The sequence below is a fragment of the Nonomuraea monospora genome (genome assembly GCF_039531895.1).
GTDB classification, from domain to species: domain Bacteria; phylum Actinomycetota; class Actinomycetes; order Streptosporangiales; family Streptosporangiaceae; genus Nonomuraea; species Nonomuraea monospora.
The window spans coordinates 1-110,581 of the sequence record NZ_BAAAQX010000012.1 but is presented as its reverse complement, the minus strand read 5'-3'; the positions used below and the strand labels follow the sequence as shown (position 1 = coordinate 110,581).

Here is a 110,581-nt window from a genome sequence, read left to right as displayed (position 1 = left end):
GACAGGGGCTCCGACACCACGCACAGACGACGGTACGTCTTCCCTTCGGCGACCCCGGCCCTGACCCGGTCGCACCACGGCTTGAGGACGCGAGGGACCTCCTCCCGGTCACCCGTTTGCCAGTTGGCAAACAACTGGGCGTCGATGCCGTAGTTGTCCCGCATCTCGACGTGGAGTGCTTCCCGGCCGATGCTGTTGACCAGATCAGCCCGTTCCTTGGGGGAGATCAACTCCATAGTGCTCCCTCACATACTTCCGGACGAATGCGTTCACGGTGCGCTCGGAGAGTTCCCCGAACGTCTCATCTTCCCCGAGCCCGACGAGCTGTGCTCCTACTTGAGGCCCGCGCCTTTTGACCTGGACCACCCACGAGTCCCGGTCCGTCCGGTAGAACGTCTCGCACTCGTTGTCCTGGTTGGAGTCGGGATCCTTGCAGTAGAAGCAAACGGAGAGATCGTCCCCACCACCGTAGGATTGCACGAGCTTTCGCCCTCCTGGTCTACGCCGTGAGCCTCCCAAGAGTCACGCGAGGGATGCGCAGAGTCAAGACGCCGGTACAACGATCTGACCTGGGGATCTAGCGACTGTGGGAGGGTCGGCGCGAAGTCAGCACCTGTGCTGACATGTACGGCGATCAACCACAAACAACAAGAAGCCCCAGACTCCGGCATATGCCGTGAGCTGGGGCTATAACTCCTGTTTCACCAGGTCAGACCGGGCTTGCCATGGAGTCTGGTGGACGATACTGGGATTGAACCAGTGACCTCTTCCGTGTCAGGGAAGCGCTCTCCCGCTGAGCTAATCGTCCGTGGAGGTGGCGACGGGATTTGAACCCGTGTGGACGGCTTTGCAGGCCGCTGCCTCGCCTCTCGGCCACGCCACCGAGTCAAACCCTCTCCGAGCGGAAGACGGGATTCGAACCCGCGACCCTCACCTTGGCAAGGTGATGCTCTACCACTGAGCCACTTCCGCGCTGTTGCCTGGTTAACAATAGCGCGTTTCTCGACCGGATGCTTACTCGTGCGCCTGCCGGCCCTCCTTGCGGAGCTGGCGGGCCACGCTGCGTTCGGTGGCGGGGAGGCTGAGGAAGATCTCCAGGATCCGCGTCAGGCGGTGGACCTCGATGCGGTGGAAGGCCGGGCCCTCCGAGCGGGCCAGCAGGAGGGACAGGGCCAGCGGGGGGAGCGGGGCGTGGATGAGGTGCAGGCCGCCGTCCCGCGTCAGGGCGGTGGGGCGGGCGGGGACCTCGTCCGGGATGGCCAGGTCGTGCGGGGCGCGCCAGCTCGCGTAGACGAGGCGGCGGTCGGCGGTGGTGGCCGCCCAGTCGGCGCTGAACAGGACAGGGAGCGAGTCGACGAGCGTGGTCAGCGCGCGGTCGCCCGCCGTGGTGATGTACTTCAGTATCTCCAGCTCCGGATACGTGCCCGGCGCCTCGCGGGTGGTCCAGATGCCCTCGACCGTCACGCCCTCGACGCTCTCCAGGCTCTTGAGCAGGGCCTGGCGGGGCGTGCTGTCGGGGCAGAAGACGGTGATGTCGTCGACGGCCTGGCCGGCGCCCCGGTCGAGCACCGTCACCTGCGTGATGTCGGCGCCCGCCACGCCCAGGACCTTGGTGACCTGCGCCAGGGAGCCCGGCCTGTCGGGCAGCGCCACACGCACTCGAAGAAGCATCCATCCCCCTCAACCGAAGATGCCGATCACAGACTATCCGCGAATACCGGTTGCGGCTTGACCTGCGCTACAACTGTTGGAGTGAAGATTGGGCCGATTGAGGTGTGGCCGCCCGTGGTGCTCGCGCCGATGGCGGGCATCACGAACGCGCCGTTCCGGGTGCTCTGCCGCGAGCAGGGCGCCGGGCTGTTCGTGTGCGAGATGATCACGACCAGGGCCCTTGTCGAGCGCAACCCCAAGACGATGCGCATGATCAGGTTCGACGAGTCGGAGAAGCCCAGGAGCATCCAGCTCTACGGGGTGGACCCCGCGGTCGTGGGCCGCGCCGTCCGGATGATCGCCGAGGAGGACCTCGCCGATCACGTCGATCTCAACTTCGGCTGCCCCGTCCCCAAGGTGACCAGGCGCGGTGGCGGGTCGGCGCTGCCGTACAAGCGGAACCTGCTGCGCCGCATCCTGCGCGAGGCGGTCGCGAACGCGGGCCCGCTGCCCGTGACGATGAAGATGCGCAAGGGCATCGACGACGACCACCTGACCTACCTCGACGCCGGCCGGATCGCCGTCGAGGAGGGCGTCGCCGCGATCGCGCTGCACGCCCGCACCGCCAAGCAGCACTACGGCGGCGTCGCCGACTGGGAGGCCATCGCCCGGCTGAAGGAGGCCGTGCCGGAGATCCCCGTGCTGGGCAACGGCGACATCTGGTGCGCCGACGACGCCCTGCGGATGGTGGCGCGCACCGGCTGCGACGGCGTGGTGGTCGGGCGCGGCTGCCTGGGGCGGCCGTGGCTGTTCAAGGACCTGCAGAACGCCTTCGACGGCAGCCCCGAGCGGGCCCGGCCGACCCTCGGCGAGGTCGCCGGGGTGATGGCCAGGCACGCCGAGGGGCTGACCGGGTGCTTCGACATCGAGCGGTACGCGCTGGCCGACTTCCGCAAGCACGTCGGCTGGTATCTGAAGGGGTTCACGGTCGGCAGCGAGCTGCGGCGGGAGCTGGCCACGGCCGAGTCGCTCGACGGGCTGCGGGCCGGGCTCGCCAGGCTGGAGCACGACCAGCCGTGGCCGCCGAACACGGACACGCCACGGGGCAAGTCGGGGGAGCGGGCCAAGGTGCTGCTGCCTGACGGCTGGCTGGACGATCCCTGGGACTGCCCCGTGCCGGACGGGGACGCCGAGTCGGACATCTCCGGCGGTTGATCAGTGGGGGCCGGCCGCGACCTCCGTGCCGCAGGGGCCGCCGCCCACTGACGCCTCGAGCCGCACGGGCTCGCCCGACATGGTGAGCGTCGGGTAGTACTCCGCGATCCGCTCCGCCGAGCGGCCCACGTAGTGGCAGATGAAGCTGCGGCGGAAGCGGTCGCCCGTGCTGTTCGGCTCCGAGCCGTGCACGAGGCTGCCGTTGAAGAAGAGCACGTCCCCCGGGTTCATGTCCACGGGGACCTTCTCCAGGCCGGGCGGCGGCGGCACGTACTCGCGGGTGAACGAGACGCCCTCGTCGGCCTCCTCCGGGCAGAACAGGTCCATGAGGTGGGTGCCGGGCACCACCTCCAGGCCGCCGTTGGCGCGGTCCACCCGGTCGAGCGCCACCCAGGCGGCCACGCAGGTGCCCGGCTCGACGCGGAGGTAGAAGTTGTCCTGGTGCAGCGCCTGGCCCCTGGCGCCGGGCGGCTTGAAGTAGAACATGCTCTGGGCTGCTATCGGCTCCTCGCCCAGGAGGTCGCGCAGTATCGCGCCGATGCGCCGGTCGAGCAGGAAGCGCAGGGCCACGTCGTTGACCTGGTGGGGGTGCATGATCCGGGGGTAGTCGCGCAGGATGTCGTACGGCTGCCCCGGCGCCTGCGGCTGCGGCGCGAAGTGACCCGGGATCGGGCCCCGGGCGTGCAGGGCCATGAACTCGTCGCGCAGCTCGGCCACCTCTTCGTCCGCGAGGAGACCGGGCACCAGCACGTACCCCTGATCGTGGAAGTCGTTGAGCCTCATGCCTCTCACGCTAAGCAGCGCGGTCGTGCGACGGTATGCCTGTGACCGCTGAGGACCTGTCTGTTCCTGCTGCCGAGCTGATGATCGTGGGCCACTACGACAAGGCGGCCGGGTACGCCACGCGGCGTTCCGGGGGTTCGCCGAGCTGGTTGTTGTTGTGGACCGAGGCGGGCGAGGGGCTCGTCGAGCAGGGCGGGGCGGCGTTCCGGGTGGGGGCGGGGGACCTGGCGGTGCTGGGGTCGGGGGTGGCGCAGCACTACCGGGTGTCGCCGGGGGCGCGGCGGTGGCGGTTCTGGTGGGTGCACTTCCAGCCGCGCGCCGCCTGGACGGCGTGGCTGGGGCCGCACGCCGTGGGCGGTGGGTGCCATCTGGTGGCGGCGGTGCGGGAGGCGGTGCGTGAGCGCATCGGGCTGGCGTTCGTACGGGCGTTGCAGGACGCCCGCTGGACGCCCGACATGCCCGTCCCCGGTGGCCCCGTCCCCGGTGGGCCCGGCGGCGTACGGGCTCCGGCGGTCGTGTCAGGCGGGGCGGCGCGGGAGCTGGTGCTCGGCGCCGTGGAGGAGGCGCTGGTGCTGGCCACGGCGAGCGCCCGGCCCGAGGGCAGGGGCGAGGAGGGCGACGAGCGGGTGCGCAGGGCCCTGGCGATCATCGCGGCGGAGCCGGGTGCGCCGCACTCGGTGGCCTCGCTGGCCCGCGCGGTCGCGCTCTCGCCGTCCCGCTTCGCCCACCTGTTCGCCCAGGTGACAGGGCGGACGCCGATGCAGGTCGTGCGCGGGGCGCGGGTGCGGCACGCGGCGAGCCTGCTGGAGGTGACGGATCTGGACGTCGGGCAGGTGGCGGCGGCGTCCGGCTTCGTCAGCCCGTTCCACTTCAGCCGGGCCTTCAGGAAGGAGTACGGCCTGCCGCCCCGCGACTACCGCGCCCGTCTGAGAGGGGAACAGGTCATCGAGTGAGGCCCGGCGTGCCGGGACGGCCGGAGACGCCGGAGCGGTGGCAGGCCAAGCTCGACGTCTGGACGAGCAAGCCGCCTCACAGCCGCGCCGGAGCCGCCTCAGGGCCGCGCTACAGCTCGACGGGCCCGCCGCTGCGCCAGTAGACGTTGCCCTCGCGCGACAGCAGGTCCTCGTCCACCAGGTAGCGGCGCAGCGCCGCGTAGTCGTCGTGGAAGGCCCGCAGCGCCACGTTCACGTCCTTCTCCGGATAACGCACGCCGGGCTCGAAGACCCGCGAGATGTGGCGCAGCACGACGAGGCGCTTGTCGCGCCGCATCGCCGTCGTCGTCAGCCGCCCGTCCACCAGGAACGTGCGCAGCACCCGCTCCTCCGGGCTGAGCGGCTGCGCCGGCTCGGCGTGCGCCCGCAGCAGGTCGCGGAAGCGCTCCGGCGTGGCGTGCCAGGCGCCGCTCTCGTCACGGGCGGCCAGACCACCGTTCTCCAGCTTCCGCAGCGCCTTGGGCGACAGGCCGCCGGTGGCGCCGAGCACGAGGGAGGCGAAGGTCTTCAACGTGTCGTCCTGGTAGAGCAGACCCAGGACGCGTCTGATCTCTTCGTCGTTCACTCATACCATTTTGACCCATGATCGCAGCACTGATGCTGGCGGCCACGGTCGCCATCCCGAACAACTTCCTGCTGTACGAGAAGGAAGCCGCCAAGAAGGACGACAACCCCGAGACGAGCTGGACGGCCACCGGCAGGCGAACCGCCCCGCTGGTCGTCAACCCGTGCCAGAAGGCCGCACTCGGCCGGACCGGGCGCACGCAGGCCAGGACGCTCACGTACACGGCCGTGCCGGACTACTCCAAGTCGGAGCAGGTCGTGCTCTACGCGACGCCGGCGGCGGCGGCGAAGGCGCTGCGCGACCTGGAGGCCGCCGTGCGCGCCTGCGGCAGCGCCGCCTACCGCTACTCGGCCGCCGCCGTCGCCCTCGGGGACAAGGGGCTGATGGTGACCGGGCAGGCGTACCAGGGCAGGAAACCGGCCGTCGGCGGCGAGCGGGCGATCGTGACCCGCCGCGCGAACGCGCTGATCCTCTACACCGTCGCGGGGGAGTGGGGGAAGCCTGCCAAGGCCGACTTCAAGCGGCAGACCAGCGACACCAAGCGCATGCTCGCCAAGATTTGCACCCTCGCCGACTGCTGATCGCAAGGAATGTCTCGATCTTGGGACATTGTCATGACACGACTCCGACGTTTCCCGCAGGAAACTGAATCGACAGGCCTGTGCCGGGGCGCCCTTGCCAGTCCGTTCCGGCACAAGGCTTGTCGCTTTTCTACAGCCGATTGAGACCCTGCACGTGCAGGACGGCGCGGCCCTCCTCGTCGGAGGCGGCCAGATCGACCTGGGCGTCGATGCCCCAGTCACCGTCGCCGGCCGGATCCTTGATCGTCTGCCGCACCCGCCACAGACCGCTCTCCTCCTCGATGCGCAGCAGCGCGGGGCCGCGCGCGTCGGCGTCGGTGAAGATCTCCTCGTGGTCGGCGTAGTACGCGTCGAGCGCCGCGCCCCAGTCGACGTCGGGGGCGAGCTCCTCCAGCTCGTCCTCCTTCTCGATCGCGCACAGCTCGACCAGCCGGAACATCGCGTTGCGCACCAGCACGCGGAAGGCCCGCACGTTGGCCGTGACAGGGCGCACCTTGACGTCGAGCTGCTCCTGCTGCTCCAGCGCCGCCTCCGGGTTGGTGAGCTTCTCCCACTCGTCGATCAGCGAGGAGTCGACCTGCCGCACCAGCTCGCCGAGCCACTCGATGAGGTCGACCAGGTCGTCGGTCTTGAGATGCTCGGGCACCGTGCGCGACAGCGTGCGGTAGGCGTCGGCCAGGTAACGCAGCACTGTGCCCTCGGAGCGGGCCAGCTCGTAGAACTGGATGTAGTCGCTGAACGTCATCGCCCGCTCGTACAGGTCGCGCACCACGGCCTTCGGGCTGACCGTGTAGTCGCCCACCCACGGGTGGCCGCGCCGGTACGTCTCGTACGCGCCCAGCAGCAGGTCCTCCAGCGGCATCGGGTACATGACCTCGGCGAGCTGCTCCATGCGCTCCTCGTACTCGACGCCGTCGGCCTTCATCTGTGCGACGGCCTCGCCCCTGGCCTTCTTGAGCTGCGCCGACAGGATCTGGCGGGGGTCGTCGAGGATGGACTCCACGATCGAGACCATGTCGAGCGCGTACGACGGCGACTCGCGGTCGAGCAGGTCGAAGGCGGCCAGCGCGAACGTGGACAGCGCCTGGTTCAGCGCGAAGTCCTCCTGCAGCTCGATCGTCAGCCGGGCGCGGCGGCCCTGCTCGTCGGGCTCGCGGAACTGCTCGACGATGCCGCCCGCCAGCAGCGACCGGTAGATGGCGATGGCCTGGCTGATGTGCCGGCGCTGCCACTTGCGGTCCTCGTGGTTGTCGGTCAGCAGGTGCTTCATCGCCTGGAAGCAGTCGCCAGGACGGTTGATCACCGCGAGCAGCATGGCGTTGCTGACCTTGAAGCGCGAGTTGAGCGGCTCGGGCTCGGCCTCCTGGAGCTTGACGAAGGTGTCCTCGCTCCAGCCGACGAAGCCCTCCGGCGGCTTCTTGCGGGCGTAGCCGCGCCGCCGCTTGGGGTCGTCGCCGATCTTCGCGAGGGCCTTGGCGTTCTCGATGTCGTGCTCGGGGGCCTGGCAGGCGACGTAGCCGATGGTGTCGAAGCCCGCGCGGCCCGCCCGGCCGGCGATCTGGTGGAACTCGCGGGCCCGCAGCCGCCGCACCTTGTTGCCGTCGTACTTCGACAGCGCCGTGAACAGCACCGTGCGGATCGGCACGTTGACGCCGACGCCCAGTGTGTCGGTGCCGCAGATGACCTTCAGCAGGCCCGCCTGGGCCAGCCGCTCCACCAGGCGGCGGTACTTCGGCAGCATGCCGGCGTGGTGCACGCCGATGCCGTGGCGCACCAGCCGCGACAGCGCCCGCCCGAACCGCGTGGTGAACCGGAACCCGCCGATCATGGTGGCGATGGCCTCCTTCTCGGCCTTGGTCGCCATGTTGATCGACATCAGCGCCTGCGCCCGCTCCATCGCCGCCGCCTGCGTGAAGTGCACGACGTAGACCGGCGCCTGGCCGGTGGAGAGCATCTCCTCCAGCGTCTCGTGCAGCGGCGTCATCCGGTACGAGTACACCAGCGGCACCGGCCGCTCGGCGTGCTTGACCACCGCCGTCTCCCGGCCGGTGCGCCTGGTCAGGTCGTTCTTGAACATCGACACGTCGCCGAGCGTCGCCGACATGAGGATGAACTGCACCTTCGGCAGCTCCAGCAGCGGCACCTGCCACGCCCAGCCGCGGTCGGGCTCGGCGTAGAAGTGGAACTCGTCCATCACGACCTGGCCGATGTCGGCCGCCGCGCCGTCGCGCAGCGCCACGTTCGCCAGGATCTCGGCCGTGCAGCAGATGATCGGCGCGCCGGGGTTGACGCTGGCGTCGCCCGTCATCATGCCGACGTTCTCCGTGCCGAACACGGCGCACAGGTCGAAGAACTTCTCCGACACCAGCGCCTTGATCGGAGCCGTGTAGAAGGTGCGCACGTCGCGGGTCAGCGCCGCGAAGTGCGCGCCCGCCGCCACCAGCGACTTGCCCGACCCGGTCGGCGTGGCCAGGATCAGGTTGTTGCCGGAGACCACCTCGATGAGGGCCTCCTCCTGGGCGGGATAGAGGGTGAGCCCCCGCTCGGCGTTCCAGGCGACGAACGCGTCGAAGATGGCGTCGGGATCGGCGTCGATCTCTTCGGGCAGGCGGTCAACGAGTAGGCTCACACTCCTATCCTGCCGAAGTTTGCCGGATGGTCGAACCCGGGGCGGCCAACTCGGTCAAGGTGACCTTGTTCAGCGCAGGTCGAGCTGCATCAGCGCGGTGTCGATCCAGCGTCCGTGCTTGAAGCCGACCGACCTCAGCCGTCCCGCGTGCGCGAAGCCGAACCTCTCGTGCAGCCGGGCCGAGGACGGGTCACCGGAGTCGGCGATCACCGCGACGAGCTGCCGCGCCTCCGTCTCCCGGGCCCTGTCGATCAGCGAGCCGAGCAGCAGCCGCCCCAGCCCCTTGCCCGTCCGGCCCGGCGCCAGGTAGATCGTGTCCTCCAGCGTGTGCCGGTAGGCGGGCTTGGGCCGGTACTGGGCGACGTAGGCGTACCCGGCGACCTCGCCGTCCACCTCCGCCACCAGGAACGGCAGCCCCGCCTCCGTGATGCCGCCCGCCTTGACGCGCCAGTCGTCCGGCGTGAGCGGCGTCTCGTCGAACGTGGCCACCGTGGTGGTCACGTAGTGGGCGTAGATGCCGGCGATGACAGGGAGGTCGGTTTCGGCCAGGGCGCGCACTTTCGTCATGCGGCCATTCTGCTCACGAGAGGATGACGGCGGTGTTTCCAGGTGTTCACGCGGTCAGACGCGGGCGCGCGGCGCCGTCATCAGCAGGCCGCCCAGCAGCGCCAGCACCGCCAGGAACGGCCCGCCCCCGGGCGCGAACCCGCCGGCCGTCAGCGTCAGCACCCCGCCGCCGACCAGGCCGGTCGCCAGGAGCATGCCGCCCCAGCCCGCCACCCCGTACGGCAGCGACGGCGGCGTCTCGAACCGGGCGAACCCCTTCAGCAGCGGCCACATGACCAGGCACAGCAGCCCGAACCAGACCGGCCAGCCCGCGAACCACAGGACGCTGCCCGGCCGCGGCGTGTCCACGCCCAGCAGCACCACGACCACCCCGGTCACCGCGAACAGGGCCGGCATGTGCCACAGGTACATGGTCATGATCCGCGGCCCCGCCCAGCCCAGCAGCCGGCGCAGGGGCAGCCGCACCAGCACCGGGCGCAGCGCCACGGCCAGGCCGATCTGCCCCAGGCCGACCGCCAGCATGGCCAGCGTGGGCGGGGCCATGTTGGACACCTCGGCGCCCGGCAGGCCGATCATGCTGCCCGGGTACGGGCCGTACGCCACCAGCAGCGCCGCCGCGCCGAACCCGCCGAGCGCCAGCGCCCAGGCCGCACGCAGCCTGCCCTCGGCGTAGAAGAAGCCGAGCTGGTGCACGGCCATCCAGACGAAGACCACGTTCAGGTAGCCCAAGGCGTCCAGGCCGGTCGAGAACCTGGCCACGTCCGTCAGCACCGCCCCGGCCGTCAGCGCCGCCGGGACGCGCCAGCCGTACCGCTCGTGCAGGCGCAGCGCGTACGGAGTGGCCGTCACGGCGATCAGGTACACGGCCAGGAACCACAGCAACTGGCCCGTCAGCTTGGCCCCCACCTCAAGCGGCTGCGCGGGCACCCCCAGCGACAGCAGCACGTGCGGCAGCGGGATCCACACCGCGGCCAGCGGCAGCAGCGGCCAGGCCAGCCGCCGCAGCCGCACCGCCAGCCACGACGGCGCGGGCGCCGCCGAACGGGCGAAGCTGATCGCGTTGGCCGCGCCGCCCGCGAAGAACACCAGCGGCATCACCTGGCTGAGCCACGTCACCACCCACACGCCCGGCGTGGACAGCGCGTTGCCCGTCGTCAGCAGGCCGTCCTCGTAGTCCAGCACCGGGATCGTCCAGTGCTGGAACACGATGAGCGCCATGCCCACCACGCGCAGCAGGTCGATGAACGGGTCACGCGCGGCCGCCGGTCGGGCGGCCGGCGCGGCGGCGGCAGGGCGGTCCAGCAGGACGGTCATGGGGAGCCTCGATCTCAGGGGGAGCGAACACCCCCAAGGCTTGCGCCGCAGGCCGGATCGCACATTGCCGCGAGCCACCCATTCGGGGTCGAGGTCCCGTCACCCCCAGGGGTAGGGCCAGCCCTACCCCCGCACACCGGCGCACCTGCTCGTGCCGGCCGCCACCGCGTTCTACCGTGGGGGCCATGCGCTCCCTGATGAGGCGTGTCCTCCTTGACACCCGATACACGCTGGTCGGCTTCCCCACGACGCTGATCGGCTTCGCCCTCATGATCGCGGGCTTCGCCGCCGGGCTGGGCACCGCGGTCGTGTGGATCGGCGTGCCGCTGCTGGCGGGCACGCTCATGATCGCGCGGGGATTCGCCGACGCGGAGCGCGGCTGGCTGGCCGACGTGCTGGGGCGCCCGCCCGTACGGCCGCGTTACAAGCCCGTGCCGCAGGGCGCGGGGCGCTTCCGCCGGCTGGTGAACCCGCTGACGAGCGGGCAGTCCTGGCTCGACCTGCTGCACGGCATCATCAACCTGCCGTTCGCGATCCTCGCGTTCGTGCTCACCGTCGTGTTCTGGGCGATCCCGCTCGCGGGCCTGACCTACCCGCTGTACGGGATCATCACCTCCAACATCCCCGGCAACACGGAGCTGCCCGAGCTGCTCGGCCTGGGCGACGGCTACCTGGTCAACTCGGCCTTCTACGTCATGCTCGGCCTGGTCTTCGCGCTGATCATGCCGTTCGTCGTCCGTGGCGCCGCGCTGGTGCGCGCCGGGCTCGGCAGGGCGCTGCTGACCGGTGTGGCCGAGCTGCAGGAGCGCATCGACGACCTCGCCGAGGGCCGCGCCGCCGCCGTCTCCGCCGAGGCCAACGCGCTGCGCAAGCTGGAGCGCGACATCCACGACGGGCCGCAGCAGCGGCTGGTCTCGCTGGCCATGGAGCTGTCCAGGGCGCAGCGGCAGATGGCCAGGGACCCGGAGGCGGCGCAGGCCACCATCAAGTCCGCGATCACCGCCACCCGCGAGACGCTCGACGAGCTGCGCGCACTCTCGCGCGGCATCGCCCCGCCCATCCTGTCCGACCGCGGCCTCGCGCCCGCCCTGGCCGCCCTGGCGGGCCGCTGCACCGTTCCCGTGGACCTGGACGTGCAGACCGTCGAGCGCTACCAGGCCGCCGTCGAGAACGCCATCTACTTCGTCTGCGCCGAGACCCTCACCAACGTGGCCAAACACAGCCGCGCCACCATCTGCACGATTCAGCTCATCCGCGTCGGGAACATCCTGATGCTCACGATCGGGGATGATGGTGTCGGCGGCGCACACGTCGCCAAGGGACACGGGCTCGCCGGGCTGGCCGACCGGCTCCGCGCGGTTGACGGGGAGCTGAGCGTGCAGTCGCCCGACGGCGGGCCCACACTCATCGTGGCGGAGGTGCCGTGCGGGTAGTCGTGGCCGATGACGCGGTTCTGATCAGGGAAGGCCTGGTCAGGTTGCTCGAGGAGTTCGGCTGCGAGGTGGTGGCGACCGTCGGCGACGGCGACGCCCTCGTGGAGGCGATCGCCGAGCACAAGCCCGACGTGTCGGTGGTGGACGTGCGCATGCCGCCGTCCTTCACCGACGAGGGGCTCAAGGCGGCCGTGCAGGCCAGGAACCGGGTGCCGGGGGCGCCCGTGCTCATCCTCTCCCAGTACGTCGAGGTCTCCTACGCCGACGACCTGCTCGCCGACGCCAGGGGCGCGGTGGGGTACCTGCTGAAGGACCGGGTCGTCGACGTGGACGAGTTCATGGAGGGGCTGCGGCGGGTGGCCGCCGGCGGCACCGTGTTCGACCCGCAGGTGGTGTCCCAGTTGATGGTGCGCAGACGCAAGGACGATCCGCTCGCACAGCTCACGCCGCGCGAGCGCGAGGTGCTGGGGTTGATGGCCGAAGGGAAGTCCAATCCGGCCATCGGGCGGCAACTCGTGATCAGTGACGGAGCCGTCGAGAAGCACATCAGGAGCATCTTCAACAAGCTCGGCCTCTACGCGGAGGACAGCGACCAGCATCGCCGGGTGCTCGCCGTGCTGACCTACCTGCGTTCCTGACCTACCTGCGTTTCCTGACCGCCTGGGGGTTCGAGGACCCCTCGGCCTGGCCCGCCGTCGAGCGGGGCGGCTCCGCTCGGCGGTCCCTCCTGGCCAGTGAGGGGTCGCTGGCCGGTCCGCGCGGCGTTCCGCGCGGACCTGGCCGCCCGGGGGTTAGCCGAGCGCGTCGACCAGCTTCTTGCGCTGCTGGGCGCCCAGGCCGCCGAGACGGCGCTTCTCGTCTACGCCGGCCTCCTCCATCAGCGCGGTGGCCTTGGCCGGACCGACGCCCTTGACGGCGCGGAGGGCCTGGGACACCTTGATCTTCTTGGCGATGTCGTCATCGCGCTCCAGCAGCTGAGCGAACGTCAGCTCGCCCGCCTTGACCTTGGCCAGCAGGGCCGTGCGGGCGGCACGGGCCTCGGCGGCCTTGGCCAGAGCGGCTTGACGCTGCTCGGGGGTGAGAGTGGGAAGTGCCATCTCTGTTCTCTCCTCGGGGAGTTAACGTTCGGGTCCTGTTACCCGTGGTGCAGTGGCTAATCATGGCGGATACCAGCGGTTCGTGTTGCGGAAAGCGCCCGCTCAGCGTGCACTCCACACCGAAGCGGCCGCTTCCGCGCACGCCACGTCCTGCGCGATCGTGCCTCCGCTGACCCCGACGCCGCCGACCACGCGTTCTCCCTCACCGTAGCCGGACCACAGCGGAACGCCACCTCCGATGCAGACGAAACCCGCCCCGGCCAGGCCCGCCAGCTCCCCTCCATGAACGGCCGGCGCGGCCAGCTCGGAGGTGGGTCTGCGCAGGGCGACCGACGTGTACGCCTTGCCCTGCGCGAGGGACGGCCCCGAGATCTCCGCACCCTCCATACGCTGGAAAGACACCAGATTCCCGCCCTCGTCCACGATCGCGATGGAGACCGCCGCGCCCTCCCGGAACGCCTGCTTCAGAGCCGCTTCCGTCATGCGGAGCGCGAGTTCGAGATTCACGCGATCTTCCCCCGGATCGTGATGCCGCGGCGCCTTGGACCCTTCCATCCGTACCGCCCGCCGGCGGGGGCCCGCAAGATCACCTATGTGACCTCGCCTGATCTCGGACCGGGGGGCGTTATGGCGCGTTTTCCCCATTCAGGGTGGAATGCGTCACACTTTGCCGGTCGGGCGTGTCGCAAGCCTGGTCAGGGTGGCTTTTACGCCAGAGTTCTAGGCCCTCCATCGTGAGGAAGGCGTCGAAGACCGACTCCATCGCGCCCAGCAGCGAGCCTCGCCAGCCCAGCGCCGACCCCTCGATCCTGGGCGGGGCGTCACGGCGGATCGCCATCAGCCCCGGCTCGCAGGCCGCCAGAAGCGCCTCACCGGCCCGCTGGAGCAACTCAGGGCCGTGCCCGGACAGCACGACCACCTCCGGGTCGTGCGCGTTCACCAGGGCCGCTATGCCGCTTCCCAGGGCCCTCGCGTTCGCCGCGACCGCCTCCTGGCTCGTCGCCAGCACCCGCTCCGCCTGCTCCCTGCCCCTGCCGCCGCCGTACGCCAGGCCGACGTGGCGCAGCAGCGCGTTCGCGCCGACGTCGGTGCCCCAGCAGCCGATCGCGCCGCACGGGCACAGGCGCTCGCTCCCGCCGATGCGCATGTGGCCGAACTCGGCGCCGCTGCCGCTCGCGCCGGGGACCGCGTGGCCGTCCACCACCAGCACGCCGCCGAGGTCGAAGTCCACATGCAGGTGTACGCCCACGCGCACGCCCCGCAGCCTGCCCCTGCGCGCCTCGGCCAGCGCCGCCAGCGCCGTGTCGTTGCCGACGAACAGCGGGGCTCCGAGGTCGGTTGTGCGCAGGAGGGCGGGGACGTTCACCGAGCGCCAGCCCAGGTGGGCGATGTCCACCAGGCCGCCGTGGCGGATCGGCCCCGCCAGCGCCACCCCGGCGCCGATCACCCGGCTCCCCAGCCGGTGCGCGTGCTCGGCGAGGGCCTCGCCCAGCGGCCCCAGCGTGCCCTCCGGCGTCCCGTCGTGCGGCACCACGGCCAGCACCGTGACGCGCCCGCCCAGCTCGCACGCCGCCAGCTCCCAGGCGTCCTCCCGCACGTCCACCGCCAGCGCGACAGGCCCCTCCGGATGCGATCCAGGCACCTGCGTCGGCCGCCCGCGCGCGTGCCCCGGGGCAGGCTCCTCGTGCAGCAGCGCGTCCTCGGCCAGCCCGGCGACGAGCACGGACGCGGTGCCCCTGGCCAGGCCGAGGTCGCGGGTGAGCTGCGACCTGGTGCGGGTCGCCCCGCAGTCGTGCACGGCGCGCAGCAGCCTGACCCGGTTGTGCGCGCGAAGCTGCCCACTGGTTGTGGCTCCATTCACGTTCTTCAGTTTATGCTCTAGCCGTGAACAAAACCCCCATTGCCGCAAAGAAGGCTCGTGTCGGTGTTTTCGGATTCTTCTTCCTGGCCGGTTTCGTCATGGGGCTGTGGGCCGCCGGCCTGCCGTCACTGAACGACCGCCTCGACCTCGGCCCCGCCAGGCTGGGCAGCGTCCTGCTGCTCATCTCCGGCGGCGCGCTGGTGTCGATGCTGGTGGCCGGGCCGCTGGTGGACCGGTGGTCCAGCCGCCGGGTCTGCTGGTTCGCCGGGCCCTTCTCCGGCGCGGTGCTGCTCGGGCCCGCGCTGGCGCCGTCGTACTGGTCGCTGGCGGCGCTGGCGGTGCTGTTCGGGATCGGGCTGGGGGTCACCGAGGTCGCCATGAACGCCCACTCCGTCGAGGTGGAGCGCGTCTACGAGCGGCCGATCATCTCGGCCTTCCACGGCGTGTGGAGCCTCGGCGGGGCGGCCGGCGGCGGCCTCACCTCGCTGGCCCTGCAAGGCGGCCTCGACGCGCAGTGGCTGCTGATCGCGGCGGCCGTCGTGGTGCCGTTCCTGTACCTGCCGGCGGCGTACCTGCTGCTGCCCCGCCCGCCCGCCCACGAGACCACCTCCTCCGCTGACGGGAACGCGCCCTCCGACGGCTCCTCGCTGCGCTGGGGGCTCATCGCGCTGCTCGGGCTGGCGGCGTTCGCCGGACACCTCAGCGAGGGCGCCGCCATCGACTGGGCCGCCCTGCACGCGCGGTGGGTGCTGGACACCGACCCGGCCATGGCGCCGCTGGCCTACACGATCTTCTCCGTCGCGATGACCACCATCCGGCTGCTCGGCGACCCCATCAGGGGGCGGCTCGGCTCCGTCCTCACCATCCGGCTCGCCGGCGTGCTCGCCACCCTCGGCTACGTCCTGGTGCTGCTGTCGCCCGTCGTGGGGGAGTCGCTGCGCGTCGTGTGCGCCTGGACCGGCTGGGCGCTGGCCGGGGTGGGCCTGGCCACCGTCGTGCCCGTGCTCTTCAGCGCCGTGGGGGCCGCCGGTGGGCGGGTCGGGCGGGCGCTGGCCATGGTGACCGCGTTCGGGTACAGCGGGCTGCTGCTCGGGCCCGCCGTGCTGGGGTTCGTGGCCGAGCACGCCTCCCTGCCCATCGCGCTCTTCATCCCGGCCGTGCTGGCCGCCGTGGTGACCCTCGCGGGCTCGCCCGCCATCCGCTCCTTGCTGCGGCTCTCGCCCGCCCCGGCCCCGGCCGCCGTCCCGGAAGGCGAGCCCCAGCCCGCCCGCGACTGAACGCGGGCCGGGCGCGCCCACCCCGCGCGCCCGGCCCCCCGCCTCACCGCGCCCCCCGCGGTGCGCCAGAAGCGCCGCCCTGCGTCCTGCGCCCACGTGCGCCCCTGCGTCCTGCGCCCACGTGCGCCCCTGCGTCCTGCGCCCACGTGCGCCCCTGCGTCCTGCGCCCACGTACGCCCTGCGTCTGGCGTCCACGTGCGCCCCTGCGCCCTGCGCCCACGTGCGCCCCTGCACCATGCGTGCACAGTGCGCCGAGTGGCGCGTCAGGCGTGCGCGGTGCGCCGTCGCCTTGGCCGTGCGTGCGTGGTGCGTCCTGCGCCTCACGCCCGGCGCCGTGGCGGGCCGTGCGCGGGGCGGGCTCCGTAACGTTTGGGGGGTGGGTCCGAAATTTGCGTATAAGGGGGTTGACCTGGTGTTATGCGATCGTGACTTGACCCGCAAGTTACGTGCATGTTTCATGTCCCCAATCCCGTAAACGTTTACAGCCGAGCGCCCGTAAACGTTTACTCCAGATTCGGAAGGACAGCCTTGGCCGACGGACCCACGATCAACACGATCGCCGAGCGCGCGGGCGTCTCGATTGCCTCCGTCTCGCGGGTGCTGAACGGCCTGCCGACCAGGCAGGAGACCGTGCGCAAGGTGATGGCCGCCGCCGACGAGCTGGGTTACGTGCGCAACGCCGTGGCCAGGTCGCTCAAGTCGCGCCGCACCCACCAGGTCGCCTTCGCCATGGCGGACGTCGGCAACCCCGCCTACCTGGCCATGCTGCGCCAGATCCAGCCCGTGCTGAAGGCCGCCGGCTACCGGCTGGTGCTGCACTCGACCGACGCCGTCGTGGCCGACGAGATCGACGTGCTGCACAGCCTGGGTGAGCGGTACGTGGACGGGCTGATCATGAGCCCGCTGCGCGTGACCGAGGCGCATCTGCAGATGCTGGCCACCGCCAGGGCGCCCGTCGTGATCATCGGCTCGGTGCCCGAGGGCACGCGGGTGGACAACGTACGCGCCGATTCGCGCACCGGTGTGCGGCTGGCGGTCGACCACCTCTACGCGCTCGGCCGCCGCCGCATCGCGATGATCAACGGCCCGCTCGACACCGTGCCCGGCGCCGCCCGGGGCGCCGCCTACCGGGAGGCGCTGCGGGACCTCGGCCTGCCGTACGACGAGAGCCTGGTGCAGATCGGCGACTTCTACCGCCAGGAGGGCGCGGCGGCTGTGGCCGCGCTGCTCGCCCGGGTCCCCGACGTGGACGCGCTGATGTGCGCCAACGACCTGATCGCGCTCGGCGCCCTGGACGTGCTGCGGGCGGCGGGCAAGCGGGTGCCGGAGGACGTCGCGGTGGTCGGCATGGACGACACCGACCTCGCCGCCGCCTCGTGGCCGTCGCTGACCAGCGTGTCACTCGGGTCGGCCGAGCGTGGCAAGGCCGCCGCCGAGCTGCTGCTGGAGCGGCTGCAAGGAGACGACGGCGAGCCGAGGGTGGTCACCGTGCCGCCCCGCCTGGCTGTACGGGCCTCCACCGCGGGCGCCGACCAGGGCAGCGCCGACCAGGGCAGCGCCGGCCAGGGCAAGACCGGCCAGGGCAAGACCGGCCAGGGCAAGACCGACCAGGACAGCGCCGACCAGGGCAGCGCTGACCAAGGCAGGGCCGGCCACGGCAGGAAGGAGGGCGGGCAGTGACGGCGACCGTGACGAGACCGGCGCCGCCGAGCGGCCCGCGGGCCAGGCGCCGCGGGATCTCGCGCCAGACCCGCGAGATGTGGCTGCTGATGCTCCCGGCCCTGGTGCCGGTGCTGCTGTTCAGCGTCGGCCCCCTCCTGTACGGCATCGGCCTGGCCTTCACCGACGCCCGCAACACCCGCGTCCACCAGACCGAGTTCGTGGGCCTGGAGAACTTCTCCCGCCTGCTGACCGACGACGAGTTCTGGTCGTCGTTCCAGATCGGCGCGATCTGGGCGATATCGGTGACGGTGCTGCAGTTCCTGGCCGGGCTCGGCCTGGCGCTGCTGCTGAACGAGAAGCTGCGCTTCAGCGGCGTGGCCAGGGTGTTGTCGGTGGTGCCGTGGGCGATGCCGCCGGTGGTGATCGGCCTGATGTGGAAGCTCGTCTACCACCCCGACGCGGGCATGCTGAACGACCTGCTCGGCACGCACGTCAACTGGCTGGCCGACTTCTCGCTGGCGCTGCCCGCGATCATCGTGGTGGGCATCTGGGCGGGCATGCCGCAGACGACGGTCGTGCTGCTGGCGGGCCTGCAGAGCATCCCCAAGGAGCTGTACGAGGCGGGCGAGATGGACGGCGCCGGCACCTGGCGGCGCTTCTGGAACATCACGCTGCCGCAGCTCCGGCCGGTGATCGTGGCGATCACCTCGCTCGACTTCGTGTGGAACATCAACCAGTTCGGCCTGGTGTACGTGCTCACCCAGGGCGGCCCCGGCGGGCGTACGCGGCTGCCGATGCTGTTCGCCTACGAGGAGGCGTTCCGGTACCGCATGGCGGGTTACGCCTCGATGCTCGGCCTCGCGATGGCGATCGTCGTGCTGGCGGTGCTCGGGCTGTACCTGTGGCGGCAGATGAGGGAGGCCAAGTGAGACGCGTTTCGCAGTACGTCGCGCTGGCGGCGTACGTCGTCTTCCTGGCGTTCCCGCTGCTGTGGCTGCTGTCCACGGCGCTGAAGACGCCGCAGGAGATGGCGCTGACCGAGCCGACGTGGATTCCGCGCGAGCCGACGCTGACCAACTTCGGCGACGCGTTCGGCGAGCAGGACCTGATCGGCGCGGGGCTGCGCAGCCTGGTGGTGGCGCTGTTCGCGAGCGTGATCACGGTGCTGATCTCGCTGCCCGCCGCCTACGCGATGGCCCGCCACCGGGGCCTGGTCAACCGGATCGCGATCGGGTGGGTGCTGGTCAGCCAGGTGTTCCCGTTCATCCTGATCATCATCCCGCTCTTCATGATCCTGCGCGACCTCGACCTGATCAACACGCTGCCGGGGCTGGTCGTCGTGCATGTGACGTTCACGCTGCCGTTCGCGCTGTGGATGTTGCAGGGGTACGTGCGCGCGGTGCCGCGCGAGCTGGAGGAGGCGGCGGCCGTGGACGGCGCGAGCCGGCTGCGCTCGATCGTGAGCGTGGTGGCCCCGCTGCTCGCGCCGGGCGTGGTGGCCACGCTGCTGTTCTCGTTCATCTCGTCGTGGAACGAGTTCATGTTCGCGCTGGTGATCCTGCAGAACCCCGACGTCATGACGCTCCCGCTGACGCTGGTGAGGTTCACCGGCCCGGAGGGGGTGGCCAGGCTCGGCCCGCTGGCCGCGGCGTCGCTCATGGCGACGATCCCGAGCCTGATCTTCTTCGCAATCATTCAGCGGCGACTGAAGTCCGGCCTGATGGCCGGCGCCGTAAAGGGCTAGGAGGCTCATATGCGCATCACGTCCGCTCTGGCGGCTGCGGCGGTTCTCACGCTCGCAGCCGCGTGCGGCGGGGGAGGCGGCGGCGGCGAGTCGTCGTCCCCCAACGAGCCGGTCAAGATCAATTTCCTCAGCCTGGCGTGGCAGAAGGAGTCGGTCGCCGCCAACAAGCAACTCGTGGACGAGTGGAACAAGGCCAACCCGAACATCCAGGTCACCTACGTCCAGGGGAGCTGGGACAACGTCAACGACCAGCTCGTCACCCAGTTCGCCGGCGGCACCGCGCCTGACGTCATCCACAACGACTCGCCCGCGCTGTCCGGTTTCGCCTCCGACGGCTACCTGCTGGACCTGAAGGACAAGCTGCCCGCCGAGCTGAAGGGCGACATCCCGCAGGCCGCCTGGGACACCGTCACCTTCAGTGACGGCAAGGGCGGGCAGGGCGTGTACGGCGTGCCGTTCCTCCAGGAGTCGCAGGTCATCATCGCCAACAAGAAGCTGCTGGACGCGTCCGGCGTGCGCGTCCCCACCGCGGACGACCCGTGGACGTGGGACGAGTTCTCCGCCGCGGCCAAGAAGATGACCACCCAGCGCGTCGTCCCGTCCGGCGACTCCGAGGCCACCGGCCAGGGGTACGGCGTGGCCTGGGCGATGAAGTCGCCCGTCAACAAGACCCTCAACCTGGCGCTCAACTTCGGCGGCACCTTCTTCCAGACCGGCGCCGACGGCAAGACCACCGTCAAGGTCGGCCCGGAGGAGCGCGAGGTTCTGCAGCGCATCCACGACCAGCTCTACAAGGACAAGTCCGCCGACCCTGACGCGCTCGGCCAGGGCACCGCCGACCCGCTGCCGGCGTTCTTCAAGAACAAGTTCGCGATGCTGCCCGCCGGCGTCTACCTGCGCCAGCAGGTGATCGAGCAGGCCCCTGACGGGTTCGAGTGGGTCACGCTGCCCGCGCCCAAGGGCACCAGCGCCCAGCAGGGCGCCGTCTCGCAGACGCTGTCGATCGCGCAGGAGAGCGAGCACCCGGACGAGGCGCTGAAGTTCATCTCGTTCTTCCTGAACGGCGCCAACCAGGCCAAGCTCGCCAAGGGCGACTGGCTGCTGCCCACCTCCACGACGGCCGCCGCCGACCCGGCGATAACCACCGAGGAGAACGGCTGGGACGTGGCCACCGCGTCCGCGAAGAACCTGGTGGTGGCGCCGTTCCTGAAGGTGAACGGGTTCGACGAGTGGAAGAGCAAGGTCGCCACTCCCGCACTGCAGGAGTACTTCGCCAATAAGATCACCATCGACCAGGTGGCCACGAAGCTGGTCGAGGACGGGAACAAGGTGTTGGAGCGTTACCAGCAGTGACGGTGCTCATGCGCGACGTACTGCGCGACAGGGCCCGGGGGTGCCTGCTCGGCCTGGCGGCCGGCGACGCCCTCGGGGCCCCGGCGGAGAACCTCACGCCGGCGGAGATCCGCCGGCGGTGGGGGCGGCTCACCGAGATCGAGGGCGGCGGCACCGACGACACGGAATACGCGATCTTCGCGGCCTCCCTGCTCACCCTGCACGGCCACGCGCTGACCCCGGCGGACGTGGCCGCGGCCTACCGGTCGCAGATCATCCCCCGGGTGGACGGGCCGATGCGCGGGGCCGGCTTCTCGGAGCTGGGCACCGTCGAGGCGCTGCGCCGCGGCCTCGAACCGCCGATGTCCGGGCTGGTGCACTCCCATGGCTGGTCGGACGGCCTGGCCATGCGTGCCGCGCCGTACGGGATCTTCTGTCCCGGCGACCCGGCGGAGGCGGCCCGGCTGGTGGAGCAGGACGGGCTGGTCAGCGGGTCCGGTGAGGGCATCCTGGGCGGGCGCGCGGTCGCGGGGGCGGTGGCCGCCGCGATGACCGGCGCCGAGCCGCGCGAGGTCGTGTCGGCCGCGCTGTCGGTGATCCCGGCGGACTCGTGGACGGCCAGGAACGTGCTCCGCGCCCGCGCCGTCCTCGACCGCACCCACCCGAGCGGCGCGGCTCACGCGCTGGGCACAGCTCACGCGCCGGGCACAGCTCACGCGCTGGGCACAGCTCACGCGCCCGGCGCGGCCTCCGTGGGCGGCGCGCCGTCTGAGGGTGGCGCGCCCGGCGAGGACATGGCGCTCGTCGAGGCGCTGCACGAGGCCGTGGTGGTCAGGCACTACCCCTGGACGGACGTCGCCCCCGAGGCCGTGGCGCTGGCCATGGCCGCCTACCTGGCAGGCGACGGCGACGTGGAGGCGTCGGTGACGTTCGCCGTGAGCCTGGGCAGGGACGCCGACACGATCGGCGCCATCGCCGGGGCGCTGGCGGGAGCCGGGCGCGGCCAGTACGGCGTGCCCGAGCGCTGGGCCACCAGGATCAAGCCCGTGACCGGCAAGTGCCTGCCCGTCGTGGCCGGCCTGCACGTGTTCGACGCCGCCGACGAACTGGCCGACGACCTGGTCGACAAGATGGCCGGCGAACTGGCGGAAGGACTGTAGGGAGACCATGTCGGGGGACAGGATCAGGGGCGCGTTCATCGGCCTCGCGGTCGGCGACGCCGCAGGCTGGCCGGCGGCCAGGCACCGCGCGGCCCTGCACGCGCCGTGGAGCCGACGGCTCCACCGCGAGCTGGACGCCTTCGCCGAGGAACACCGCGTCACCACGCTCCCGGTGCCGTTCGCGCTGAACCAGCCCACGGCGCCGCTCAGGGTGGGCCCGTCCGACGACGCCGAGTGGCTGGCGTGGACACTGCTGACCGTCGATCGGCCGCGCGCCGCCGCGTTCATGGAGCTGAAGGACGTCAGGGCGCGCATCTCCGTGGCGACCGCGCTCGACAACCTGGCCAAGGGCGTGCAGCCGCCCGCCTCGGGCCACGACAACCCGCACCACTTCGACGACGCCGCCGCCGTCAGGGCCGTCGCGTACGGGGTCCTGGGGAGGGACCCGACGCCGGACGCCCAGGTGACGAACGCGGGGGACGGGGTGCTGGGAGCCCTCGCCGTGGCCGCCGCGATCGAGGCGGCGGTGGCGTCGGGCGATCCGCGCGAAGCGGTGGAGGCGGCGCTCGCCGTGCTGCCCGGGGACACAGCCATCGGCCACAACGCCCGCCTGGCCGTGCGGGTCGCGGAGAAGGCGGGCGACCCGTTCGGCGCGATCCCCGCGCTGGACGCCGCGCTGCTCGACCACGTCTACAGCTACGGCGTGGGCGCCGCGCAGACCGTCCCGGTGGCGCTGGCGCTGGCCGCGGCGGCGGGCGGCGACCTGGCCAGGGCCGTCCCGGCGGCGGCCTGCCTGGCCCCGCTGGCCGACTCGGCGCCCGCGCTCACCGGAGCGCTGGCCGGGGCGTGCGGCGGCTACGAGGCGATCCCGGAGGGGTGGACCGCCTCGGCCCGCACGCTGGCCGGCTGCTGCCTGCCTGACCTGGCGGGCGTTGATCTGATCGAACTACTGGAGGGAATCGCATGACGCCGCTTGAGGACAGAGCCACTGGCTGCGTGGCGGGGGCGGCGGTCGGTGACGCGCTGGGCGGCGCCACCGAGGGCTGGACTCCCGAGCAGATCGTCGAGCGGTACGGGGGCCGCGTCGAGGGCGTCGTGCCGCCGTTCAACGAGGACTGGCGCAACGCCCGTCCCATCGCCCCGTACCACAAGGGCGACGGCCACATCACCGACGACACCCTGATGACGCACGCCCTGATCCGCGTGTACGAGAAGACCGGCGGCCACCTGGACGCGTACGCGATGGCCGAGCACCTGGTGCCCGAGCTGATGGGCGAGCGGCGCTGGATCCCCGAGCTGGAGGCCGAGGCGCTGCCGCTGCAGCGCGTCTTCCTGGCGGAGAAGTGGATCGTGGCCCGGCTGCACTACGGGCACGCCGACCCGCGCGAGGCCGGCGTAGGCAACATCGTGAACTGCGGCGCCGCCATGTACGTGGCGCCCGTCGGCATCGTCAACGCCGCCGACCCCGACGCCGCCTACGCCGAGGCCATCGAGCTGACCGGCGCCCACCAGTCCAGCTACGGCCGGGAGGCCGCCGGCGTGATGGCCGCCGCCGTGGCCGAGGCCATGCGGCCGGGCGCCACCGCCGACTCCGTGGTGGCGGCCTGCCTGCGGCTGGCCAAGGACGGCACGAGGGCCGCCATCGAGGCCGTCTGCGAGACCGCAGCCGGGCTCGGGCACTGGGACGGCTCGTTCGAGGCGCTGCGTGCCGCGGTGCGGCCGTTCGACACCGTCGCCGACACCTACCGCGACCAGGGGCTGGGCGCGCGCAGGCCGAGCCGGGTGCACAGCATCGAGGAGCTGCCGCTGGCGCTCGGGTTCCTGGTGATCGCCAAGGGCGACGTGCGCGACACCGTGCTGGGCGGGGTGAACTACGGGCGCGACGCCGACTCGATCGCCTCCATGGGCGGGGCCATCGCGGGCGCGCTCGGCGGCCTCGCCTCGGTGCCGCAGGAGTGGGTGGAGCAGGTGGGGACGGCCAGCCGTACGGATCTGGTCACTCCCGGGCTGGCCGTCGCGGAGGTGGCGCGCCGCGTGCACGCCGACGACCTGGTACGGCGCCGCGCCCACGAGGCCGCGTTCGCCGACCTCGAACGCGCATGATCAGGCTCACCTGGGTCCAGCCGGAGGACCTCGTCGGGCACGAGCTGCGCCAGGCGGCCGAGGACGGGCGCGACGCGCGGAAGATCGCGGCCCGCTGGCACGCGGCCGGCGGGCACGACGCGCCGCCGCGCGCGGGCGCCTCGGAGCCGGAGGCGGCGCGGCTGCGGGGGCTGGCGGAGGAGCTGCTGGACGAGCTGGCCGCGATCCCGTCGCCGCTGCCCGAGCCGTCCGACCTCGCGGGCATCATCGCCGCTTGCCCGGACTGGCCGGGCACCACCACGCCCGCCGGGCTCCACGACAGCGGCGCCGCACGTCAGGCCGCGCCCGGCAGCACCACCCCACAGGGGGCCGGGCCTGATGGCGGCGCTTGGCGCGAGTCCGGGGCGGATGGCGGCGCTCGGCGTGAGTCCGGGGCGGATGGCGGTGCCGTGCGCGCGTCCGGGCCCGATGGCGGCACCGGCCGTGCGTCGGGCCCCGGGGTCGTGGTGGATCCGGCGCGGGTGCTCGGGGCGTGGCTGGGGCGGGCCGCCGGGTGCGTGCTGGGCAAGCCGGTGGAGAAGATCCCGAGGCAGGGCATCAGGCAGATCGCCGAGGCCACCGGCAACTGGCCGATCCGCGGCTGGTTCACCGCCGAGGGCCTGCCGGACGAGGTGGCCCGCCGCTGGCCGTGGAACCGGCGCAGCGCCGTCAACTCGCTGGCCGAGAACATCGACGGCATCCCCGAGGACGACGACCTCAACTACCCGCTGCTCGCCCTGTCCCTCCTGGAGCGCCACGGCCGCGGTTTCACCACCGAGGACGTGGCCAGGCTGTGGCTGGACGAGCTGCCCGCGGGCCGCACGTTCACCGCGGAGCGCGTCGCGTACCGGAACCTGCTGGACGGCGTCGAGCCGCCCGCCACGGCCACCTACCGCAACCCGTTCAGGGAGTGGATCGGCGCGCTGATCAGGGCGGACGTGTACGGCTGGGTGAACCCGGGCGACCCGGCGGCGGCGGCGGAGCTGGCCTGGCGCGACGCCAGGCTCACGCACACCGCCAACGGGATCTACGGGGCGATGTTCGCGGCGGCGATGTGCGCCGCCTCGCTGGCGGCCGGTTCGGCGGAGGAGGTGGTGCGGGCGGGACTGTCGGTGGTGCCGGCGGGGTCGCGGCTGCACGAGGCCGTCCGTCTGGCCGTCGCGGACGCCGAGGCGGAGGACGACTTCGAGCGGGTCGTCGACCGCCTGCACGAGCGGCACGGCGACCTGCACTGGGTGCACACGATCAACAACGCCGCCCTGGTGGCGGCCACGCTGATCCACGGCGGGGGGGACTTCACCGCGACGATCGCCGGGGCGGTGGCCGGTGGCTGGGACACCGACTCGGCCGGCGCCACGGCAGGAGCGGTGGCGGGCGCGCTGAACGGCGGCGTGCCGGAGCGGTGGCGGATGCGTGACAGCCTGGCCAGCAGCCTGACAGGGTTCGACGGGGTGGGTCTTGCCCGGCTGGCCACCCGTACTCAGGGGATGATGACAGCATGATCTCGGTTTTCGGCAGCGCCAACATGGACCTCGTCGCGTACGTCTCGAAAGCCCCGAAACTGGGTGAGACGGTAACCGGGCACCGGTTCCGCACCGTACCCGGCGGCAAGGGGGCCAACCAGGCGATCGCCGCCGCGCGGGCGGGCGGCCAGGTCGCGTTCCTGGGGGCGGTGGGCGACGACGGGTTCGGCGCGGAGATGCGCGCCACGCTGGCGGAGGCCGGGGTCGAGGTGCGCGGCCTGCGCCAGGTGCCGGGCCCCAGCGGCATCGCGCACATCGTGGTGGACGACGACGGCGCGAACTCGATCATCGTCGTGCCCGGCGCGAACGGCACCATCACCGGCCCCTCCGGCGAGGACCTGGCCGCGATCGCCGGGTCCAGCGCGCTGCTGCTCCAGCTCGAGTTGCCCATGGGCGCGGTCGTGGCGGCGGCGCAGGCCGGCCGGGTGGCCGGGGTGCCCGTCTTCCTCACCCCCGCGCCCGCGCAGCCGCTGCCCGCCGAGCTGCTGGAGGCGGTCACGACGCTCGTCCCGAACGAGCACGAGGCAGCGGCCATCACCGGCGTCGAGGGGCCGGACGCCGCCCTGGACGCCCTGCTGGAGCTGGTCGAGGAGGCCGTGATCACGCTGGGCGCCGACGGCGCGCTGTACGGGTCGCGGTCGGGGGAGCGGCTGCGGGTGCCCGCCGTGAAGGTGGACGCCGTGGACACGACGGCGGCCGGCGACACGTTCGTGGGGGCGCTGGCGGTGGCGCACACCGAGCGGATGGGCGTCGCCGACGCGCTCGGCTTCGCCGCCATGGCGGCGGCGCTGTCGGTGCAGCGCGAGGGCGCCAGCACCTCGATGCCGACCCGCCGCGAGATCGAGGACGCGCTGGGCTGAGCCGGGTTCGGGGGATGCCGCCGGGGCAGGTGAGGGCTATGAGCGAGACATCCGACGAACTGCCGGAAGCCGTGGGCGGGGTGCGCGGGGAGAGCGACGTGGTCGCCGAGCGGGCGGGCTGCGACACCCCGCGATCGCGCCGCCCCGTGCCTGCCGACCTGCCCGACGAGCAGGACGAGCCGGAGCCGGAGGAGGAGGAACCCGGCGAGGACGGCGACGAGATCCGCCCGGACGTCGGCCCCACAGGCTAGGGGCGGCCCCGGTGGAGCAGTGCGAGGGTCTGCTCCAGCTCGGTGCGCAGGATCCCCTCGGCCGCGTCACCGTCGCCCCGCCGGATGGCCGTCACCAGCCCGGCGTGCGTGTCGTGCCCGGTGTTGGGGTCGTGTGCGCGCAGCTCCAGCAACTGCACCAGATCGATCAGCCGTTCCCGCAGCGCGGGCGCGAACTCGGCGAACAGGTCCGACAGCACGGGGTTGCGCGCCGCCGCCACGACCGCCGCGTGCAGCGCGATGTCGGCGTCCACGAAGGCCGCGTCGTCACCGCCCGCCGCCCGCTCGCGCCCCGCCAGCGCCGACTCCAGCGCCGCCACGTCCTCGTCGGTACGCCGCTGCGCCGCCAGCCGCGCCGCCTGGGTCTCGACGATGACGCGCACCTCGTACACGTCGGTGATGGCGGCCCGCCGCAGCCTGGCGGGCCAGTCTTCGGCGACCTCCGTGGCGATCACGAACACGCCGGACCCCTGACGCGCCTGCACCAGCCCCGCCCCCGCCAGCGCCCGCAGCGCCTCCCGCACCGTCGAGCGCCCCACGCCGAGCGTCCTGGCCAGCGTGTTCTCCCCGGGCAGGCGGGTGCCCACCGGCCACTCGCCCTGCGTGATCTGCTCGCGCAGATGCTCGGTGGCCTGCTCGACCAGGGGACTGGGGCGGAGTGACCCGAGCGGCATGGCGGTAAACCTCTCAGCTTGTCTGAGGACCTGTGTTGTGGTTAGTCTACCCGTCATGACGTCGTACGGTCGCCTGCTTCTCGGCCGCCGCGGCGGGGCCTGACCGGACCGGCACCCCGCCGCGGTGGTTCGGGTGCCCGCCGGTCCTCCCCGTCACGACCGAAGAGGACTTCCCATGTACGACTGGAACCGGCAGAGCCCCAGCGCCATGCCCTACCACCGCTACCGCCCCGTCCACGAGCGCGTCCAGGTGCCGCTGACCGAGCGCGCCTGGCCCGCGCGGCGGCTCACCGAGGCCCCGCTGTGGGTGCCCGTCGACCTGCGCGACGGCAACCAGGCACTGGCCGAGCCGATGGACCCCGAGCGCAAGCGCCGCATGTTCGACCTGCTCACCGGCATGGGCTTCAAGGAGATCGAGGTCGGCTACCCCTCCTCCAGTCAGCTCGACTTCGACTTCGTCCGCCACCTGGCCACCCCGGGCGTCGTCCCCGGGGACGTGACCGTGGTGGTGTTCACCCCCGCCAGGCGCGACCTGATCGAGCGCACCTTCGCCTCGATCGAGGGCATGTCCCGCGTGGTCGTGCACCTCTACACGGCCACCGCCCCCACCTGGCGCGACGTGGTGCTCGGCCAGGACAGGCCCGCGCTGCGCACGATGATCAGGGACGCCGCCGCGCACCTCGCCCGGCTGGCCGGGGACCGCGACATCCGCTTCCAGTTCTCGCCCGAGGTGTTCAACCTCACCGAGCCGGACTACGTCCTGGAGATCTGCAACGACCTGACGGCCCTGTGGGACGCCTCGCCGGACCGTCCCGTGATCCACAACCTGCCCGCGACGGTCGAGGTGGCCACACCCAACGTGTACGCCGACCAGATCGAGTACATGCACCGCCACCTCGACCGCAGGGACGGCGTCATCCTGTCGGTGCACCCGCACAACGACCGCGGCACCGGCGTCGCCTGCGCCGAACTGGCCGTGCTGGCGGGGGCGCAGCGGGTGGAGGGCTGCCTGTTCGGCAACGGCGAGCGCACCGGCAACGTCGACCTGGTGACGCTCGCGCTGAACCTGCACGCCCAGGGCGTCGACCCGATGATCGACCTGTCCGACATCGACGAGGTGCGCAGGGTCGTCGAGCACTGCAACCGCCTGCCGGTGCCCGAGCGCCACCCGTACGCGGGCGACCTCGTCTACACCGCCTTCTCCGGCACCCACCAGGACGCCATCAAGAAGGGCCTGGCCCACCACGCCAAGCGGGCCGCCGACCTGGGCGTGCCGCCCGAGCAGGCGCCGTGGGAGGTGCCGTACCTGCTGATCGACCCCGCCGACGTGGGCCGCGACTACCAGGCGGTCATCCGCGTCAACAGCCAGTCGGGCAAGGGCGGCATCGCGTACCTGCTGCACACCCGCTACGGCCTGGAGCTGCCCAGGCGCCTGCAGATCGACTTCGCGCCGGTCGTCCAGCGGGCCACCGACGGCAGCGGCGAGGAGATCACCGCCGAGCAGCTCTGGCAGCTCTTCCACGCCACCTACCTGGCACCCGGCGAGATCGGCGCGCTCGCCGAGTGGAACACGGTGGAGACGGGGCCCGGCGCGCACACGTTCACCGGGACGCTGCGCGACGGCCGGCGGCTGAGCGGCGCCGGCAACGGCCCGCTGTCGGCGCTGACCGCCGCGCTCGCCGCCGACGGCATCGACGTGGACATCCTGCACTACGCCGAGCACGCCCTCGACCCGGGCCGGGGCAGCCGGGCCATCGCCTACGTCGAGGCCAGGGTGAACGGCGCCACCTGCTGGGGCGCCGCCCAGGACACCTCGGTGCTGACCGCCTCCGTGCACGCGGTCCTGGCCGCCGTCCACCGGATGATCTGACGTAAGATCACCGTCATGTTCGAAGCGGGCGCGGTGCTGGACGTGCTGGCGGCGCTCCGGAAGGCGGGCTGCCAGGTCTGGATCGCCGGCGGCTGGGGCATCGACGCGCTCGTCGGCCGGGTCACCAGGGAGCACGGCGACCTCGACCTGCTGCACCGCGAGGAGCAGGAACCGGCCGTGATCGCCGCCCTGGAGTCCCTGGGGTACGCCGAGCGCACCGAAGGCGTCGTCCCTGGACGGCCCGCCCGCTTCGTCATGATCGGGCCCGGCGGGCGCGAGCTGGACCTGCACCCGCTGCGCTTCCAGCCCGACGGGTCCGCCCTCCAGCGGCTCGACGACTCGGGCGGCGCCTTCACCTACCCGGCCGGTGTGTTCGTCGCCGGGGAGATCGAGGGCGTGCGGGTGCCGTGCCTGTCAGTGGAGCAGCAGGTGCACTTCCACCAGGGTTACCAGCCGAGGGAGCGCGACCTGCTGGACATGGCGAGCCTGCGCGACACGTACGGGATCAGCACGCACTTCTGATCGGGCGCCGCGCTGGGATGTTCGCTCATTTCCGGGCGGCGGGGCTCGCTGAGAGATGGGCGGCGCACTCGTCGCGATACCGCAGCGTACGGACGCGCACCTGCTTCGGGTCGGCCAGCACGGCCCGCGACACCGACGGCACGACCGCGTGCCGCACCGGCCCGAACAGCCGCGCCACGTCGGCGGGAGTGGCCCCCTGCGCGCCGAGACCGGGCGCCAGGATGGGCCCGTTGAGATCGTCCAGTGGGTGCTCCAGCGCGGGCAGCGTCGCCCCCATGACCACCCCGACAGGCCCGAACGGCGCATGCCCCGCGTTCGCCGCGGCGGCCCCGGCCAGCACCTGATCGGCCACCAGCCGCTGCAGCCCGGCCGCCTCGGGGTTCGACGTGCGGGCCAGCACGAACACGCCCGCGTCGTTGGCCATCGCCGAGGTGATCGCCCCCTCCAGCGACCCGAACCCCAGATACGGGCTGAGCGTCACCGCGTCGGCCGCCAGCGGGCTGCCCTTGTCCAGGTACGCCTCCGCGTAGGCGGCCATCGTGCTGTCGATGTCGCCTCGCTTGACGTCCAGCAGCACCAGCGTGCCCGCCTCACGCAGGTCGGCGATGGTGCGTTCCAGCACGGCGACGCCGCGGCTGCCCCAGCGCTCGAAGAAGGCCGACTGCGGCTTGACCACGGCGGCCACGTCGGCCACCGCCTCGACGACCGTGCGGCAGAACCGCTCCAGCGCCGCGGGCGAGTCGTCCAGCCCCCACGTGTGCAGCAGGGCGGGGCTGGGGTCGATGCCCACGCAGAGCGGCCCGCATGCGTCGAGCCTGGCTCGCAGGCGGCTTCCGAACGACTCGTTCATCTCACGCTCCCGTGGGCGAATGGTCCTCCGGCGACGATATGGTACGCGAACCGCCGTTGCCTAACCGGTGCCTCACCGAGTCTTTCCACAAGTGAGCCTTGGGGTAGGTGAGCAGACATGTACGAGATCGCCCACCGCGTGCTGGCGCTGCGCACCGATCCACCACGCGACGTCGTGGTCACGGTCGGCGTGCCCTACGAGGAACCGACGGGCGAGTGGTCGTGCCCGTACCGGATCGACGGGCTCGACGGGTGGGAGCACGAGCGGAAGGTCTCCGGGCTCGACTCGCTGGAGGCGGTCGAGCTGGCGATGATCACGGTCAGGGCGGCGGTGGCCGGCTCGCACGAGGCCAGGGAGGGCCTGCTGGTCTGGGACGAGGAGCCGGCGCGGCAGCGGGCGCGCACCGTGTACGTGAGCGTGGACCGGGCGCAGAACCTGGCCTACATCGCGATGAAGCACGAGATCGTGCCGGGGGAGGCGCGGCGGCAGGTCGTGGCGGAGGACATCGTCCTCGACTACGGCGACGCCGGGCAGCTCCTCGGCCTGGAGCTCACGGACGCGGCCCGGCTGCTTCCCCCGGAAATGCGCATCTGATCGGCCCCCACCGCCGTTCGTGCTTCAGTGTGACAGCAGCCACCGCCAGCGCGGCAGCTCCATCACCACCGTCACCACGGCCAGCACGGACACCAGCGCGGCGGCGAACGCGTGCCAGGCCACCCACGCCGCCGCCACGGCCGCCACCACCTGCAACGCCACCAGCAGGATCGTCACGAACCCCGGCACGGCGACGATCACATGCCGCTTGTCGCCCGGCGTGGAGAAGAGCGTCGGCAGCCCGATCAGCACGATCACGGACAACACGGCCAGCGGCACCGAGGACGAGGCCAGCGCCCACGGCGTGGCCACCCACGCCACCAGCTCGGTGGCGAAACGAAAGACCGAGGCGACACGGTCGTCGGGACGGGGCTCGGAGGCGGAGGCGGCGCGGTCGTCGGGGCGAGGCTCGGAGGGCACCCGCGTACCCTACAACCGACCTCCCCGGCGGCCTCACCAGGGCGGCTCGCGATAATCACTTCCGTGAGCACCACAACCTTCCCCCGGATCGTGGCCACCGACCTCGACGGCACCCTCCTCAACTCGGCGGGCGACGTCAGCACACGTACCAGGCAGGCACTCCAGGCGGCCCGCGCCGCCGGCGCGGAGATCGTCTTCGTCACCGCCAGAGCACCGCGCGGCATCCGCGAGATCGCCCGCCAGGCGGGCGTCACCGGCACCGCCATCTGCAGCAACGGCGCCGTCGTGTACGACGTCGCGACCGACGAGATCACCCACAGCAGCCCCATCGAGCCGCAGGCCGCCCGCAAGGTCGCCGAGGCGCTCGCCCTGGCGCTGCCCGGCATCGGCCTCGGCGTCGAGACCGGCAGGAACGTGCTGGCCGAGGCCGCCTACACCCGGCGGGTCGAGTACGACCTGGCCTCCTACATCGAGGTGGAGTCGGTCTTCGACGGCGACCGGCCGATCATCAAGCTGCTCGCCCTGTCGCCGGCGCACACGGCCGACGAGATGTACGCGGCCGTGGCCCCGGCGATCGGCGACCTGGCCGAGGTCACGTACTCGGGAGTGGAGGGCATCCTGGAGATCAGCGCTCCCGGGGTGACCAAGGCGCTCACGCTCGACCGGCTCTGCGCCGAGCGGGGCGTCGGGGCGGGGGACGTGGTGGCGTTCGGCGACATGCCCAACGACCTGGCCGTGCTGCTCTACGCGGGAGCCGGGTACGCGATGGCCAACGCCCACCCGATGGTGCTGTCGGCGGCCGGGCACCGCACCCTGTCCAACGACGAGGACGGGGTGGCCGTGGTCCTGGAGAACCTCCTGGCCGCACCCTGAGCCGCGAGCCCGTGCCCGCCCTGGCCGCCCGTCCTGCGAGCCCGTGCCCGCCCTCCTACGAGGCTCGTGCCCGCCCACCTGCCGCGAGGGCGGGCACGGACGGCCTCACGCGTCGTCGTCCGACACGCGCGAGGTGCCATTGCAGGTGGCGGGCGACTTGCTGAGCAGCGGAACCACCCCTCCGCACGTGCTCAACGGCAGCGACACGGGCTCGACGATCTCGTCATTGAAAATGATCACATCGCCGATCAGCGGCGCAGGGCCCGCCTTGGCGCCGCCGTCGTCGTCCGCCGCGTACGCGCCGGTGCAGCAGAGCAGCACCAGGGTGACCGCCCCGAGCCCCGCGACGGCGGCGCTCCTCACCCCCATCCGCTCCTCCATCCCCGGCAACGCCACCCGCCCTGCCGCCCGTTCAGGCGGCCATCCGCTCCGGCTGCTGCAACTGCCCGGGCCGTTCCGCACCGCCCGTGCCGTGCTGCGGGCGGCCGTTCTCCATGATCCGGTCGATCGCGGCCAGCGCCAGCGCCGAGATGACGAAGGTCAGGTGGATCAGGGTTTTCCATATCAGCTCCCTGTCGGTGATGGTGGGCCGGGCGGCGTTGATGAAGATCTGGAGCAGGTGGATGGAGGAGATGCCGATGATCGCCATGGCCAGCTTGACCTTCAGCACGTTCGCGTTGACGTGGGAGAGCCACTGCGGCTGATCGGGGTGGCCCTCGATGCGCAACCGCGAGACGAACGTCTCGTAGCCGCCGATTATCACCATGATGAGCAAATTGGAGATCATCACCACGTCCACGAGACCGAGGACGATCAGCATGACGGTGGTCTCCGGCGGATGGCCGCTGAAGCCCAGGTGCATCAGGTGAAGCAGCTCGGCCATGAACCGCCACACGTAGACGACCTGGGCGACGATCAGCCCCAGATACAGCGGCACCTGGATCCAGCGGCTGAGGAACATGACGTAGCCGACGCGCCCCAGCATCGTCCGTGGCCCGGCCGGCGAGTCGGCCACGGACAGCTGCGCGAGTCGCACTACGACGTCAGGACGTTGACGTGCTGGACCATGGTCTCCACGGTGACAAGGGGCGGAGCGCCCCCGCCGAGGTTGTCGAGGAGTATCGGCGGCGCGCCGCCGGCCAGCGCCAAGGTGGCGACGGCTGCCAGGACTCGGACCTTCAACGGAACTCCTTGCTGCTGCTCTTCGGGAAGCTGCTGCACTTCTGAAAGCTGTCGCTCGTCGGGAACGGGGACCGGGCGGCGTGCAGGGTCACGCCGCCCGTACCGGTGTCGAGGGGTTGGTCCGGTGCCCCGGATCAGGGCGCGAGACAGTTGCTCGCCGGCAGCTCGGGCACGGCGAGCAGCGACATCGGATCGAGCGCGGCGGCCGGGTCGACGGCCCCGGACGGGGCCTCGGCCAGGCAGGTGACCGCATGGACGGGATCGACGACAGCATGAGCCGCGGGAGCGGCGAGCAGGGCCAGACCGCCCGCCATGACGGCGGCGCCGAGGACACCGCGGGGAGAGAGGAGCATGGAACCTCCTGGGTAACGGTAAAGAACAACCCTCGACTTGCTACCCAGGGTAGTGGTTCGGTAACACTCGGTTTACGTAAAGTGTTGGGTGTGCTTGACAATCACGGCGCAGGCTCGTAGCGGTCCTGCGCGGCCATGACCTCGTCGGCATGGTCGAACGCCCACTCCCCGAACGCCTCGATCGGGCCCAGCAACGAGCGGCCCAGGTCGGTCAGCTCGTACTCGACCCTGGGCGGAGCCTCCGCGTAGACGCGGCGCGCCACCAGCCCGTTGAACTCCAGGCGGCGCAGCGTCTCCGTCATCACCTTCGTACTGATGCCGCCGATCTCCTCCCGCAACCTCCCGGGACGGCGCGGGCCGTGCCGCAGCGACCACAGGACCACCGCGTTCCAGGTGTTGGCCATCAGGTCGAAGGCGAGTCTGGCCTGGCAGTCGGCGAGGAACAACGCGAGCCTCCGTTAGGCACCGGATGGTGTGTGTCGGGACTTCTAGAGTCCACGTGTTCTAGTAAAGCCCCTCTTCGGATGGAGGATGGACATGCGGATCGGGATCTTGGGCGCGGGCGGCATGGCGGACGCGCTGGGCACGCAGTGGGCCCGTGCGGGGCACGAGGTGATGGTGAGCGGCCGGGACCTGTCCCGGAGCACGGCCCAGGCCGCCCGGATGAGCACCGCCGCCGCGTCGGCCCCCTCGGCCGGTGCGGCTGTCTCGGCCAGTGCCGGCACGGGCGTCGTGGCCGGTGTGGCCGGGGCGGGTGTGGTGGCCGAGGTGTCGAGAGCGGGCGAGCGGGGGCGGGTGCTGGCCGGGAGCTTCGCGGAGGTGGCCGAGTTCGGGGAGGTCGTGGTGGTGGCGGTCCGGGAGGCCGGACTGCTCGACACGCTTCACGCCGCCGGGCTGGCGCTGCGCGGCAAGGCGCTCATCGACGTGACCAACGCCGCGAACCCCAAGGAGTACGACATCACGCACTCCCTGGCCCGGCTGATCGGCGAGGTCAGCGGTGGTCACGTGGTGAAGGCGTTCAACCTGTGCCACGTGGACGTGTGGCGGATGACGCCGCCCGTCTTCGACGGCAGGCCGCTGGCGGTGCCCCTGTGCGGCGACGACCCCGGAGCGCTGACCGCCGCCCGCACGCTGGTCACCGACCTGGGCTGCACCCCGGTGGACGGTGGAGGTGCGGAACGGGCGGCACTGCTGGAGGCCACGGCGGCGTTCATGATCGGGCTCTGGTTCAGCGGCGCCGACGCCCAAGCCGTCCTCCCGCCCCTCCCCTCCTCAGGCACCCACCAGCCCGCCTGAACGCGAGGCGCTCACACTGGGCGTCAGGGCAGGCGGGCAACGCCATGAGGCCTCGGCCCGGGCAGGTGGCGCGCCAAGGCGTCGGGCCGGGCGGGCGGCGTGGTCAGGCGTCGGGGCGGGCGGGTGGTGGGGTCAGTGGGGGTGGCGGGCCAGGTGGTCGGCGTGGCGGATCGGCTCCGGGAGGCGGTAGTGCGGGGTGAGGTGCAGCACCTGGGACGAGGCGACGTCCAGGGAGATGCGGTGCCCTTGTGAGACGTACACCGGCTTGACCCCCCGCTGCGTACGCAACGCGCGCCCCACCGCCGCGCCTTCGTGGATGATCGGCGCCCAGGCCCCGCGTCCCGGCCCGGGCGGCTCGTGCGTGCCGACGAACGGCGTCTTGCCCACCCCCAGCGACGGCAGCCCCGTCAGCACCCCCAGGTGGCAGGCCAGGCCGAAGCCGCGCGGGTGCGCCAGCCCGTGCCCGTCGCAGACCAGCAGGTCGGGCGTCACCGTGAGCTGTTCGAGCGCCGCCACCAGCGCGGGCAGCTCGCGGAAGGCGAACAGGCCAGGCACGTACGGGAAGGCCGTCTCCCCGTGCGCCACCACTTCCTCCACCGGCTCCAGCGTGCCGGCGTCGAGGACGACCACCGCTGCCGTGAGCGCGTCGTCGCCGCGGTAGTGCACGTCGAGCCCCGCCACCAGCGCGAACGTGTCCGGCCCGGTGAGCTCGACCTCCCCGCGGAGCCGGTCCTGGATGGACTCCGCCTCGGCGACGCCGGAGGGCCACGGGTGAAGCTGCTTCACATGCACCCGGCCTAAGGTATCCCCATGTGTGATGTCGTGGTGATCGTCGGTCCCGGGGTCACGGCGGACGCGGGGCTGCTCGGTGAGGTCGCCCGGCGTGAGTTCGCCGCGCTGGGGGTGCGGGGGAGGGTTGAGCACGCCCGCGACGCCGCCCAGCAGCGGGCCCTGATGCGTGAGGAGCCTGTGGTCGTGGTCGCGCCCGCGCCGAGTGCGGAAGCTCAGACCCTGATCAGGCAGCCGCCGGGGACCGGGGTGGTGGTGCCCGTTGACCTTGATCGGGTGGAGGGTGCTCTGCACATTCATGGGCGGGGGATCGGGGGGCTGGCCTGGGGGATTCGGCATGCCGTTCATCGGGCTCGGTATCCGGGGGTGCGGCGGGTCGCCTACGGGCCTGCGGCTGAGCAGTGGGGGGATTTGTACCTGCCGGAGACGGGGGTGAAGGTGCCGGTCGTGGTGCTGGTGCACGGGGGGTACTGGCGGTCGGAGTGGGCGGCCGATCTCATGGAGGGGCTCTGTGAGGATCTGGTGGGGCGGGGGTTCGCGGTCTGGAATCTGGAGTATCGACGGCCGGATCGGCATGGATGGGCGGCGACCAAGCAGGACGTCGCCGCCGGGCTGGCCGCCCTCCACGGCCTGGGCCCGGCTACGGTGCCCGGTCCCGCGCTGGCGGGCGAGGTCACAGGGCCCGACGTCTTGACGGGTACGGCTGCGGTGCCTGGCCCCGGCAAGGCGGCCGATCCGGCGGCGGCGCGGCACGTGCTGCTCGACCTGGACAGGATCGCCGTCGCAGGGCATTCGGCGGGCGCGCAGCTAGCCCTGCGCGCGGTGGCGGACGGGGCGCGCGCGGCCGTGGCAGTGTCGCTGGCAGGCGTGCTGGACCTCGCCGAGGCCGACCGCCGCTGGCTCAGCCACGGCGCCGTCGCCGCCGCCCTGCGTGGGCCTCAAGGCGAAGCTGCCGTGAGCGGGGCTCAAGGCGAGGCCGCCGCCCCGGACGACACCTCGCCGCAAGCCGAACTGCGCGCCTCCGACCCCCTCCTCCGCCTCCCCCTCGGCATCCCCCAAATAGTCGTCCAAGGCAGATCCGACGACATCAACCTGGTGGACATCTCCCGCCGCTACGCCGAAGCCGCCCACGAAGCAGGCGACCACGTCACGTACCTGGACCTCCCAGGCGACCACCAGGACGTCATCACCCCCGCCACCCCCATCTGGCAGGCCACAGCCGCGGCCCTCACCGCCGCCCTCACCTAGACAACCCCCGAACCCCGCCGTACGAAGGAGAGATGGAGGTCACGATCGTCGGCGCCGGGCTGGTCGGCTGCCTGCTCGCCTGCTACCTGGCCCGCCGCGGCCACCACGTCACCCTGTACGAACGCCGCCCCGACCCCCGCGAACGGGGCCCCGACCGGGGCAGGTCGATCAATCTGGCGATCTCGCAGCGCGGCATCGACGCCCTGCGCCGTCTCGGCCTGGACGGCAAGGCGTTGCACGCGGCGCTGCCGATGGCGGGCCGGATGATGCACGCGCCCGGCGGCGCCCTCAGTTTCCAGCCGTACAGCGCCGACCGGTCGCAGGCGATCAACTCGATCGGCCGCGCCGCCCTTAATAGGGAGCTGCTGGAGGCGGCGACCGCGCAGCCGGGGGTGGAGGTGCGGTTCGGGTGCCGGTTGACGGGGCTGGACGAGCGGACGGGACGGCTGCGGTTCGAGTCGGGGGAGGAGGCGGAGGCGGGGGTGGTGATCGGCGCGGACGGGGCGTACAGCGCGGTCCGGGCCAGGTTGCAGCAGCTTCCCGGGGTGAGTTTCAGCCAGGAGTATCTGGACTACGGCTACAAGGAGTTGTCGATCCCGGCGCGGAACGGCGCGTACGTCCTGGATCCCGGCGCGCTGCACATCTGGCCGCGCGGCCGTTCCATGATGATCGCCCTGCCGAACCCGGACCGCTCGTTCACCTGCACCCTGTTCTGGCCGCACAGCACCCTCGACTCCCTCGACACGCCGCAGCGGATCAGGGCGTACTTCGCGGAGCACTACCGGGACGCGTTCGGGCTGATGCCGGACCTGATCCCCGACTTCCAGGGCAACCCGATCGGCCACCTGGTCACGATGCGCTGCGCGCCGTGGCACGCCAGGATCGGGGACGTGGCGGTGGGGCTGATCGGCGACGCCGCGCACGCGATCGTGCCGTTCTACGGGCAGGGCGCCAACTGCGGCTTCGAGGACTGCGTGGAGCTGGACCGCTGCCTGGACGAGGCGGGCGACGACTTCCCGAGGGCGCTGGAGTTGTTCGAGCGGCGCAAGTCCGACACCGACGTGATCGCCAGGCTGGCGCTGGACAACTTCGTGGAGATGCGCGACAAGGTCGGCTCGCGGCTGTTCCTGGCGGGCAAGCGGCTGGAGCACGCGCTGGAGCGGGCGCTGCCCGGTTATGTCTCGCGTTACGAGCTGGTGTCGTTCTCGACGACCCCGTACTCGCAGGTGGAGCGGCGGGTGGCACGTCAGCGGGGGATCGTGGTGGCGGCGGCGGGCGCGGCGCTGGCGGCCCTCGCGTTCGCGGCGCGTCGCGGCCGGGGTCTGGTGCGCACGCCGGAGGCGGACTGACACTGTGGTCATGCTGTCGTACTCCAGCACCACCGCCGACACCCCGCTGCTCGGCGAGACCATCGGCGAGAACCTCGAACGCACCGTGGCCCGGTTCGGCGACAGGGAAGCCGTCGTGGACGTCTCCTCCGGCCGCAGGTGGACCTACACGCAGCTCAACGCCGACGTCGACGACCTGGCCAGAGCCCTGCTGGCCAGGGGCGTGGCCAAGGGCGACAGAGTGGGCATCTGGGCGCCCAACAGGGCCGAGTGGGTGATCGTCCAGTACGCCACCGCCAAGATCGGCGCGATCCTGGTCAACGTCAACCCGGCCTACCGCACCCACGAGCTGCGGTACGTGGTCGAGCAGTCGGGCATGCGGCTGCTGATCAGCGCCCTGGCGCACAAGGGCAGCGACTACCGGGGCATGATCGAGGAGATCGGCTTCGCCGACGTCGTCTACCTGGACGACCCGAGCTGGGACGTGCTCAGAGCGGTCAAGGCGGACCCGGCGGCGCTGACGGCCCGTACGGCGGAGCTGGCCTTCGACGACCCCATCAACATCCAGTACACCTCGGGCACGACCGGCTTCCCGAAGGGCGCGACGCTGTCGCACCACAACATTCTCAACAACGGCTTCTTCGTCGGCGAGCTGATCCACTACACGGAGGCCGACCGGGTGTGCCTGCCGGTGCCGTTCTACCACTGCTTCGGCATGGTCATGGGCAACCTGGCCGCCACCTCGCACGGCTCGTGCATCGTCATCCCGTCGCCGGGCTTCGACCCGGAGGCCACGCTGCGCGCCGTCCAGGAGGAGCGGTGCACGTCCCTGTACGGGGTGCCGACGATGTTCATCGCCGGGCTGGCGCTGGCCGCCAAGTTCGACCTGTCGTCGCTGCGCACGGGCATCATGGCGGGCTCGCCGTGCCCGGTGGAGGTGATGAAGCGGGTGGTCGGCGAGATGAACATGCGCGAGGTCGCCATCTGCTACGGCATGACGGAGACCTCGCCCGTGTCCACGATGACCAGGGCCGACGACGACCTGGCCCGCAGGACGGAGACGGTCGGCAGGGTGATGCCGCACGTCGAGGTGAAGATCGTGGACCCGGAGACGCGGCTCACCGTGCCGCGCGGACAGCCGGGGGAGCTGTGCACCCGGGGCTACTCGGTCATGCTCGGCTACTGGGACGAGCCGGGCAAGACGGCCGAGGCCATCGACGCGGCGCGGTGGATGCGTACCGGGGACCTGGCTACCATGGACGACGACGGGTACGTGAACGTGGTCGGCCGGATCAAGGACATGATCATCCGGGGTGGGGAGAACGTCTACCCGCGCGAGATCGAGGAGTTCCTGTACGGCCATCCCGACATCGCCGACGTGCAGGTCATCGGGGTGCCCGACGAGAGGTACGGCGAGGAGATCATGGCTTGGGTGATCATGCGTCCTGGCACGGAGGCGCTGACGGCCGAGCGGGTCAGGGAGTTCTGCGCCGGGCGGCTGGCGCACTTCAAGATCCCCCGGTACGTGCGCGTCGTGGAGGAGTTCCCGCTCACGGTCACCGGGAAGATCAGGAAGGTCGAGATGCGGGAACGCTCGATCGAGCTGCTCGGCCTCCAGGGCGCGGCAGCCGTACGGAACGCCTGACCCCTCACGCGGGCGGCGGTCGCCCGCGCCGTGACGTCCTCACGCCACGGCGGTCGCCCGCCCCCTGACGTCCTCACACGACGGCGGTCGCCCGCGCGGTGACGAGGGCGGCGAACCGGCCGGTCACCGCGCGCCAGATCGGCGTGGAGACCGGCTCGTCCGCCACCGCCCGCGCGTACACCTCGTCAGGGTCGAACCCCTCCGCCCGCCACTCCCGGATGCGCGCGGGCAGCACCTCGGGATGGAACTGCACGCCCCACGCCCGCTCGCCCACCCGGAACGCCTGGTACGGGCAGCTCGCCGTCTCGGCCAGGTGCACGGCAGCCGAGGGCAGGCGGGTGACGGCGTCCTTGTGGTGCTCGATCGCGGGCACCACCGGCGGCAGGCCGTGGAAGAGCGGGTCGGCGGCGGCCTCCGGCCTGATCGTGACGGGCAGGCTGCCGTTCTCCGGCTCGCCCACCTCACCGCGCACCTCGCCGCCGGCCACCTGCGCCAGCATCTGGCCGCCCAGGCAGATGCCGAACAGCGGCACCTCCCCGGCCAGCGCCTGCTCCATCAGCCGCCGCGCGTCACGCAGCCACGGGGCCCGGTCGTCGTCGCCGGGCAGATAGCCGCCGCCGAGCATGATCATGGCGTCGTGGCTCAGGGAGGCGGGCAGCGGCTCGCCATCGTGCGCGTGGACGACGTCGAGGGTGAGCCCGGCCTCCTCCAGCCAGCCCGCCATCCGGCTCAGACCACCGGTCTTACTGTTCTGGACGACCAGGACGGTCTTTCTCATGAGGTGGGTCACGGCAGGTTGGCCGCCCTGGCGGTGTGGCGGAGCAGCAGGGCCGTGGTGACGGGCCCGACGCCGCCCGGCACCGGCGTGAGCGCGCCCGCCACCCCCGAGACCGCCCCGAAGTCGACGTCTCCGGTCAGCCCGCCGTCGTCGGTCGGGTTGGTGCCCACGTCGATCACCACCGCGCCCATCGCCACGTGCGCCGCCCCGATCAGCCCGGCCCGCCCCACCGCGGCGACCAGCACCTCGGCCTGCGAGGTGACGGCCGCCAGGTCGCGGGTGCGCGAGTGGCAGACGGTGACGGTGGCGTGCCGGTCGAGCAGCAGGTGCGCCAGCGGCTTGCCCACCACGGTGGAGCGGCCGACGACCACGGCCCGCCGCCCCGCCAGCTCCACCTCGTAGTGGTCGAGCAGCGCCATCACGGCCGCCGCCGTGGCGGGCGGGAACGCGGGCAGCCCGGCCGCCAGCCGGCCGAGGGAGAGCGGGTTGGCGCCGTCGACGTCCTTGCGCGGGTCGATGGCCCCGGCCAGCTCCTGCGCAGACGCGCCGGCGGGCAGCGGGGTCTGCAGCATGAGGCCGTGCACCTGCGGGTCGGCGGACAGCCTGGCCAGCGTCTCGCCGATCTGGCCGGGGGTGGCGTCCTGGCCCAGGTCGACCACGTCGCAGGCGATGCCGACGCCGGCCGCCGCCTTGGCGATCGAGCGGACGTACCACAGGCTCGCCTCGTCGGCGGTGGCCACGACCACGGCCAGCCTCGGCTGCGGGCCTGCCGCGGCCTCGGCCTGTGTCTGGGCCCTGATCGCGGCGGCCAGGTCTCTGCCGGTCAGCGTCTTCAAGAGATCTCCTCGCGTACCTCGGCGGTCACCCAGTCTGCCTTGGCGACGGCCGCGTCCACGCCGGAGACGCGGATGTTCAGCTCCTCGCGTACTCGCTCGTCCTTGATGCCGCGCAGGTTGATCTCGACGTTCACCCTGGCCGTGGTGAGGGCGGCGCGGGCGGCGTCGGCCGCGGCGGCGACGTCGGTGACGACGTTGCGGTTGCCGATCGGCAGCAGCAGCTCGCAGAGCTCGACCACGCGCGCGGCCGCCTCGATCACCCTGGCGGGCGGCTCGGCCGCGCCCGCCAGCGCCCTGGCGATGGCGGCGCTGCGCTCCTCGCCCTTGGGCAGCCGGTAGGCGTCGGTGACGGCGGTGAACGCCGCCGCGTCCTCCTCGGCCAGCCTCAGCGACCGCGCCCGCAGGGTGTCCGTCTCGGCGATCACGGCGACGACGGTCTCGGCGTGGTCGGTGTACTTCTCCCCGGTGGTGTAGCGGGCCACCATGCCGAGCAGCGCGGCGGCCTGCGCCGCGTGCAGGGCCGCCGTGGCGCCGCCCCCGGGCGCGGGCACCCGGTCGGCGAGCTGGTCGAGGAAGTCGACGATCTTCAAGTCGCGCATGGCGGCATTCTGCCAGGCCGCGCGCGGCTCACTCGCGGTACATCGGGCGTGTGGCGTCCTCGGAGCCGCTGCGCGGCGGCAGGTACGGCGACTGCGGCGACGCCGTACCCCAGGTCGACTCGTACTCGACGGGCTCGGCCGGCTCCCGCGCGGAGCCCCGCCAGCGCGACGGGAAGAACGAGGCCACCAGCAGCATCAGGCCGATCATGACCTGCAGCCCGGTGTAGGTCAGGGTGGTGAAGCCGTTGCGCAGCTCGCCGGGCAGCAGGTCCACGGGCAGCAGCCGGATCCGGGTGTACATCTCCACGAACGGCAGGACGCCGACCGAGAGGAAGGCCAGGCCGCCGACCAGTGAGGCGATGGGCGACAGGCGGGAGGCGGCCAGGAAGGCCAGCACGACGCCGGTCGCGGCGAGCACGCCGACCGCGATCCAGGAGATCTGGAACGCCTGCTGCGCCTGCAGCGTGAGCTGGCCGACGCCGTACCAAAGGCCAGCGGCGGCGAGGGGCGGGAGGAGCAGTCCGGCGACCACTCCCAGAGCGTGACGGGCACCGTTTGACATGATTAACCCCGTTTGTTTGGCTCTGTCCCAACCTACTCTCCGGGATCGGTCAGCGTGGCGTGGTCTTCGAGTCCAGCCAGGTGTTGATGAGTTTCGTGAAGTTCTCGCCGGTGTGCTTGTTGATCCACTTCACGAACGCGGCCCTGTCCTGGGTGGTGTTGCGGTGTTCCTGGGGCCAGGCCCTGGTCATCGCCCAGAACCTGCGGTCGCCGAGCCGCTTCCTGATCTCGTGCAGCATGATCGCCGGGCTGTAGTAGACGTTGCTCTGGCCGAACGCGTCGCGCCGGTAGTTCCCCGGCGGGCCGTTCTCCTGGCGCAGCTCGGCGTCGTAGGCGCGGATGTTGGAGATGAACTCGTCGATGGTGCCGCCCTCGTGGTCGGCGTACCACTGCATCTCGAAGTACATGGCGAAGCCCTCGTTCAGCCACATGTCACGCCAGGTGCGCGGCGTGACCGTGTCGCCGAACCAGTGGTGCGCCAGCTCGTGCGCCACCACCGACGGCTCCATGTAGCGGGGGCCGAGCGCGATCATCTGCTGGGTCTCCATGCCGGAGTCGCTGGTGGCGACCAGCCCGGCGGTGGGGAACGGGTAGGGGCCGAGCTTCTTCTCCAGCCACCGCATGATCTGCGGCATCCGCCGCGCCACCGGCAACTGCTTGGCCACGTCCTTCGGGCGGATCCAGTACGTGATCGGGATCCCGCGCGGCCCCTTGTCCTTGAACATCCTGAACTTGTCGGCCGCGAACACCGTCAGGTAGCTCGCCACCGGATCGGTCGACCGCCACCTGAACGTGCTGCTCCCGCCCTCTGTGGTCTTGCCCTGGTACGTCCCGTGCGCCACCCCCGACCAGCCCTTCGGCACGGTGATCGCCACGTCGTACAGCGCCTCGTCCGACGGATGGTCGTTGACCGGGAACCAGGTGAACGACCCGAACGGCTCCTGCAGCGCCCACGCCCGGCCGCCGCCCTCGATGTGGAAGCCGAGCATGGAGATGTCCTTGCGGCGCTGCTTGGAGTCCACCGGCTTCGGCCGGCCGTGGTAGCGCACGGTCACGACCGTGCCCTCGCCGGCCTTCAGCGGCCGGGCCAGCGGGACGGTCAGGTCGTCGTACTTGCGGGTCGCCCTGGCCCGCGCGCCGTCCACCGTTACCTCGTCCACCTTGAGCGCGCGCCCGAAGTCCAGCCTGACCTGCTCGATCGGCTTCGCCGCCCGCACGGTCAGCTTCGCCGTGCCGCTCAGCGTGCGGGCGCCCGGCTTCCAGGCCAGCGCCAGGTCGTAGTGGAGCACGTCGATCGCCGGGTTGCCGTAGGCCGGGTAGACGGGGTCGGCGACGGGCCGCGACCTGCCCTCCTCGTACGCGCTCAGATCGACGGCCGGCCGCCGCTCCTCGACGGGGCTGGGCTTGACCGCGGCCTTCGGCGGTGGCGCGGGTGGAGGGGCGCTGCACGCCGAAGCGACCAGTGCGACGGACATCAGGGATAAAAGGGGCCTCCGCATTCGCGACAAGGTAGTGACGGCCGCCGAGCGGCCACAACGCGTTTTCCCGATCCGTGATCAGGAACGCCCGGCTTCCCGACCGTTGCTGAAAGGTCCCTGTGAAGCCGTCCGCAAGTCTTTGCCCCGGACGGCCACCCGGGCATCGTGGGCCGCATGAGATCCGCGATCCTGAAGACCGCACTCGGCAGTGCCTTGATCGTCGTCCTGCTCGGCGGTGTGCCGGCGCAGGCCGCGACGAAGCCCGACACGTTCCCGCTGCCCAACGGGTTCCAGCCGGAGGGCATCGCGATCGGGGGCCACTACGCCTACTTCGGCTCACGCGCGACCGGTGACATCTACCGGGCCGACCTGCGTACCGGGAAGGGAGGCGTGATCAGCAAGGGGCCGGGCACGCAGTCGCTCGGGCTCAAGACCGACGGGCGCGGCCAGCTGTTCGTGGCGGGCGGCAACGCGGGCAACGCGCGGGTGATCGACCTGCGCACCGGCGCCGTCATCAAGTCGTACCAGCTCGCCACCGGCACGTCGTTCGTCAACGACGTGATCCTCTTCCGCGGCGCCGCGTACTACACCGACTCGGCCAACCCCGTGCTGTACAAGCTGGACCTCGGACGGGGCGGCGCGCTGCCCGCGGAGGCCGTCAGCATCCCGCTCAGCGGCGCCATCCAGTACACGACGGGCAACAACGCCAACGGCATCGCCCCGAGCCCGGACGGCCGGTCGCTGCTGATCGTCCAGTCCAACACCGGCAAGCTCTTCGAGGCCGACCCGTCCACCGGCGTCACCACCGAGGTGGACCTGGGCGGCGAGCTGCTGACCAACGGGGACGGGCTGCTCCTGGCCGGCCGCACTCTGTACGCGGTCCAGAACCGGCTCAACACGGTCGCCGCGATCGGCCTGGCCCGCGACGGCGCCTCCGGCAAGATCATCGCGCGGCTGACCGACGACAGGTTCGACGTCCCCACCACCGTGGCCGCCTACGGCCGCCGCCTCTACCTGCCCAACGCCCGCTTCACCACCACCCCGACCCCCGACACGACCTACGACGTGGTCGCCATCAAGCCCTGAACCCCGTCCGCGCGCCCCGTGACCACCAGGGGCGCGCCCCTCACTTCTTGATCGTGAACTTGTCGCCGTAGACCTTCCAGGTCAGCGGCGGGTTCAGGTCCAGGTTGCGGTTCCGCACGAACACCCGCTGCATCGTGTCGACGCGGGTGGTGTCCTCGTGCGCCTCCTCGGCCTTCATGGCCGCCTTGCGGGCGTCGAGGAACGCGTTCAGGTACGTCACCTCGTCGCCGCCCTGCGCAGGCGTCCTGGCCTTGCCCATCGCGCTCTTCCTGATGCCGCCGAAGCTCAGCCTGCTGCCGCCGGGGCCGTGCATGACGATGGCGTCGTAGTAGACGAACTGGCCGAGCGCCCGCAGCCCGTCCTTCTCCGCCTGCCGCACGGCGGGGTTGAAGTAGACGCGGTCACGCTCGTCGTTCTGGGCCCGCTGGAAGGCGGCGTCCTTGGCGGCGGCCTTCCAGTCCCTGACGAAACCCGCACCGAGGCCCTCGTGCGAGTCGGTGCCGTTCACCTTGCGCAGCGCCGGCAGGTACTTCGCCAGGACGTTGCCCGGCTTGCGCTTCGTGTACAGCTCGACCAGCTCCAGCATGTCGCCGGTGCCGGAGCAGAACCCGATGATGCCCGCCGTGTAGCCGCGCTCGTCCTCGATGTCCTCGATGTAGCCGTACTGGGCCTTCCAGTCGAGCGAGGAGTTCTCCGCACTGGACACCAGCCGCATGGCGATGTCCTTCTTGTGCGGGTCGGCGAGAGCCGGCGAGGCGACGGTCAGGGAGAGGGCCAGAGCCGCGGAGATCAGCACGCAGGGCAAACTACTCCACCGGGCGCAGCGCCGCGAGCTGTTGCTCGAACGGCACGACCTCCTCCACCTGCTCCCGCTTCTCCGGAGCCCGGTGCAGCAGCAGGTCGGCCAGCTCCTGCGCGGCGCGCGCGACGCGCTCGCCGAGCCCGTCGGTGAACGTGTCCCTGCCGCCGCCCCAGTCCTCCGCCGCCGCGTACACCGCCGTCGGGACGACCACGGCACGCAGGTACGCGAACAGCGGGCGCAGCGCGTGCTCCAGCGCCAGCGAGTGCCTCGGGGTGCCGCCCGTGGCCGCGATCAGCACCGGCTTGCCGGTCAGCGCCGTGTTGTCCAGCACGTCGAAGAACGACTTGAACAGGCCGCTGTACGAGCCGCTGAAGATGGGCGTGACCACGATGAGGCCGTCGGCCCCCGTCACCGCCTCCGTCACCTCGCGCAGGCGGGTGTTCGGGAAGCCGGTGACGAAGTTGCCGGCGATGTCCACGGCCAGGTCGCGCAGCTCGACCACGCGGACCTCCACCTCCGCCCGCTGCGCCACCGCCTCGGCGAGGCGGTCGGCGAGCAGTCGGGTGGAGGAGGGCTGCGTCAGCCCCGCCGTGACGACGACGAGCTTCATGGTGCTCCTTTCGGGGGTGTACAGGGGTGGTGGTCAGGCGCCGACGGGGGTCTCGGGCGCTTCCGCGCCCTTCCCGGCCTTCGCCGCGGCGAGCCGGGACGCGTGCGTCGGCGCGTCGGGGACGCCCGCCGGGCGGTCCTTCGCGAACTCCTTGCGCAGCACCGGCACGACCTCCTCGCCCAGGATGTCGAGCTGCTCCAGCACGGTCTTCAGCGGCAGGCCCGCGTGGTCCATCAGGAAGAGCTGGCGCTGGTAGTCGCCGAAGAACTCCCTGAACTCCAGCGTCCTGTCGATGACCTGCTGCGGGCTGCCCACGGTCAGCGGCGTCTCCGCCATGAACTCCTCCAGCGACGGCCCGTGCCCGTACACGGGAGCGACGTCGAAGTAGGGGCGGAACTCGCGCACCGCGTCCTGGGAGTTCTTGCGCACGAACACCTGCCCGCCCAGACCCACGACGGCCTGCTCGGGGGTGCCGTGGCCGTAGTGCGCGTACCGCTGACGGTAGAGGCTGATCAGCCGCATGAAGTGCTCCTTCGGCCAGAAGATGTTGTTGGCGAAGAAGCCGTCGCCGTAGTAGGCGGCCTGCTCGGCGATCTCGGGGCTGCGGATCGAGCCGTGCCAGACGAACGGCGCAACCCCGTCCAGCGGGCGCGGCGTGCTGGTGAAGCCCTGCAGCGGCGTGCGGAAGCGGCCCTCCCAGTCGACCACGTCCTCGCGCCACAGCTTGTGCAGCAGCGCGTAGTTCTCGATGGCCAGCGGGATGCCCTGGCGGATGTCCTGCCCGAACCACGGGTACACCGGGCCGGTGTTGCCGCGGCCCAGCATGACGTCCACCCTGCCGTCGGCCAGGTGCTGCAGCATGGCGAAGTCCTCGGCGATCTTCACCGGGTCGTTCGTCGTGATCAACGTCGTGGCGGTGGAGAGCTGCAGGCGCTCGGTCTTGGCCGCGATGTAGCCGAGCATGGTGGTGGGGGAGGAGGGCACGAACGGCGGGTTGTGGTGCTCGCCGGTCGCGAAGACGTCGAGCCCGACCTCCTCGGCCTTGAGCGCGATCGCCACCATTGCCTTGATCCGCTCGTGCTCGGTCGGGGTCCTGCCGTTGGTGGGGTCGGTGGTGACGTCGCCCACGCTGAAGATTCCGAACTGCACTTTAGTCACCAATCCTGACTGTTGAATCTTTGACGGCTGCGGTAGCGTTCGCGGCCCCCCGGTTATTCCATCATCTCCTCCCGGGTGCGCGGCCCGTCGGCTCAGGCGCGCGCCCCGTCGTGGTGACGGGCGCGGAACGCCGCCGCCTTCGCCCGGTTGCCGCAGCCGCGCATGTCACACCAGCGGCGCGTACGCCGGTGCGAGGCGTCGATGTACAGCCGCGTGCACGGATCCGCCTCGCACTCCCTGATCAGCCCGGCCTGCGGCCCGCCCAGCAACTCGGCCGCCGCCCGCGCCGTGCTGGACAGCGCCGCCCGCAGATCGCCGCCGCGCTCCACCCCCCGCTCGCCGAGCAGCACGCTCGCGGGCTCGGGGCGCGCGGCGGCGTTCAGCGTGTCGCGGTCGGCGGCGTCCATGGCCTTTCCGGTACGTACGGCGGACGCCAGCCGGTAGATCGCCTCGCGCAGCGCCCACGCCCCGGCCAGGTCGTCGTCGCTCGCGTCCGGCCGGTCGTCGAGCAGCCCGGCCGCCACCGTCCAGCGGGCCAGGTCGGCGGGCGTGGCCAGCAGGTCCACGCGGGCGCCGCGCCGGCGGCCGACGGTGCCGGCCAGGTCGAGGCCGAGGTTGCCGCTGATGAAGGTGAAGTCCATGGGTCCATAGTAACCGCGTTGACAAGTTACTTTCTGGCCTGCCAAGGTGAGTAACCACTGAATACGGTTATTTCACTCCGAAGGTGGACATATGACGACCCTGCGCAGGTCCCGCAATCAACCCGGCCACGGGCCCCGGCATCGCTGGGTCGTGCTGGCCGTCGGCGTCGGGGCGCAGGCCGCCTTCGCGGCGATGTTCTCCGGCATCCCCGTCACCGGGGTCGTGATGCGGTCCGGCTACCACCTGTCCACGGAGGCGCTCGGCCTCGTCCTGGCCTGCCTGGGGCTCGGCGTGGCGGCGTCCGACATCGTGTGGGGGCTGCTGACCGACCGGTTCGGGGACCGCCGCGTGCTGCTCACCGGCCTGACCTCGACGGGCGCGCTGCTGGCGGTGATGGCCGCCGCCGTCACCCCGTCGGACGGAGCGGGCGTGGCGCTGCTGGCCCTCTGCCTCGCCATCGCCGGCGCGCTGGGCGGCAGCGTCAACGGGGCGTCGGGGCGGGCGGTCATGACCTGGTTCGGGGAGGGGGAGCGGGGGTTCGCGATGAGCATCCGTCAGACGGCCATCCCGGTGGGCGGCGCGGTCGGGGTGGCGCTGCTCCCGTGGCTCGCCGCCTCCTACGGCTTCCGCGCCGCCTACGCCGTCCCGGCCGCCTTCTGCCTCCTCGCCGCAGCCGCCACCTGGCGCTGGCTCCACGACCCCACCCCACCCACCGCGCAGGCCACCGGCACGCTCGCCACGACGCCCGCCCTTCGCACGCCCGCCACCGTCACGCCCGCCACCGTCACGCCCGCCACCGTCACGCCCGCCACCGTCACCGCCGTCGAGCCCGTCACCACGACGCCCGCCACCCGCGTGCCCGCCCCCGCCCTGCTCACCGCCCCCGCGCCCACCACGCCCCAGCATTCCGGCCGGCGCCCAGCCTCCCCCCTGCGCCGCTGGGACGTCTGGCGGCTGGCCCTGGCAGGCGCCCTCCTCACCGTCCCCCAATTCGCCGTACTCTCCTTCACCGCGATCTTCCTGCACGACGTCAAGCACGAAGGCACCACCCTGGCCAGCCTCACGATCGTCATAGCCCAGCTCGGCGGCGGCGCCGCACGCATCTGGACGGGCCGCCGCACCGACCGCACCGGCACCCGCCGCACCCACATCAGAGCGATCGGTGCCCTGGCAGGCGTCGCCATGGCAGGCGCGGCCGTCCTGACCGACGCCCCCACCCCCCTCGCGGTCACGGCCCTGGCCATCGGCGGCATCCTGGCGAACTCCTGGCACGGCGTCGCCTACACGGAGATCGCCGCGATGGCGGGCGCCGACAGGGCGGGCACCGCGCTGGGCCTCCTGGGCACCACCCTGTTCGCGACGGGCTTCCTCACGCCGCTGCTCATCCCGCTGGTCATCGCCCACACCTCCTGGGCGACGGTCTGGGCCCTGGCCGCCCTGGCATCCCTCCTGGCGATCCCACTCTCCCCGGGCGAGCCGAAGAGCCCGCGCCGCCGTCATAGCGCGACGACGCCAAGGCGCGCTGAGGTCAGAGCGCGTTGATGTCGGCGGACCCGAGCACTCGCTTGCCCGCCCCCCGCTCAGCCACAACGATCATGGCCCTCCCGATCTGCTCGGTGGTCGTCACCCCACCCCCCACCAGCCGCCGCAACACGGGGAACAGCGGCCGCGTGACCACGTACGCCGCCTGGTAGAGCCGCGTACGCGACCGCACACCGTGCATCGGCTGAATGAACCCGGGCCGGAACATGTACGCCTCCAGCGGCAACGCCAGCAGCGCGTTCTCGGTCTCCCCCTTGACCCGCGCCCACATGGCCCGCCCCCGCGCGTTGGTCCCGGCGCCGGACACGTACACGAAGGTCGAGCGCGGGCTGAGCCGGGCCAGCGTCTCACCCACCGAGAGCGTGAAGTCGTAGGTGATCCGCCGATAGTCCTTCTCGGCCATCCCGACCGCCGACACGCCCAGGCAGAAGAAACACGCGTCATACCCACCCAGCTCACCCTCGACGGACGCCAGATCGAGCAGATCACCGTGCGGCAGTTCGCGCAGCTTCGCGTGGGAGACGCCCGTCGAGGACCGCCCGACCGCGAGCACCTCGGTGACCCGGTCGTCGAGCAGGCACTCCCGCAGCACCCCCCGCCCGACCATGCCGGTCGCCCCGAACAGCAGAACCCTCATCCTCAGCTCGCTCCGATCGTCTCCGCCAGCTCACCGGCCAGCGGGTACGGCCGTTCCACCGGCAGCAGCGCGCCGGCGTCCGCCCCGCCGCGCACGGCCGCACGCACCTCATGTACCCGCTCGGTGATGTCGCTGATCCCCAGCGTCCACTCCTCCACGTAACGCCGCACCGCCTCCCCGGTGAGCCCCACCTGGATCGACCGGTACGGCAGCGCCTCGTGCCGGAGGCCTCGTTCAGGATCCCACTGGATGCGCACCGGGCTGCGGCGGACCCGCTGCGCCCATCCGGGCCGCCGGTCGTCGTGGCTGAGGCAGGAGTGGGCCAGCGCCCAGGCGAAGCCCTCGTGGCTCAGCTCGATCGCCAGCACCCGCTCCTGGCCGGGCTTGGTGGCGTAGCCGCACCGGTACATCATCCACAGGAACGACGGCTTGATCCACGTCATGCGCTCCCGCTTGAAGGGCGGCACGAAGCGCTGCGCGGCGACGGCGGGCGCGGCGACGGCGGCGTCGTAGGCCTGGTAGACGGTGATCGACCGCTCGGTCCAGAGGGCGCGGATCTGCCGGTGGGGGACGTCCATGGCGTACCAGAGTGGACGATCAAGGGTCGGGCCGGCAACGTGTTATCCCAGGTCCCGGACGGCCTGCGCGAGGCGGAGGCGGGCGATCTGCGGGATGGACAGGCCGCGGGTGGAGATGCCGATGGCCCAGTCGGTGCCGGGCACGATGGCGCCCGCGCACGCCACCTGCTCCCTGAACTGCCCGTGCTCCTCCACGATCTGCCCCGGCCGTAAGCCCGACAGCTCCTTCTCGACGTCCTCGACGCTGACGGGGGTCGAGGGGGTGAAGCGGCGCAGGCCGTACCCGGTCAGGACGCCGCGCCTGGTGCGGGACGGGAGGGAGAGCAGCAGCGCCTTGCCCAGCGCGGTGGCGTGCGGCGCCGTCTCCAGCCCCGCCTGCAGATCTTCCAGGTACGGGGAACGCGGCCCTTCCGCCACGTCCACCACGACGAGCCGTCCCTCGGCGAGCTGCGCCAGGTAGGCGGTGTGGCCGGTGGCGGCGGCCAGGTGGCGCAGCACGGCGGCGGCGCGGGGCGGCCGTTCGAAGGCGTCCAGCATCTCGTGGAACCGCTCGGCCACCTGCGAGCCGAGCATGTAGTCGCCGTCGGGGCGGCGGTGCAGGTAGCCCTCGTAGCACAGGGTGCGGACCAGGTGGTAGGAGGTGGAGAGGTTCAGGCCGCAGCGGCGCGCGATGACCTTGACCGACAGCGGCCGGTCGGCTCGCGAGACCTCTTCGAGGACGCGGAGCGCGCGCGAGACGCTGCGGATCAGATCGCTGGGTTGTTCGCCGTTCATCCATCAAGCATCTTCGCCATTTGAAAACAGGACGCCTACCCCAACAGGCACACCCGTCCGACGATGAGGTCATGCCGGAGATACCGCAGTGGGCCAGTGAGGCGCTGTCCGGGGTCTACGACCCGTGCTGCAGGGAGAAAGGCATCTCCGTCGTGGAGATGGGCCTGATCCGGTCGGTCCAGGTGGACGACGGCCGGGCCCGTGTCGAGCTGCTGCTGACCTCGGGCTGGTGCCCGTTCGCCGCCAGGGTGCTGACCGAGGTACGGGACCGCATCCAGGAGCAGCCCGGCATCGACGAGGCGGAGGTCGAGGTGGTGTGGGACGAGGTGTGGACGACGGACCGGCTCTCCCCGAGGGCCGCCCGGATGCTGCGCTTCCTGCCCGCGCCCGCCGAGGTGCCCGACAAAGCGGCCTACATCGGGAGGGAACTACGGTGATCGACGACTTCTTCGTGTTCGACAGCGTGGCCCACGTGTTCAACTTCGAGCCCAAGAACGCGTTCGGGCCGGCGGGTCAGATGTTCTCCAACCACCTGTACGCCTTCCACACGACGCTCACCCCGGAGGGCGAGACGAGGCTGCCGCCTGAGGAGTTCCTGCGGCAGTGGACGATCGACGACATCCGCCGCATGGTGTTCGAGGAGTCGGACACGGACATGCTGGTGGCGATGCCGCTGCCGCTCACGGACCTCTACCACGACGGCCTGTCGCCGTGGCAGGAGTGCGCGGAGCTGGCCGCCAGGGACCCGGACCGGACGGTGTTCTGGGGCACGGTCAACCCGCTGGAGGGCCGCAGGGCGCTCGACCTGATGGAGAGGCAGGTGGGGGAGTTCAACGCGCGGGCGTTCAAGCTCTACAACGTCCGCTACGACTACGGCTCCCCGTACCCGTGGCGCATGGACGACCCCAGGGTGGCCTTCCCGATCTTCGAGAAGGCGCGGGACCTGGGCGTCAACCTGATCGGCGTGCACAAGGGCGTCCCGCTGGGCCCGCAGCCGATCGAGCACACGCAGACGTGGGACATGGACGGCGCCGCCGCGAACTTCCCCGACATCAACTTCGTCATCTTCCACGTCGGCCTGCCGTTCCTGGACGAGACCTGCTGGCAGCTCATCCGCTACCCCAACCTGTACGCCGACCTGGCGGCGACGATCAACTTCATCGTCAGGGCGCCCAGGATGTTCGCCGAGATCATCGGCAAGCTGCTCTTCTGGTGCGGCGAAGACAAGATCATCTATGGTTCGGAGGCGCCGATCTTCCATCCGCAGTGGGCGCTGCGCGCGTTCAGGGACTTCACCATCCCGCAGGACCTGTGCGACGGGTACGGCTACCCGCAGCTCACCGACCAGGCCAAGCGCAAGATCCTCGGCGAGAACCTGCTACGCCTGCATGGGCTTGCTCCGGTGAACCGCCTGTAGCAGCCCGATGGCCACGAGCCCGGCGACCGTGGCGGAGCCGCCGTACGAGACGAACGGCAGCGGCACCCCCACGATCGGCATGAGGCCCAGGGTCATGCCCACGTTCATGAACGTCTGGAACCCCAACCACGACACCAGCCCGCCCGCCAGCACCGCCCCGTAACGCGAGGCGGCGTGCCGGGCGATCGACAGCCCGCGCCACAGCAGCGCGAACACGGCCAGCACGATGAGCGCGGCCCCCGCGAAGCCCAGCTCCTCGCCCGCGACCGTGAAGATGAAGTCGGTGTGCTGCTCGGGCACGAAGTGACCGGCGGTCTGCTCGCCGTTGAACAGGCCCTTGCCGGACAGGCCGCCGGAGCCGATCGCGATGCGGGCCTGGGCGGCGTTGTAGCCGATGCCGCCCGGATCGGCTCCCGGCCGTACCAGCACGAGTAGCCGTTCGAGCTGGTACGGCCGGACCAGCCCGAGCTGCCACGCCGCCGCCCCTGCCCCGGCCGCGCCGCCGGCGAGCACCAGCAGCCACCGCTTGGGCGCCCCGGACACCAGCAGCGCCCCCGCCACCATGGCCGCGAACACCAGCATCGTGCCCACGTCCGGCTGCAGCGCGATGAGCCCGATCGGAACGGCGGCCAGCGCCAGCGCGAGCAGCACCCCGCCGAACCCGGCCCGCCGCTGCCCGTCGCGCAGCTCGCCCAGCGGCACCGCGAACGCCAGCGCCAGCGCGATCTTGGCGAACTCCGACGGCTGGAACTGCACCCCGGGCGCCAGCACGATCCACGAGTGCGCCCCGTTCACCCGCACGCCCAGCGGGCTGAGCACCCCGGCCAGCGACAGCAGCGCCAGCACGTACGCCAGCGGCACGTACGCCCGCAACACCCGCAGGTCCACCCGCGACACCAGCCACATGAGCACCAGGCCCACCCCGACGGCGCCCGCCTGCCGCACCAACTGCGCGTGGCCGCCCGCCAGCCTTGTGGCCGACCACACCAGCAGCAGCCCCATCGCCGACAGGGCCAGCGCCAGCAGCGTCAGCAGCCGGTCGGGCGGGCCCAGCGACGGCGCCCACACCAGGTTCCTGCGCCCGGCAACCGCGATCATCGCCGCTCCCTCAGCCCGAGAATGCCCTCCCAGATGGCGCGGGCCGCCGGAGCCGCCCCCTCGGCGCCCCTGCCGCCCTCCGACAGCACCACGACCACCGTGTAGGCGGGATCGGGGGCGAACGAGGCGAACCAGGAGGTGTCGCGCCGCCCGAACGACTCCGCCGTCCCCGTCTTCCCCGCCACCGCGATCTTGGCGAACGGGAACCCCTTGAAGGCGCCCTCGGCCGTCCCCGTCCTCGGCACCTGGGTGAGCGCCTGGCGGATGAAGCGCAGCGTCGCCGCCGTCGCGGGCAGCCGTCCCGCCGCCGGCGGCGTGATCGTGCGCACCGCCGTCCCGTCGGGCCGCACCACCTTCAGGCCGACGCGCGGGTTGTGCAGGGTGCCGCCGTTGGCCACGGCCGCGTACGCGCGCGCCAGTTGCAGCGGGGTCACCAGCACGCCGCCCTGCCCGATGGAGAGGTTCGCCGCGTCGCCGCCCCGCCACACGCCGCCGCCCCGGCAGTTCTCCCGCGCGATCGCCGTCAGGTACGCCGCCCGCGCCCGGTCGGCCAGCTCCGGATAACCCTTGCTCGCCCGGCGGCAGCTCTCCGCCCGGGTGGCCCGCCAGTACGCCTTCTTCGCCGCCGCGTCCGGCACCGCGCCCGCCGCCTCGCCCGGCAGGTCCACCCCCGTGGGCCGGCCGAAGCCGAACCCGCGGGCGGTCCGCTCCAGGGCGTCGGAGCCGCGCTGCCAGAGCTGGTCGGCCAGCCGGTAGAAGATCGTGTCACACGACTGGACGAGCGCCCCGTGCATCGTCATCAGGCCCAGGTCGGCGCTGCCGAAGTTGCGGAACACCCGGTCGCCCACCGTGTAGCCGGGCGGGCAGTCGTAGGTCGCGCCGAGCCCGTACCCGGCCGACGCCGCTGCCGCCGCCGAGGCGACCTTCCACGTCGAACCGGGCGCCCACTCGCCCTGCACGGCCTGCGACAGCAGCGGCAGCGCCCGGTACTCGCGCGCCGTCACGCCGTCCGTCCACACCGCCGGGTCGTACGCGGGCCGCCCGGCCAGCGCCACCACCCGCCCCGTCGCCGACTCCAGCACCACGGCCGCGCCCGACGAGCCGCCGCTGCCCGCCAGCGCCCGCGCGAGCGCCTGCTCCGAGACGGCCTGGATGCGGGAGTCGAGGCTGGTCACCAGCGTGTCGCCGGGCACGGGCGGGTCCTCGCGGATCGTCCTGGTGACCTTGCCCGTGTTGTCCACGGCCACGTCCCTGCGGCCTGGCCGCCCGGCCAGGTCGCGGTCGTAGGTCGCTTCGAGGCCGTCGCGGCCCTGGACGCCCTGCACGTACCCGAGGGTGTGCGCCGCCGCCGCGCCGTGCGGGTAGACGCGGATCGGGCGCAGCTCCGTGCGGACGCCGGGGAAGTCCTGCTGCCGCTCGCTGATCTGCAGCGCCACCGGCACGCTCACGTCCCGCGCGACGGGGATCGGCTCGTACGGCGAGCCCTGCCAGCACGGCTTCGGCACGGCCTCCTCGCACAGCCGCACCTTCTCCGCGATCTGCCGGTACGGCTGCCCGAGCGCCTCGCCCAGCCGGGTCAGCACCGCCCGGCCGCCGTCCGGCTGGTGGGCCAGGGCGACGGCGTCCACCGTGACGACGGGGCGGGTGTTGTTGGTGACCAGGGGGCGGCCGTTCACGTCGAGGATCGGGCCGCGGGTGGGGGGCAGCGCCACGCTCCTGATCCGTACGTCCGCGGCGGCCCGCACGTACGCGTCGCCGTTGACGACCTGGAGGAACCACAACCGGCCGAGCAGCGTGACCAGCATGGCGGTGGCGACCAGCCGCAGCACCACCAGCCTGGCCCTAGACACGGCGCCTCACCACCCCGGCCCGCGTGCCCGTGGATACGGCGCCGACCTGCGCGCGCCTAGACACGGCGCGGCGCCAGGTGGGACAGCGCGTCCTCGGACGGGCGTCGGCGCGCCACCACGACACCCCCGGCGGCCCCGAGCGCCACCGTCCAGGCGAGCGTGAGCGCCGCCCAGGACGCGGGCGCGGCGGGCGGCCCGGCCAGCGCCGTGCGCCACGGCTCGTCCCCGAGCGCCACCGCCGCCGCCACCTGCAGCACCGTGCCCAGCGCCGCCCCGAGCCCGCCGGCGAGCAACGGCCTGCCCACGGAGCCGCCCTCGTACGGCCGCCCGCTCGCCCGCAACCGCCCGACCAGCAGCCCGGTCACCGACAGCACCAGCGCCGTGCGCCCCAAGGTGCCGTCGGCGGGCGGCGTCACGTCGGCGGCCAGCCCCGCGACCAGCCCCGCCACGCACCCCCAGACCGGCCCCCTGGCCAGCGCCGGCCACACCACGGCCAGCACCACCAGGTCGGGCCCGCCCCACGGCGACCGGTTGACCAGCACCACCTGCACCAGGGGCGCCACGAGCGCGAGCAACACCAGCCCCAACGCCCTCACCTCCGCGGCTCCAGCACCCGCAACCCGCACCTCAGCAGCCCGCGGCCCGCACCTGGCCCGCACCTCAACAGCCCGCGGCCCGGTCACGGCGCTCACTTCCCGGGCGGCGGCACGATCACCGCCACCAGCCCGAGCGCCGACAGCCGGGCGGCGGGCCGGACCAGCGCCGTCCGCGTGGCCGCCCCCGCCTCGCCCTCCACGACGGCGACCGTCCCGATGGGCACCCCGGCCACGTACGGCCGCCCACCGGCGGACCCCAGCGTCACCACCTCGTCCCCCACCTCGATCGGCGCGTTCGGATCGAACAGGCTCAACCGCAGCCCCTCACCAGGCACCCCGGTCACGACACCCAGCTCCCCGGACCCGGACATCCGCGCCCCGATCGACGAGGCCGCGTCGGTGATCAGCGACACCGACGCCGTGGCGGGCCCCGCCCAGGTGACCTTGCCCACCAGGCCGTCGGTGCTCAGCACGGTCACGTCCCGCGCGACCCCGGAAGAGACCCCGGCGTCGATGGTGACGCTCTGCCCCCGCCCGAACCCGACGACGTGCGCCGCCACACCCCGATGCCCGTCCGGCACGCCGGCCCGCGCCACGGACCGGGTGCCGGACGACAGCAGCCGGGCCCGCAGCGCCGCGTTCTCCCGCTCCAGCTCCCGCAGCCGGTCCTGGCCGCCGAACGCCCTGGTCGCCGTGGCGAACGCGCTCTCCACCGCGCCGTACACGCTCGCCCCCGCCGCCCGTACGGGGGTCAGCGGGGTCAGCGTCCTGTCGACGGCGACGAGCAGGACGGCGGAGCCCAGCACGAGCAGGACGAGCGCCCGCTTCACCGGCGTGACCAATCGGGCAGCAGCACGTCCCGCATGGCCTGGAAGCGCTCCACGCAGCGGCCCGCGCCGAGCGCCACCGAGTACAGCGGCTTGTCGACGAGGCGGATGGGCATGCCGGTGGCCTGGCCCATCCGCTCGGGCAGGCCCCCTAACAGGGCGCCGCCGCCGGTCAGCACGATGCCGTTGTCGAGCAGGTCGCCCGCCAGCTCGGCCGGGCACTGGTCGAGCGTCGTCTGGACGGCGTCGATGATGGCCTGCACCTGGTCCTCGATGGCCTCGCTGATCTGGTCGGCGGTGATGGTGGCGGTCTTGGGCAGGCCGCTGACGAGGTCGCGCCCGCGTACGGGGGCGGAGGTCTTCGGGTCGAGCGTGCGCGGCGCGGCGGACGGCGTCGCGCTGTCGGCCTTGGGCTTGGAGCGGAACGGGTTCCAGCCGCGCGGAGCCGGGGCGGGCTGCTCGGCGGGCTCGTCGTCCACGGGGTCGTCCGGCTCGTCGAGGACGGGCGGGGCGAGGCCGACGCGGTGCCGTCCGACGGAGTCGGCCTCGAGGACCCGGGCGGGCCGCACCAGGCCGAGGTCGATCTTGAGGCGTTCGGCGGTGCGCTCGCCGAGCAGCAGCGCGTGCTCCTTCTTGATGTGGGTGATGATCGCCTCGTCCAGCTCGTCGCCGCCGACCCGCAGGGACTTGGCCACCACGACGCCGCTCATCGACACGATGGCGACCTCGGTGGTGCCGCCGCCGATGTCGACCACCATGTTGCCGGTGGCCTCGCCGACCTTGACGCCCGCGCCGATCGCGGCGGCCATCGGCTCCTCGATGATGTGCACCCGCCGGGCGCCCGCCTCGTACGCGGCCTCCTTGACGGCCCGCTGCTCGATCGAGGTGGTGCCGCTGGGGACGGCCACGACGATGCGCGGCTTGGCGAGGAACCGGCTCGGGTGCGCCTTCTGGATGAACAGCCGTAACATGCGCTCCGCCGCGTCCAGGTCGGCGATCACGCCGTCCTTGAGCGGCCTGATGGTGGCGATGTGCGGGGGAGTGCGGCCCATCATGCGCTTGGCCGCCTTGCCGACGGCGACGACGGTGTTCTTGTGCAGGTTGATCGCGATGACGGAGGGCTCGTTCAGCACGATGCCCTTCCTGCGGACGTAGACGAGGGTGTTCGCCGTCCCGAGATCGACGGCTATGTCATGACCGAGAAGAGCCCATGCGAATGCCATGTGCCGCACACGCCTTTCCGACCGGCAGGGGCAGGGGGACACTGCCCTCAGTGGCGCTGCCCTGAAGGAGGCTGGCCGCAAACGCGATATGTCTGTAGCCGTGACAGTCCGCGCAGGTCAGCCGGGATCGTAGGAGCAGCGCAGACCCGTCCGCACGGTCGCCCGCAGCTCCTCCCCGATGACGGGATCGGCTATCGCGACGCGATCCACGGCCCGCCTGATCGCCTTGCCGACCGCCGTGCGGGCCCGCTCCTCGCTGCCCGCGAACGTGCGCGGCCGGCCGCCGAGCCCGGTCGCGGAGGCCAGCTCGGCCACCAGCCAGTCGCGCTCGGCCCGCCGCTGCTGCGCCTGCTGAGCCTGATGGTTGGCCTCCAGCTCGGCGATCTCGGCGTCGAGCTGCGCCAGCCTGCTCCGGTACGCGCGCCCGGCCGGCCCGTCCAGCACCCGCTGCGCCGACGCCTGTCCGGGCACCACGTCGGGCGACCCGGCGGCCAGGTCGGCGGCCGGGATCTCCTTGCCGGGGCTGGCCAGCAGCGCCGCCAGGTGCACCATGCCCACGCAGTGGTCCACCAGCGCGGTCCGCGCGCCCAGCTCGACCCGCCACTGCGCGCCCACCGCCCGGCAGGTCACCCGCTCGGCCACGTACCGGGGCACGTGCATGCCGAGCGCGTCGGCCTCCTGCGCGGCCAGCGCGCTCTGCCGGCGCGCCCCCTCGTCCCTGGGCCCGTCGCGCATCGCCAGCGCCTGCCCCAGCCGCGAGCGTGACAGCGCGACCGCCGGCCAGTGACCCAGCGCCAGGTTCTCGTGCACGGCCCTGCGCAGGTGCGTGATCGCCAGGTCCAGGTCGCCCGCGGTGATCGCGGCCACGCCCAGGCTGTGCCTGGCCGAGCCGAAGCAGGCGATGCCGGGGCTCGTCATGACGGGCAGTCCCGCGTACGGGGCCAGCAGCGCCCCCGCCCTGGCCGCCAGGTCGGCGTCGCCCAGCAGGTCGGCCGCCTCCACGATCGCGTACATCGACATCAGCCAGGTGCTCGTGCGCGGCCGGTCGGCCAGCACGCTGCGGCGCAGCCTGGCCAGCATGCTCTCGGCCAGCCGCCGGTCCCCGGCCGCCGCCGCCGCGACCGCCAGGCCCGCGTACGGCGAGTCGTCCACGGCGGGCAGCATGGGCGAGTTCAGCAGGTCGGTCAGCAGCGGGACCAGCTCGCCGATCCGGCCCTGGTACCAGCGGATGGCGGCGAGCTGGCGGACGTACCAGCCGGGCGCGTCGTGGTCGCCGGCCGCCATGCCCCGCTCGTAGCAGGTGGCGGCGCGCTCCTCGGCCTGTTCGAACCGGCCGGCCCGGGTGCTCAGCATCACCTCGATCGCGCCGACCACGAACTCGATGGCCTGCTGCCCCTCGCCGTCCAGCGCGATGCGCAGCTCGCCCAGGGCCCGCTCGGCGTGCGGGTCGGCGTCCAGGAGCAGGTCCACGGTGCGCCACAGCAGGCCGATCAGCAGGTCGGACCGGCGTCCCGTACGGGAGGCCACTCCGATCAGCTCCCTGGCCAGCTCCATCCGCCGCGCCCCGTCGCCGGGGCCGAGCATGCAGTGGTGCGCCAGGCTCAGCGCCTCTGCCAGCGCCACCGGGTCGTCGGCCGCCCGCGCCTCCGACACCAGCGCCATGATCGCGTCCATGCCGCCGGCGCGGTAGTCGTCCTCCGCCGCCAGCCGGATCCGCAGCCGCAGCGCCAGCGGCGAGTCCGCGTCGAGCCGCGACAGCGCCTCGCGCTGGCGCAGCCGCACCGTCGCCACGGCCGCGGCCGTGCGGTGCTCGTGCACCCACATCCCGCCCAGCCCGAGCGCCGCCCTGGCCAGCGCCGCGGCCTCGCCGCGCTGCGCCGCCTCCGCGTAGGCGTAGTCGAACCGTTCACGCGCCCGCCGCATGTCCCCCTTGACCAGCAGCGCGTGCTCTCCGTCGAGGAGAGTCCACTCCAGCGTTTCGATCACTGGCCTTACCCCCGTGGCAGCCTGAATACCTGGCGCACCCTTGGGTGGCGGGCCTCCCACCGCTCCGCTTCCCCGGCCGATGAACTATCGGGTGAACAACCATGGAGACGGCTCCCTGCCGTCGTCCGGTTCAATTGGACCTCAAACCGGAAAGTTTCGGAACCGAATTACGGGACGGAGATGTCCGGACTTCAGCACACCGTGCGCCAGGTCTGCTCCTCCACCAGCTCGGTGCTGCGCCAGCCGTCCGCGGTGCGGCGCAGGTGGTGATGGTAGTAGCCGCCGCCGTGCAGGAAACCCTCGGTCCCCGCGGCCACCATCTCCCGCGTCGGAGCCAGCGTGTCGGTGAACGGCGCGCTCACCCGCGCCTCGCCGCCGGCCAGGTCGACGCGCGCCGCGCCGATCAGGTGCAGCCGGGCGGGCCAGTGCACCAGCACCTCGGCCAGCCACGCCTTGACCTCGTCCCTGGTGCCCCTGATGCCGCCCGACGAGCTGTAGTCGATCACCGCGTCCTGGCAGAACACCTCGTCGAGCAGGTCCCACTGGCCCGAGTCGATGGCGTAGGTGTAGCGCGCGAGCAGGCCGGCGATCTCTAATCGGTCGGCGATCTCCTGATGGTCCATGTGTTGATCGTCGCGCTAAGGACGCCGGATGACCAGGCCGGCCAGCCGATCGCCCGGCACCCGCACCGTGAAGGGGGCGCAGGGGACGCAGAAGTAGTCGCGGCCGAACGTCAGCTCCACCGCGCCGGGGGCCAGGTTGACCAGCAGGCGGTCGCTGTCCACGCTCACTGTCCGCGGGTCGTGGCCCTTGGGGGTCAGCGGGCGCAGCACCTCCGCCAGCCGCCGCCGTCCCGCCGGGGTGAACGCTTGCGGGGTGAAGACGTCCCGGACGGTGAGGGTTCTGCCCGCGCGGCGGTCGTAGGTGACGGCGCGGCCGAGCTCGCCCGTCAGCGCGTAGCGGACGGAGATCAGGTCGGCGTCGTTGCGGACGAGCGCGTATCCGCCGGTCAGCGTGGTCGTGGGGGTGGTGGGGTGGATGCGGTGCCTGCGCAGCACCTCCGTCACGTACGCCCGGACGGGGGCCGCCAGCGCGGCGCTGACCCGGTTGGCGTCGTGGGCGTCGGTGGTGCGGGGGTAGGAGACGTCGATGGTGAGGCCGGGGAGGCGTTCCTGCCAGGTCGCGGTGGAGATCGTCAGGGGGTGTCGTTCGCCGGTCACGAGGACGAGCGGCGCCGCCGCCAGCACGGCCAGCGCCAGCCCTCCTCCCAGCAGCACCTTCCGCGGCACCGCGACCGCCGTCTCACCCTCCGGTTCCGCCTTCCCCTCCACCGCCTGCGCCTTCCGGCGTGGGGTAGGGGCCGCCTCGCCCGCTGGTTGCGCCTTGCGCCGTGTGGAGGGGGCCGCCTCGCCCGCTGGTTGCGTCTTACGGCGCGTCGTGGTGGCCGTCTCACCCGTCGGCTGTGGCTTCCGCCGTGCCGTGACCGCCACCCCCGCCACCGCGAACGGTCCCGCCAGCAGGCCGAGTTGCAGCCCCGCAGGCGTGCCCAGCCCCGCCACCACCCCGGCGAGCACCGACATCCCCCACACCGTCAGCCACACCGCCCACCGCCGCTCCGCCACGTTCATCCTGGCCAGCCCCACATAAACCAGCACCGCGAGCAGAACGAGATAGGCCAGCCCGGTCAGGTTGTCCGCCACCGGAACCCCCGCCGACAACACGGGAAACGCGAGAAACACCCCACTCCCACGCCACGACCCGGAATCCACCGGCCCCCCGAACCCCTGAACCGCCCCGGCGACCACGGCCAGCACCAGCGCACCCCCAGCCGCCCTGGCCGCGATCAGCCCGCGCTCCCGCCTCCCCGGCACGTGCCCGCGCACCTGCTCCCGCCAAGCCCGGTACCGCTCGGCGAGCTTCTCCCACTTCTGCTCACCCTCCAGCTCCACGACCCGCGCGAACCGCGCCACCCCCACCTGCGAGTGCACGATGAACAACACCGCCGCGAACACCGGCGCCGCGAACACCGCGAACTCGGCCGCCTCCGCCGCGGGTGAGATCCCGGCGGGCCGCCCCCCGGTCAGCACCAGCCCGGCCAGCCCGCCCAGGTTCCACGCCAGCGCCGCGGCCAGCGCGACCGCCGCCACCAGCACGGGGTACGCCGACACGGGGAAGACCCGGACGAGCTGCCCGCGTACGGCGACGTACACCAGCACCGCCGCCGCCACCGCGAACACCGCCGGGATCGCCCATAACCACACCACCGCGACCCGGCCCAGCCCGGGGTCGGGCGGGGAGAGCAGCGCCAGCGCCCGCACGGTCACGGGCGTGTCCGCGTCGAACGTGCGCCGCGTCAGCAGCGTGAACCGCGAGGTCACGGCCAGGCAGAAGTACGTCAGCGCGACGGCCGCCCCCGCCACCACCAGGCCCCACCGCCGGTCGGTCCGCACCGGATCGGCGGGCACGGGGGCCGGTTCGGCGCGCAGCACCCGCTGCACCCCGGTCGCGGCCAGGGCCAGCAGGAGCGGCGGCAGCGCGGTCTGCGCGGGCGCGGCCACCAGCACCGCCGTCATGTCGGTCGCGTACTCGGCCATCCACGCCGTGCCCAGCGGCGCCGCCAGCAGCAGCTCCCGCATGCCCAGGTCGATGGCGACGACGGCCGCGTACACGACGGGCGCGACGGACAGTGCGATCCACGCCAGCACGAACGCCCGCCCTGGCCGCCCCTCCACCGGCAGCCGCCGCCGTAGCGCCCCTTCCAGCGACGCCGCCGCGATCGTCGCCAGCACCACCGCGACCTGCTCGAAGTAGCTGAACGACAGCGGCAGCCAGCCCAGCAGCGGCAGCCGTTCGCGCAGCAGCACGCTCCACACCAGCGACCACCCGGCCACCAGGCACGGCAGCACCCACGCGCGGGGCCTGAACGTCCTGGTCCGCTCCCGCCCGGCGGCGGGCAGCATCCGCGTCCCGGCCAGCGCCAGCCCGGCGGCGGGCAGCGCGATCGCCATCCCCCAGGAGGCGGCGTCCGTGACGTACGGGCCGAACGGCAGCCGGTGCCCCCGCGCCCACAACAGCACCGCCAGCACCCCGGCGGGCCCGCCGGCCAGCCCCCAGCACACGAGCAGCCCGACCCGCGACTCACCGAACCCGGACCACCGGTAGGCGAGGTACCCCCCGCCGGTCAGCATCACGCAGAACGCGCCGAGCGTCACCGCCGTGCCGGCCGCCTGCCCGTGCCCCAGCCCGGGGAAGACCAGCGTCGCCGCCACGGCCCGGTCGAGCAGGAAACCGCCGACGGCGGGGAGCGCGCACAGGGCGGCCAGGCCCAGCGCGGAGCCCGCGGAGGCGAGCAGGAAAGTCCGCGTCGTCGTTGTTCGCGCCGCCGCCGCCGGGGCCGCCTGGTTCATCAAAGTTTGGGTCGTCTTCGCCACGCCCTGTCATCTGCCCGCCACGACCCGCTTGCGCGCGCCCGGTGACCTGGAACTGGCCGCCTGGTGAGGATGACGGCCTCCTCGCCGGGCAGCCTCAGCACGAACCGCCTGCTGGAGTGACTCCCCGCGACCGCGCCAGGCGAGCACGCGCGCATCCCCTTGCCCCGAACAGCAAGAAGCCTCAGTTCCCGGTGTAGGCCGGGCGCTGGGGCCGGAGTGCTGGTGGACGATACTGGGATTGAACCAGTGACCTCTTCCGTGTCAGGGAAGCGCTCTCCCGCTGAGCTAATCGTCCTCGCGAGGTGGCGACGGGATTTGAACCCGTGTGGACGGCTTTGCAGGCCGCTGCCTTGCCTCTCGGCCACACCACCGAGCCGGAAGCTCCGAGCGGAAGACGGGATTCGAACCCGCGACCCTCACCTTGGCAAGGTGATGCTCTACCACTGAGCCACTTCCGCATCAACCCCGCAGGCTCAACCCCGGGGCGACGAGAGAACTCTAGCGAATCCTGGCCGAGTCCCCAAACTGGAATACGCCCGCCCAGGTCAGGTGTGCCCGCCGTTGACGGTGAGGCGCTGGCCGGTGACGAAAGCGCCGCCCTCCGAGGCGAGGTACGACACCGCCGCCGCGACGTCCTCCGGCATGCCCATCCGCCGCAGCGGCACCTCCTCCCGGTAGGCGCTCTCGTCCAGGCCCTCGTGCCGTTCCACCGGGATCCAGCCGGGCGCGACCACGTTCACCGTGATGCCGTGCGCGCCCAGCTCCTTGGCCCACACCTGGGTGAGCGCGTGCTGGGCGGCCTTGGCGGCGGTGTAGGCGGAGCTTTCTGGCAGTTTGCGGTCCACGATGTCGGAGCCGATCTGGATGACCCGGCCGCCGCCCCGCTCCCGCATGCCCGGCAGGACCGCCTGCACGAGCAGCGTCGGGCTCTTGACGAAGAAGGTGAGCTGGTCGAGGTGCGACTGCCAGGTGAGGTCCTCGACCGCGATGGTCGGCTGCGGGCCCGTCGCGTTGGCCACCAGCACCCCGACCGGGCCGAGCCGGTCGGTGACGGCGGCGGCCAGGCGCTCGACGGCGGTCTCGTCCGTGACGTCGGCGGCGAACGCCTCGGCGACGCCGCCCGCCGCGCGGACGGACTCCACGACCTGCTCGGCTCCGGCGTGGTCGGAGTGGTAGTTGACGGCCACGGCCAGGCCGTCGGCGGCCAGCCTGCGGGCGATGGCGGCCCCGAGGCCGCGCGAGGCGCCGGTGACGAGCGCGACTGTTGTCATGGGGCCGAACTCTAACCCGGCGACGGTCGGCGCCCGAGCCGGAGGTCCACCGACCGGCCCGTCCGCGCCTGAGCCGACGGCCCGCCGACCGGCCGGCAGCGCCTGCGCCGGAGGCCCGCCGACCTGCCGGTCAGCTGCTGAGCTGGAGGCCCGCCGGATGCGGCCCCTCCGTCTCCAGCCGGTACTCGCGCCCCGAGATCGCCCGGTTGTCGTCGATGACCCGCTCGGACGCCGGCTTCTCCCCGTTCATCACGGCCTCCTGCATCCGGGTGAACCGCTCGTGCGCCTCTTTCACGTACCCCGTGCCCAGCGTCGTGCAGTCGATCTGGGTGGCGAGCAGCTCCCGGATGTAGGCCTTGTTCGGCTCGAACGTCACGGGCGGCGGCAGCGCGGGAGCCAGCACCTGGTCCGGCTCGCGCCCGTCGAACCGCCTGAACAGGTCGGCCGCCAGCCGCAGATGCTCCAGCTCCATGTTCAGGTGCAGCTCCCAGATGTTCTTCACCTTGGGATCGGACTCGGTCTCCATGAACGAGTAGTACAGGTAGCACTCGTTGTACTCGTGGTTGAGCAGCATCTCCCACCAGCTCTCACCGGGGTCCACCAGCGACTCGTAGTGGGTGACGTGCTCCTCCTCCACCATCGCGATCTCCTGGTAGAGCTGCCGCGCGATCGGCTCCATGCAGGCGGGGCCGACGTTCATGTAGAAGTTCATCGTCTGCTGCTCGGCCGCCATGACGGTCAGGGCGTGCAGCCGGGACAGCGGCTCGGTGACGCTCCGGTCGTACGGCTGGCGCACGTTGTCGAGCGGGTCGCGGTGGTGCAGGTACGTGGGGCGGCCCGGCATCACCTCGGTCAGCCCGTCGACGATCTTCTCGGCCTTGCGGTGCTCGATCATCTCGTACAGGTTGGCGTACCGGTACAGGTGGTCGAAGTCCTCCAGCACGCCGAACTGGTAGGCCTGTTTGAGGTACGAGTCCGGCTCCATCCGCGCGACCCACGCCGTCAGGTCCACCGCCACCTGCTCGTAGGCGATCGTCGTCTCCAGCACCGACGACGTCCCCGGCAGCAGCCAGTTGACCGCCTTCTGCTGCTGCGCCTCGACAAAGCGGACGCGGGCGAGCTGCTGCTTGAGCTCCAGGTCCGGGCAGTGCCGGGCGAGCTGGTGGCTGAACAGGATCGCCTCGGTCTCGATCCCGTTCATCGTGATGATCCGGCACCGCGTGTACGGGTCGGCGTGGTCCGGGTCGATCGGCGTGACGTTCAGCTCCCGCCAGTCACGGAGCTGCTCGTCGAGCGGGATGCCCCGCTGCTGGAGTGGGTCGAAGGCCATGCCGCTGCGCGTACCCGGCGCCTATCCGGGCAACCTCCGCGTTCGGTCCGCTTTCGGTAAGGCGGCGCGTGCCGGGTGCGGGCCGGGGTACGGGCGCTGACGTGGCTGAACAAGATGTCATCGAGCTCCTGATGGCCCAGCACGGTCAGATCAGGGATCTGTTCGACGAAGTGGAGCAGGCGCCTCCGGACAAGGTGGGTGACGCCTTCGACCGGCTGACGCGCATGTTGTCCGTGCACGAGACGGCCGAGGAGGAGATCGTCCACCCGTACGCGCGCCGCAAGCTCGACAACGGCCAGGGCGTGGTGGCCGACCGGCTGACCGAGGAGAACAGGGCCAAGCGCCTCCTGCTCGACCTGCACAAGAGCGGCGTGGACCATCCGCAGTTCTGGGACGGCCTCGCGGCGCTGCGTACCGCCGTCTTCACGCACGCCCGCAGCGAGGAGCGTTACGAGTTCGTCCGCCTGCGCGCGCGGACGTCCGTCGTGGAGCGGCGGGCGATGGCGGCGGCGGTGCGCGCGGCCGAGTCGCTCGCGCCGACCCGCCCGCATCCCGGCACGGAGTCCGCCGCCAAGAACCTGCTGATGGGCCCGCCGCTGGTGGTCATGGACCGGGCGCGCGAGCTGATCAGAAAGGCCCTGGGCAAACGCTGACCCTTCGACGCGCGTCGAAAGGTCCTCGTACTAGCGTCGCAGGCATGGAACACATCGCCAGGGACGCGGACATCGCTCCCGTCGCCGCGCTGATCGCCGACCCCACGCGGGCCGCGATCCTGACGGCGCTGCTCGGCGGGCGGGCGCTGGCGGCGGGCGAGCTGGCCAGGCTGGCCGGGGTGAGCGCCGCCACCGCGAGCGCCCACCTGGCCAAGCTGCTCGACGGCCGGCTCGTGGACGTCGTGCGCCAGGGCCGCCACCGCTACTACCGCCTGGCCGGGCACGAGATCGCCGAGGTGCTGGAGGTGCTGGCGCGGATCAGCGCCCGCCCGCCGGTGCGCTCGCTGCGCCAGTCGCGCCAGGCCAGACAGCTTGAGGAGGCCCGCACCTGCTACGACCACCTGGCAGGCAGGGCCGGGGTCGGGCTGCTCGACCGGCTCAAGGAGAGCGGCTGCTACGACGGGCACGACGTGACGGAGGCGGGGGAGCGGCTGCTGTCGCGGCTGGGCGTGGACGTGGCGGGCGCCCGCCGGTCGAGACGGCGCTTCGCGCCCGAGTGCCTCGACTGGACCGAGCGCCGCGCGCACCTCGGCGGCGCGCTGGGCGCGGCGATCACGGAGGTGCTGTTCGAACGGGGATGGTACCGGCGGGGCAACGTGCCGAGGGCGGTGGTCCTCACCGACGAGGGCAGGCAGGGCCTGTCGGAACTGTTCTCCGGTAAGGGGCTAACATCGGTTACGCCGGTTACCTGAACGAGAGAGACGCACCATGCGCGACAACGAGGTCGTGACCGTCGGTCCGGAGCCCCTCACCTTCGACGACGTCATCAGGGTGGCCCGCCACGGAGCCCCCGTACAACTCAGCGACGATGCCATCGCCGCCGTCTCGGCGGCCCGCCAGCGGGTGAACGAGCTGGCCGAGAGCCCGGTGCCGGCGTACGGCATCTCGACCGGGTTCGGCGCGCTGGCCACCCGCCACATCGACCCGGCGCTGCGCGCCCAGCTCCAGCGCTCGCTGGTGCGCTCGCACGCGGCCGGCAGCGGGCCCGAGGTGGAGACCGAGGTGGTGCGGGCGCTCATGCTGCTGCGGCTGAGCACGCTGGCCACCGGCCACACCGGCGTCAGGCCCACCACGGCCAAGACCCTCGCCGCGCTGATCAGCGCGGGCATCACGCCGATCGTGCACGAGTACGGCAGCCTCGGCTGCTCCGGCGACCTCGCGCCGCTGGCGCACGTGGCGCTCACCCTCATGGGCGAGGGCGTCGTACGGGACGCCTCGGGCACCGTCCAACCGGCGGCCGAGGCGCTCAAGCAGGCCAGGATCGACCCCGTCGAGCTGGCCGCCAAGGAGGGCCTGGCGCTGATCAACGGCACGGACGGCATGCTCGGCATGCTGATCCTCGCCATCGACGACCTCAGCAGGCTCGTCAGGACCGCCGACGTGAGCGCCGCGATGAGCGTGGAGGCGCTGCTGGGCACCGACCGCGTGTTCGCGCCCGAGCTGCAGGCGCTGCGTCCGCACCCGGGGCAGGCGCTGTCGGCCGCCAACATGACCAAGGTGCTGCGCGACTCGGGCATCATGGCCAGCCACCGCGACCCGGCGGCCTGCACCCGCGTCCAGGACGCGTACTCGCTGCGCTGCGCACCCCAGGTGGCCGGCGCGGTCCGCGACACGATCGCGCACGCCGCCACCGTGGCAGGGCGGGAGCTGGCCAGCGCCATCGACAACCCGGCCGTGCTGACCGACGGCCGCGTGGAGTCGAACGGCAACTTCCACGGCGCGCCCCTGGCGTACGTGCTGGACTTCCTCGCCGTCGTGGCCGCCGACCTGGCCTCCATGTCGGAGCGCCGCACCGACCGCTTCCTGGACGTGGCCCGCAACCACGGCCTGCCCGCGTTCCTGGCCGACGACCCCGGCGTCGACTCCGGCCACATGATCGCCCAGTACACCCAGGCGGCCGTCGTGTCGGAGCTGAAGCGCCTGGCCGTGCCCGCCAGCGTCGACTCCATCCCCAGCTCGGCCATGCAGGAGGACCACGTCTCCATGGGCTGGTCGGCGGCCCGCAAGCTGCGCAGGTCCGTCGACGGGCTGACCAGGGTGCTGGCCGTCGAGGTGCTCACCGCCGCCCGCGCGCTCGACCTGCGGGCCCCGCTGGAGCCCGCGCCCGCGACGGCGGCCGTGGTCAGGGCGCTGCGCGAGACCGTGCCCGCGCCGGGCCCCGACCGGTTCCTGGCGCCGGAGATCGACTCCGCCGTGCGCCTGGTGGCCGACGGCGGCGTGGTCGCGGCGGCCGAGACGGTCACCGGCCCCCTGGACTAGCTTCCAGGATTAGCTTTCGGGCAGGGCCACGATCAGGTCCACCTCCAGCAGCAGCCCCGGCATGAACAGCTTCGACACCTCGACCGTCGTGCTGGCCGGGGCCGTGCCGGTGATGTACTTCCTGCGCACCTGTCCGTACGCGACCCGGTCGTCCATGTCCGTCAGGTACGTCCTGATGAACGCGATGTCGTCGAACGTCGCCCCCTGATCGGCCAGGATGCGTGAGATGACCTGGAAGACGTGCTCGGCCTGCTCCTCCATCGAGCCCTCGCCGACGACGTTGCCCTGCTCGTCGAAGGCGGCCTGGCCGGAGACGTAGAGCATGTCGCCGACGCGGACGGCGTGCGAGTACATGCCGTTGGTGGCGGGGATGGTCGGCAGGTTGAGCGGCACGGCCCGCCGCCCGGCGCCGCCCCCGCCCCCGCCCCCGCCTCCGCGCTCGCGCTCGCGCTCGGCCTGCCGCTCGGTGCCGCCCCCGCCCACGTGCTCGGCGATGGCGGTCAGGTCGCGTTCGCCCAGCCCGGCCGCCCGCGCCTGCTGCATCCTGGCCCGCGCGGCCGTGGCCATCGTCGCGCCCGGCCACGCCCCCAGCCCCAGGTCCTTGGTGGCGTGCGCGAGCGAGTAGCGGGTCTCGGCGGACGGCACGCGCAGCCGCTCGGCCAGCGTGCCCAGCGGGGTGCCCGACAGCACGTCGATCAACGCGTCCCGGTCCACGCCGTGCGCCTCGCCGTACGCGAACGTCTCGGCCAGCAGCACCTGCGCGGGCACCAGCGCGCTCATGACGGCGATCTTCATCGCGGCGCCCGACCCGAGCGGCCCGCACTCACGCACCGTCCCGAACACCGACAAGATCTCCCGCCAGCGCCGCACGTCACCACCGGCCAGCACGGTCAGCGTGCCGTCGGCGGCGGGCCCCACGCTGCCCAGCACCGGCGCGTCCACCAGCCCCACCTCCGCCGGCAGCAGCGCGCGCAGCTCCCGCACCGCCTCCGGCCCGATCGTGGACATCTCCACCACCGTCGCCCCCGGCCGCAACCCCGGCAGCGCCGCCGTCAGCACCTCGCGCACCGCCGCCGGGTCGCTGAGCATAGTGATGACCAGGTCGGCGCCGTCCACCGCCGCCGCCACGGGCACCCCGTCCGCGCGCCGCCACGTCGTCACCTGGTGCCCGGCCTCCACGAGTCGCCGGGCCATGGGGGCGCCCATGCGCCCCTGTCCGAGAAAAGTAATCACGGGGGACATGGAACACCTTGGCGAGGTATTCCACCACCGACTAGATTGCATGGCAGCCATGCCTGATACGAATGCCTCCGATTCCGGGACCCCGCAGCTTCCCACCACCGGCTTTGACCCGGGGACGCCGCAGCTTCCCGACACCGGTTTTGACGCCGGGACGCCGCGGCTTCCCGGCAGCGGCGCGTCGAGCGTCCCCGACACCGGCGCGTCGAGCGTCCCCGACACCGGCGCGTCGCGCGTGCTCGACACCGGCGCGCTGCGGCTCTTCGACGAGGTCGCCAGGAGCGGCTCGTTCACGGCCGCCGCCGAGCTGCTCGGATACACCCAGTCGGCGGTCTCCCGCCGCGTCGCCGCGCTCGAACGCGCCGCCGGCGGGCCCCTGTTCGAGCGGCTGGCCCGCGGCGTACGCCTGACCCCGGCGGGAACGGCCCTGCACCGGCACGCCGTCGCCGTCCTCGACCGGCTCGACCGCGCCGGCGACGAACTGGCCGCCATCCACCGGGGGCAGGGCGGGATCCTGCGGGTGGGCTCGTTCGCCACGGCCAACATCGACCTGCTGCCCGGCACGCTCAAGCGGTTCCTGGAGCGGCGGCCCGGCGTCGAGCTGCGGCTCACCGAGGGGCTCAGCGCCCGGCTGATGGAGCTGCTGCACGCCGGGGCGCTCGACGTGGCCGTGATCAGCGACTACCCGGCGGGGCTGCCCGGCGAGGGGGCGCGCACCGTCCCGCTGCGTGAGGACCGCCTGCTGGTCGCGCTGCCCGCCGGGCACCGGCTGGCCGGCGAGCCCGACGTGGACCTGCGCGACCTGGCCGAGGAGAGCTGGATCGAGGCCGCCCCGCGCGGCCAGCCGACGCTGCTGGTCACGGCGTGCGCGGCGGCCGGGTTCCGGCCGCGCGGCGGGCCCCGGGTGGCGGAATGGTCGGGCAAGTTCGGATTCGTCGCCGCAGGGCTCGGCGTGACGCTGGTGCCGGAGCTCGCGGCGCGGGCCGTACCGGCGGATCTGGTGCTCAAACCACTCAGAGGCGGTACGACCCCCGCACGCCGGGTCTACGCGGCCCTCCCCGAGTCGCCACTGCCCGCCGCGCTGGAGCTGGTCGAGATGCTGGGAGAATGGGAAGTGTGTACGACGGATTCGCCCACTTAGGCGGCCTTTCCGCCAGTGGGCTGCGGGATGTGACCTCGGACCTCGCCGCGCTCGACGGCCAGGGCTGGTGGGCCGTCGTGGTCGACTACGAGGGCAAGGTCACGTGCGCCCGGTTCGACCGGGTGCGCAGGTCACCCCTGCCCGTACCCGCCGCCCCCTGGCACGGGCCCCGCCCCGGCCAGTGGCGCAGCTCGCTCGACCAGGCCGCCTACGAGCGCGGCGTGCGGATCATCCGCGACTACATCGAGCAGGGCGAGGTCTACCAGGCCAACCTCTGCCGCGTCCTGAGCGCCCCCGTGCCCCGCGACGCCGATCCGCTCGCGCTGGCGGCCCGGCTCGCGGCCGGCAACCCCGCCCCGTACGCCGCGGTCATCGACGTGCCAGGCCTGAGCGTGGTGTCGGCCTCGCCCGAGCTGTACCTCTCGCGTGACGGGGACGTCGTCGAGTCCAGGCCCATCAAGGGCACCGGCGCCACCGCCGGCGACCTGCTGGACAAGGACTACGCCGAGAACGTCATGATCGTCGACCTCGTCCGCAACGACCTCGGCAGGGTCGCGGCCGTCGGCTCGGTCGAGGTGCCGTCGCTGTGCGCGGTCGAGGAGCACCCCGGGCTCGTCCACCTCGTCTCCACCGTGCGGGCCAGGCTCGCGCCGGGGACGGGCTGGCCGGAGCTCTTCGCGGCGACTTTCCCGCCCGGATCCGTCACAGGCGCTCCCAAATCGTCGGCTCTGCGCATCATCAATGAGCTCGAACCAGCCCCCCGCGGCCCGTACTGTGGGGCCGTGGGCTGGGTCGACGCCGACCGGGGCAAGGCGGCGCTGGCCGTAGGCATCAGAACATTCTGGATCTCAGGCAGCGAGATCCGGTTCGGCACGGGAGCGGGCATCACCTGGGGCAGCGACCCCCGGCGCGAGTGGCTCGAGACCGAGCTCAAAGCAGCCAGGCTCATCGCACTGGCATCCACGCATCCACAGGAGGCAACTGAATGAACATCCCTGTCTGGGTCAACGGGGAGCTGATCGACCCCGCTCAAGCCACCGTGTCGGTGTTCGACCACGGGCTGATGGTCGGCGACGGCGTCTTCGAGACCATCAAGATCGTGGACGGCAGGTCGTTCGCGCTCACCCGGCACCTCGATCGGCTCACCCTCTCAGCCCAGCGCATGGACCTGCCCGACCCCGACGTCGACGCCATCGCCGACGGCATCACCAAGCTCCTGGAGGTCGCGCCCGCCTGGGCGCTGGGCCGCATCCGCGTCACCTACACCAGCGGCCCCGGCCCCCTCGGCTCCGACCGCGGCGACCAGGGCACCACCGCCGTCGTCATCGTGGACGAGCAGAAGCCGTTCCCCGCCACCGCGAACGTGGCCGTCGTCCCCTGGCCGCGCAACGAGCGCGGCGCCCTGTCGGGGGTCAAGAGCACCTCGTACGGCGACAACGCCAAGGCCCTGCTGCACGCCAAGAAGCGCGGCGGCGGCGAGGCCATCTTCGGCAACCTCGCCGGCAACCTGTGCGAGGGCACCGGCTCCAACATCTTCGTCGTCCGCGACGGCCGCCTGCTCACCCCCACCCTCGCCTCCGGCTGCCTGGCCGGCGTCACCCGCGCGCTGGTGCTCGAATGGTGCGGCGGCGAGGAGTCCGACGTGCCGCTCTCCGCGCTCTACGAGGCCGAGGAGGCGTTCCTCACCTCCACGACGCGCGACGTGCAGCCCATCAAGCTGGTCGACGACACCGAGCTTCCCGTCGCCCCCGGCCCCATCACCACCAAGGTCATGCGCATCTTCGCCGAACGCTCGGCCGCCGACCTCAACCCCTGACCACGTCGCTTGACGGCTCCCCTGGCCGCGCCGGCCGGGGGAGACCATTTTCCGCGTTCGGCTCCGGGGTGAGTTGCGTTATGAGTGGGATGGCGATCGTCACCGTGGAGCGCGTGCTGGCACGCACTCCCGCACTCGCAGTCCCGCTGCCACTGATCCACGCCTACGACGTCGAGAGAGCACGTCGCTGCACATTCGGCTGCGCTACCCGGACGGTGCCGAAGTCGCCTCCGGAGACGACCGGAATTGCGCGCCGCCCAGCCTTTACTGGTTTCCGGGAGGGGTGCGGGGGGATGCCGCGTACCCCAGTCCTGGCCGCCGCTGTGATCTCTTGCGTTTACGGCATTTTTTACGGCAAGCCAAGTGGGCCCCGCCCGCCGTCGTGTGCTGACGGCCCTCCAGGGAGACGCTCCTCCGCCTCACCGCCACCTCGCCGTTACGCGCGTACGTTGCCCGGCGAGGTGGTGACGACCTAGCGCCTCAGCGACCGACCGACCGGACCGGTGACGGGGGCCGGCCCGGTCGCCGCCTGCCGCATCGCCCAAGCTCAACGCGTCCGGCCAGCCCAGCAGACATGGCCTTCCAGCTCAGCCGACCTCGGCCAGCCATTCGCCTTCCAGCCAGGCCGCCTACGGACCGCCCATCTGCCTCCAAGCTCAGCCGACTTGGGGCCGCCCCATCCGCCTTCCAGCTCAGCCGCCTTCGGGCCGCCCCCTCCGCCTTCTTCAGGTCAGGTCACCCGGCTCCCAGCCTTAGTAGGACTTCTGGGTCTGGACGTTGAAGTCGTCCATCTTGACCTGCTTGGCCGGGTCCGTCAGCGGGTCGGTGATCTCCAGGACGTCCAGGCCCTCAGTCATGTCGCTGGAGTAGATGTAGCCGTTGTAGTAGTAGGCCGACCAGGTGCCCGCGATGCCGCCGCCCTCGTGGGGCCCGCGCTCGAAGTAGCCGATCTCCTTGGGGTTCGCCGAGTCGGTGAAGTCCCAGATCGACACGCCGCCCTGGTACCAGGACTGGACCATGACGTCCTTGCCGTCCACCGGGATCAGGGAGCCGTTGTGGGCGACGCAGTTCTCGTTCTCCTGCTGCTCCCGGGGGATCTTGTAGTAGCCCCGCTTCTCCAGCTTGCCGTCGACCAGGTCGTAGATGGCGTTGGCGCCCTTGGTGGCCGGGGTGTTGCGGTCGCAGGTGGCCTGGCCGCCGCCGCCCAGCTCGTCGCTGAAGACGACCTTCGTGCCGTCGTTGTTGAAGGTGGCCGAGTGCCAGATCTGGAAGTTCTCCAGGTCGGTGAGCTGCTGGAGGACCTTCGGCTTGACCGGGTCGGAGATGTCGAGCAGCACGCCGTCGCCGAAGCAGGCGGCCGCGGCCAGCTTCTTCTCCGGGTAGGCGGTGATGTCGTGGCAGCCGGAGGCGAGCTCGGAGTGCTGCCGCTCGGGAAAAATGTCCGGCTTCGCCACGACCTTGGCGGACTCAGGCGACTTGACCGGCACCTCCACGATCGAGATGAGTTCGTGCGGCGCGGGGCAGGTCTGCGAGTCGGGCTCGGGGCCGGGCGAGGAGACGTACACGTACAGCGTCTCCCCGGCGGGCACCATCGTGTGCGTGTGCGAGCCGCAGTCGGCCTGCACCGCGCCCACGTACTTCGGGCTCTTCTTGTTCTTGACGTCGAAGATCCGCAGTCCTTCCCAGTTGCGCTCGCCGTCGTCCGAGCCGCACTCGGGGCCGCCCTGCGGTTCGTCGATCGAGAGGATCAGCAGGTCCTCGTAGATGGTCACATCGTTCTGTTGCGCCGGGCAGGACACCTGGCTGACGAGCTGGGGCTTGGTCGGGTCGCCGATGTCGTAGATCGAGAACCCGCCGAAGTTCCCCACGTAGGCGTAGTCGCCCTGGAACGCAAGATCGGTACCTAGGTCGCCCTCGCCGTTGAACGGAGCCGTCAACGGCAGGTTGGCGATGTGCTTCACGTTGTCGCTCGTCATCACGTCGCCGGAGGGCGAGGTGGCGGGCGTGCCGGCCGCAGCGCTGGTCTCCTGCGGAGCGGTCGCGGGTGTCGGCTCCTCGGTGGCACTGGGTCCCGCGGCGCACGCGGAGGCCAAGAACAACACCGTACACAGCAACACTCCGCGCAACTTGGCAGAGATCAACGCGCATCCCCTTTGTCTAGTAGCTCACTATGGAAGCTATGTCAGCAGGTTATGGGCCGCGTACGGTCTTCATCACAGTTATGTCGACATTTGCCCTTGCCGCCTGCTCGCAACAGCCCGCCGAGCCGGCGGGCCCCTCGCCGGTGGGTACGGAGGCGCCGGTCATCGTGCCGGGCAGCCCGGGCGCGCCGGGCCGCACGGCGACCCCGGGGGAGCGGGTCGGGGCCACGCCTTCTCCCACAGTGGCCTCGGACGTGCGCTTCGCGGAGGGCATGATCCCGCACCACCGGCAGGCGCTGGAGATGACGTCCATGGTGGAGGCGCGTACGAGCACGGCGTCGATCCGCGCGTTCGCCCGCCAGATCGCGGCGGCGCAGACGCCCGAGATCAAGGCCATGACCGCCTGGCTCGCCGAGCTGGGCCGCTCGGTCCCGGCGGGACACCAGCACGAGCAGGGCGCGACCTACGGGATGGCGACGCAGGAGGAGCTGAACAGGCTGCGCGCGTCCAGAGGCGCCGCCTTCGACCGCCTGTTCCTGCAGCTCATGACCAGGCACCACGAGGGGGCGGTGAAGATGGCGGGGGAGCAGTTGGCGGGGGGACGCGACCAGCGCATGCGGCTGCTGGCCAAGGACGTGTACTCGGGGCAGAGCATCGAGATCGCCCGCATGCGCGAGGTCCTGAAGTCGCTCCCGGCCTAGATTCGACGGGGGAACCCGGGGCTTCTGGACGCGAGGGAGAGAGCCGGGGGCCTGGAGCAGCAGCTCGCGGCCTGAACACGACGGGGAGATCCCGCCCACGGGCGGAACCTCCCCATCGCACAACAGAGTCCGGCCCCCTCGGGGATCGCCGGACGACTTCCCTGTCCCTGCCCTGCGCCTGCTAGGACGGCCAGAGCATATTGGTCAGCTCGGCGTCGAGATCCATGAAGTCGGTCTCCCGCCCGGCGGGCACCTTCTCGTAGGTCCGATGGAGGAACTCGGTCAGCGGGGCCAGCGGCACTTCGAAGAGCGCCTGACCGAACGGCGATGTGAGACTGATGTGCAGGGTGCGCTCGCCGTCGGCGCGCGCGGGCCACACCTGCACGTCGCCGTCGCCGACACGCCTCACGATGCCCACGGTCAGAAGCTCGCGGGCAAAGATCCACTCGACCGGCTCGTCGTTCCCTACGTGGAAGGCCATGCGGATGGCGTACGGATCGTCGGCTGTGTAACTCAGTCCGGCGAGCAGGGGGACGGTAGTACGGTCGGGGACCACAAGCCGAAGGCCAAGCTCGGCGGAGACGGTGGTGCTGTTCATCGTCAGCCAAACCTTTTCGTCGTAGGTCCCCTCTACGGGGCTTTCACTGCTCTGACGGACTTCGTCCTGAGCTATGACGCGGAACGAAGAAACCTGTAGGAAAGATTCCGCTCCTAGGGCCTTCTGTAACGCACATCACAGCTGGACATTTAGGCATCTACCAGGCTAAACGGCATCAATCGGGTCGTATTTACAAGGGTTTTGCGTGCTGTGGAGCCTGCCCCGGACGCGCCGCCCATGAACGTTTCTCGCGAAAAGATCATGGCCGGAGGGATCCGGGACACGACGATGGTATGCCACCCGCCCGCCGTGCCGATGGGCAACCGCCGCGTTTCACCCGAATCCCTCTGAGACGCCACCCCTGTGTGTCCCTCAGGTGCGGTCATGATCGTCTTGGCGGCCAACCGGTTCGCCGTCACTGCCGGAGTGCGGTATGGTTTTCCACGTCGGCACCGCAAGGAAGCCGCCGAGGGCGGGCGATTAGCTCAGCGGGAGAGCGCTTCGTTCACACCGAAGAGGTCACTGGTTCGATCCCAGTATCGCCCACCACGAAGGTCGCAGGTCAGAGGCTCGCAGCTCATCATGAGAGGCGGGCCTCCTGCATGTCGTGCGCCGTACGTGCGCCAGAGTTAGGAGATCTTGGCGCAGGCGCTCGCCGCTTCCAACTCTCGATGACCTTGCTGTGGGCCTCGGGAGCCAGATGGGCGTAACGTTGCGTGGTCGCGAAAGACTCGTGACCCAACAGGTGCTGGACGTCATACAGGGGTACGCCGTCCTGCACGAGCCAACTGGCCGCCGTGTGCCGCATGATCTTCGGCGGGAAGCGACGGAGTTTGTGACTCGGGTCGTCGCAGACCTTGGGGCCGCATTCTCCGACCGTCCACAGAGCATCGTCGGCCTGTCCGGGGGATAGCCGACCGCAGGTATGGGCTGCCTCCACCGCGACATTCCAGATGCGGTCCCGGAAGTTCCCATCGTCGATGGGCCCGCCCTGGGGAGCCGGGAACATCAGACCAGGACAAGAACCTCCACCGGGTACTCGGGAGCCGTCTGGAAGCACCTTCGGGCAGGTGCAGACACCCCATGCGGTTCGTCCCTCCATCAGTTCCCGCATGGCCTCCAGCGTGTGTGGGGGCACCGGGACAGTCCGGTGGGACTTCTTCGACTTTGGGTACTCCCTCAGCCCGTACCGGGTCATCACATGCGTGATGGTGATCAGGCCACGGATCCAGTCGATCTGGTTGGCATGCAGGCCGTACGCCTCACCGGGTCGCAGACCAACGTCCATGCCCAACTCGATCAGGGTCCGCCACTTGAGGCCGTGCAGTTCCAAGACGGTCGTGTAGAGGAGATCAGCCTCGTCCCGCTCATAGAACTCCACCGCCCGAGGCTCGATCTTCGGCAAGTCGAGCTTGGCGAACGGGTTCGTCATCACGAGAGGTGGATCCTCCGTCATGGCCGCGACGTAGAGGCTGCTCATGACGAACACCGCTTCATGGATGGTGCTCGCCTTCAACAGGGGAACGTCCTCGGCCGTGATGACCGTACGGCCTTTGTGGCGGGTTCGTTGGGTGCCCTTGAGCCGGTTGACCCACCCCTGGGCCTCGGTGCGCGTCACAGCGTTCATGGGCCAGGTGGCCCACACCTCCTCGCAGTGGGTGCGCCACAGTGAGTCCTGCTTGGCCAGAGTGGGTCTCTCCAGCCCTGAGGCATCCCGCACACGTTGGCGCCAAGCGCCGAGCTTGATCTCCCCGGCCCTTGGGTCACGACGATCCCCGCTCTTGAACTTGGCCTCCTGCTTGGTGCCCCAGTCTCTGGCGACGCTCTTGAGCCGGTCAGAGAAGGTCACCTTCTTGCCGTCCGGCTTCCTCACGGTGCACTGCCACTTGCCGGATTTGAGTTTACGGAGATACATGATCACCGCCTTCCTGTACTACTACCTCCTTGATGAGGTAACTCGATGTTGATGTTGAATGAGAGATCATCCACGCCTCAAGCGTACGTGCCAGAACAGATCAACTGCGAGCAGCTTCTCAGGGGATTGGGGCAGTATCTGGCATGGCAATGCAGCTAGAATTGCGTCATGAATCGCGGGGAAAGCACCAGACTTCTTACCCCCAAGCAGGTCGGTGAGCTGTGGGGTGTGTCGGAATGGACCGTGCGCAGACACATTGCCAGTGGCGCTCTGCCCTACCTGAACATCGCGCCGCCTGGGTGCAAGAAGCCCCGTACGCGCATTCGGGAGTCGGACGCTGTGGCGTACATCGAATCCCTTGTTGTGGACCTGGCTTCCTAGGAGATCCGAACACAAGAAACCCCCGGCCTGTGCAGGTAGGCGCGGGGGTTTCTTGTTGGGAGCAGGAGAACGGGACCGGCTTGGCGTAGGAGTTCTCCGCACTCCCACTGTAGCTGGTAACTCATCTCCCGTTCGTGGCACCCTATGGACTGTCGGGTGGGAACACAGGGTGCCGTCGAGGAATCTCAGAGGATTTTCCTCACCCAAATCCTATCGTCGAGCAGCGACAATTCGACTTGTGAGTCATCTCAGTCAAGGGTTTTGGTGGGCCGTAGCCTTGATTGGGGTTGCATTTGCGCATTCGGTGTCTTATTCTCGTACACGTCGGAAACAACCGGCGCGCAAGACCTCACCGAATAGCCACCGGAGTAGAGGCTGTTCGTACTGCGTGCACTGACGCTGATGCGGTCACCGAAGTAGAGCTCGTTATAAAAGGCGGGCACAGTCGGAGACCTCCCTCCAGGGTACGCCGTCGCAAATAGTTCTCATTGGAATCAGATGAGAGTCGGCTGTGGCGGTGCGTGCCCTGTTCGAGGAGTCACAGTGCAGGAATTCTCTGGCGACAAGCTCCGCCAGTACATCAAGTCACGCGGTTTCTCTGTCAGCGAGTTCGCTGAAGCCATCTCCCGTCATCCCGGCGCGGTCTACGGGTACATGGAGGGACGCCGGAATCCTTCCCTTGAGATTGTCACCGTCATGGCGGGCCGCCTGGGCGTGAATGTGGGAGATCTCTTCACAGACACGGAACTCGAAAGTGCGGTCTCAGAGTTCTGCCGGGACATCATCCGTGCGGGCCTCGACAGTCTGGTGACTCCGGGCGGTCGTGAGGAGGCTCTTCTTCTCGAAGAGGATGGTTGTCCGCCGGTCAGCCTCCTGGCTAGCCGGGTTCCGAACATGTCCATGAGGGATGCCCACGAAGTGGTGCGGGCCGCTCTTAAGCGGCTGCAGGAGTCCCATCCTCAGCTTCGCCCGGACATTGAGAAGTTGTACCGGAGCGTGTGCGCGCCACTTGACCTTGTTCTTAAGTTTCATCAGAAGATCCTCGACGAAGGACTCCACAACCTGACGACGTCGCACTCTCTTCAAGAAAGCGAACTTCTCGAAGAAGGTTGGACGCCTGCTGATCTTCTCGTCGCCCGCGTTGACGATGCCTGCTCCTACGAGGAGAGCGTGGAAGTGGCCCTGCGAGCCCTCCTGTATCTCCAGGAGAGCGAAGGATCTCCTGCTCGCAAGAAGCTCACCGACCTGATCGACTGCCTCCAGCAGCGCTTTCAGCAAGACCGGCAGCGCCAGGACGCCGCTGGTGAGAGCCGCTGATGTCCCGGCAGACCACCCCGCCCCTTCTCGGGGGCGGGGCCTCCCCAGAGAACGCTGACACACAAGGCGGCGTTGTGGACGCCGCGCCCCAGCTCCGCCTGGTCTTCGAGGCCCTCGATGTCGAGGACCACATCGTCGCCCTGGTAGACGCCGCCCCGCCCCTCAAGCCATGGCAGCGGGACCGGCTCGCCGTCATCTTCCGGGAGGCGGCATGAACGAGAGCCTGATCGCCGAGGCCAGGAAGCTGGTCGAGGACCTCGCTGCCCAGTCAGCACGCGAGCGGGAGTTGTTCGAGACGGCCTACCGGCTTGGCTTCGCGTCCGGCGAGGAGGTCGGCTACAGGCGGGCTCACGTTGAGATGGCCGCAGAGTGGAGCCAGGTGGCCGCCCGTGTTAAGGCGTTGGGGAAGGAGAAGTCGCCGGCTCAGGTTGAGCTGAAGCGTCTCCGCCGTGAGCCGGGTGGCGAAATCTACAAAGCTAGCCTGGCCAGGCACGGAGGCCGGGAGTACGGAGGCGCTGCGGGTGCCGGAGAGCAGGGTGCCGCATGAGCGCCGATCCGTTCAGCGGCCTCTTCGGCGGGGCCGAAGAGAAGTGTCCCCTGTGTGACGAGATTCCGTTCTACTGCCAGTGCGAGCCCGAGGATCGGCCCGTCGCGGAGGTCATTCCGATAGCCCCCTCATCGCCTGCCGCCAATGAGCCGGTGGTTCTTGGCGTCGAGCAGCACCGTGGACAACTCCGCATGGCGCATCGCTTCATCCGGGAGCATGCTCGTGGGCTCCGACACGTCCACGGAATCGGCTGGCATAAGTGGGATGGGACCCGCTGGCTCCCTGACGACCAGCGGGTGGACCTGGAGGCGTGCGTCGTCACGATCAAGCAGGCGGTTCGCGAAGCGGACGGCCTCGCCGGGCAAGAAGCCAACGACCTTCGGGCCGACGTCCACCGAGTGGAGTCCGCATCTGGGGCCGAGGGCATGCTCAAGTTCGCCTCGGCGTTGGCCCCCATCTCTACCTCGCCGAAGTCCCTTGATGCGGATCCGTATCTGTTCAACATGCCCTCCGGCACGATGGACCTGCGTACGGGGGAGGTTTACCGCAACAGGCGGGACGACCTGATCACGAAGGTGGCGGGCGGCTCAACAGAAGACGCCTTCAGCGAGGAGTGGGAGGTGTTCCTCAAGCGCATTCTGCCCGACGAGGAGGTCCGCGCCTTCGTGCAGCGTCTCTTCGGGTACGCGATGCTCGGCAAGGTCACCGAACACGTCATGCCGATCTTCACCGGGACGGGAGCCAACGGTAAGGGCACATTGCGCGACGCGGTCCTGGCCGCCTTCGGGGACTATGCCATCGAGATCGACCCCGCGATGCTCATGGAGTCGAAACACGAGCGGCATGGGGCCTTCAAGATGCGCCTGCGGGGTGCTCGCCTGGCCTTCTGCTCCGAGACGGAGAGGGGGAGGCGGTTCGCCGAGGCGACGATGAAGCGCCTTGTCGGCGGCGATCAGATCGAAGCGAACTACATGCACAAGAACCCGATCACGTTCGACCCATCGCACACACTGATCATGCTGACCAACTTCCTGCCCAAGGTCTCCGGTGATGATCCGGCTGTGTGGCGGCGCATCCTGGTCGTCCCGTTCGACGTGGTCATTCCCGAGGATGAACGTGATGGCGAGTTGCCGACCAGGCTGAAGGCGGCTGCATCCGCCGTCCTCACTTGGACGTATCGGGGCTGGCTCGCCTACCAGAAGGAGGGGCTCAACCCTCCTGACGCGGTGCGGGCTCGCACTCGGGCGTACCAGCAGAGCAGCGACACACTCGCCCGCTTCCTCTCCGAGAGGACGTATGCCACGCAGGCCGGACGAGTTAAGGCCCGAGACCTCTTCGCTGCCTGGTCGGCCTGGTGCCAGGCCAGCGGCGAGGAGCCGGGCAGTGAGGTGGCCTTCGCCGACTCAATGGCCACTCGCGGCTACGAGAAGGTGCGCACGAACGCTGGGTTCGTCTACCGAAACCTGGTGCTGACCGTCGAGATCGAAGAAGGCCCCTGACCTGCGGGAGTGCAGGGTTGTGCAGGGTTTCCCGAACCTTCCCATGTGCGCGCGTATGGAGAGTTTCGGAGAACCCTACACAACCCTACACACCCCTTCTGACCTGCAGTTTTAACGGCAGCAAATGGCAACCAACACGTTACGGAGAGTGACATGGGTGAAGCTGACGAGATGGCCCGGTTCGACGGCGGCAAGCTCGATGGCGGCTGCAGGAAATGCGATGCCTACACCATCCTCGACGCCAATCACTATGGGAAAGGCGTTCACCGCTGGCGGGTCTACCACGACCCTGACTGCCCCGTCTGGCTGAAGCACTTGGGGCAGCTGTGATCACCGTCGAGTTCCTCAACGAGGCCCTGGAGCGGGAGTTCCAGTACCTCATGGGCTACTACCAGCGCAGCCGGAATGCCGTGACGGCTGTCCACTTGGCCGACATCTTGGCCAACGCCACCACCTTGTCCGACATCTACCGGGAGGCGTCATGACCACGCAGCCTCAGGTGGTCCCCACCTCCGGCATGGCCACCGCGTCCCTGGTGTTCGGGCTGATCGGCTTCTTCGGTGGCTGGTGCGCCTTCGGGCTGCCCTGCCTGATCGCCATCGTCTGCGGTCACTTCGCCTGGAAGGAGACCAAGAACGGCTCCAAGGCTGGGCACGGCCAGGCCGTCACCGGGCTGATCCTCGGGTATGTGATCGTGGTCCCCTCAGCTCTGCTCACCGTGCTCATCCTCAGCAGCATGCTCGGCGTCGGCACCTCGATGGTCGGGAGCTACTAGTGATGAGCCGGGCCGAGGAGCGCGTGCAGGAGTTCATCGAGGACGCTATGCGGCGGCGTGAGGGACGTAGGCGGGCGCAGGCGGAGTTCGCGGAGCGGCGGGCCCACGGATTGAAGAGGCGGCACGCGACCAAGCTTGCCCATTCCGGCCTGAACGTCGCGCCACAGACGGACGAAGAGTCGGGGGTGGTCCCTTGGCCTACCCCCGCCCCCCAAAGCGCCTCAGATTCGTGCACAGAGACCACGTGGAGTTGGACATGGTGAACTACCTGATCGTCGCCTTGAACATCGCCGTCCTCATTGAGTTCGCGGTTCTCCATGTGATGAGCCGGCGACTCATCGCCAAGACCAACCAGGCACTGGCCCAGTATGAGGCTGCCGTCCAGGCGCACCCGGTGGTCCGAGAGGCAGAACACCGCACCGGCATCACCTTCAAGACCATCAACAACTTGGATCGTCGGGAGGTGCGGTGAACGTCCTGTGCGACGTGTGCGGCTCCGAGGTCGCCGACCAGGCCCACCTGTGCTCCCGGTGCGGGTGGAGGCTGCGCTGGGACCTGGAGGACATCCCCGCCTTGATGGAGGAGCTGGAGGTGACGCTGACCGGCCGGGCACGGATGTCGGCCGGGGTGCTGCGGCGGTCCAGCGAGAGGCGCCTGCCGTTCCACATCGCCGCCTCGGACAAAGCCCACACCCTCAAGCACGTGCTCGTCTCGTGGGCTCGTCTGGTGTCCGATGAGCGGGGCGTCAGGCTCCCCGCGGACGACCTGGTCTCCATCTCCAGGTGGCTGGTGAAGCACGTCGAGTGGCTCCGCCACCACCCGGCTGGGGGTGAGGTGGTGGCGGAGGTCCACGACGCCGTCCAGGCCGTGAGGATGGTGATCGACCGGCCGCCAGACCGGCTCTACGCGGGGCCGTGCGATGCCTGCGGGATGCCGCTGTACGCACGCCCAGGGGACGCGGAGGTGTCCTGTCGGCACTGCCTCACCGAGGACGGAGAGCGGCTCTTCTACGACATCGCGGCTCGCCGTAAGTGGATGCTCGGGGAGATCGAGAACCTGCTCGGCAGCTCCTCGTACGTGGCCATGGTGGCGACCAGCGTGGGCGTGAAGGTGAGCAGCTCGACGGTGCGGATGTGGGTGAAGCGAAGAAAACTTGTTCCGCGTGAATACGCGCCGCCATTGAAGCCCGATGGACCGCCTAGACCGCTCTATCGAGTCGGGGACGTGGTGGCTGTGGCGATGGGTGTTGTTGTTGCAGCTTGACCAAAAAGAAGAAGCCCCGAGCATCCACTCCCGGGGCCTCCTGAAAGGTCATCCATGCACGATTATACGCCTCAGGACGAAAACTTCTGTCTCCCAGGCATAACTTCGTCTCCGTTCGACCAAATTCGTCGAGTCGATGAAGACGGAGAGTACTGGCTTGCCCGTGAGCTTCAAGCAGTCATGGGGTACTCCCGCTGGGAAGACTTCTCGATCGTCACCCATAAGGCCCTCACGTCTCTAGCCATCATCCAGGGAGAACCCGCAGCTCAGCATCATTTTCGGCGTGTGCCGAAAACGATCCAGATGCCCAAAGGCGCACAACGGAGAGTTCTGGACTGTCGCCTCACCAGATTCGCTGCCTACCTTACGGCCATGGCAGGCGACCACAGCAAGGCATCCGTAGCAGAGGCCAGGATCTACTTTGCCGTCAAGGCGCGTGAGGCTGAGGTCGCCCAACAAGCACATCAGCAGCCCATGTCGGACATCGAGATCGCCCACCAGTTCGCTGATCTCGCCCAACGACACCTGGCCGTTGTTCTTGAGAAGCAACAGCTTCGTGAAGAACTCGACGTAGCTCAGCCCAAGGCCGACTCCTGGGACCTGCTGGCCAGCTTGACATCGGTGACCGGTGTGACGCACTATGCGACTAGCCTAACGATCAGTGTCGGAAGAGCCTGGTTCTGCACCGGGCTCTTCGTCTTGTGACGGCTTGGCTTGCCCGCCGAAGGCAGGCGGACGATTCTCAAACTCCGCAGCGAAACTTCGTTCGCGCTCCTTCTCGCGTTCCCTCTCCTGCAGTTCCCGGATCTCCTCATGGATGTCGATCTGGTCGCGCACCGTGGAAAGAGCGTTCTGAGCTACGTCTGACAGCTCTCCTGGTGGCTCTCCGCGACTGATCCGCCCTAGAAGAACGCGGGCGTCATGAGCCACACGATCGCGGGTATATGATTCGGCCCCGCCGATCTCCTTCCACCAGAAGTCCGCGAAGTACAACACGGTATGGATCTCATCGAGCCGCTTCCTAATGGCTTCATCGGAGAACTCGTCGATGGCCAATTGGAACTGAAGGAGTAGGGCATCCCGCTCCTTCTTCCACGCCTTGTCGTCTTCTTTGGGAGGCCAGTCTTCTGGCTTTGGCCGAGGGCGACGGCGCAGGGTCGCACGAAAGTCCCGCACCTCAACGGCCTGACTGGGCTTGGGTCTCAGTTGGATCAACTTGACGATGGCCTTCCGGGCGCTGAGCACAGCGGTGCGCTCGCGTTCCTGGTCCCGCGCCTCGCGAGCAAGCTGGACCTGGTTACGTTGCGACCACCGCGCGCTGAGAAGAGAGGCCGTGCTGCCGATGAGGGCACCGGCTAGGGCGAACAATCCGGGGATGACCTGAGCCCAGTTCACCCCCTGACTATCGTCGCGAGAGCGCAGCGGCGCCAGGGGAGTTCGAGAACTTGGCGGACGTGGAGACCGCTCCGTCGCTACGCTCCCGGGCATGGCGGACCTCGGCTTACTACAGGCGTGGGACATGTGGTGGGACAACGTCCAGGTGAACCAGCACACGCTGCACGGGTGGTCGATCCTGGCGCTAGGGCGAGCAGGCAAGGTGATCGCCTTCCTGGCGGGTATGACCATTGTCCTGGACGTGATCGGTCCGGAACGTTTACGCAACTTCTCTGCCCGCTACAGGAAGTCCGACAAAGACAAGTTGCGCCATAAGGCCCTTGCGGCTGGGCTATGTGTAGCGATGGCAGTGACATCCGTTCCGGCCTTTATTGTGTTCTGGATGACAAATGATGATCCTCCGTCGAAGCATCTGGCGGTGGCCCAGATATGGATTGTCACTATTTTTATGATCTTAATCCCGCTCCTGTCTCCTGCTGCAGTTCGGATCTTCGTCAAGGTGATTGAACAGCCTAAATACGAACGCGCAGTGCGATGGTCGGCTATCGCGTTGCTCCTTGTCGGCTTCCACTTCGACCTGCTCGCCTCGTAGGCAACTCACGTTGACGTAGGAGGGTTTGACCATGGGTGATCGACGCCCCCCGGATCAGGTTGAAGACTCCCGCCACCGTCGCGCCGAGGTGATGCGGCTACGCCGAACCGGCATGACGTACGAGGCGATCGGTAAGCAGTTGGGAATCACCAAGCAGGCGGTGCACAGGCTGTACAAAACGACGCTCGCCGAGATCCCTGTGGAGGCTGTGGAGACGTACCGGGCCGAGCAGATAGAGCGCCTGGACGCCCTCTTGGTGAAGGCCAACGAGGTGCTGGAGCGACACCACATCACGGTCTCGAACGGCCGGGTCGTGACGCTGGACGGAGAGCCTCTGCAGGACGCCGGCCCACTGCTGGACGCCATCAAGACGGTGCTGTCCATCGAGGAGCGGCGTGCCAAGCTGCTGGGCCTGGACACCCCGGTGAAGCAGCAGCTTCAGACGGAGCAGACGATCACGTACGCGTTCGAGGGTGTGGACCTGGCCAGCCTGCGGTAGGCGAAGAGCCCGACCGGGGCCTTAATCCAGCCGGGCTCTCGTCCTACCTACCGTTCAGGTGGTAGTGATCCCGTACGAACTCATAAGCGAGCCTTGCCGCCGAGATGGCTGCCGAGACTGTTCCCGGCACCCACCACCAAGGGCTGCGCTGCTTGTGGTCCTTCTCGGGTTCTTTCATGTGGCTTCCTCGCTAAAAGTCACACCACACGGCAGGAGCCTGTGGTGAAGGGTTCGTTGTTGCCTGCAACTAGCCAGAACCTTTAGCGGGTTTTGGGACGAATGAGACCTTAGTCGCTACCTGGCGATTCCTGTAGGAGAAAGGGATAATCTGCATCCCAAAGCTGGATATGTGTTCATCCGAAAATAGGTCAGGCTGGAGCCGCCATACTGGTGCGATGGCATGGGAATGGGTCGCTCCCGTGGCGACGGGAGTCAGCGGCGTCGTAGGCGTGGTCTTCACCTGGTACGCAGGACACCAGGGGCGAAAGCACGCAGAGAAGGTGGCACAGCAGGGCACGGCCAGTCAGCTCGCCCTGGCGAGAGAAGCTCGCCGTGCTGAGGTCTACTCGGAGATCTCCACGCTCCAGGCCACGCTTCACGCCATGCTTCGTGAGGAATACAGCGTCAAACCGTTGCCAATCGTCTCCGCGCCCGAGAGAGAACAGCTCGTCCGGCAGATTATCTCCGGCACCGCGAGAATCAGCATTTATGGGTCCGAGGCTGTGCAGCAGGCTTTCATCGCCTGGACTGCCAAGGCGATGAACCTTCTCAACCAAGGCGACGATATCGAACAGAGTGCCGCGCTGAAAGAATTGGACGACGCCACCGCACGGCTCCGCTGGCAGATGAACAAGGAGTTGACCTCCTAGCCGCTCGCATGCCCGCAGAGCGCCGAGCCCCGAACCGGACGAACCGGCCGGGGCTCTTTGCTACCTCCAGCGGAGGAAGTGGTGATCGCGAAGGACCTCGTAGGCAAGCCTCGCGAATGAGGCGACAGCCGCCGCAGTCCCCGGGAGCCACCACCACCGGCTCCGCTTCACCTTCTCTTCCGGGTGCATAGCGTTCTGATCTTCGTCCCTTCCCGAGCCGAGGCCGATTCTCGTACCCCGCACTCGGGGGTGCACGGGGGATGCGGGCTCGGCAGGGGTGCACAGGAAGCGAAGTGCAAACCGCTTAGCGCCGGTATGGAACGTTACGGTGAGATATCGGCGCATGGCTCGAAATTACGTTTGATGCATGCCCCAAAGCGGACCTATGCGTCGTGCCGAAAGGCGGTGGCTTCATGAGCATCGCCCTGCGGCATCACTACCGGCCACGAGGTGTGGCCTCGTCCCTCTTCGACTGCCGGGCTCCCGAGGTCCTGCTCTCCGGTCCTGCGGGCACGGGCAAGTCCCGAGCCTGCCTGGAGAAGCTGCACCTCATGGCCCTGCTGAACCCTGGGATGCGGGGCCTGATCGTCAGGAAGACGGCGGTGTCGCTCAGCTCCAGCGGCCTGGTGACCTTCCGCGAGCACGTCGCCAAGGAGTCCTTGGCCGCTGGTGATGTGGCCTACTACGGCGGATCGGCCCAGGAGGCGAAGTCGTACCGGTACACCAACGGCAGCGTCATCGTGATCGGTGGCATGGACAAGGCCACGAAGATCATGTCATCCGAGTACGACGTGGTGTACGTCCAGGAGGCCATCGAGCTGACCGAGGACGACTGGGAAGCGATCACCACCCGCCTGCGCAACGGCAAGGTCAGCTTCCAACAGCTGATCGCCGACACCAACCCCTCGGTGCCGACCCACTGGCTGAAGGTCCGGTGCGACCGTGGGGACACGGTGATGCTCGACTGCCGCCACGAGGACAACCCCGTCCTGTTCGACGACGACGGCCAGCTCACGCCGGTCGGCCGTGACTACATCGGCAAGCTGGACAAGCTCACTGACGTACGGCACGCCCGTCTGCGGAAGGGCCTGTGGGTTGCTGCCGAGGGCCTGATCTACGAAGACTTCGACCCCGCCCTCCACCTGCTGGACCGCTTCCCCATCCCGGAGCAGTGGACGCGCTGGTGGACGGTGGACTTCGGCTACACCAACCCCTTCGTGCTGCAGTGCTGGGCCGAGGATCCCGACGGCAGGCTGTACCTGTACCGCGAGCTGTACATGAGCCGGCGAACGGTCGATCAGCATGCTGCGGACATCCTCAAGGCGGTCACGAAGGACGGCTCTTGGTCGGAGCCGAGGCCGCGGGCCATCATCTGCGACCACGACGCCGAAGGCCGGGCGGTCCTGGAGCGCGAACTCGGCATGTCCACCGTGGCGGCCAACAAGAAGGTCGCTGAGGGCATCCAGGCAGTCCAGGCCCGGCTACGTCCGGCCGGTGACGGCAAGCCCCGCCTGTTCATCCTCCGCGACTCCGTGATGCGGCGCGACGCCGATCTGGTGGAGGCGAAGAAGCCGACGTGCACTGCCGAGGAGATCGTCGGCTACGTCTGGGACTCCACCCCCGGCAAGCCCCCCAAGGAGACGCCGGTCAAGGAGAACGACCACGGCATGGACGCCCTGCGCTACCTCGTAGCCGACCGTGATCTCGGCGCACGACCACGACTTCGCTTCCTGTGAGGAGGGGCTATGTCCAAGAGCGTGCTCTCCCGCCTGGCTCCGGCTGTGCCGATCCTCCTCGTGATCGCCGGGCTCGCCCTGCTGTCGGCCGCTGCCTGGACCATCGCCGCCCCGGCCGGGCTCGCTGTCGCCGGGTTGTCGGCCTTCGTCCTGGAATGGCGCATCACTGGGGGAGGTAAGCCTTGAGATCCCTGATCTCCGGCGTCGCCAGCCTGATCAACCGGGCTCCCATCCCCTACACCGGACGTTCCCGCACTCCGATGCCGTTCATGCAGAGCAACAGCACCGAGGCGCAGCTTGAGGCGATGGGCGCGGTCGGCACGCTCTTCGCGATCGTTCACCGGACCAGCAACGCCACGTCGCAGGTGAACTGGCGCCTGTGGCGTAAGGCCGCCTCTGGCAAGCCCGAAGATCGGGTCGAAGTCACGCGGCACCTCGCCCTCGACGTTCTCAACCGGCCGAACCCGTTCATGACTCGGCAGGAGTTCATCGAGACCTTCCAGCAGCACCTGGACCTGACAGGCGAGGGCTGGTGGGTGATCGGGCGCGATCCGCGAGCTACCTTCCCCATGGAGCTGTGGCCGTTACGTCCCGATCGCATGGAGCCGGTCCCCGACCCCACAAAGTTCCTCGCGGGCTACGTCTACTTCGGCCCGGACGGCGAAAAGGTACCGCTGGACCTCAACCAGGTCATTCAGCTACGCATGCCGAATCCGCTCGATCCGTATCGCGGCATGGGGCCGGTGCAGTCGATCCTCACCGACCTGGACTCGACCAGGTACAGCGCCGAGTGGAACCGCAACTTCTTTGCCAACTCGGCCGAGCCGGGCGGGATCATCGAGGTGGATCGCCGGCTCGGCGATGACGAGTTCGACGAGCTGCGGGAACGCTGGAACGAGCAACATCGCGGCATCGCCAACGCCCACCGTGTGGCCATCCTGGAGCAGGGCAAATGGGTGGACCGCAAGTTCACTCAGCGAGACATGCAGTTCACCGAGCTGCGCAATGTCTCGCGCGAGATCATCCGTGAGGCGTTCGGCTTCCCCAAGTCGATGCTCGGCACTGTCGATGATGTGAACCGGGCCAACGCCGAGGCAGGCGAGGTCATGTTCGCTCGCTGGCTTGTGGTTCCTCGCCTGGAGCGCATCAAGGCCGCGTTGAACGCCGAGTTCCTGCCCTTGTTCGGCAGCACCAGCCAGGGCGTCGAGTTCGACTTCGACGACCCCATCCCGATGGACCGGGAGATGGTCAACGCCGAGCGCGATTCGCGTGCGGGTGCGGCGAAGCTGCTCGTCGAGGCCGGGTTCGAGCCCAAGGGCGTGCTGGCCGCTGTGGGCTTGCCCGACATTCCGTACGTGGGTCGCCCCACACCTTCGGAGGCGGGCAACAGTGCACCGCAACGAGCAGGCTGAGAACCAGGAATGGTACGGACGCGTCGCCAAGCTGTATGACGCCCTCTTGGCCATCCAGGGCGGCGTCTGCGCCATCTGCGGGTCCGATGGTTCCCAAGACCGAGGCCGCTTCCACCTTGACCACGACTCCTCCTGCTGTCCGGGCCCGCGCTCATGCGGCCGGTGCGTCAGGGGTTTCCTGTGCGATCTCTGCTTCTCGGGGCTCAACGCGTTCGAGGACGACTCCGACCGGCTCACCGCCGCAGCCGCCTACCTGATCGCCCACAGGGAGCTGCAGCAGTGATCGCCATCAACCCCGCCACGAGGACGCACTGACGCGGTCCGAGAGAGGCCAGAGCCGATGTCATGGATTGAGACGGTCGCCGACTGCCCGCGACCTGGCTTCAAGGCGCAGTTGCGTGAGAAGCACGCCTGGTACGAGATCAAGAATGCGGCCAGCGAAGAAGCCGAGCTGCTGCTCTTCGACGAGATCGGCGGTTGGTACGGCATCTACGCCGACGAGTTCATGCAGGACTTGAAGGCGGTCACCGCGTCCAGGTTGACGGTCCGCATCAACTCGCCTGGAGGGTCGGTCTTCGAGGGGATCGCCGTGGCCAACGCGCTGCGGGCACACCCGGCTGAAGTGACCACACGCGTGGAAGGTCTGGCCGCGAGCATCGCCTCCGTCATCGCCTTGGCTGGCGATCGGCTGGTGATGATGCCACAGGCGACCCTCATGATCCACGAGGCGAGCGGTGCGTGCCTGGGCAACGCGGCAGACATGGCGAAGATGGCCGAGGTCCTCGATTTGCTCTCGGACAACATCGCCGACGCCTACGCCGACAAGGCCGGTGGCACCCGCAAGCAGTGGCGCGAGGCCATGAGGAAGGAGTCCTGGTACACCGCCGACGAGGCGGTTGCGGCCGGGCTCGCCGACGAGGTCCTTCGCGACGCCAAGCCCGCCGAGGGCGTAACCGATCGCGCCTGGGACTTGTCGGTCTTCATGTACTCCGGCCGGGCCGACGCGCCTGCGCCGGTCATCACCCCGGCTGCTGAGCCGGTCCAGGCGCACGAGGCGCCGACACATCATCCGTTCGACGCCGAGGCGTTTCGCGCAGCGGTGAGAGGAGCGTTCACGTGACCACGACTATCCCCGCTTCGGCGACCGACCTGGAGGAGATGCTCGCCGACGGGCGTGTGTCCGCCATGTTCGCCGACGGCAAGCCGACCGCCGAGTTCGGCGAGTTCATCCGAGCGTACGCCAAGGCACTGCAGGAGCAGGGCACCGAGCTTGCCGCTCAGGTCCGCGAGGAGACTCAGCGGGTCCTGGCCGAGTACCTGAAGGAGCACGGCACCGAGCAGGTGAACCGGCTCGACCTGGCCCCCGGCAAGCAGGTCAAGGCGTCCTCGTCTGCTCCCGGAACGAAGGTGGACGCCCTGTTCAACTCGCAGGAGGACTTCCTGCGTGCGGTCTGGTACCGCAACAGCGACCCGTCCGCCGTTCAGGCGCAGGAGCAGATCCGAGCCATCCGCAACAGCTTCGGCTCCACCATCCCGGCTGACGGCGGCTTCCTGATCCCGGAGACCCTGCGCGCCAACCTGCTCCAGGTCGCGCTGGAGTCGGCGATCGTCCGTCCCCGAGCCACCGTCATCCCCATGGACAGCCTGCGGGTCCCGCTGCCGGTCGTGGACGACACCAGCCACGCCTCCAGCGTCTACGGCGGCATGATCGGTTACTGGACCGAGGAGGCCGGAGCCCTCTCCGACACCTCCGCCTCGTTCGGCCGCGTGGTCCTGGAAGCCCGCAAGCTGACTGGCTACTCCGAGGTGCCCAACGAGCTGTTCCAGGACAGCGTGGTCTCCTTCGCCGCCTTCCTGAACCAGGTGTGGCCGCAGGCCATCGCCTTCTTCGAGGACTCCGCCTTCTTCTCGGGCACAGGCGCCGGCGAACCGCTCGGCTTCCTGAACGCTCCCGGTGCCGTGGCAGTGGCGAAGGAGTCCGGCCAGGCCGCCGACACGATCGTCTGGGAGAACATCGTCAAGATGTACGCCCGCATGCTGCCGTCCAGCCTCGGCAAGGCGGTGTGGGTGGCGAACATCGACACCTTCCCCGAACTGGCCACGATGGCTCTGTCGGTCGGCACGGGCGGTGGCCCGGTCTGGCTGAACAACGGCGTCGAGGGGCCGCCCATGACCATCCTCGGCCGCCCGGTCATCTTCACCGAGAAGGCCGAGATCCTGGGCGACGCGGGCGACCTGAACTTCGTGGACTTCTCCTACTACCTCGTCGGCGACCGCCAGGCCATGAGTCTGGAGACCTCGCCGCACTACAAGTTCAAGAACGACCAGACGGCGGTTCGGATCATCGAGCGTGTCGATGGCCGTCCGTGGCTGAACTCGGCGATCACGCCGCAGAACGGCAGCAACACGCTCTCGGCCTACGTGAAGATCGCCGCTCGGGCCTGACGTCTATCTCTCCCCATCGGGCCTTCAGCTCCCCGGTGAGGCTTTCCCGGACAGGCATCAACACCCCTTCCGGGCCAACGATCGGCGGAAGACCGCCAGAAAGCGAGTGTGCCAAGTGAGAGGCTTGGGTCGAGTTTTCAACGTGGTGCCCGCAGCGTCGGGTGTCCACATCCCGCTCAAGAATGCGAGCGCCGTCTCCTTCATCACCTACGAGGACGACGGCACCACCATCGCCACCATCAAGGAGTCGATCGACGGAGCGTCAGAGCAGGCGCTCGACTGCGACGTCTACCCGCACAAGGCCCCCGGCGTTGGCGGCACCTGGACCGCCATGGCGGAGCAGGACGACACCCTGGCTCTGGGTGCCGACACCACCAACGACTGCATGGTGTTCACCGTTGACGCATCACAGTTGTCCGCTGGCTTCAACTGCGTCGAAGTGACCGTGGACGGCGGCATCTGCATCGCTGTGCTCCACGATCTGACGGTGCAGCGCAAGCCTGCGAATCTCGCTCGGAACGTGGTCTGAGGAGGCCCTGAATCATGAGTGTTCTCATCCAGGGCTCCCAGCTCCGCGCGCTGCTTCTCGGCGTCCGAGTGGAGCAGCCCGCAAAGACGGTTCCGCAGAACGCGCTGTCCAGCCTTTTCACCATTTCGGGCGGACGCATCCTGCTGACCGGCCTGTACGGCGAGGTGACCACGGTCATCGGCGGTACCACGCCGAACGCGAAGCTGGTCTACAGCCCGACGTCCGGCACGGACACCGACCTGTGCACGGCGACCGCGATCACCTCGGACGCGGTCAACAGCCAGTACAGCCTGCCCGCTGCGGTGGGCTCCGCCTTGAACGTGTCTTCGCAGGTAGGTCAGGTGGTCGCCCAGGGCGGCACCGGCCATGTCCTGAACGCTGGCACTGTGGACGTCCACGTGTCGGCGGCAGACGCAACGGGAGCGATCAAGTGGTCGCTCACGTACATCCCGCTGGACGACGGGGCCAGTGTGGCGGCGGCCTGAGCTTCTTCAAGGCACTACCGAGAAGAAGGGAAGAATGCTGTTGCATGCCGCAGGCACGAAGAACAGGGCAAGGACCATCCCGCAGAAAAGGATCCTTCGAATGCGAGATTCCCATGGCCGATAGCTTCTCACTTCGGTGCGCATGCGACGTGTGAGATCGGCAACCCATGCGGCTTCGCCGTTTCTAGTGGCAGCCTCCCGCCAGGCGGCGTAGACGCGCTGTGAGGCGAAGATTTCAGCACGTGCTTCTAGATCAGGGGTGTATTCACTCGTTCTCGTCGCACGGAGCATCTCCACGTAAAGCTCCGTGCGACGGGTGTTGACGCCCTTATGGAAATCGCCACTGCGAGCTTCGCGCTGGGCCGTCCACGCACTGATGATTGCGATCAGGCCGCTGATCCCTGCTGCGACGACGGCTGCTAGTCCAGCGTCCATCTGCACTCCCTGAGGTTCGGCGCTCTGCACTGAGGCTGCCACCAGGGGATCAGCGGCACAGCGTCGAAGTACGCAGAGTACGCAGAAAGTGGGGGCTACCACATGCAGAAGATCACAAGACACGGCGGACCATCTGATGCCCGGACCGTGCAGAGCAAGGCCGAGGAGGAGCCGTGTCCTGGGAGCAGTTCCTCTCCATCGCCGCAGAATCAGCCGATGAGCGACGAGCCGAACGAGCCCGACGCCCCGAAGCCTGCCCGCACGACGGTGAGCCGCTCGAAGCGGGGCCGGACGGGGAACTCCACTGCAGGTTCGACGGCTGGACCTGGCGTTGACGCCAACTGAGTACGGCCTATCGGGGAGGAGCCATGACGATCAGCACGCCGGTCTACTGCACCCGAGAGGACGTGAAGAACGCCCTCGACGTGAAGCTCACCGCCCGCTCTGATGCCCAGATTGATCGGGCTATCGAGTCGGCCTCCCGAACGATCGAGGGCTTCCTACACCGCAAGTTCCATCCCGAGCTGGCCACCCGGTACTTCGCCTGGCCCAACGGGCAGTACGCCCGGCCATGGCGCCTGTGGCTCAACGCCGACGAGGTCATCTCGGTCACCTCGGTGACGAGCGGCGGTGTGACGGTGAGTCCCTCGGACTACTTCCTTGAGCCGGCGAACTCGGGCCCGCCCTACAACCGCCTGGAAATCGACCTCGATTCCGCGGCCTCCTTTGCCGCGGGCTCGACCCACCAGCGGTCCATCGCCATAACCGGCCTGTTCGGCTTCCACGTCGAGACACAGACGGCCGGAACGCTGGGGGCTGGACTGGATGCCTCGGGCGTCACCGTGAACGTCTCAGATTCCGCATCTGTCGGCGTGGGCGACCTCCTCTTGGTCGGTGAAGAACGCATGCTCGTCACCGACAAGACGATGCTCGACACTGGCCAGAATCTCGGTGGCGACCTGTCCGCCCAAGCAGCCAGCGTGACCGTCCCCGTGTTCACCGGCTCGGCGTTCACGGCGGGGGAGACCCTCCTCATCGGCTCGGAGCGCATGCTCGTCGTCGATATCGCGGGCAACAACCTGACGGTGAAGCGGGCCTGGGACGGCAGCGTCCTGGTCGCACACAGCAGCGGCGCGGACATTTACGCCCCACGCACGCTCATCGTGCAGCGTGGCGTCCTGGGGACCACGGCGGCCTCCCACAGCACCTCCGACACCGTCAGCAGGCACGTGGTGCCCGCCCTGGTGCGCTCCCTGTGCGTCGCCGAGGCGATCAACACCCTGCTCCAAGAGGGCAGCGGCTACGCCCGCGTCGTCGGCTCTGGCGATAATCAGCGGGAAGCTGCTGGCCGAGCCCTCCGCGACATCCGCGAGCAGGCATACACCGCCTTCGGTCGCAAGGCCAGATCCCGAGCTGTCTGATGGACATCGACATCGACACCACCACGAGCGGGCCGGTCTTCAACGGCCAGGCTCGTGCTGCGGTTACGGCCTTCATTGATGAGGCCGAGGAAGAAATCGCCCGCCGTGGCGTCAACATCGTCCGAGCCGAGCTAGACCACGTCCTACGCAACCCAACGGGCTACTACGAGAGCCAGATCCAGACCGATCGGGTGGCGGGTGACTCGGTCGTCACGGACGGCGGCGTCGTCTACGGCCCCTGGCTGGCGGGTGTGGGATCCCGGAACGCCCCGGAGACTCGGTTCGCTGGCTACCCGCACTGGCGGCTGGCCACCCAGCGGCTCCAAGCCGAGGCGGCGGACATTGCCGAGAAGGTCCTCCCCCAGTTCATCCGACGCATGGAGTAGTCATGTCCTTGGACGCCGCGAGCATCCTGGACGCCGTGGTGTCTCATGCCGCAGCGTCTGGACACTTCGAGCGGGTCAACGGCTTCGAGCCGACCAATGCTCCCGGCAATGGCCTCACCGCTGCCGTGTGGGTGCAGGAGATCGGCCCTGTCCGCTCCGGCTCCGGGCTGAGCGCGACCACTGGCCGCCTGGTGCTGAACCTGAGGATCTACGCCTCGGCGCAGCAGGATCCCCCGGACGCGATCGACCCGGCCATGCTCGGGGCGGTGGATGCCCTCATGTCCGCCTACAGCGGGGACTTCGAACTGGGCGGCAACGTCCGCAACGTGGACCTGCTCGGCCAGGCGGGCGTGACCCTCTCAGCACAGGCGGGCTACCTGCCGTTGGACGGTGCCACCTACCGCGTGTACACGCTCACCATTCCGCTCATCGTCAACGATCTTTGGACTCAGAGCCCCTAGGAGGCAGACGTGAAGCAGTCCGGCCTCGGAGACCGGCTTCTGGTCGCAGGCTTCGACCTCTCGGGCGACATCAACAGCCTGGGCAGGATCGGCGGTGGTCACACCCCGATCGAGGTCACCGGCATCGACAAGTCCGCGATGGAGCGCATCGGCGGTTTGCGGGACGGGGCCATCGAGTTCACCGCCTACTTCAACCCGAGCACCGACCGGGCGCACGAGCGCTTCTCGGCACTGCCCACCTCGGACCAAATCGTCACGTACCTGCGCGGCACCACCCTGGGCAACGCGGCAGCCTGCATGGTGGCCAAGCAGATCAACTACGACGGCAGCCGGGGCGACGCGGGAGAGTTCACCTTCGACGTCCAAGCCCTGGCCAACGGCTACGGCCTGGAGTGGGGGACACAGCTCACCGCAGGCGTCCGGACCGATACCACGGCGACCGACGGCAACTCCATCGACTTCGGTGCGGCCACCTCGTTCGGCTTGCAGGCGTACCTGCATGTGACCGCCTTCACCGGCACCTCGGTGACCGTGAAGCTGCAGGAGTCGAGTGACGACGGTGACGCCGACTCGTGGGCCGACGTGACCGGGGGAGGCTTCACCACGGCGACCGCTGTGACCTCCCAGCGCATCACCACCGCGCAGGATCAGACGGTTGAGCAGTACCTCCGCGTCGTCACGACCGGCACCTTCAGCACTGCCTCGTTCGTGGTCGTGGTGGTCAAGAACGAGGTTGCATTCTGATGCGGCCCATCAGCAGAATCACGCCTGCGCTCCCGGTGCACGCCTACCAGACCTACCAGGTCGTTGCTCCGCCCTCGACGCACTGGAGGCCCGCCACCTGCGCTGAGGTGGACTGCGCGGCCTACCAGCAGGGGTGGAAGTCCGTCGTCGACGAGACCTCAGACCTGGGGCAGCGGCAGGCGCACTACATCCGCCGCGAGTCCGGCCGCAAGTTCACCGAGACCCGGAACGAGACCGGGCTGACTGTCTTCGAGTTCGAGGCCGGGCAGCGGTGCTTCGCTCTTCACCAGGTGCGTCTCGACCGGCCAGAGGTGTACCTCGTACGAGCCGGCGACTGGCGCAGCAACCCCACCGGCCAGGTCCGCAGGCATGTCAACGCAGCGGACTGGACCGAGGACTTCGCAGAACACCAAGGCCGTTTGGCCACCGTCATCGAGAGGGGCTAGCGGTCATGGACGTCCTGGAGCACCTCAACTACCCGCACAAGCCGGGACGCCTGCCTGGCTGCCCCGCCTGTGAGGCTTACTGCCACTGCACCGAGCACCACGACGAGGACTGCGATCACCCGCACGATGGTCGCCTCCATCACACAACCCGCTGCGTCTGGCTCGGCCACAGATAGCACCATGCTGCGCATCAGCAGGAGAACGTCGTAGCCGATCACTACGGTCGGTTCATGATTCCTCCCGCCGAACCACGCCCCGAGGACACCAAGCAGTGCACCCGCTGTGGTGAGACCAAGCCGCGCACGGAGTTCTATGAGACGGGGAAGTCCGAGGGCAAGCTCAAGTCGTGGTGCAAGGCGTGCTGCGCCGAGATGTCACGCAAGTGGACCGAGAACAACTCTGAGCACGTCAAGAAGTACCGCCGCCAAGTGGACCTGTTGAGAACTTACGGTCTCATGCCGACCGATTATCTGTACCTCCTACAGCAGCAGGGTGGCGTTTGCGCCATCTGCGGCCAAGACGAGCACGGCAGCGAGAGCATGTCTCGCCTCGTAGTCGATCACTGCCACAAGACGGGCAAAGTGCGGGGCCTGCTCTGCCGAAAGTGCAACAGCGCGATCGGCTTTTTCGACGACGACCCTGAACGGTGCGTCAGGGCAAGCAGCTACCTGAAGAGAGAAGGTGGGTCCGTTGACCAAGGAGTCGGGCCTGGGCTGGAGCGCCCTGTCCGTTGATGATTCCGGGGGGAATGTCTGTGACATCCGAAACGATGTGACCTCGTTCGAGTTCGCCACGCCGCGAGCCGTCCAGGATGTGACAGGCATCGACAAGAGCGCCATGGAGCGGCTGCTTCTGCTGGCCGACTTCAGCATCACGCTCAACGGCGTCTTCAACGACGACGCGAGCAAGTCGCACGCCGTCCTCAAGACGGTGCCGTCGTCGAGCGTGGCCCGTACGACCACCATCACCGTGTCGGGGCAGACCCTGGCCCCCGAGGTGCTGTACACCGACTACTCGCTTGAGCGCGGTGACGATGGCTCGCTGACCTGGTCCGCGCCGGGCGTGCTGTCGAACGGCACTGTCCCGACCTGGTCGTGACCATGGGATACAAGCGACCGGCGAAGATCTACAAGCTGGTCTTCGCGGAAGACGACATGGCGGGCCTAGAGGTCAAGGCCCGCTCCATGTCCACGGGTGACCTGCTCGACATGGCCCCGCTGCTCGACCTCAAGCTGTCCGCCTCGCCTACGGCCGAGGAAATGGAGAGCATCGCGGAGCTGCTGGAGCGGTTCGCCGACGTGCTCGTGTCCTGGAACCTCGAAGACGAAGACGACCAGCCTGTCCCGGCGACCCTGGAAGGGCTGCTGGACCAGGACATCGACTTCGTGATGCGGATCATCATGGCATGGGCCGACGCGGTCAGCGGAGTGCCCGCCCCTTTGCCGGAGCCGTCGCCAGGTGGAGAGCCGTCCCTGGCGGCGTCGATTCCCATGGACGTGTCGTAACCAAGCCTCGCGAGCTGGAGAACGCCCAGTGGGTGCTGGCCATGTGCCAGCGCTTCGGCTGCCTGCCATCCCAGCTCCTCGCCGAGGACGCCTCGTTCCTGCGCCTGCTTGCTCTCGAAGAACTCGCAGCCGACCCGGAGGTGTAGATCATGGCGAACGAAGTCACGATCACCGTGGTCGGCCATGACCGCACGGGCACCTTGTTCTCCGGCGTCGCGGCCAAGGCCAACGCCGCCTTCTCTCAAGTGCGCCAGTCGCTCCGCTCCCACCTGGACGGGACGGCGAAGGACGCGGACGAGGCGGGCAAGTCCATCGGATCACGGCTCATGTCGTCCGTGGGCAGTGCGGTGTCAGCCGGAGCCGGAGCGATCCGAGACGCGCTGAGCACAGGCTTTGAGATGGCCTCGAAGTCCGCTGGGCCGGTCTTGATCGGCGTTCTCGGGGGCGTGCTGGCGGCGGCCGGTCCGACGCTCGGCGCGGCACTCGGTGGCGCGATCACCCTCGGACTGGGGGCTGGGTTCGTCGGCATCGGGGCGATGCTGCTCCTGCAGAACGAGAAGATCCGGGCCGAGTTCGCCAAGACCGGCAACGAGATCAAGGCGATCATGACCGACGCCGCCAAACCGCTGCTGCCGGTCTTCCAGGAAGCCTGGTCCGGGGTGAAGCGCCTGGTCCAGGAGTTCAACCCGATCTTCAAGCAGGCGTTTCAGGATGCCCAGGGGCCGCTGAAGGAGTTCACCTCTCAGTTGCTCGGAGCCTTCCGGGAGCTGAAGCCCGCCGTTCAGCCGATCATGGACGCCTTCACCGGGCTGCTCGGACAGATCGGCCCGCAGCTGAAAGGCGTATTCAAGGACATAGCGTCCTCTTTGACCGATCTGTCCCGAGTTGTCCTGGACAACAAGACCACCATAGCGACGCTCTTCGTCGGGCTCCTCCAGGCCATACCCGCCGTGATCAGCGGGATCTCTGGGCTGGTCAGCCTCTTCGGCACCATGCTCGGCGTGGTCAACAACGTTAACGTGGTCTTGACCAGGGTCTTTGTCGGAGCGACCACCGCCGTGCTCGGCTTCGCAGAGCGGCTCCTCACCGTGCTCCGCAGCGTCGGCGAGGCCCTTGGCAATGTGCCCGGCATGGAGGACCTCAGTCGGAAGCTCGTGGCTGGGATTGACCAGGCCATCGGCAAGGTTCAGGAGTGGAAGAGGGCAGCTCAGGAGGCCGGTAAGGCAGTCGAGCTGAAGGCGAACATCTTCGACCTCACCCAGAAGCTCGACCAAGCCAAAGCCGCTCTCGCCGACCCCAACCTCACCAAGGAGCGGCGTGCCGAGCTGAACGCTGACATCGCCAAACTGCAGGTGGCTAAGGCGAAGGCTGTCGCCGAGCTGGGCGACCCGAAGCTCACCAAGGAATACCGCTCCTCGATCACCACTGAGATCGCTGAGCTGCAGTCGCGGCTGGCCACGGCCAAGAAGGAACTGCAAAACCCAGAACTGACCAAGGAGCGCAAGTCGAGGCTGAACGCTGAGATCTCTCAGCTGCAGGCTCAGGTAGCCACAGCCAAGGCGGCGCTCGCATCCATCCCCAACAAGACCGTCACCGTCACTGTCCGGACGGTCGGCGACACCTCGATCTATCGGGCCGGGAACGCCCAGGCGTCTACGCGGGCGCGTGGGGGCATCATCGGCGCTGCCGGGGGCGGGCCTCGTTCCAACATGACCCTCGTCGGTGAACAAGGCCCCGAGCTGGTGCGGCTGCCGTTCGGCTCCACGGTCATCCCCAACGGCCAGTCCGAGCGCATGCTGCAACAGGGCGGTAGCGGCGGTGGCGTGACGGTGAACCTGTACGTGCAGGGCTCCATCCGCAGCGACCGCGAACTGATCTCCCTTGTCCGCGACGAGATCCTCAACGGCGGCTTCCGGGGAGCACTGGCCAACGCGTGAGCCGGCGAACCGCTTGACCATCACCACGAAGGAGGCTTTGTGACACTCGTGGTCGTCAACCAGGGCGAGGAGGATCTCCTCGATGCCATCCTGGCCGTGAACTACACCCTGCGCCTGCACAAGAACGACGTCACCGACGGGCTGTCGGCCGGGCAGATCGAGGCGCTGACGGAGTCGGACTTCACCGAGGCGGACTTCACCGGGTACTCCTCCAAGGCCCTGACGGGCGGGAGTTGGACGACGACGCCGGGGGATCCGTGTGTGGGCGTGTACGTCCAGCAGACCTTCACCTCCACGGCCGACCAGTCCCCGCAGGCGTGCTACGGCTACTACGTCACCCGCGCCTCGGACGGGGCGCTGCAGTGGTTCGAGGACTTCTCCTCGCCGCTGACGATCGAGTTCAACGGGGAAGGTATCGCGGTCACGCCCCGGCTCACCCTCGCGGACACGGGGGACGCGTGAACCCAAGAGAGCGGGCCGAGGCCATCAAGGATGTGTGTGCTCGGGACTGGCGGGACAAGAAGACGCCGGTCATCGAGAAGGCTCGGGGACAGCAGCGGCTGGAGTTCTACCGGGAGCCGGACTTCATCTACGACAAGGACGGCCAGATCGTCGGTGTGGACGCCTGGGTGCGTCTGTACGGCCCCGACGGCAGGGAGGTGAGGGTTGACCCTCACCGCCGCATCGTGAACCCGCCTACGGTCCCACGGTCCGGCGTCCAGGAGGTGGATGCGGGGCGGAGGAACGATCGAGGCCAGCCCATTAAGGATCGCACCGTAACCCCGGATCCCCTCGCCGCCTTCTATGAGGCCGTCTGGGATTCGGTGGAGGGTGCTCCGAACGCGAAGGGCTGGCGCACCCGAGGCACAGTCACCACAGTTTTTGGGCACACTGACGACGGATATTTGGATGCCAACGGAGCTTCCTATGCGATAGCCAGGGCTGGAACAGGAACTTTTACCGGCAGCGAAGTTGGTTCTCTTATCTGGACTGGACAGTACAGTACGGTTCGTATTGAGCAGGGTTTTGTCATCTTTGACACCAGCTCAATTACAGACACTGACGTCGTCTCCTCTGTTGTCCTCGAAATGTACCTGGCTACCGACAATTCGGTGACGGATTTCGTTGTCGAGGCGCGCGAGACGGTGGATTGGGGCATCACCATCGAAGGCGCGGACTACATCCCCGGCGACAACCTCGGCGGTCTAACGCTCTTGGCTTCGATCTCGACTGCCGGTATAGGGGCGACAGGCGCCTACAAGGCGTTCACGCAAGAATCGGCGTTCAACACCATGACCGGCATGAAGACCGACTACGTTTTCATAAGCCTTTCGTCCAGTAGAACCAGGCTGGGGATCGCCCCTTCGGGTAACGAAGACGTGGCCTGGAGTTCGGCGAACGCTTCAGGGACCACGCAGGATCCCAAGCTGACAATTACTCACTCGGCCCTTGTGGTCGCTCAGGCGCTGCCTGTGTATCAATCTCGCCCGAACAGGATTTGGAGGCTCCACTGATGGCCAGGATCTTCACCATCCCGTGGACTGGCACCATTACCAACACGGGTGGCAATGCCGACCTGTGGGAGGTCCTTCCTGGAGACGACTATCCCATACGGGTCCGAGGGGTACGGCTCGGCCAGACCTCGGAGTTGGGGGACACCGCAGAGGAGAGCCTGCGCATCTCCATCGTCCGAATGGGAGCGACGATTACCAGCTCGAACGGTACGGCGGGTGCTCCCGAGACCGTTGGCCGCCCCGACCAGACTCCAGCATTCACCTGTGAGACCAATGGAGCCACAGTCGCCACGACCACCGGCACCACGGACATCCTCGAAGAGATGAGCTGGAACATTCGCAACAGCCCCTTCGAGATCTGGTACCCGGACCCGGACTTCGCCCCCACCGCCATCCAGGGCGAAGGGCTGTTCGTGCGACTGCAGTCCACCGTCGCCGACGACATCACCTTCGCCGGAACGCTCTGGGTCCAAGAGGGCTGACCTGATAGAACGGAGGACCGATGCCGAACACCGTCGTCTTCCGGCAGCCGTTCCGCAAGCGGGGTCAGGCATGGCTCCCGCCCTCACGGGCCATCACGCTCATCGGCGACGTAACCGGCTCTGGCGGTGTCACCCTTGGCGGCGCGGCTGACGTCCAGTTCACCAACGTCGTCGGTTCCATCACCGGCTCCGGTGGGATGGTCCTAGGCGGTACGGCCACGGTCGTTCACATCCATCGGATCGGCTCGGCTGTCGGCTCGGGTGGGGTCGAAGTCGCCGGCTCAGGCAACACGATGTTCAAGCACAGCGGCCAGGTCGCTGCGGACGTCGTGGTGGAGTGGGACTTCGACAACGACGGGGACTTCTCCGAGACCGTCGAGGACATCACGCCGTACGCCCTGTCCCTGGAGACGTTCACCGGCCGCGACTGGCCGTCCCTGCTCACCGGCAAGGCCGGGCCGGGCAAGTTCCGGGCGACGCTGCGGAACGACGACGACCGGTTCTCCTACTTCAACACCAGCTCGCCGCTGAACACCTCACCGCGCAGCCTGAAGACCGGCCGCAAGGTACGAGTCCGCATCGCCGGGGCGGCCAACGCCGACCCCACCCTTGTCGTAAGGGACCGCTTTAGGCGGGCGGATGGAGCCCTGGAGGCCGATGAGACCGGCAAGCTCTACTCGGAGCCGCTGACGGTCAACAAGGTGCAGAACCCGAGCTTCGAGACCAACGCCACGGGGTGGACCGCTCAGGGCGGCAGCACCATCACCCGAGTGACCAGCATCGCCCAGAGTGGCTTGGCATGCCTGGAGATCAAGCGGGCGTCCGCCAACCCACCGTTCAACCTGTACGGCCCCAAGTGCACAGGCGTGGACTCCGGGGCCACCACGGGCGACACGGTCGTCATCTCGGCATGGGTTTACATCCCGGCCGCTTCGTACCCCAAGCTGACCCTGATCGTCTTCGGGGCGGCGGGCGTGGACTACGCCTCCGCCGACACAGAGGGGCTGGCTCCGGACACGTGGACCCAGATCTCACGCGTGGTGACGCTTACGGGCACTCTTGACGACATCGACATCCAGTTCTGGACCGACGACACCCATGCGAACGGGGATGTGGTCGCCTACGTGGACAACGTCACCGCCACCGTGACGAACTGGGCCGTGACGAGCAATCGTGCGGTCGCCACGGACGAGGGCGGAACCCATCTCGCTGTCGTCGATGCGGGCACCGCGGACTACTACGTCCAGGCCCGCATCGTGACTGTGGGCACCACAGCTAACCGCGTCGGTGTGGTCTATCGGTATGTCGATGCCGATGACTACAGCTTGGCTCTCGTCAGCGTCCCTGAGAGAGCCCTGTACCTGATCGACGTGGTCGGCGGTGTGGAGACGGTCATCGCGGGTCAAACCTTCGACGTGTACAGCGGGGTGACCGTCGGCGTGCTCGTTGAGGGCGCCACGGCTACCGTCTACCGCGAGGGCGTCGCAATCGCGTCAGGGACTGCGATCAACCCATCCGCCGAGCTGGTGGGCCTGTACGCCGAATGGGCCACAGGAGATGATCGGCCGGAGGTCGCCGACTTCGCAGTGTGGGATGGACTGCCTACCGAGGTGACGGGGATCCTGTGGACGGGTGATGTTGCCGAGTTGGTGGGCGGCGTTGAGGCCGGTCCGCGCAAGCTCGCGACCGTCAGCGGTGAAGGGCGCCTGTCCCGGCTGGCGACGCAGAGGGTCGTACCTCCGATCAGCATCAACGGCCAGAAGACGGGCCTGCTCGTGGGGAATGTTCTGGCAAGCGCCGGTCTTCTGCACCCTCCGGGCAGCATCGATACGGGCGACATCACCACCGGCACCGTGGTCATGTCGGAGACGTCGGCCATCGATGCCGCCAGGTCTTTCGAGGAGACGGAGTACGGCTTCCTCTACGAGATGCAGGAGGGCCCTCTCGCCTTCGAGGCTCGGTCCGCGCGTGATTCCAGGACGTCTCAAGCCACCTTCACCGACGCTCCGGACGGCAAGTACGGCTATCACCGGCTAGAGCCTTACGACTGGCGGCGAGAGGTCTTCAATCGAGTTGTCGCAGGCATCACCCCATGGGAACCGGGCGAGGCGACGACTCTGTTCACGGACGCTGGCCCGTACTCACTGAGCCCTGGCGGCACGCAGACGATCCAGGCCGTCTACAACTCCGGGACCGCCACTTGGGCGGGACATACCCGCAAGGTAGCCACTCCAGCAGCTCCGTCAACGCCAGAGATCATCACCCAGTCTGGGGTTACGACAGGCTCCATCAGCATCAGCATGCCCGCCACTGTGAACACGGGGGATCTGTTGCTCATCATCAGCAACCTCCAGGGCGTTGATGACGCGCTTTCGGCTGTTGGATGGACGTTCCTCTACAACTTCGCATACGCGAAGGTCGCCGCAGGTGACGAAGGCGGTACCACCATCGCAGTCAACGCGATCAATGACGAGTACGCGATACAGGTGTGGCGTATCACAAGTTGGTACGGCTCTCTCAGCGGTGGTGTGGAAATGTCCTCCAGCTCGTTCGCCTTCGGAGACAATCCGAATCCACCGAATTACAGCCCTACCTGGGGATCCGAGCCGACTCTGTACGTCGCGGCATACGAGGCGTTCTCTCCCTCCAGTAACCCCAGCCAGATTTCTGTCCCCGCTGGGTATACCAGTGGCGCATATACTGAGGCTGGGAGCGGAGCCTATCGAGGAGTCGGGTCGGCGTATCGGCAACGCACTGGAGTAACGTCCGAGGACCCGGGCGCATTCTCTACGAGCGGCTGGCAGAACACTCTCGCTTACACGATGGCCATTCGCGGCGGCGTTGGGTCCCCGACAGTCATCACCGAAAGCGTTCCCTCTGGGGCCGACGGCACATTCGCAATCGGTTATGTGGCCAGCGTTGGCGGCACAGCTCAAACGCACTACGACATCGAGGTCATAGGCAGGCCGTTAGTGCAGGGTGAGCCCGTGCTGGTACAGGCGGATGACCATGATTCCCAGGACGACCACAACGCCATCCGGACCTACACCAACCCGGCGAACCTGTTCCGCTCAATCGCGGACGCGCAAGCCTACGTGGACCTGGTCCTGTCGAAGCACGCCGATGACCGGCCCATTCTGTCGCTGAGCTTCTACGCGACCAAGAGCAAGGCGTATCGGAAACAGGCGTACACCCGCCGCGTGGGCGACAAGATCACACTGACCGCCACCAACAACGCGGGCATGGGCATCTCTCGCGATTTCTTTATCGAGTCCATCTCGCACAAGTTCTCCCACGGCAATCGCCTCTGGGAAGTTACCTGGGAGTTGTCTCCCGCTTAGTCAGAGGGGGATTCCATGACGGAGATCATTGCTGCCTGCGTGGGCCTGGCCGCTCTCGCGGGCGGCGTCGCGGTCATCACCAAACTGGTCAACTTCTTGAAGAAGTTGAGCGACGCGATCGACGATTGGCAGGGCGAACCTGATCGGCCCGGCGTCCCCGGACGGCCAGGCGTGATGCAGCGCCTAGAGAAGATCGAGGCTCAGCTCAGGCCGAACGGCGGGCACTCCACCCGAGACGTGGTCAACCGGGTTGAGCAGACGGTACGCCGCGTGGAAGACACTCTCGCAGCTAGTCTTGAAGCTCAGCGCGGCGACACTAACTAAAAAGACCCCCGCCTTCCTCTGGAGGGCGGGGGTCTTTTGCGTCTTACTGGCCGCCACTCATCACGTCCGCGACCTCTAGCAGCTCGTCCGAGTTGTGGGCAGCCAACCACTCATTCAGCACCCATGCCGCCGCGTCCGCAGGCATGTCAACTTCCGTGAAGTCCTTCTCCGACCACACTTTTACCTTCACCATCGTTTTCACCTTCATGTCTGGCGTTGATGAGCGGGGGCCGTCGGTTGGCGGCTGCGGAGACGGCCCCCGCTCGGGGCCTCGGGCGGGGAGTCGAGGCCCCCTTCCGGCGTGAGGGCGTCACCGTCCCAGCCGGGGCCTAGGAGCCCATCCGGGCGTTCGCCGGCGCGGGCGTCGTCATCATCAAGTGCCTCACGAGGGGATGCAGGCTCACTGCAGAACACAGACGCAAGGCACGGTCACCAACATCCCGCACTCCTCATCGAGGTGGACGAGTTGCTTGGAGCCGAAGCAATAACGACAACCGAGTCGGGACCTAACCCACTGGTCAGCCCACACCTTGTGCTCCCAAGCGGGTGGAGGCGGAGGCGGTTCTTCGTCCCGTCCTCGCTCTGCAGGCTCGTTGGCGCCCCCGACCCAACCACGCCCACCGCAGAACTGGCAGGCGAGAAAGAGGTCGCCGAGCCGGATTCCGGAGCGACCCAGACATTCTGGGCACGGGATGGGATCGGTCACCTACGCCCGGTCCCGTTGCATGCCGTGCACTTCACCCACTTGCGCTCCTTGCCCTTCTTGCCGTTCATCTCGATCCACTCGCCACCCTGTCCCATGCATGTGCCGCAGATCGGAGGGGGGTCATCATCGTCACCCCGGCCCATATTCTGACGGTACGCCTCGCATGAAAAATTCTGGAGCGGCGCGAGACGCATGACGAGGCGGCGGGGGATGGATTCCGTGACTACAAGCATGATCGGCTCCGTTCGTTCTCATATCAGCTAGCTGCGGGCTCGTGGCTCCCGAAGGCGCCAGGGCCCATTTCAGGGATAGGTCGCGCTCGGCACGAATTTGACAAGGCGACCCCTGGTTGCGGTTCTGTCGCAATCCAGTATTCATTGGCGATGGGCATGGCCTTCACCTTGATGATCTGATTTCTGCAGAACTGGCAGGTACTGCTCTCTGGGATCGGCTGAGGGATAGGAGTACCTGGAGGGGGGTACATCGATTCATCCCTCCTCGATGAACTGAGCAAGGACCGCCAACTGTTTAGTGAGTTCAGTGGCGAGGCGGGTGCCACTTGGACACCGAACAGTCCGAACGACACCCGCTTCGCGCATTTGGGCGGAGAGGTCGCGCTTCAGAATGCCGAACCACTCGACCTTGTCGGGACGATGCTCATAGGAGATGTCCCACTCGGGAAAGATCAGGCGCAGCAGGACGAGTAGACGCTCCGTCAGATCTGGATGTAGCGGAGTTCTCTGGACAATCGCAAAAAGAACTCGCTGTGCTGTCTCCAGGATCTCGTCCAATTCGTCGTCGCTTAGCATGCGGCCTCCTCGCGGTGGAGCTGTGAGAGGAACTCTGCGAGCAGTTCGCCGGCTCGTCTTTGAGCCGTCTCCTCCGAGACGAAGGGCCCTTCGTGGTCGCGCGCACCGGAGGGGCCAGGCAGCTTGGGGTGCAGGGTAGGGCCACGACCACCGAGGTCAATGGTGAAAGCCCAGATGTCTCCGACCCAGCCGTACACGTACCGGTGAGGCAAGGTCGCCCGGGACTCCCACCGGATGTCCAGGGCCGTCATGACGAGATCACCAGGTCGGTCAAGCCGATCAAGCGCTGACAGCGGCCGCGACATACTCCCCATAGGCGGCCATTTAGCGCCCCACTGACGGCCACGAGGTTCCCCGCGTACGGCCAGATATCTCCCCGGTTCGCCCCGTCCAGACCCGGACGGTGATCATCGT

120 protein-coding genes and 7 tRNA genes (1 of these 127 cut by a window edge) are annotated in these 110,581 nt (G+C 69.8%); 72 read left to right on the top strand and 55 right to left on the bottom strand.

Annotated elements, in window-relative coordinates; all coding sequences use genetic code 11:
• From ABD331_RS24230 to ABD331_RS24210, 5 genes are all read right to left on the bottom strand, one after another.
• Positions 1-236 carry the beginning of a DUF6879 family protein gene (locus ABD331_RS24230; RefSeq protein ID WP_344478695.1) on the bottom strand. It extends 283 nt beyond the left edge of the window, so 236 of the gene's 519 nt are visible here — the first part of the coding sequence; the start codon lies at positions 234-236; its stop codon lies off the left edge, out of view.
• Positions 237-733: 497 nt separating this feature from the next.
• Positions 734-808: transfer RNA gene (locus ABD331_RS24225), tRNA-Val, on the bottom strand.
• A 1-nt stretch (position 809) separates the two neighbouring features.
• Positions 810-883 (bottom strand) — tRNA-Cys (locus ABD331_RS24220).
• A gap of 17 nt (positions 884-900) precedes the next feature.
• A tRNA-Gly gene (locus tag ABD331_RS24215) sits at positions 901-972 on the bottom strand.
• A 42-nt stretch (positions 973-1,014) separates the two neighbouring features.
• Entirely contained in the window at positions 1,015-1,671 is a 657-nt protein-coding gene (locus ABD331_RS24210; RefSeq protein ID WP_344478694.1) for an ACT domain-containing protein, read from the bottom strand.
• 81 nt (positions 1,672-1,752) lie between these two features.
• Between ABD331_RS24210 and dusB the strand changes: the two genes are divergently transcribed.
• Entirely contained in the window at positions 1,753-2,865 is a 1,113-nt protein-coding gene (gene dusB, locus ABD331_RS24205; protein WP_344478692.1) for a tRNA dihydrouridine synthase DusB, read from the top strand.
• Here dusB and ABD331_RS24200 read toward each other — a convergent pair whose 3' ends face one another.
• Positions 2,866-3,648: a phytanoyl-CoA dioxygenase family protein gene (locus ABD331_RS24200; RefSeq protein ID WP_344478689.1), complete on the bottom strand. Its 783-nt coding sequence runs from the start codon at positions 3,646-3,648 to the stop codon at positions 2,866-2,868.
• 41 nt (positions 3,649-3,689) lie between these two features.
• On the opposite strand from ABD331_RS24200, the gene ABD331_RS24195 reads away from it, so the two are divergent.
• Entirely contained in the window at positions 3,690-4,601 is a 912-nt protein-coding gene (locus tag ABD331_RS24195) for a helix-turn-helix domain-containing protein (protein WP_344478687.1), read from the top strand.
• Between the two features lie 109 nt (positions 4,602-4,710).
• Here the strand turns inward: ABD331_RS24195 and ABD331_RS24190 are convergent, their stop codons facing one another.
• Positions 4,711-5,205, bottom strand: coding sequence for a DUF2087 domain-containing protein (locus tag ABD331_RS24190; RefSeq protein ID WP_344478685.1), 495 nt, complete (start codon positions 5,203-5,205; stop codon positions 4,711-4,713).
• A gap of 17 nt (positions 5,206-5,222) precedes the next feature.
• On the opposite strand from ABD331_RS24190, the gene ABD331_RS24185 reads away from it, so the two are divergent.
• Positions 5,223-5,786, top strand: a complete 564-nt coding sequence (locus tag ABD331_RS24185; RefSeq protein WP_344478682.1) for a hypothetical protein — start codon at positions 5,223-5,225, stop codon at positions 5,784-5,786.
• Positions 5,787-5,916: 130 nt separating this feature from the next.
• On the opposite strand, the gene ABD331_RS24180 is transcribed toward ABD331_RS24185, so the two are convergent.
• From ABD331_RS24180 to ABD331_RS24170, 3 genes are all read right to left on the bottom strand, one after another.
• On the bottom strand, positions 5,917-8,415 hold the full coding sequence (locus tag ABD331_RS24180; RefSeq protein WP_344478680.1) for a DEAD/DEAH box helicase: 2,499 nt from the start codon (positions 8,413-8,415) through the stop codon (positions 5,917-5,919).
• A gap of 69 nt (positions 8,416-8,484) precedes the next feature.
• Entirely contained in the window at positions 8,485-8,982 is a 498-nt protein-coding gene (locus tag ABD331_RS24175) for a GNAT family N-acetyltransferase (RefSeq protein ID WP_344478678.1), read from the bottom strand.
• Positions 8,983-9,036: 54 nt separating this feature from the next.
• Positions 9,037-10,296, bottom strand: coding sequence for an acyltransferase family protein (locus tag ABD331_RS24170; protein ID WP_344478676.1), 1,260 nt, complete (start codon positions 10,294-10,296; stop codon positions 9,037-9,039).
• Positions 10,297-10,481: 185 nt separating this feature from the next.
• Here ABD331_RS24170 and ABD331_RS24165 point away from each other — a divergent pair, with 185 nt between their 5' ends.
• Both ABD331_RS24165 and ABD331_RS24160 read left to right on the top strand, forming a co-directional pair.
• Positions 10,482-11,729 (top strand): sensor histidine kinase, encoded by a 1,248-nt coding sequence (locus ABD331_RS24165; RefSeq protein ID WP_344478674.1) that lies wholly within the window; start codon positions 10,482-10,484, stop codon positions 11,727-11,729.
• Positions 11,720-12,367, top strand: a complete 648-nt coding sequence (locus ABD331_RS24160) for a response regulator transcription factor (protein ID WP_344478672.1) — start codon at positions 11,720-11,722, stop codon at positions 12,365-12,367. Before ABD331_RS24165 ends, ABD331_RS24160 begins: the two co-directional genes overlap by 10 nt.
• 153 nt (positions 12,368-12,520) lie before the next feature.
• Here the strand turns inward: ABD331_RS24160 and mihF are convergent, their stop codons facing one another.
• The 3 genes from mihF to ABD331_RS24145 form a co-directional block, all read right to left on the bottom strand.
• Complete coding sequence (gene mihF, locus ABD331_RS24155) at positions 12,521-12,826, bottom strand: integration host factor, actinobacterial type (RefSeq protein WP_043641121.1); 306 nt, start codon at positions 12,824-12,826, stop codon at positions 12,521-12,523.
• A gap of 102 nt (positions 12,827-12,928) precedes the next feature.
• Entirely contained in the window at positions 12,929-13,333 is a 405-nt protein-coding gene (locus tag ABD331_RS24150) for a GlcG/HbpS family heme-binding protein (RefSeq protein ID WP_344478656.1), read from the bottom strand.
• A gap of 118 nt (positions 13,334-13,451) precedes the next feature.
• Entirely contained in the window at positions 13,452-14,687 is a 1,236-nt protein-coding gene (locus ABD331_RS24145; protein WP_344478653.1) for an ROK family protein, read from the bottom strand.
• Positions 14,688-14,710: 23 nt separating this feature from the next.
• Here ABD331_RS24145 and ABD331_RS24140 point away from each other — a divergent pair, with 23 nt between their 5' ends.
• From ABD331_RS24140 to ABD331_RS24090, 11 genes are all read left to right on the top strand, one after another.
• Complete coding sequence (locus ABD331_RS24140; protein WP_344478649.1) at positions 14,711-15,964, top strand: MFS transporter; 1,254 nt, start codon at positions 14,711-14,713, stop codon at positions 15,962-15,964.
• A 528-nt stretch (positions 15,965-16,492) separates the two neighbouring features.
• Positions 16,493-17,644, top strand: a complete 1,152-nt coding sequence (locus tag ABD331_RS24135; RefSeq protein WP_344478646.1) for a LacI family DNA-binding transcriptional regulator — start codon at positions 16,493-16,495, stop codon at positions 17,642-17,644.
• Complete coding sequence (locus tag ABD331_RS24130; RefSeq protein WP_344478643.1) at positions 17,641-18,555, top strand: carbohydrate ABC transporter permease; 915 nt, start codon at positions 17,641-17,643, stop codon at positions 18,553-18,555. Before ABD331_RS24135 ends, ABD331_RS24130 begins: the two co-directional genes overlap by 4 nt.
• Positions 18,552-19,370 carry a carbohydrate ABC transporter permease gene (locus tag ABD331_RS24125; protein ID WP_344478641.1) on the top strand — a complete coding sequence of 273 codons (819 nt, stop codon included), beginning with the start codon at positions 18,552-18,554 and terminating at the stop codon, positions 19,368-19,370. Before ABD331_RS24130 ends, ABD331_RS24125 begins: the two co-directional genes overlap by 4 nt.
• Before the next feature lie 9 nt (positions 19,371-19,379).
• On the top strand, positions 19,380-20,723 hold the full coding sequence (locus tag ABD331_RS24120) for an ABC transporter substrate-binding protein (protein ID WP_344478638.1): 1,344 nt from the start codon (positions 19,380-19,382) through the stop codon (positions 20,721-20,723).
• 8 nt (positions 20,724-20,731) lie between these two features.
• Entirely contained in the window at positions 20,732-21,862 is a 1,131-nt protein-coding gene (locus ABD331_RS24115) for an ADP-ribosylglycohydrolase family protein (RefSeq protein WP_344478636.1), read from the top strand.
• Positions 21,863-21,869: 7 nt separating this feature from the next.
• Positions 21,870-22,829 (top strand): ADP-ribosylglycohydrolase family protein, encoded by a 960-nt coding sequence (locus tag ABD331_RS24110; RefSeq protein WP_344478633.1) that lies wholly within the window; start codon positions 21,870-21,872, stop codon positions 22,827-22,829.
• Positions 22,826-23,965: an ADP-ribosylglycohydrolase family protein gene (locus ABD331_RS24105; RefSeq protein ID WP_344478630.1), complete on the top strand. Its 1,140-nt coding sequence runs from the start codon at positions 22,826-22,828 to the stop codon at positions 23,963-23,965. Before ABD331_RS24110 ends, ABD331_RS24105 begins: the two co-directional genes overlap by 4 nt.
• Positions 23,962-25,485, top strand: a complete 1,524-nt coding sequence (locus ABD331_RS24100) for an ADP-ribosylglycohydrolase family protein (RefSeq protein ID WP_344478627.1) — start codon at positions 23,962-23,964, stop codon at positions 25,483-25,485. Before ABD331_RS24105 ends, ABD331_RS24100 begins: the two co-directional genes overlap by 4 nt.
• Positions 25,482-26,366, top strand: a complete 885-nt coding sequence (gene rbsK / locus ABD331_RS24095) for a ribokinase (protein ID WP_344478625.1) — start codon at positions 25,482-25,484, stop codon at positions 26,364-26,366. The genes ABD331_RS24100 and rbsK overlap by 4 nt, the downstream gene beginning before the upstream one ends.
• Positions 26,367-26,404: 38 nt before the next feature.
• Positions 26,405-26,617 carry a hypothetical protein gene (locus ABD331_RS24090; protein WP_344478622.1) on the top strand — a complete coding sequence of 71 codons (213 nt, stop codon included), beginning with the start codon at positions 26,405-26,407 and terminating at the stop codon, positions 26,615-26,617.
• On the opposite strand, the gene ABD331_RS24085 is transcribed toward ABD331_RS24090, so the two are convergent.
• Positions 26,614-27,309, bottom strand: a complete 696-nt coding sequence (locus ABD331_RS24085; RefSeq protein WP_344478620.1) for a FadR/GntR family transcriptional regulator — start codon at positions 27,307-27,309, stop codon at positions 26,614-26,616. The two genes, ABD331_RS24090 and ABD331_RS24085, sit on opposite strands and share 4 nt — an antisense overlap.
• Before the next feature lie 175 nt (positions 27,310-27,484).
• Here ABD331_RS24085 and ABD331_RS24080 point away from each other — a divergent pair, with 175 nt between their 5' ends.
• Positions 27,485-29,179: a 2-isopropylmalate synthase gene (locus ABD331_RS24080; protein ID WP_344478617.1), complete on the top strand. Its 1,695-nt coding sequence runs from the start codon at positions 27,485-27,487 to the stop codon at positions 29,177-29,179.
• Between the two features lie 15 nt (positions 29,180-29,194).
• Entirely contained in the window at positions 29,195-29,701 is a 507-nt protein-coding gene (locus ABD331_RS24075) for a nucleotidyltransferase domain-containing protein (protein ID WP_344478614.1), read from the top strand.
• A 25-nt stretch (positions 29,702-29,726) separates the two neighbouring features.
• Here the strand turns inward: ABD331_RS24075 and pyrF are convergent, their stop codons facing one another.
• Positions 29,727-30,551 (bottom strand): orotidine-5'-phosphate decarboxylase, encoded by an 825-nt coding sequence (pyrF, locus tag ABD331_RS24070; RefSeq protein ID WP_344478611.1) that lies wholly within the window; start codon positions 30,549-30,551, stop codon positions 29,727-29,729.
• A gap of 117 nt (positions 30,552-30,668) precedes the next feature.
• Between pyrF and ABD331_RS24065 the strand changes: the two genes are divergently transcribed.
• Positions 30,669-31,145, top strand: a complete 477-nt coding sequence (locus tag ABD331_RS24065) for a DUF6968 family protein (protein ID WP_344478608.1) — start codon at positions 30,669-30,671, stop codon at positions 31,143-31,145.
• A 24-nt stretch (positions 31,146-31,169) separates the two neighbouring features.
• Here the strand turns inward: ABD331_RS24065 and ABD331_RS24060 are convergent, their stop codons facing one another.
• Complete coding sequence (locus tag ABD331_RS24060; protein WP_344478605.1) at positions 31,170-31,565, bottom strand: hypothetical protein; 396 nt, start codon at positions 31,563-31,565, stop codon at positions 31,170-31,172.
• Positions 31,566-31,628: 63 nt separating this feature from the next.
• Between ABD331_RS24060 and ABD331_RS24055 the strand changes: the two genes are divergently transcribed.
• On the top strand, positions 31,629-32,438 hold the full coding sequence (locus tag ABD331_RS24055; RefSeq protein WP_344478603.1) for an HAD family hydrolase: 810 nt from the start codon (positions 31,629-31,631) through the stop codon (positions 32,436-32,438).
• Positions 32,439-32,543: 105 nt separating this feature from the next.
• Here the strand turns inward: ABD331_RS24055 and ABD331_RS24050 are convergent, their stop codons facing one another.
• The 5 genes from ABD331_RS24050 to ABD331_RS24030 all read right to left on the bottom strand — a co-directional run bounded on the left by ABD331_RS24050 (position 32,544) and on the right by ABD331_RS24030 (position 34,419).
• Complete coding sequence (locus ABD331_RS24050) at positions 32,544-32,807, bottom strand: hypothetical protein (protein WP_344478600.1); 264 nt, start codon at positions 32,805-32,807, stop codon at positions 32,544-32,546.
• Positions 32,808-32,850: 43 nt separating this feature from the next.
• Positions 32,851-33,474, bottom strand: coding sequence for a TIGR00645 family protein (locus ABD331_RS24045; protein WP_344478598.1), 624 nt, complete (start codon positions 33,472-33,474; stop codon positions 32,851-32,853).
• Positions 33,474-33,620, bottom strand: a complete 147-nt coding sequence (locus ABD331_RS24040; protein ID WP_344478595.1) for a hypothetical protein — start codon at positions 33,618-33,620, stop codon at positions 33,474-33,476. Before ABD331_RS24040 ends, ABD331_RS24045 begins: the two co-directional genes overlap by 1 nt.
• A 134-nt stretch (positions 33,621-33,754) precedes the next feature.
• Complete coding sequence (locus ABD331_RS24035; protein WP_344478592.1) at positions 33,755-33,973, bottom strand: hypothetical protein; 219 nt, start codon at positions 33,971-33,973, stop codon at positions 33,755-33,757.
• 101 nt (positions 33,974-34,074) lie between these two features.
• Complete coding sequence (locus ABD331_RS24030; RefSeq protein ID WP_344478589.1) at positions 34,075-34,419, bottom strand: winged helix-turn-helix transcriptional regulator; 345 nt, start codon at positions 34,417-34,419, stop codon at positions 34,075-34,077.
• A 91-nt stretch (positions 34,420-34,510) separates the two neighbouring features.
• Between ABD331_RS24030 and ABD331_RS24025 the strand changes: the two genes are divergently transcribed.
• Positions 34,511-35,269, top strand: coding sequence for an NADPH-dependent F420 reductase (locus ABD331_RS24025; RefSeq protein WP_344478586.1), 759 nt, complete (start codon positions 34,511-34,513; stop codon positions 35,267-35,269).
• Positions 35,270-35,401: 132 nt separating this feature from the next.
• On the opposite strand, the gene ABD331_RS24020 is transcribed toward ABD331_RS24025, so the two are convergent.
• The gene (locus tag ABD331_RS24020) at positions 35,402-36,061 is read right to left on the bottom strand and encodes an endonuclease V (RefSeq protein WP_344478584.1); all 660 of its coding nucleotides are present in this window, start codon (positions 36,059-36,061) and stop codon (positions 35,402-35,404) included.
• Positions 36,062-36,079: 18 nt separating this feature from the next.
• On the opposite strand from ABD331_RS24020, the gene ABD331_RS24015 reads away from it, so the two are divergent.
• The 3 genes from ABD331_RS24015 to ABD331_RS24005 are packed head-to-tail and all read left to right on the top strand — an operon-like array spanning position 36,080 to position 40,279.
• Positions 36,080-37,306 carry an alpha/beta hydrolase family protein gene (locus ABD331_RS24015; RefSeq protein WP_344478581.1) on the top strand — a complete coding sequence of 409 codons (1,227 nt, stop codon included), beginning with the start codon at positions 36,080-36,082 and terminating at the stop codon, positions 37,304-37,306.
• A gap of 32 nt (positions 37,307-37,338) precedes the next feature.
• Complete coding sequence (locus ABD331_RS24010) at positions 37,339-38,655, top strand: FAD-dependent oxidoreductase (RefSeq protein WP_344478579.1); 1,317 nt, start codon at positions 37,339-37,341, stop codon at positions 38,653-38,655.
• A gap of 10 nt (positions 38,656-38,665) precedes the next feature.
• The gene (locus ABD331_RS24005; protein ID WP_344478576.1) at positions 38,666-40,279 is read left to right on the top strand and encodes an AMP-binding protein; all 1,614 of its coding nucleotides are present in this window, start codon (positions 38,666-38,668) and stop codon (positions 40,277-40,279) included.
• 73 nt (positions 40,280-40,352) lie between these two features.
• Here ABD331_RS24005 and ABD331_RS24000 read toward each other — a convergent pair whose 3' ends face one another.
• From ABD331_RS24000 to ABD331_RS23980, 5 genes are all read right to left on the bottom strand, one after another.
• Positions 40,353-41,057 (bottom strand): type 1 glutamine amidotransferase, encoded by a 705-nt coding sequence (locus ABD331_RS24000; RefSeq protein WP_344478573.1) that lies wholly within the window; start codon positions 41,055-41,057, stop codon positions 40,353-40,355.
• Positions 41,058-41,065: 8 nt separating this feature from the next.
• Positions 41,066-41,893 carry a bifunctional 5,10-methylenetetrahydrofolate dehydrogenase/5,10-methenyltetrahydrofolate cyclohydrolase gene (locus tag ABD331_RS23995; RefSeq protein WP_344478570.1) on the bottom strand — a complete coding sequence of 276 codons (828 nt, stop codon included), beginning with the start codon at positions 41,891-41,893 and terminating at the stop codon, positions 41,066-41,068.
• A complete protein-coding gene (locus ABD331_RS23990; RefSeq protein ID WP_344478566.1) occupies positions 41,890-42,492 on the bottom strand; it encodes a cyclodeaminase/cyclohydrolase family protein in 603 nt (200 codons plus the stop codon). The genes ABD331_RS23995 and ABD331_RS23990 overlap by 4 nt, the downstream gene beginning before the upstream one ends.
• Positions 42,493-42,520: 28 nt before the next feature.
• Entirely contained in the window at positions 42,521-43,024 is a 504-nt protein-coding gene (locus ABD331_RS23985) for a hypothetical protein (RefSeq protein WP_344478564.1), read from the bottom strand.
• A gap of 79 nt (positions 43,025-43,103) precedes the next feature.
• Entirely contained in the window at positions 43,104-44,528 is a 1,425-nt protein-coding gene (locus ABD331_RS23980; protein WP_344478561.1) for a M1 family metallopeptidase, read from the bottom strand.
• A gap of 177 nt (positions 44,529-44,705) precedes the next feature.
• Between ABD331_RS23980 and ABD331_RS23975 the strand changes: the two genes are divergently transcribed.
• Positions 44,706-45,617: an NHL repeat-containing protein gene (locus tag ABD331_RS23975; RefSeq protein ID WP_344478559.1), complete on the top strand. Its 912-nt coding sequence runs from the start codon at positions 44,706-44,708 to the stop codon at positions 45,615-45,617.
• Between the two features lie 40 nt (positions 45,618-45,657).
• On the opposite strand, the gene ABD331_RS23970 is transcribed toward ABD331_RS23975, so the two are convergent.
• The 4 genes from ABD331_RS23970 to ABD331_RS23955 form a co-directional block, all read right to left on the bottom strand.
• Positions 45,658-46,413, bottom strand: a complete 756-nt coding sequence (locus ABD331_RS23970) for a chitosanase (protein WP_344478556.1) — start codon at positions 46,411-46,413, stop codon at positions 45,658-45,660.
• 10 nt (positions 46,414-46,423) lie between these two features.
• Entirely contained in the window at positions 46,424-47,029 is a 606-nt protein-coding gene (locus tag ABD331_RS23965) for an FMN reductase (protein WP_344478554.1), read from the bottom strand.
• Between the two features lie 33 nt (positions 47,030-47,062).
• Positions 47,063-48,178 (bottom strand): LLM class flavin-dependent oxidoreductase, encoded by a 1,116-nt coding sequence (locus tag ABD331_RS23960; protein WP_344478550.1) that lies wholly within the window; start codon positions 48,176-48,178, stop codon positions 47,063-47,065.
• A gap of 101 nt (positions 48,179-48,279) precedes the next feature.
• Entirely contained in the window at positions 48,280-48,828 is a 549-nt protein-coding gene (locus ABD331_RS23955) for a CGNR zinc finger domain-containing protein (RefSeq protein ID WP_344478546.1), read from the bottom strand.
• 91 nt (positions 48,829-48,919) lie between these two features.
• Between ABD331_RS23955 and ABD331_RS23950 the strand changes: the two genes are divergently transcribed.
• On the top strand, positions 48,920-50,371 hold the full coding sequence (locus ABD331_RS23950; RefSeq protein ID WP_344478543.1) for an MFS transporter: 1,452 nt from the start codon (positions 48,920-48,922) through the stop codon (positions 50,369-50,371).
• Here the strand turns inward: ABD331_RS23950 and ABD331_RS23945 are convergent.
• Genes ABD331_RS23945 through ABD331_RS23935 form a run of 3 tightly spaced genes read right to left on the bottom strand, consistent with a single transcriptional unit; the run spans position 50,358 to position 52,360 of the window.
• Positions 50,358-51,008: an NAD-dependent epimerase/dehydratase family protein gene (locus ABD331_RS23945; RefSeq protein WP_344478538.1), complete on the bottom strand. Its 651-nt coding sequence runs from the start codon at positions 51,006-51,008 to the stop codon at positions 50,358-50,360. The genes ABD331_RS23950 and ABD331_RS23945 overlap by 14 nt on opposite strands.
• Positions 51,009-51,010: 2 nt before the next feature.
• Entirely contained in the window at positions 51,011-51,586 is a 576-nt protein-coding gene (locus ABD331_RS23940) for a DUF4291 domain-containing protein (RefSeq protein WP_344478534.1), read from the bottom strand.
• A 42-nt stretch (positions 51,587-51,628) separates the two neighbouring features.
• Complete coding sequence (locus ABD331_RS23935) at positions 51,629-52,360, bottom strand: IclR family transcriptional regulator (RefSeq protein WP_344478530.1); 732 nt, start codon at positions 52,358-52,360, stop codon at positions 51,629-51,631.
• A 71-nt stretch (positions 52,361-52,431) separates the two neighbouring features.
• Between ABD331_RS23935 and ABD331_RS23930 the strand changes: the two genes are divergently transcribed.
• Together ABD331_RS23930 and ABD331_RS23925 are read left to right on the top strand one after the other, a co-directional pair.
• Complete coding sequence (locus ABD331_RS23930) at positions 52,432-52,797, top strand: metal-sulfur cluster assembly factor (RefSeq protein ID WP_344478526.1); 366 nt, start codon at positions 52,432-52,434, stop codon at positions 52,795-52,797.
• Positions 52,794-53,777 (top strand): amidohydrolase family protein, encoded by a 984-nt coding sequence (locus ABD331_RS23925; protein WP_344478522.1) that lies wholly within the window; start codon positions 52,794-52,796, stop codon positions 53,775-53,777. Before ABD331_RS23930 ends, ABD331_RS23925 begins: the two co-directional genes overlap by 4 nt.
• Here the strand turns inward: ABD331_RS23925 and rodA are convergent.
• The 13 genes from rodA to ABD331_RS23860 all read right to left on the bottom strand — a co-directional run bounded on the left by rodA (position 53,739) and on the right by ABD331_RS23860 (position 67,389).
• Positions 53,739-54,875 carry a rod shape-determining protein RodA gene (gene rodA / locus ABD331_RS23920; RefSeq protein ID WP_344478518.1) on the bottom strand — a complete coding sequence of 379 codons (1,137 nt, stop codon included), beginning with the start codon at positions 54,873-54,875 and terminating at the stop codon, positions 53,739-53,741. The genes ABD331_RS23925 and rodA overlap by 39 nt on opposite strands.
• On the bottom strand, positions 54,872-56,725 hold the full coding sequence (gene mrdA / locus ABD331_RS23915; protein WP_344478514.1) for a penicillin-binding protein 2: 1,854 nt from the start codon (positions 56,723-56,725) through the stop codon (positions 54,872-54,874). Before mrdA ends, rodA begins: the two co-directional genes overlap by 4 nt.
• Positions 56,726-56,781: 56 nt before the next feature.
• On the bottom strand, positions 56,782-57,312 hold the full coding sequence (locus ABD331_RS23910; protein WP_425566024.1) for a rod shape-determining protein MreD: 531 nt from the start codon (positions 57,310-57,312) through the stop codon (positions 56,782-56,784).
• 101 nt (positions 57,313-57,413) lie between these two features.
• A complete protein-coding gene (gene mreC, locus ABD331_RS23905) occupies positions 57,414-58,151 on the bottom strand; it encodes a rod shape-determining protein MreC (RefSeq protein ID WP_344478509.1) in 738 nt (245 codons plus the stop codon).
• Positions 58,148-59,371: a rod shape-determining protein gene (gene mreB / locus ABD331_RS23900; RefSeq protein ID WP_344478504.1), complete on the bottom strand. Its 1,224-nt coding sequence runs from the start codon at positions 59,369-59,371 to the stop codon at positions 58,148-58,150. Before mreB ends, mreC begins: the two co-directional genes overlap by 4 nt.
• 117 nt (positions 59,372-59,488) lie before the next feature.
• Positions 59,489-61,357: a hypothetical protein gene (locus tag ABD331_RS23895; protein ID WP_344478499.1), complete on the bottom strand. Its 1,869-nt coding sequence runs from the start codon at positions 61,355-61,357 to the stop codon at positions 59,489-59,491.
• Positions 61,358-61,548: 191 nt separating this feature from the next.
• Positions 61,549-61,980: a nuclear transport factor 2 family protein gene (locus tag ABD331_RS23890; protein ID WP_344478494.1), complete on the bottom strand. Its 432-nt coding sequence runs from the start codon at positions 61,978-61,980 to the stop codon at positions 61,549-61,551.
• A 15-nt stretch (positions 61,981-61,995) separates the two neighbouring features.
• Positions 61,996-64,764 (bottom strand): hypothetical protein, encoded by a 2,769-nt coding sequence (locus ABD331_RS23885; protein ID WP_344478490.1) that lies wholly within the window; start codon positions 64,762-64,764, stop codon positions 61,996-61,998.
• Between the two features lie 244 nt (positions 64,765-65,008).
• Positions 65,009-65,083 (bottom strand) — tRNA-Val (locus tag ABD331_RS23880).
• A 5-nt stretch (positions 65,084-65,088) separates the two neighbouring features.
• Positions 65,089-65,159: transfer RNA gene (locus tag ABD331_RS23875), tRNA-Cys, on the bottom strand.
• Positions 65,160-65,174: 15 nt separating this feature from the next.
• Positions 65,175-65,246, bottom strand: a tRNA-Gly gene (locus ABD331_RS23870).
• Positions 65,247-65,333: 87 nt separating this feature from the next.
• Positions 65,334-66,059 carry an SDR family oxidoreductase gene (locus ABD331_RS23865; RefSeq protein ID WP_344478486.1) on the bottom strand — a complete coding sequence of 242 codons (726 nt, stop codon included), beginning with the start codon at positions 66,057-66,059 and terminating at the stop codon, positions 65,334-65,336.
• A 130-nt stretch (positions 66,060-66,189) separates the two neighbouring features.
• Complete coding sequence (locus ABD331_RS23860; RefSeq protein ID WP_344478482.1) at positions 66,190-67,389, bottom strand: hypothetical protein; 1,200 nt, start codon at positions 67,387-67,389, stop codon at positions 66,190-66,192.
• 101 nt (positions 67,390-67,490) lie between these two features.
• Between ABD331_RS23860 and ABD331_RS23855 the strand changes: the two genes are divergently transcribed.
• From ABD331_RS23855 to hutH, 3 genes are read left to right on the top strand one after another with little or no spacing between them, the layout of a single operon-like run.
• Entirely contained in the window at positions 67,491-68,042 is a 552-nt protein-coding gene (locus ABD331_RS23855) for a hemerythrin domain-containing protein (RefSeq protein WP_344478478.1), read from the top strand.
• A gap of 44 nt (positions 68,043-68,086) precedes the next feature.
• Complete coding sequence (locus ABD331_RS23850; RefSeq protein ID WP_344478475.1) at positions 68,087-68,794, top strand: ArsR/SmtB family transcription factor; 708 nt, start codon at positions 68,087-68,089, stop codon at positions 68,792-68,794.
• Between the two features lie 16 nt (positions 68,795-68,810).
• Entirely contained in the window at positions 68,811-70,361 is a 1,551-nt protein-coding gene (hutH, locus tag ABD331_RS23845) for a histidine ammonia-lyase (protein WP_344478470.1), read from the top strand.
• A 9-nt stretch (positions 70,362-70,370) separates the two neighbouring features.
• On the opposite strand, the gene ABD331_RS23840 is transcribed toward hutH, so the two are convergent.
• Positions 70,371-71,603, bottom strand: a complete 1,233-nt coding sequence (locus ABD331_RS23840) for a Rid family hydrolase (protein ID WP_344478466.1) — start codon at positions 71,601-71,603, stop codon at positions 70,371-70,373.
• A gap of 49 nt (positions 71,604-71,652) precedes the next feature.
• On the opposite strand from ABD331_RS23840, the gene ABD331_RS23835 reads away from it, so the two are divergent.
• From ABD331_RS23835 to ABD331_RS23825, 3 genes are read left to right on the top strand one after another with little or no spacing between them, the layout of a single operon-like run.
• A complete protein-coding gene (locus ABD331_RS23835; RefSeq protein WP_344478462.1) occupies positions 71,653-72,741 on the top strand; it encodes a LysR family transcriptional regulator in 1,089 nt (362 codons plus the stop codon).
• Between the two features lie 29 nt (positions 72,742-72,770).
• Positions 72,771-73,730, top strand: a complete 960-nt coding sequence (locus ABD331_RS23830; protein WP_344478459.1) for a chorismate-binding protein — start codon at positions 72,771-72,773, stop codon at positions 73,728-73,730.
• Positions 73,727-74,557 carry an aminotransferase class IV gene (locus ABD331_RS23825; protein ID WP_344478456.1) on the top strand — a complete coding sequence of 277 codons (831 nt, stop codon included), beginning with the start codon at positions 73,727-73,729 and terminating at the stop codon, positions 74,555-74,557. The genes ABD331_RS23830 and ABD331_RS23825 overlap by 4 nt, the downstream gene beginning before the upstream one ends.
• 752 nt (positions 74,558-75,309) lie before the next feature.
• On the opposite strand, the gene ABD331_RS23820 is transcribed toward ABD331_RS23825, so the two are convergent.
• Complete coding sequence (locus tag ABD331_RS23820; RefSeq protein ID WP_344478453.1) at positions 75,310-76,659, bottom strand: LVIVD repeat-containing protein; 1,350 nt, start codon at positions 76,657-76,659, stop codon at positions 75,310-75,312.
• Between the two features lie 119 nt (positions 76,660-76,778).
• On the opposite strand from ABD331_RS23820, the gene ABD331_RS23815 reads away from it, so the two are divergent.
• Positions 76,779-77,399, top strand: coding sequence for a DUF305 domain-containing protein (locus ABD331_RS23815; RefSeq protein WP_344478449.1), 621 nt, complete (start codon positions 76,779-76,781; stop codon positions 77,397-77,399).
• A 181-nt stretch (positions 77,400-77,580) separates the two neighbouring features.
• Here the strand turns inward: ABD331_RS23815 and ABD331_RS23810 are convergent, their stop codons facing one another.
• Positions 77,581-77,997 carry an SsgA family sporulation/cell division regulator gene (locus ABD331_RS23810; protein ID WP_020547189.1) on the bottom strand — a complete coding sequence of 139 codons (417 nt, stop codon included), beginning with the start codon at positions 77,995-77,997 and terminating at the stop codon, positions 77,581-77,583.
• Between the two features lie 474 nt (positions 77,998-78,471).
• Between ABD331_RS23810 and ABD331_RS23805 the strand changes: the two genes are divergently transcribed.
• Positions 78,472-78,546, top strand: a tRNA-Val gene (locus tag ABD331_RS23805).
• Positions 78,547-78,577: 31 nt separating this feature from the next.
• Here the strand turns inward: ABD331_RS23805 and ABD331_RS23800 are convergent.
• On the bottom strand, positions 78,578-79,912 hold the full coding sequence (locus tag ABD331_RS23800) for a tyrosine-type recombinase/integrase (RefSeq protein ID WP_344479088.1): 1,335 nt from the start codon (positions 79,910-79,912) through the stop codon (positions 78,578-78,580).
• A 168-nt stretch (positions 79,913-80,080) separates the two neighbouring features.
• Between ABD331_RS23800 and ABD331_RS61005 the strand changes: the two genes are divergently transcribed.
• The 11 genes from ABD331_RS61005 to ABD331_RS23750 all read left to right on the top strand — a co-directional run bounded on the left by ABD331_RS61005 (position 80,081) and on the right by ABD331_RS23750 (position 86,399).
• The gene (locus ABD331_RS61005; RefSeq protein ID WP_425566023.1) at positions 80,081-80,293 is read left to right on the top strand and encodes a helix-turn-helix domain-containing protein; all 213 of its coding nucleotides are present in this window, start codon (positions 80,081-80,083) and stop codon (positions 80,291-80,293) included.
• Between the two features lie 543 nt (positions 80,294-80,836).
• Complete coding sequence (locus ABD331_RS23795; protein WP_344478445.1) at positions 80,837-81,610, top strand: helix-turn-helix domain-containing protein; 774 nt, start codon at positions 80,837-80,839, stop codon at positions 81,608-81,610.
• 74 nt (positions 81,611-81,684) lie between these two features.
• Entirely contained in the window at positions 81,685-81,825 is a 141-nt protein-coding gene (locus ABD331_RS23790; RefSeq protein WP_344478441.1) for a hypothetical protein, read from the top strand.
• A complete protein-coding gene (locus ABD331_RS23785) occupies positions 81,822-82,157 on the top strand; it encodes a hypothetical protein (RefSeq protein ID WP_344478437.1) in 336 nt (111 codons plus the stop codon). Before ABD331_RS23790 ends, ABD331_RS23785 begins: the two co-directional genes overlap by 4 nt.
• Positions 82,154-83,656 carry a DNA primase family protein gene (locus ABD331_RS23780; RefSeq protein WP_344478433.1) on the top strand — a complete coding sequence of 501 codons (1,503 nt, stop codon included), beginning with the start codon at positions 82,154-82,156 and terminating at the stop codon, positions 83,654-83,656. The genes ABD331_RS23785 and ABD331_RS23780 overlap by 4 nt, the downstream gene beginning before the upstream one ends.
• A 153-nt stretch (positions 83,657-83,809) precedes the next feature.
• Positions 83,810-83,986 carry a hypothetical protein gene (locus ABD331_RS23775; protein ID WP_344478428.1) on the top strand — a complete coding sequence of 59 codons (177 nt, stop codon included), beginning with the start codon at positions 83,810-83,812 and terminating at the stop codon, positions 83,984-83,986.
• Positions 83,983-84,141 carry a hypothetical protein gene (locus ABD331_RS23770; RefSeq protein ID WP_344478425.1) on the top strand — a complete coding sequence of 53 codons (159 nt, stop codon included), beginning with the start codon at positions 83,983-83,985 and terminating at the stop codon, positions 84,139-84,141. Before ABD331_RS23775 ends, ABD331_RS23770 begins: the two co-directional genes overlap by 4 nt.
• Positions 84,138-84,431, top strand: coding sequence for a DUF4190 domain-containing protein (locus ABD331_RS23765; RefSeq protein WP_344478421.1), 294 nt, complete (start codon positions 84,138-84,140; stop codon positions 84,429-84,431). The genes ABD331_RS23770 and ABD331_RS23765 overlap by 4 nt, the downstream gene beginning before the upstream one ends.
• Before the next feature lie 256 nt (positions 84,432-84,687).
• Positions 84,688-84,903 carry a hypothetical protein gene (locus tag ABD331_RS23760; protein ID WP_344478418.1) on the top strand — a complete coding sequence of 72 codons (216 nt, stop codon included), beginning with the start codon at positions 84,688-84,690 and terminating at the stop codon, positions 84,901-84,903.
• 104 nt (positions 84,904-85,007) lie between these two features.
• Positions 85,008-85,694, top strand: coding sequence for a hypothetical protein (locus tag ABD331_RS23755; protein WP_344478414.1), 687 nt, complete (start codon positions 85,008-85,010; stop codon positions 85,692-85,694).
• A 54-nt stretch (positions 85,695-85,748) separates the two neighbouring features.
• On the top strand, positions 85,749-86,399 hold the full coding sequence (locus ABD331_RS23750; RefSeq protein ID WP_344478410.1) for a hypothetical protein: 651 nt from the start codon (positions 85,749-85,751) through the stop codon (positions 86,397-86,399).
• Here ABD331_RS23750 and ABD331_RS23745 read toward each other — a convergent pair.
• Positions 86,346-87,089, bottom strand: a complete 744-nt coding sequence (locus ABD331_RS23745; RefSeq protein ID WP_344478406.1) for a hypothetical protein — start codon at positions 87,087-87,089, stop codon at positions 86,346-86,348. The genes ABD331_RS23750 and ABD331_RS23745 overlap by 54 nt on opposite strands.
• Positions 87,090-87,180: 91 nt before the next feature.
• On the opposite strand from ABD331_RS23745, the gene ABD331_RS23740 reads away from it, so the two are divergent.
• From ABD331_RS23740 to ABD331_RS23690, 11 genes are all read left to right on the top strand, one after another.
• Positions 87,181-87,681, top strand: a complete 501-nt coding sequence (locus ABD331_RS23740; protein WP_344478402.1) for a hypothetical protein — start codon at positions 87,181-87,183, stop codon at positions 87,679-87,681.
• A 31-nt stretch (positions 87,682-87,712) separates the two neighbouring features.
• Entirely contained in the window at positions 87,713-88,180 is a 468-nt protein-coding gene (locus tag ABD331_RS23735) for a helix-turn-helix domain-containing protein (RefSeq protein WP_344478398.1), read from the top strand.
• A 395-nt stretch (positions 88,181-88,575) separates the two neighbouring features.
• On the top strand, positions 88,576-89,049 hold the full coding sequence (locus ABD331_RS23730) for a hypothetical protein (RefSeq protein ID WP_344478394.1): 474 nt from the start codon (positions 88,576-88,578) through the stop codon (positions 89,047-89,049).
• Between the two features lie 413 nt (positions 89,050-89,462).
• Entirely contained in the window at positions 89,463-90,785 is a 1,323-nt protein-coding gene (locus ABD331_RS23725; RefSeq protein ID WP_344478390.1) for a phage terminase large subunit, read from the top strand.
• A gap of 9 nt (positions 90,786-90,794) precedes the next feature.
• Entirely contained in the window at positions 90,795-90,971 is a 177-nt protein-coding gene (locus tag ABD331_RS23720) for a hypothetical protein (RefSeq protein ID WP_344478385.1), read from the top strand.
• Positions 90,968-92,197: a phage portal protein gene (locus tag ABD331_RS23715; RefSeq protein WP_344478380.1), complete on the top strand. Its 1,230-nt coding sequence runs from the start codon at positions 90,968-90,970 to the stop codon at positions 92,195-92,197. The genes ABD331_RS23720 and ABD331_RS23715 overlap by 4 nt, the downstream gene beginning before the upstream one ends.
• The gene (locus tag ABD331_RS23710) at positions 92,175-92,480 is read left to right on the top strand and encodes an endonuclease domain-containing protein (protein ID WP_344478376.1); all 306 of its coding nucleotides are present in this window, start codon (positions 92,175-92,177) and stop codon (positions 92,478-92,480) included. Before ABD331_RS23715 ends, ABD331_RS23710 begins: the two co-directional genes overlap by 23 nt.
• 57 nt (positions 92,481-92,537) lie before the next feature.
• Complete coding sequence (locus ABD331_RS23705; RefSeq protein WP_344478373.1) at positions 92,538-93,317, top strand: head maturation protease, ClpP-related; 780 nt, start codon at positions 92,538-92,540, stop codon at positions 93,315-93,317.
• On the top strand, positions 93,314-94,642 hold the full coding sequence (locus tag ABD331_RS23700; protein WP_344478368.1) for a phage major capsid protein: 1,329 nt from the start codon (positions 93,314-93,316) through the stop codon (positions 94,640-94,642). Before ABD331_RS23705 ends, ABD331_RS23700 begins: the two co-directional genes overlap by 4 nt.
• 142 nt (positions 94,643-94,784) lie before the next feature.
• Positions 94,785-95,171 (top strand): hypothetical protein, encoded by a 387-nt coding sequence (locus ABD331_RS23695; RefSeq protein WP_344478364.1) that lies wholly within the window; start codon positions 94,785-94,787, stop codon positions 95,169-95,171.
• A gap of 14 nt (positions 95,172-95,185) precedes the next feature.
• A complete protein-coding gene (locus ABD331_RS23690) occupies positions 95,186-95,656 on the top strand; it encodes a hypothetical protein (protein ID WP_344478361.1) in 471 nt (156 codons plus the stop codon).
• 6 nt (positions 95,657-95,662) lie between these two features.
• On the opposite strand, the gene ABD331_RS23685 is transcribed toward ABD331_RS23690, so the two are convergent.
• Positions 95,663-96,091: a hypothetical protein gene (locus ABD331_RS23685; RefSeq protein ID WP_344478359.1), complete on the bottom strand. Its 429-nt coding sequence runs from the start codon at positions 96,089-96,091 to the stop codon at positions 95,663-95,665.
• Between the two features lie 368 nt (positions 96,092-96,459).
• On the opposite strand from ABD331_RS23685, the gene ABD331_RS23680 reads away from it, so the two are divergent.
• The 14 genes from ABD331_RS23680 to ABD331_RS23615 all read left to right on the top strand — a co-directional run bounded on the left by ABD331_RS23680 (position 96,460) and on the right by ABD331_RS23615 (position 108,652).
• The gene (locus ABD331_RS23680) at positions 96,460-97,512 is read left to right on the top strand and encodes a hypothetical protein (protein ID WP_344478356.1); all 1,053 of its coding nucleotides are present in this window, start codon (positions 96,460-96,462) and stop codon (positions 97,510-97,512) included.
• Positions 97,512-97,898, top strand: a complete 387-nt coding sequence (locus tag ABD331_RS23675) for a hypothetical protein (RefSeq protein ID WP_344478354.1) — start codon at positions 97,512-97,514, stop codon at positions 97,896-97,898. The genes ABD331_RS23680 and ABD331_RS23675 overlap by 1 nt, the downstream gene beginning before the upstream one ends.
• A gap of 2 nt (positions 97,899-97,900) precedes the next feature.
• The gene (locus tag ABD331_RS23670) at positions 97,901-98,359 is read left to right on the top strand and encodes a hypothetical protein (protein WP_344478351.1); all 459 of its coding nucleotides are present in this window, start codon (positions 97,901-97,903) and stop codon (positions 98,357-98,359) included.
• Positions 98,360-98,368: 9 nt separating this feature from the next.
• Positions 98,369-99,103, top strand: coding sequence for a hypothetical protein (locus tag ABD331_RS23665; protein WP_344478349.1), 735 nt, complete (start codon positions 98,369-98,371; stop codon positions 99,101-99,103).
• Positions 99,103-99,549, top strand: a complete 447-nt coding sequence (locus tag ABD331_RS23660) for a hypothetical protein (protein ID WP_344478347.1) — start codon at positions 99,103-99,105, stop codon at positions 99,547-99,549. Before ABD331_RS23665 ends, ABD331_RS23660 begins: the two co-directional genes overlap by 1 nt.
• 230 nt (positions 99,550-99,779) lie before the next feature.
• Positions 99,780-100,283: an endonuclease VII domain-containing protein gene (locus ABD331_RS23655; RefSeq protein ID WP_344478344.1), complete on the top strand. Its 504-nt coding sequence runs from the start codon at positions 99,780-99,782 to the stop codon at positions 100,281-100,283.
• A gap of 37 nt (positions 100,284-100,320) precedes the next feature.
• A complete protein-coding gene (locus ABD331_RS23650; protein WP_344478342.1) occupies positions 100,321-100,647 on the top strand; it encodes a hypothetical protein in 327 nt (108 codons plus the stop codon).
• Positions 100,648-100,649: 2 nt separating this feature from the next.
• Positions 100,650-101,054 carry a hypothetical protein gene (locus ABD331_RS23645; RefSeq protein WP_344478340.1) on the top strand — a complete coding sequence of 135 codons (405 nt, stop codon included), beginning with the start codon at positions 100,650-100,652 and terminating at the stop codon, positions 101,052-101,054.
• A 149-nt stretch (positions 101,055-101,203) separates the two neighbouring features.
• Positions 101,204-102,991, top strand: a complete 1,788-nt coding sequence (locus ABD331_RS23640; protein ID WP_344478338.1) for a hypothetical protein — start codon at positions 101,204-101,206, stop codon at positions 102,989-102,991.
• A gap of 39 nt (positions 102,992-103,030) precedes the next feature.
• Entirely contained in the window at positions 103,031-103,453 is a 423-nt protein-coding gene (locus tag ABD331_RS23635) for a hypothetical protein (protein WP_344478336.1), read from the top strand.
• Positions 103,450-104,505 (top strand): hypothetical protein, encoded by a 1,056-nt coding sequence (locus ABD331_RS23630; RefSeq protein ID WP_344478334.1) that lies wholly within the window; start codon positions 103,450-103,452, stop codon positions 104,503-104,505. The genes ABD331_RS23635 and ABD331_RS23630 overlap by 4 nt, the downstream gene beginning before the upstream one ends.
• Positions 104,505-104,987, top strand: coding sequence for a hypothetical protein (locus ABD331_RS23625; protein WP_344478332.1), 483 nt, complete (start codon positions 104,505-104,507; stop codon positions 104,985-104,987). The genes ABD331_RS23630 and ABD331_RS23625 overlap by 1 nt, the downstream gene beginning before the upstream one ends.
• Before the next feature lie 20 nt (positions 104,988-105,007).
• Entirely contained in the window at positions 105,008-108,328 is a 3,321-nt protein-coding gene (locus ABD331_RS23620; protein ID WP_344478330.1) for a carbohydrate binding domain-containing protein, read from the top strand.
• 15 nt (positions 108,329-108,343) lie between these two features.
• Positions 108,344-108,652 carry a hypothetical protein gene (locus ABD331_RS23615; protein ID WP_344478327.1) on the top strand — a complete coding sequence of 103 codons (309 nt, stop codon included), beginning with the start codon at positions 108,344-108,346 and terminating at the stop codon, positions 108,650-108,652.
• 43 nt (positions 108,653-108,695) lie between these two features.
• Here the strand turns inward: ABD331_RS23615 and ABD331_RS23610 are convergent, their stop codons facing one another.
• Entirely contained in the window at positions 108,696-108,860 is a 165-nt protein-coding gene (locus ABD331_RS23610) for a hypothetical protein (RefSeq protein ID WP_344478325.1), read from the bottom strand.
• 986 nt (positions 108,861-109,846) lie between these two features.
• Positions 109,847-110,167, bottom strand: a complete 321-nt coding sequence (locus tag ABD331_RS23605; RefSeq protein ID WP_344478322.1) for a hypothetical protein — start codon at positions 110,165-110,167, stop codon at positions 109,847-109,849.
• Positions 110,168-110,581 lie beyond the last annotated feature (414 nt).

Excerpts from the sequence above, each read along its gene's own strand:
- ABD331_RS24105 (WP_344478630.1), top strand. The coding sequence starts at position 22,826 with ATGACGCCGCTTGAGGACAGAGCCACTGGCTGCGTGGCGGGGGCGGCG.
- ABD331_RS23890 (WP_344478494.1), bottom strand. The coding sequence starts at position 61,980 with ATGGACCATCAGGAGATCGCCGACCGATTAGAGATCGCCGGCCTGCTC.
- ABD331_RS23615 (WP_344478327.1), top strand. The coding sequence starts at position 108,344 with ATGACGGAGATCATTGCTGCCTGCGTGGGCCTGGCCGCTCTCGCGGGC.
- ABD331_RS61005 (WP_425566023.1), top strand. The coding sequence starts at position 80,081 with ATGAATCGCGGGGAAAGCACCAGACTTCTTACCCCCAAGCAGGTCGGT.
- ABD331_RS23975 (WP_344478559.1), top strand. The coding sequence starts at position 44,706 with ATGAGATCCGCGATCCTGAAGACCGCACTCGGCAGTGCCTTGATCGTC.
- ABD331_RS23755 (WP_344478414.1), top strand. The coding sequence starts at position 85,008 with ATGGAGGAGCTGGAGGTGACGCTGACCGGCCGGGCACGGATGTCGGCC.
- ABD331_RS24080 (WP_344478617.1), top strand. The coding sequence starts at position 27,485 with ATGTACGACTGGAACCGGCAGAGCCCCAGCGCCATGCCCTACCACCGC.
- ABD331_RS23955 (WP_344478546.1), bottom strand. The coding sequence starts at position 48,828 with ATGGACTTCACCTTCATCAGCGGCAACCTCGGCCTCGACCTGGCCGGC.
- ABD331_RS23670 (WP_344478351.1), top strand. The coding sequence starts at position 97,901 with ATGTCCTTGGACGCCGCGAGCATCCTGGACGCCGTGGTGTCTCATGCC.
- ABD331_RS23815 (WP_344478449.1), top strand. The coding sequence starts at position 76,779 with ATGTCGACATTTGCCCTTGCCGCCTGCTCGCAACAGCCCGCCGAGCCG.
- pyrF (WP_344478611.1), bottom strand. The coding sequence starts at position 30,551 with ATGAACGAGTCGTTCGGAAGCCGCCTGCGAGCCAGGCTCGACGCATGC.
- ABD331_RS24075 (WP_344478614.1), top strand. The coding sequence starts at position 29,195 with ATGTTCGAAGCGGGCGCGGTGCTGGACGTGCTGGCGGCGCTCCGGAAG.
- ABD331_RS23675 (WP_344478354.1), top strand. The coding sequence starts at position 97,512 with ATGGACATCGACATCGACACCACCACGAGCGGGCCGGTCTTCAACGGC.
- mreB (WP_344478504.1), bottom strand. The coding sequence starts at position 59,371 with ATGGCATTCGCATGGGCTCTTCTCGGTCATGACATAGCCGTCGATCTC.
- ABD331_RS24210 (WP_344478694.1), bottom strand. The coding sequence starts at position 1,671 with ATGCTTCTTCGAGTGCGTGTGGCGCTGCCCGACAGGCCGGGCTCCCTG.
- ABD331_RS23725 (WP_344478390.1), top strand. The coding sequence starts at position 89,463 with ATGAGCATCGCCCTGCGGCATCACTACCGGCCACGAGGTGTGGCCTCG.
- rodA (WP_344478518.1), bottom strand. The coding sequence starts at position 54,875 with ATGATCGCGGTTGCCGGGCGCAGGAACCTGGTGTGGGCGCCGTCGCTG.
- ABD331_RS23860 (WP_344478482.1), bottom strand. The coding sequence starts at position 67,389 with ATGGCCTTCGACCCACTCCAGCAGCGGGGCATCCCGCTCGACGAGCAG.
- ABD331_RS23945 (WP_344478538.1), bottom strand. The coding sequence starts at position 51,008 with ATGAGGGTTCTGCTGTTCGGGGCGACCGGCATGGTCGGGCGGGGGGTG.
- ABD331_RS23840 (WP_344478466.1), bottom strand. The coding sequence starts at position 71,603 with ATGTCCCCCGTGATTACTTTTCTCGGACAGGGGCGCATGGGCGCCCCC.
- ABD331_RS23720 (WP_344478385.1), top strand. The coding sequence starts at position 90,795 with ATGTCCAAGAGCGTGCTCTCCCGCCTGGCTCCGGCTGTGCCGATCCTC.
- ABD331_RS23730 (WP_344478394.1), top strand. The coding sequence starts at position 88,576 with ATGGCATGGGAATGGGTCGCTCCCGTGGCGACGGGAGTCAGCGGCGTC.
- ABD331_RS23620 (WP_344478330.1), top strand. The coding sequence starts at position 105,008 with ATGCCGAACACCGTCGTCTTCCGGCAGCCGTTCCGCAAGCGGGGTCAG.
- ABD331_RS24185 (WP_344478682.1), top strand. The coding sequence starts at position 5,223 with ATGATCGCAGCACTGATGCTGGCGGCCACGGTCGCCATCCCGAACAAC.
- ABD331_RS24090 (WP_344478622.1), top strand. The coding sequence starts at position 26,405 with ATGAGCGAGACATCCGACGAACTGCCGGAAGCCGTGGGCGGGGTGCGC.
- ABD331_RS24115 (WP_344478636.1), top strand. The coding sequence starts at position 20,732 with ATGCGCGACGTACTGCGCGACAGGGCCCGGGGGTGCCTGCTCGGCCTG.
- ABD331_RS23690 (WP_344478361.1), top strand. The coding sequence starts at position 95,186 with ATGAGTGTTCTCATCCAGGGCTCCCAGCTCCGCGCGCTGCTTCTCGGC.
- ABD331_RS23885 (WP_344478490.1), bottom strand. The coding sequence starts at position 64,764 with ATGAACCAGGCGGCCCCGGCGGCGGCGGCGCGAACAACGACGACGCGG.
- ABD331_RS23800 (WP_344479088.1), bottom strand. The coding sequence starts at position 79,912 with ATGTATCTCCGTAAACTCAAATCCGGCAAGTGGCAGTGCACCGTGAGG.
- ABD331_RS23850 (WP_344478475.1), top strand. The coding sequence starts at position 68,087 with ATGGAACACATCGCCAGGGACGCGGACATCGCTCCCGTCGCCGCGCTG.
- ABD331_RS23640 (WP_344478338.1), top strand. The coding sequence starts at position 101,204 with ATGGCGAACGAAGTCACGATCACCGTGGTCGGCCATGACCGCACGGGC.
- ABD331_RS23980 (WP_344478561.1), bottom strand. The coding sequence starts at position 44,528 with ATGTCCGTCGCACTGGTCGCTTCGGCGTGCAGCGCCCCTCCACCCGCG.
- ABD331_RS23950 (WP_344478543.1), top strand. The coding sequence starts at position 48,920 with ATGACGACCCTGCGCAGGTCCCGCAATCAACCCGGCCACGGGCCCCGG.
- ABD331_RS23780 (WP_344478433.1), top strand. The coding sequence starts at position 82,154 with ATGAGCGCCGATCCGTTCAGCGGCCTCTTCGGCGGGGCCGAAGAGAAG.
- ABD331_RS23735 (WP_344478398.1), top strand. The coding sequence starts at position 87,713 with ATGGGTGATCGACGCCCCCCGGATCAGGTTGAAGACTCCCGCCACCGT.
- hutH (WP_344478470.1), top strand. The coding sequence starts at position 68,811 with ATGCGCGACAACGAGGTCGTGACCGTCGGTCCGGAGCCCCTCACCTTC.
- ABD331_RS23775 (WP_344478428.1), top strand. The coding sequence starts at position 83,810 with ATGGGTGAAGCTGACGAGATGGCCCGGTTCGACGGCGGCAAGCTCGAT.
- ABD331_RS23835 (WP_344478462.1), top strand. The coding sequence starts at position 71,653 with ATGCCTGATACGAATGCCTCCGATTCCGGGACCCCGCAGCTTCCCACC.
- ABD331_RS23935 (WP_344478530.1), bottom strand. The coding sequence starts at position 52,360 with ATGAACGGCGAACAACCCAGCGATCTGATCCGCAGCGTCTCGCGCGCG.
- ABD331_RS23645 (WP_344478340.1), top strand. The coding sequence starts at position 100,650 with ATGGGATACAAGCGACCGGCGAAGATCTACAAGCTGGTCTTCGCGGAA.
- ABD331_RS23740 (WP_344478402.1), top strand. The coding sequence starts at position 87,181 with ATGGCGGACCTCGGCTTACTACAGGCGTGGGACATGTGGTGGGACAAC.
- ABD331_RS23610 (WP_344478325.1), bottom strand. The coding sequence starts at position 108,860 with ATGAAGGTGAAAACGATGGTGAAGGTAAAAGTGTGGTCGGAGAAGGAC.
- ABD331_RS24100 (WP_344478627.1), top strand. The coding sequence starts at position 23,962 with ATGATCAGGCTCACCTGGGTCCAGCCGGAGGACCTCGTCGGGCACGAG.
- ABD331_RS23990 (WP_344478566.1), bottom strand. The coding sequence starts at position 42,492 with ATGCGCGACTTGAAGATCGTCGACTTCCTCGACCAGCTCGCCGACCGG.
- ABD331_RS24015 (WP_344478581.1), top strand. The coding sequence starts at position 36,080 with ATGTGTGATGTCGTGGTGATCGTCGGTCCCGGGGTCACGGCGGACGCG.
- ABD331_RS24000 (WP_344478573.1), bottom strand. The coding sequence starts at position 41,057 with ATGAGAAAGACCGTCCTGGTCGTCCAGAACAGTAAGACCGGTGGTCTG.
- ABD331_RS24120 (WP_344478638.1), top strand. The coding sequence starts at position 19,380 with ATGCGCATCACGTCCGCTCTGGCGGCTGCGGCGGTTCTCACGCTCGCA.
- ABD331_RS24200 (WP_344478689.1), bottom strand. The coding sequence starts at position 3,648 with ATGAGGCTCAACGACTTCCACGATCAGGGGTACGTGCTGGTGCCCGGT.
- ABD331_RS23825 (WP_344478456.1), top strand. The coding sequence starts at position 73,727 with ATGAACATCCCTGTCTGGGTCAACGGGGAGCTGATCGACCCCGCTCAA.
- ABD331_RS23930 (WP_344478526.1), top strand. The coding sequence starts at position 52,432 with ATGCCGGAGATACCGCAGTGGGCCAGTGAGGCGCTGTCCGGGGTCTAC.
- ABD331_RS24110 (WP_344478633.1), top strand. The coding sequence starts at position 21,870 with ATGTCGGGGGACAGGATCAGGGGCGCGTTCATCGGCCTCGCGGTCGGC.
- ABD331_RS24170 (WP_344478676.1), bottom strand. The coding sequence starts at position 10,296 with ATGACCGTCCTGCTGGACCGCCCTGCCGCCGCCGCGCCGGCCGCCCGA.
- ABD331_RS23865 (WP_344478486.1), bottom strand. The coding sequence starts at position 66,059 with ATGACAACAGTCGCGCTCGTCACCGGCGCCTCGCGCGGCCTCGGGGCC.
- ABD331_RS24175 (WP_344478678.1), bottom strand. The coding sequence starts at position 8,982 with ATGACGAAAGTGCGCGCCCTGGCCGAAACCGACCTCCCTGTCATCGCC.
- ABD331_RS23660 (WP_344478347.1), top strand. The coding sequence starts at position 99,103 with ATGCGGCCCATCAGCAGAATCACGCCTGCGCTCCCGGTGCACGCCTAC.
- mihF (WP_043641121.1), bottom strand. The coding sequence starts at position 12,826 with ATGGCACTTCCCACTCTCACCCCCGAGCAGCGTCAAGCCGCTCTGGCC.
- ABD331_RS23705 (WP_344478373.1), top strand. The coding sequence starts at position 92,538 with ATGTCATGGATTGAGACGGTCGCCGACTGCCCGCGACCTGGCTTCAAG.
- ABD331_RS23685 (WP_344478359.1), bottom strand. The coding sequence starts at position 96,091 with ATGGACGCTGGACTAGCAGCCGTCGTCGCAGCAGGGATCAGCGGCCTG.
- ABD331_RS23750 (WP_344478410.1), top strand. The coding sequence starts at position 85,749 with ATGCACGATTATACGCCTCAGGACGAAAACTTCTGTCTCCCAGGCATA.
- ABD331_RS24065 (WP_344478608.1), top strand. The coding sequence starts at position 30,669 with ATGTACGAGATCGCCCACCGCGTGCTGGCGCTGCGCACCGATCCACCA.
- ABD331_RS23940 (WP_344478534.1), bottom strand. The coding sequence starts at position 51,586 with ATGGACGTCCCCCACCGGCAGATCCGCGCCCTCTGGACCGAGCGGTCG.
- ABD331_RS24010 (WP_344478579.1), top strand. The coding sequence starts at position 37,339 with ATGGAGGTCACGATCGTCGGCGCCGGGCTGGTCGGCTGCCTGCTCGCC.
- ABD331_RS24025 (WP_344478586.1), top strand. The coding sequence starts at position 34,511 with ATGCGGATCGGGATCTTGGGCGCGGGCGGCATGGCGGACGCGCTGGGC.
- ABD331_RS24085 (WP_344478620.1), bottom strand. The coding sequence starts at position 27,309 with ATGCCGCTCGGGTCACTCCGCCCCAGTCCCCTGGTCGAGCAGGCCACC.
- ABD331_RS23765 (WP_344478421.1), top strand. The coding sequence starts at position 84,138 with ATGACCACGCAGCCTCAGGTGGTCCCCACCTCCGGCATGGCCACCGCG.
- ABD331_RS23760 (WP_344478418.1), top strand. The coding sequence starts at position 84,688 with ATGGTGAACTACCTGATCGTCGCCTTGAACATCGCCGTCCTCATTGAG.
- ABD331_RS23785 (WP_344478437.1), top strand. The coding sequence starts at position 81,822 with ATGAACGAGAGCCTGATCGCCGAGGCCAGGAAGCTGGTCGAGGACCTC.
- ABD331_RS23965 (WP_344478554.1), bottom strand. The coding sequence starts at position 47,029 with ATGAAGCTCGTCGTCGTCACGGCGGGGCTGACGCAGCCCTCCTCCACC.
- ABD331_RS23810 (WP_020547189.1), bottom strand. The coding sequence starts at position 77,997 with ATGAACAGCACCACCGTCTCCGCCGAGCTTGGCCTTCGGCTTGTGGTC.
- ABD331_RS24035 (WP_344478592.1), bottom strand. The coding sequence starts at position 33,973 with ATGCTCCTCTCTCCCCGCGGTGTCCTCGGCGCCGCCGTCATGGCGGGC.
- ABD331_RS23655 (WP_344478344.1), top strand. The coding sequence starts at position 99,780 with ATGATTCCTCCCGCCGAACCACGCCCCGAGGACACCAAGCAGTGCACC.
- ABD331_RS24165 (WP_344478674.1), top strand. The coding sequence starts at position 10,482 with ATGCGCTCCCTGATGAGGCGTGTCCTCCTTGACACCCGATACACGCTG.
- rbsK (WP_344478625.1), top strand. The coding sequence starts at position 25,482 with ATGATCTCGGTTTTCGGCAGCGCCAACATGGACCTCGTCGCGTACGTC.
- ABD331_RS24050 (WP_344478600.1), bottom strand. The coding sequence starts at position 32,807 with ATGGGGGTGAGGAGCGCCGCCGTCGCGGGGCTCGGGGCGGTCACCCTG.
- ABD331_RS23605 (WP_344478322.1), bottom strand. The coding sequence starts at position 110,167 with ATGCTAAGCGACGACGAATTGGACGAGATCCTGGAGACAGCACAGCGA.
- ABD331_RS24005 (WP_344478576.1), top strand. The coding sequence starts at position 38,666 with ATGCTGTCGTACTCCAGCACCACCGCCGACACCCCGCTGCTCGGCGAG.
- ABD331_RS23680 (WP_344478356.1), top strand. The coding sequence starts at position 96,460 with ATGACGATCAGCACGCCGGTCTACTGCACCCGAGAGGACGTGAAGAAC.
- ABD331_RS23625 (WP_344478332.1), top strand. The coding sequence starts at position 104,505 with ATGGCCAGGATCTTCACCATCCCGTGGACTGGCACCATTACCAACACG.